96 protein-coding genes and 1 tRNA gene (1 of these 97 cut by a window edge) are annotated in these 101,655 nt (G+C 63.8%); 40 read left to right on the forward strand and 57 right to left on the reverse strand.

Annotated features, from left to right (window positions below; genetic code table 11):
* The 4 genes from AAG821_RS07615 to AAG821_RS07630 all read left to right on the forward strand — a co-directional run.
* Positions 1-125 carry the end of a bifunctional [glutamine synthetase] adenylyltransferase/[glutamine synthetase]-adenylyl-L-tyrosine phosphorylase gene (locus AAG821_RS07615; protein WP_341913336.1) on the forward strand. The gene continues 3,082 nt to the left of window position 1, outside the view, so only the last 125 of its 3,207 coding nucleotides appear in the window; its start codon lies beyond the left edge, outside the window; the stop codon is at positions 123-125.
* Positions 109-642: a peroxiredoxin gene (locus AAG821_RS07620; protein ID WP_341913338.1), complete on the forward strand. Its 534-nt coding sequence runs from the start codon at positions 109-111 to the stop codon at positions 640-642. Before AAG821_RS07615 ends, AAG821_RS07620 begins: the two co-directional genes overlap by 17 nt.
* A 219-nt stretch (positions 643-861) precedes the next feature.
* Complete coding sequence (locus AAG821_RS07625) at positions 862-2,259, forward strand: M23 family metallopeptidase (protein WP_341913340.1); 1,398 nt, start codon at positions 862-864, stop codon at positions 2,257-2,259.
* The gene (locus AAG821_RS07630; RefSeq protein WP_341913341.1) at positions 2,216-2,734 is read left to right on the forward strand and encodes a polymer-forming cytoskeletal protein; all 519 of its coding nucleotides are present in this window, start codon (positions 2,216-2,218) and stop codon (positions 2,732-2,734) included. Before AAG821_RS07625 ends, AAG821_RS07630 begins: the two co-directional genes overlap by 44 nt.
* Before the next feature lie 220 nt (positions 2,735-2,954).
* On the opposite strand, the gene prfB is transcribed toward AAG821_RS07630, so the two are convergent.
* From prfB to AAG821_RS07645, 3 genes are all read right to left on the reverse strand, one after another.
* Positions 2,955-4,068, reverse strand: a protein-coding gene (gene prfB, locus AAG821_RS07635; RefSeq protein WP_341913343.1) for a peptide chain release factor 2 whose coding sequence is annotated in 2 segments (ribosomal slippage) — positions 2,955-4,001 and positions 4,003-4,068 — 1,113 coding nt in all. Because the reading frame shifts where the segments join, the coding sequence is not laid out codon by codon here.
* A gap of 98 nt (positions 4,069-4,166) precedes the next feature.
* Positions 4,167-4,913: a DsbA family protein gene (locus AAG821_RS07640; protein WP_341913344.1), complete on the reverse strand. Its 747-nt coding sequence runs from the start codon at positions 4,911-4,913 to the stop codon at positions 4,167-4,169.
* Positions 4,914-4,994: 81 nt separating this feature from the next.
* The gene (locus AAG821_RS07645) at positions 4,995-6,341 is read right to left on the reverse strand and encodes a M48 family metalloprotease (protein WP_341913346.1); all 1,347 of its coding nucleotides are present in this window, start codon (positions 6,339-6,341) and stop codon (positions 4,995-4,997) included.
* A gap of 160 nt (positions 6,342-6,501) precedes the next feature.
* On the opposite strand from AAG821_RS07645, the gene AAG821_RS07650 reads away from it, so the two are divergent.
* Positions 6,502-7,977: a gamma-glutamyltransferase gene (locus AAG821_RS07650; protein WP_341913347.1), complete on the forward strand. Its 1,476-nt coding sequence runs from the start codon at positions 6,502-6,504 to the stop codon at positions 7,975-7,977.
* 7 nt (positions 7,978-7,984) lie between these two features.
* On the forward strand, positions 7,985-9,133 hold the full coding sequence (locus tag AAG821_RS07655) for a pyridoxal phosphate-dependent aminotransferase (RefSeq protein WP_341913349.1): 1,149 nt from the start codon (positions 7,985-7,987) through the stop codon (positions 9,131-9,133).
* Positions 9,134-9,136: 3 nt separating this feature from the next.
* On the opposite strand, the gene AAG821_RS07660 is transcribed toward AAG821_RS07655, so the two are convergent.
* Genes AAG821_RS07660 through AAG821_RS07670 form a run of 3 tightly spaced genes read right to left on the reverse strand, consistent with a single transcriptional unit; the run spans position 9,137 to position 13,071 of the window.
* Positions 9,137-9,601 (reverse strand): YiiD C-terminal domain-containing protein, encoded by a 465-nt coding sequence (locus tag AAG821_RS07660; protein ID WP_341913351.1) that lies wholly within the window; start codon positions 9,599-9,601, stop codon positions 9,137-9,139.
* 15 nt (positions 9,602-9,616) lie between these two features.
* On the reverse strand, positions 9,617-10,084 hold the full coding sequence (locus tag AAG821_RS07665) for a GNAT family N-acetyltransferase (protein WP_341913352.1): 468 nt from the start codon (positions 10,082-10,084) through the stop codon (positions 9,617-9,619).
* An 8-nt stretch (positions 10,085-10,092) separates the two neighbouring features.
* Positions 10,093-13,071, reverse strand: a complete 2,979-nt coding sequence (locus AAG821_RS07670) for an Rne/Rng family ribonuclease (RefSeq protein WP_341913353.1) — start codon at positions 13,069-13,071, stop codon at positions 10,093-10,095.
* A gap of 579 nt (positions 13,072-13,650) precedes the next feature.
* On the opposite strand from AAG821_RS07670, the gene AAG821_RS07675 reads away from it, so the two are divergent.
* From AAG821_RS07675 to AAG821_RS07685, 3 genes are all read left to right on the forward strand, one after another.
* Positions 13,651-14,811 (forward strand): N-acetylmuramoyl-L-alanine amidase, encoded by a 1,161-nt coding sequence (locus tag AAG821_RS07675; RefSeq protein ID WP_341912352.1) that lies wholly within the window; start codon positions 13,651-13,653, stop codon positions 14,809-14,811.
* A gap of 126 nt (positions 14,812-14,937) precedes the next feature.
* The gene (locus AAG821_RS07680) at positions 14,938-17,394 is read left to right on the forward strand and encodes a penicillin-binding protein 1A (RefSeq protein WP_341912350.1); all 2,457 of its coding nucleotides are present in this window, start codon (positions 14,938-14,940) and stop codon (positions 17,392-17,394) included.
* A 61-nt stretch (positions 17,395-17,455) separates the two neighbouring features.
* Positions 17,456-17,530 (forward strand) — tRNA-Val (locus AAG821_RS07685).
* A 20-nt stretch (positions 17,531-17,550) separates the two neighbouring features.
* Here the strand turns inward: AAG821_RS07685 and AAG821_RS07690 are convergent.
* The 10 genes from AAG821_RS07690 to AAG821_RS07735 all read right to left on the reverse strand — a co-directional run bounded on the left by AAG821_RS07690 (position 17,551) and on the right by AAG821_RS07735 (position 26,446).
* Positions 17,551-18,471: an aminotransferase class IV gene (locus AAG821_RS07690; RefSeq protein ID WP_341912348.1), complete on the reverse strand. Its 921-nt coding sequence runs from the start codon at positions 18,469-18,471 to the stop codon at positions 17,551-17,553.
* 18 nt (positions 18,472-18,489) lie between these two features.
* Entirely contained in the window at positions 18,490-19,266 is a 777-nt protein-coding gene (locus AAG821_RS07695; protein ID WP_341912345.1) for an amino acid ABC transporter ATP-binding protein, read from the reverse strand.
* A gap of 8 nt (positions 19,267-19,274) precedes the next feature.
* On the reverse strand, positions 19,275-19,940 hold the full coding sequence (locus AAG821_RS07700; RefSeq protein WP_341912343.1) for an amino acid ABC transporter permease: 666 nt from the start codon (positions 19,938-19,940) through the stop codon (positions 19,275-19,277).
* Positions 19,940-20,617: an amino acid ABC transporter permease gene (locus AAG821_RS07705; protein WP_341912341.1), complete on the reverse strand. Its 678-nt coding sequence runs from the start codon at positions 20,615-20,617 to the stop codon at positions 19,940-19,942. Before AAG821_RS07705 ends, AAG821_RS07700 begins: the two co-directional genes overlap by 1 nt.
* 12 nt (positions 20,618-20,629) lie before the next feature.
* Positions 20,630-21,472 carry a transporter substrate-binding domain-containing protein gene (locus AAG821_RS07710; protein ID WP_341912339.1) on the reverse strand — a complete coding sequence of 281 codons (843 nt, stop codon included), beginning with the start codon at positions 21,470-21,472 and terminating at the stop codon, positions 20,630-20,632.
* A gap of 5 nt (positions 21,473-21,477) precedes the next feature.
* On the reverse strand, positions 21,478-22,176 hold the full coding sequence (locus AAG821_RS07715) for a GntR family transcriptional regulator (protein ID WP_341912337.1): 699 nt from the start codon (positions 22,174-22,176) through the stop codon (positions 21,478-21,480).
* A gap of 179 nt (positions 22,177-22,355) precedes the next feature.
* Positions 22,356-23,447 (reverse strand): beta-propeller fold lactonase family protein, encoded by a 1,092-nt coding sequence (locus AAG821_RS07720; protein ID WP_341912336.1) that lies wholly within the window; start codon positions 23,445-23,447, stop codon positions 22,356-22,358.
* Between the two features lie 36 nt (positions 23,448-23,483).
* On the reverse strand, positions 23,484-24,983 hold the full coding sequence (locus tag AAG821_RS07725) for a tripartite tricarboxylate transporter permease (protein WP_341912333.1): 1,500 nt from the start codon (positions 24,981-24,983) through the stop codon (positions 23,484-23,486).
* A 6-nt stretch (positions 24,984-24,989) separates the two neighbouring features.
* Entirely contained in the window at positions 24,990-25,451 is a 462-nt protein-coding gene (locus AAG821_RS07730; protein ID WP_341912331.1) for a tripartite tricarboxylate transporter TctB family protein, read from the reverse strand.
* Positions 25,452-25,456: 5 nt separating this feature from the next.
* On the reverse strand, positions 25,457-26,446 hold the full coding sequence (locus AAG821_RS07735) for a tripartite tricarboxylate transporter substrate-binding protein (protein ID WP_341912329.1): 990 nt from the start codon (positions 26,444-26,446) through the stop codon (positions 25,457-25,459).
* Between the two features lie 136 nt (positions 26,447-26,582).
* Between AAG821_RS07735 and AAG821_RS07740 the strand changes: the two genes are divergently transcribed.
* Positions 26,583-27,464, forward strand: coding sequence for a LysR substrate-binding domain-containing protein (locus AAG821_RS07740; RefSeq protein WP_341912327.1), 882 nt, complete (start codon positions 26,583-26,585; stop codon positions 27,462-27,464).
* Between the two features lie 4 nt (positions 27,465-27,468).
* Here AAG821_RS07740 and soxA read toward each other — a convergent pair whose 3' ends face one another.
* The 6 genes from soxA to AAG821_RS07770 are packed head-to-tail and all read right to left on the reverse strand — an operon-like array spanning position 27,469 to position 32,181.
* Positions 27,469-28,233, reverse strand: a complete 765-nt coding sequence (soxA, locus tag AAG821_RS07745) for a sulfur oxidation c-type cytochrome SoxA (RefSeq protein WP_341912326.1) — start codon at positions 28,231-28,233, stop codon at positions 27,469-27,471.
* Positions 28,233-28,553 (reverse strand): thiosulfate oxidation carrier complex protein SoxZ, encoded by a 321-nt coding sequence (gene soxZ, locus AAG821_RS07750; RefSeq protein WP_341912324.1) that lies wholly within the window; start codon positions 28,551-28,553, stop codon positions 28,233-28,235. Before soxZ ends, soxA begins: the two co-directional genes overlap by 1 nt.
* 13 nt (positions 28,554-28,566) lie before the next feature.
* Complete coding sequence (locus tag AAG821_RS07755) at positions 28,567-29,025, reverse strand: SoxY-related AACIE arm protein (protein WP_341912322.1); 459 nt, start codon at positions 29,023-29,025, stop codon at positions 28,567-28,569.
* Positions 29,026-29,028: 3 nt separating this feature from the next.
* Positions 29,029-29,442: a sulfur oxidation c-type cytochrome SoxX gene (gene soxX, locus AAG821_RS07760; RefSeq protein ID WP_341912320.1), complete on the reverse strand. Its 414-nt coding sequence runs from the start codon at positions 29,440-29,442 to the stop codon at positions 29,029-29,031.
* A 58-nt stretch (positions 29,443-29,500) separates the two neighbouring features.
* Entirely contained in the window at positions 29,501-31,684 is a 2,184-nt protein-coding gene (locus AAG821_RS07765) for a molybdopterin cofactor-binding domain-containing protein (RefSeq protein ID WP_341912318.1), read from the reverse strand.
* Between the two features lie 20 nt (positions 31,685-31,704).
* Positions 31,705-32,181, reverse strand: a complete 477-nt coding sequence (locus AAG821_RS07770; protein ID WP_341912316.1) for a (2Fe-2S)-binding protein — start codon at positions 32,179-32,181, stop codon at positions 31,705-31,707.
* Positions 32,182-32,473: 292 nt separating this feature from the next.
* Here AAG821_RS07770 and AAG821_RS07775 point away from each other — a divergent pair, with 292 nt between their 5' ends.
* The 4 genes from AAG821_RS07775 (at position 32,474) to AAG821_RS07790 (ending at position 37,530) form a co-directional block, all read left to right on the forward strand.
* A complete protein-coding gene (locus tag AAG821_RS07775; protein ID WP_341912315.1) occupies positions 32,474-33,511 on the forward strand; it encodes a TRAP transporter substrate-binding protein in 1,038 nt (345 codons plus the stop codon).
* Positions 33,512-33,593: 82 nt separating this feature from the next.
* Positions 33,594-35,483: a TRAP transporter large permease subunit gene (locus tag AAG821_RS07780; protein ID WP_341912313.1), complete on the forward strand. Its 1,890-nt coding sequence runs from the start codon at positions 33,594-33,596 to the stop codon at positions 35,481-35,483.
* Positions 35,484-35,486: 3 nt separating this feature from the next.
* Complete coding sequence (locus AAG821_RS07785) at positions 35,487-36,521, forward strand: LacI family DNA-binding transcriptional regulator (protein ID WP_341912311.1); 1,035 nt, start codon at positions 35,487-35,489, stop codon at positions 36,519-36,521.
* A 10-nt stretch (positions 36,522-36,531) separates the two neighbouring features.
* On the forward strand, positions 36,532-37,530 hold the full coding sequence (locus tag AAG821_RS07790; RefSeq protein ID WP_341912309.1) for an NAD(P)-dependent oxidoreductase: 999 nt from the start codon (positions 36,532-36,534) through the stop codon (positions 37,528-37,530).
* A 6-nt stretch (positions 37,531-37,536) separates the two neighbouring features.
* Here the strand turns inward: AAG821_RS07790 and AAG821_RS07795 are convergent, their stop codons facing one another.
* From AAG821_RS07795 to speB (AAG821_RS07815), 5 genes are read right to left on the reverse strand one after another with little or no spacing between them, the layout of a single operon-like run.
* A complete protein-coding gene (locus AAG821_RS07795) occupies positions 37,537-38,364 on the reverse strand; it encodes an ABC transporter substrate-binding protein (RefSeq protein ID WP_341912308.1) in 828 nt (275 codons plus the stop codon).
* Positions 38,365-38,385: 21 nt separating this feature from the next.
* On the reverse strand, positions 38,386-39,168 hold the full coding sequence (locus tag AAG821_RS07800; protein WP_341912306.1) for an amino acid ABC transporter ATP-binding protein: 783 nt from the start codon (positions 39,166-39,168) through the stop codon (positions 38,386-38,388).
* Complete coding sequence (locus AAG821_RS07805; protein WP_341912304.1) at positions 39,165-40,049, reverse strand: amino acid ABC transporter permease; 885 nt, start codon at positions 40,047-40,049, stop codon at positions 39,165-39,167. The genes AAG821_RS07800 and AAG821_RS07805 overlap by 4 nt, the downstream gene beginning before the upstream one ends.
* A 60-nt stretch (positions 40,050-40,109) precedes the next feature.
* On the reverse strand, positions 40,110-41,549 hold the full coding sequence (gene argH / locus AAG821_RS07810; RefSeq protein ID WP_341912302.1) for an argininosuccinate lyase: 1,440 nt from the start codon (positions 41,547-41,549) through the stop codon (positions 40,110-40,112).
* Complete coding sequence (gene speB, locus AAG821_RS07815) at positions 41,546-42,592, reverse strand: agmatinase (RefSeq protein ID WP_341912300.1); 1,047 nt, start codon at positions 42,590-42,592, stop codon at positions 41,546-41,548. The genes argH and speB (AAG821_RS07815) overlap by 4 nt, the downstream gene beginning before the upstream one ends.
* A gap of 131 nt (positions 42,593-42,723) precedes the next feature.
* Between speB (AAG821_RS07815) and AAG821_RS07820 the strand changes: the two genes are divergently transcribed.
* Positions 42,724-43,647, forward strand: a complete 924-nt coding sequence (locus AAG821_RS07820) for a LysR substrate-binding domain-containing protein (protein WP_341912299.1) — start codon at positions 42,724-42,726, stop codon at positions 43,645-43,647.
* Here AAG821_RS07820 and AAG821_RS07825 read toward each other — a convergent pair.
* Genes AAG821_RS07825 through AAG821_RS07845 form a run of 5 tightly spaced genes read right to left on the reverse strand, consistent with a single transcriptional unit; the run spans position 43,639 to position 48,321 of the window.
* Complete coding sequence (locus AAG821_RS07825) at positions 43,639-44,547, reverse strand: polysaccharide deacetylase family protein (RefSeq protein ID WP_341912297.1); 909 nt, start codon at positions 44,545-44,547, stop codon at positions 43,639-43,641. The genes AAG821_RS07820 and AAG821_RS07825 overlap by 9 nt on opposite strands.
* An 18-nt stretch (positions 44,548-44,565) precedes the next feature.
* Positions 44,566-45,366 carry an ABC transporter permease subunit gene (locus AAG821_RS07830; protein WP_341912295.1) on the reverse strand — a complete coding sequence of 267 codons (801 nt, stop codon included), beginning with the start codon at positions 45,364-45,366 and terminating at the stop codon, positions 44,566-44,568.
* Positions 45,363-46,205, reverse strand: a complete 843-nt coding sequence (locus tag AAG821_RS07835) for an ABC transporter permease (protein WP_341912293.1) — start codon at positions 46,203-46,205, stop codon at positions 45,363-45,365. Before AAG821_RS07835 ends, AAG821_RS07830 begins: the two co-directional genes overlap by 4 nt.
* A complete protein-coding gene (locus AAG821_RS07840) occupies positions 46,202-47,284 on the reverse strand; it encodes an ABC transporter ATP-binding protein (RefSeq protein WP_341912292.1) in 1,083 nt (360 codons plus the stop codon). Before AAG821_RS07840 ends, AAG821_RS07835 begins: the two co-directional genes overlap by 4 nt.
* Positions 47,281-48,321 carry an ABC transporter substrate-binding protein gene (locus AAG821_RS07845; protein WP_341912290.1) on the reverse strand — a complete coding sequence of 347 codons (1,041 nt, stop codon included), beginning with the start codon at positions 48,319-48,321 and terminating at the stop codon, positions 47,281-47,283. Before AAG821_RS07845 ends, AAG821_RS07840 begins: the two co-directional genes overlap by 4 nt.
* Before the next feature lie 206 nt (positions 48,322-48,527).
* Between AAG821_RS07845 and AAG821_RS07850 the strand changes: the two genes are divergently transcribed.
* The 6 genes from AAG821_RS07850 to AAG821_RS07875 all read left to right on the forward strand — a co-directional run bounded on the left by AAG821_RS07850 (position 48,528) and on the right by AAG821_RS07875 (position 54,491).
* Positions 48,528-49,271, forward strand: coding sequence for a GntR family transcriptional regulator (locus AAG821_RS07850; protein ID WP_341912287.1), 744 nt, complete (start codon positions 48,528-48,530; stop codon positions 49,269-49,271).
* A gap of 129 nt (positions 49,272-49,400) precedes the next feature.
* Positions 49,401-49,619 (forward strand): hypothetical protein, encoded by a 219-nt coding sequence (locus AAG821_RS07855; RefSeq protein ID WP_341912285.1) that lies wholly within the window; start codon positions 49,401-49,403, stop codon positions 49,617-49,619.
* A 164-nt stretch (positions 49,620-49,783) separates the two neighbouring features.
* Positions 49,784-50,545: an RMD1 family protein gene (locus tag AAG821_RS07860; protein WP_341912283.1), complete on the forward strand. Its 762-nt coding sequence runs from the start codon at positions 49,784-49,786 to the stop codon at positions 50,543-50,545.
* Between the two features lie 7 nt (positions 50,546-50,552).
* Positions 50,553-51,443 carry an agmatinase gene (speB, locus tag AAG821_RS07865; RefSeq protein ID WP_341912281.1) on the forward strand — a complete coding sequence of 297 codons (891 nt, stop codon included), beginning with the start codon at positions 50,553-50,555 and terminating at the stop codon, positions 51,441-51,443.
* Between the two features lie 326 nt (positions 51,444-51,769).
* Positions 51,770-52,999, forward strand: coding sequence for a type III PLP-dependent enzyme (locus AAG821_RS07870; protein WP_341912279.1), 1,230 nt, complete (start codon positions 51,770-51,772; stop codon positions 52,997-52,999).
* An 82-nt stretch (positions 53,000-53,081) separates the two neighbouring features.
* A complete protein-coding gene (locus tag AAG821_RS07875; RefSeq protein ID WP_341912277.1) occupies positions 53,082-54,491 on the forward strand; it encodes a saccharopine dehydrogenase C-terminal domain-containing protein in 1,410 nt (469 codons plus the stop codon).
* On the opposite strand, the gene AAG821_RS07880 is transcribed toward AAG821_RS07875, so the two are convergent.
* Complete coding sequence (locus tag AAG821_RS07880) at positions 54,492-55,133, reverse strand: DUF1194 domain-containing protein (protein ID WP_341912276.1); 642 nt, start codon at positions 55,131-55,133, stop codon at positions 54,492-54,494.
* 287 nt (positions 55,134-55,420) lie between these two features.
* On the opposite strand from AAG821_RS07880, the gene AAG821_RS07885 reads away from it, so the two are divergent.
* The 4 genes from AAG821_RS07885 to AAG821_RS07900 all read left to right on the forward strand — a co-directional run bounded on the left by AAG821_RS07885 (position 55,421) and on the right by AAG821_RS07900 (position 58,968).
* Positions 55,421-55,702, forward strand: coding sequence for a hypothetical protein (locus tag AAG821_RS07885; RefSeq protein ID WP_341912273.1), 282 nt, complete (start codon positions 55,421-55,423; stop codon positions 55,700-55,702).
* Between the two features lie 93 nt (positions 55,703-55,795).
* Positions 55,796-56,770, forward strand: coding sequence for a glycosyltransferase family 2 protein (locus tag AAG821_RS07890; protein WP_341912271.1), 975 nt, complete (start codon positions 55,796-55,798; stop codon positions 56,768-56,770).
* Entirely contained in the window at positions 56,767-58,041 is a 1,275-nt protein-coding gene (locus AAG821_RS07895; RefSeq protein ID WP_341912269.1) for an O-antigen ligase family protein, read from the forward strand. Before AAG821_RS07890 ends, AAG821_RS07895 begins: the two co-directional genes overlap by 4 nt.
* 6 nt (positions 58,042-58,047) lie before the next feature.
* The gene (locus tag AAG821_RS07900) at positions 58,048-58,968 is read left to right on the forward strand and encodes a glycosyltransferase family 9 protein (protein WP_341912267.1); all 921 of its coding nucleotides are present in this window, start codon (positions 58,048-58,050) and stop codon (positions 58,966-58,968) included.
* On the opposite strand, the gene AAG821_RS07905 is transcribed toward AAG821_RS07900, so the two are convergent.
* The 4 genes from AAG821_RS07905 to AAG821_RS07920 all read right to left on the reverse strand — a co-directional run bounded on the left by AAG821_RS07905 (position 58,955) and on the right by AAG821_RS07920 (position 62,837).
* Positions 58,955-59,428 carry an HPP family protein gene (locus AAG821_RS07905; RefSeq protein WP_341912265.1) on the reverse strand — a complete coding sequence of 158 codons (474 nt, stop codon included), beginning with the start codon at positions 59,426-59,428 and terminating at the stop codon, positions 58,955-58,957. The genes AAG821_RS07900 and AAG821_RS07905 overlap by 14 nt on opposite strands.
* Positions 59,425-60,432: a lysophospholipase gene (locus tag AAG821_RS07910; protein WP_341912263.1), complete on the reverse strand. Its 1,008-nt coding sequence runs from the start codon at positions 60,430-60,432 to the stop codon at positions 59,425-59,427. The genes AAG821_RS07905 and AAG821_RS07910 overlap by 4 nt, the downstream gene beginning before the upstream one ends.
* A complete protein-coding gene (locus AAG821_RS07915) occupies positions 60,432-61,874 on the reverse strand; it encodes an ATP-binding protein (RefSeq protein WP_341912262.1) in 1,443 nt (480 codons plus the stop codon). The genes AAG821_RS07910 and AAG821_RS07915 overlap by 1 nt, the downstream gene beginning before the upstream one ends.
* 189 nt (positions 61,875-62,063) lie before the next feature.
* Positions 62,064-62,837: an SDR family oxidoreductase gene (locus AAG821_RS07920; protein WP_341912261.1), complete on the reverse strand. Its 774-nt coding sequence runs from the start codon at positions 62,835-62,837 to the stop codon at positions 62,064-62,066.
* A 74-nt stretch (positions 62,838-62,911) separates the two neighbouring features.
* Here AAG821_RS07920 and AAG821_RS07925 point away from each other — a divergent pair, with 74 nt between their 5' ends.
* Both AAG821_RS07925 and AAG821_RS07930 read left to right on the forward strand, forming a co-directional pair.
* On the forward strand, positions 62,912-63,790 hold the full coding sequence (locus tag AAG821_RS07925; RefSeq protein ID WP_341912260.1) for an SDR family oxidoreductase: 879 nt from the start codon (positions 62,912-62,914) through the stop codon (positions 63,788-63,790).
* A 169-nt stretch (positions 63,791-63,959) separates the two neighbouring features.
* On the forward strand, positions 63,960-65,396 hold the full coding sequence (locus AAG821_RS07930) for an aspartate ammonia-lyase (RefSeq protein ID WP_341912259.1): 1,437 nt from the start codon (positions 63,960-63,962) through the stop codon (positions 65,394-65,396).
* Positions 65,397-65,409: 13 nt separating this feature from the next.
* Here AAG821_RS07930 and AAG821_RS07935 read toward each other — a convergent pair whose 3' ends face one another.
* Positions 65,410-66,606: an MFS transporter gene (locus AAG821_RS07935; protein WP_341912257.1), complete on the reverse strand. Its 1,197-nt coding sequence runs from the start codon at positions 66,604-66,606 to the stop codon at positions 65,410-65,412.
* Positions 66,607-66,867: 261 nt separating this feature from the next.
* On the opposite strand from AAG821_RS07935, the gene AAG821_RS07940 reads away from it, so the two are divergent.
* Positions 66,868-68,553 carry a tannase/feruloyl esterase family alpha/beta hydrolase gene (locus tag AAG821_RS07940; protein ID WP_341912256.1) on the forward strand — a complete coding sequence of 562 codons (1,686 nt, stop codon included), beginning with the start codon at positions 66,868-66,870 and terminating at the stop codon, positions 68,551-68,553.
* Here AAG821_RS07940 and AAG821_RS07945 read toward each other — a convergent pair.
* Together AAG821_RS07945 and AAG821_RS07950 are read right to left on the reverse strand one after the other, a co-directional pair.
* The gene (locus AAG821_RS07945) at positions 68,550-69,413 is read right to left on the reverse strand and encodes an acyl-CoA dehydrogenase (RefSeq protein WP_341912254.1); all 864 of its coding nucleotides are present in this window, start codon (positions 69,411-69,413) and stop codon (positions 68,550-68,552) included. The genes AAG821_RS07940 and AAG821_RS07945 overlap by 4 nt on opposite strands.
* 15 nt (positions 69,414-69,428) lie before the next feature.
* Positions 69,429-72,899 carry a hypothetical protein gene (locus tag AAG821_RS07950; RefSeq protein ID WP_341912252.1) on the reverse strand — a complete coding sequence of 1,157 codons (3,471 nt, stop codon included), beginning with the start codon at positions 72,897-72,899 and terminating at the stop codon, positions 69,429-69,431.
* Between the two features lie 574 nt (positions 72,900-73,473).
* Between AAG821_RS07950 and AAG821_RS07955 the strand changes: the two genes are divergently transcribed.
* Positions 73,474-75,399 (forward strand): ribonucleoside-diphosphate reductase subunit alpha, encoded by a 1,926-nt coding sequence (locus AAG821_RS07955; RefSeq protein WP_341912250.1) that lies wholly within the window; start codon positions 73,474-73,476, stop codon positions 75,397-75,399.
* A gap of 145 nt (positions 75,400-75,544) precedes the next feature.
* Here the strand turns inward: AAG821_RS07955 and AAG821_RS07960 are convergent, their stop codons facing one another.
* The 7 genes from AAG821_RS07960 to AAG821_RS07990 all read right to left on the reverse strand — a co-directional run bounded on the left by AAG821_RS07960 (position 75,545) and on the right by AAG821_RS07990 (position 82,083).
* Positions 75,545-75,934 (reverse strand): SPW repeat protein, encoded by a 390-nt coding sequence (locus AAG821_RS07960; protein ID WP_341912248.1) that lies wholly within the window; start codon positions 75,932-75,934, stop codon positions 75,545-75,547.
* Between the two features lie 186 nt (positions 75,935-76,120).
* The gene (locus tag AAG821_RS07965) at positions 76,121-77,092 is read right to left on the reverse strand and encodes an acetamidase/formamidase family protein (RefSeq protein ID WP_341912246.1); all 972 of its coding nucleotides are present in this window, start codon (positions 77,090-77,092) and stop codon (positions 76,121-76,123) included.
* Positions 77,093-77,167: 75 nt separating this feature from the next.
* Positions 77,168-78,709: an amidohydrolase family protein gene (locus AAG821_RS07970; RefSeq protein ID WP_341912245.1), complete on the reverse strand. Its 1,542-nt coding sequence runs from the start codon at positions 78,707-78,709 to the stop codon at positions 77,168-77,170.
* 11 nt (positions 78,710-78,720) lie between these two features.
* Positions 78,721-79,542 carry an ABC transporter permease gene (locus tag AAG821_RS07975; protein WP_341912243.1) on the reverse strand — a complete coding sequence of 274 codons (822 nt, stop codon included), beginning with the start codon at positions 79,540-79,542 and terminating at the stop codon, positions 78,721-78,723.
* On the reverse strand, positions 79,532-80,302 hold the full coding sequence (locus tag AAG821_RS07980) for an ABC transporter ATP-binding protein (RefSeq protein ID WP_341912241.1): 771 nt from the start codon (positions 80,300-80,302) through the stop codon (positions 79,532-79,534). Before AAG821_RS07980 ends, AAG821_RS07975 begins: the two co-directional genes overlap by 11 nt.
* Positions 80,303-80,324: 22 nt before the next feature.
* The gene (locus AAG821_RS07985) at positions 80,325-81,314 is read right to left on the reverse strand and encodes an ABC transporter substrate-binding protein (protein ID WP_341912239.1); all 990 of its coding nucleotides are present in this window, start codon (positions 81,312-81,314) and stop codon (positions 80,325-80,327) included.
* A 238-nt stretch (positions 81,315-81,552) separates the two neighbouring features.
* Positions 81,553-82,083 carry a hypothetical protein gene (locus AAG821_RS07990; RefSeq protein WP_341912237.1) on the reverse strand — a complete coding sequence of 177 codons (531 nt, stop codon included), beginning with the start codon at positions 82,081-82,083 and terminating at the stop codon, positions 81,553-81,555.
* Between the two features lie 336 nt (positions 82,084-82,419).
* Here AAG821_RS07990 and AAG821_RS07995 point away from each other — a divergent pair, with 336 nt between their 5' ends.
* Entirely contained in the window at positions 82,420-83,877 is a 1,458-nt protein-coding gene (locus AAG821_RS07995) for a CoA transferase (protein ID WP_341912235.1), read from the forward strand.
* Here the strand turns inward: AAG821_RS07995 and AAG821_RS08000 are convergent.
* Genes AAG821_RS08000 through phnC form a run of 5 tightly spaced genes read right to left on the reverse strand, consistent with a single transcriptional unit; the run spans position 83,870 to position 88,299 of the window.
* On the reverse strand, positions 83,870-84,757 hold the full coding sequence (locus tag AAG821_RS08000; protein WP_341912234.1) for a LysR family transcriptional regulator: 888 nt from the start codon (positions 84,755-84,757) through the stop codon (positions 83,870-83,872). The two genes, AAG821_RS07995 and AAG821_RS08000, sit on opposite strands and share 8 nt — an antisense overlap.
* A gap of 2 nt (positions 84,758-84,759) precedes the next feature.
* Positions 84,760-85,758: a phosphonate dehydrogenase gene (locus AAG821_RS08005; RefSeq protein ID WP_341912231.1), complete on the reverse strand. Its 999-nt coding sequence runs from the start codon at positions 85,756-85,758 to the stop codon at positions 84,760-84,762.
* 10 nt (positions 85,759-85,768) lie between these two features.
* Entirely contained in the window at positions 85,769-86,584 is an 816-nt protein-coding gene (phnE, locus tag AAG821_RS08010) for a phosphonate ABC transporter, permease protein PhnE (protein WP_341912230.1), read from the reverse strand.
* A gap of 9 nt (positions 86,585-86,593) precedes the next feature.
* Entirely contained in the window at positions 86,594-87,418 is an 825-nt protein-coding gene (gene phnD, locus AAG821_RS08015; protein WP_341912354.1) for a phosphate/phosphite/phosphonate ABC transporter substrate-binding protein, read from the reverse strand.
* A gap of 32 nt (positions 87,419-87,450) precedes the next feature.
* On the reverse strand, positions 87,451-88,299 hold the full coding sequence (gene phnC / locus AAG821_RS08020; RefSeq protein WP_341912229.1) for a phosphonate ABC transporter ATP-binding protein: 849 nt from the start codon (positions 88,297-88,299) through the stop codon (positions 87,451-87,453).
* A 220-nt stretch (positions 88,300-88,519) separates the two neighbouring features.
* Between phnC and AAG821_RS08025 the strand changes: the two genes are divergently transcribed.
* From AAG821_RS08025 to AAG821_RS08040, 4 genes are all read left to right on the forward strand, one after another.
* Complete coding sequence (locus AAG821_RS08025; RefSeq protein WP_341912227.1) at positions 88,520-88,942, forward strand: organic hydroperoxide resistance protein; 423 nt, start codon at positions 88,520-88,522, stop codon at positions 88,940-88,942.
* A gap of 59 nt (positions 88,943-89,001) precedes the next feature.
* Positions 89,002-89,448 (forward strand): MarR family transcriptional regulator, encoded by a 447-nt coding sequence (locus AAG821_RS08030; RefSeq protein ID WP_341912225.1) that lies wholly within the window; start codon positions 89,002-89,004, stop codon positions 89,446-89,448.
* 137 nt (positions 89,449-89,585) lie between these two features.
* Entirely contained in the window at positions 89,586-90,545 is a 960-nt protein-coding gene (locus tag AAG821_RS08035) for a ribonucleotide-diphosphate reductase subunit beta (RefSeq protein WP_341912223.1), read from the forward strand.
* 66 nt (positions 90,546-90,611) lie between these two features.
* On the forward strand, positions 90,612-91,133 hold the full coding sequence (locus tag AAG821_RS08040; RefSeq protein ID WP_341912221.1) for a GNAT family N-acetyltransferase: 522 nt from the start codon (positions 90,612-90,614) through the stop codon (positions 91,131-91,133).
* A 5-nt stretch (positions 91,134-91,138) separates the two neighbouring features.
* Here AAG821_RS08040 and AAG821_RS08045 read toward each other — a convergent pair whose 3' ends face one another.
* The gene (locus AAG821_RS08045; RefSeq protein WP_341912219.1) at positions 91,139-91,363 is read right to left on the reverse strand and encodes a hypothetical protein; all 225 of its coding nucleotides are present in this window, start codon (positions 91,361-91,363) and stop codon (positions 91,139-91,141) included.
* Between the two features lie 141 nt (positions 91,364-91,504).
* Between AAG821_RS08045 and AAG821_RS08050 the strand changes: the two genes are divergently transcribed.
* The 4 genes from AAG821_RS08050 to AAG821_RS08065 all read left to right on the forward strand — a co-directional run bounded on the left by AAG821_RS08050 (position 91,505) and on the right by AAG821_RS08065 (position 95,242).
* A complete protein-coding gene (locus AAG821_RS08050) occupies positions 91,505-92,461 on the forward strand; it encodes a succinylglutamate desuccinylase/aspartoacylase family protein (RefSeq protein WP_341912218.1) in 957 nt (318 codons plus the stop codon).
* A 5-nt stretch (positions 92,462-92,466) separates the two neighbouring features.
* Positions 92,467-93,522, forward strand: coding sequence for an AbrB family transcriptional regulator (locus AAG821_RS08055; protein WP_341912217.1), 1,056 nt, complete (start codon positions 92,467-92,469; stop codon positions 93,520-93,522).
* Positions 93,523-93,842: 320 nt separating this feature from the next.
* Positions 93,843-94,760: a glycoside hydrolase family protein gene (locus tag AAG821_RS08060; protein WP_341912215.1), complete on the forward strand. Its 918-nt coding sequence runs from the start codon at positions 93,843-93,845 to the stop codon at positions 94,758-94,760.
* The gene (locus tag AAG821_RS08065) at positions 94,757-95,242 is read left to right on the forward strand and encodes a hypothetical protein (RefSeq protein WP_341912213.1); all 486 of its coding nucleotides are present in this window, start codon (positions 94,757-94,759) and stop codon (positions 95,240-95,242) included. The genes AAG821_RS08060 and AAG821_RS08065 overlap by 4 nt, the downstream gene beginning before the upstream one ends.
* A 55-nt stretch (positions 95,243-95,297) precedes the next feature.
* Here AAG821_RS08065 and AAG821_RS08070 read toward each other — a convergent pair whose 3' ends face one another.
* Positions 95,298-95,693: a tautomerase family protein gene (locus tag AAG821_RS08070; RefSeq protein WP_341912210.1), complete on the reverse strand. Its 396-nt coding sequence runs from the start codon at positions 95,691-95,693 to the stop codon at positions 95,298-95,300.
* A 111-nt stretch (positions 95,694-95,804) separates the two neighbouring features.
* Here AAG821_RS08070 and AAG821_RS08075 point away from each other — a divergent pair, with 111 nt between their 5' ends.
* Positions 95,805-96,668: a LysR family transcriptional regulator gene (locus AAG821_RS08075; RefSeq protein WP_341912209.1), complete on the forward strand. Its 864-nt coding sequence runs from the start codon at positions 95,805-95,807 to the stop codon at positions 96,666-96,668.
* A gap of 169 nt (positions 96,669-96,837) precedes the next feature.
* Positions 96,838-98,688 carry an AAA family ATPase gene (locus AAG821_RS08080; RefSeq protein ID WP_341912207.1) on the forward strand — a complete coding sequence of 617 codons (1,851 nt, stop codon included), beginning with the start codon at positions 96,838-96,840 and terminating at the stop codon, positions 98,686-98,688.
* A gap of 6 nt (positions 98,689-98,694) precedes the next feature.
* On the opposite strand, the gene AAG821_RS08085 is transcribed toward AAG821_RS08080, so the two are convergent.
* The 3 genes from AAG821_RS08085 to AAG821_RS08095 form a co-directional block, all read right to left on the reverse strand.
* Positions 98,695-100,428 (reverse strand): IlvD/Edd family dehydratase, encoded by a 1,734-nt coding sequence (locus AAG821_RS08085; protein ID WP_341912205.1) that lies wholly within the window; start codon positions 100,426-100,428, stop codon positions 98,695-98,697.
* Positions 100,429-100,455: 27 nt separating this feature from the next.
* Complete coding sequence (locus AAG821_RS08090; RefSeq protein ID WP_341912203.1) at positions 100,456-101,190, reverse strand: LrgB family protein; 735 nt, start codon at positions 101,188-101,190, stop codon at positions 100,456-100,458.
* Positions 101,187-101,655 (reverse strand): CidA/LrgA family protein (locus AAG821_RS08095; RefSeq protein WP_341916240.1); only part of this gene is annotated, 469 nt, incomplete at its 5' end. The genes AAG821_RS08090 and AAG821_RS08095, both read right to left, overlap by 4 nt.

Consider the following 101,655-nt stretch of genomic DNA (forward strand, 5'->3'; position numbering starts at 1 on the left):
AGGCGGCCGTGCATGCGCTGTTCGCTGCCCTGGTCGACACCCCGGCCGAGCCCTATCTCTCGCTCGCCGATTCCCTGAACCCAGACAGCAACACGACAGGACAGACCGATGGCCAAGACCGCTGAACCGAAGAAAGCCGCCCCCAAGAAAGCCAAGGCGAAGGCGGCTGCCGCTGCGCCCGGGCCGCAGGTGGGCGACAAGGCGCCCGCTTTCAGCCTGCCCACCGATGGCGGCGGCAAGATTTCGCTGGCCGAGCTGAAGGGCAAACCGGTGGTGCTGTATTTCTACCCGAAAGACGACACATCGGGTTGCACTCAGGAGGCCATCGACTTCACGGCGGCCAAGGCCAAGTTCGACAAACTGGGCGCGGTGGTGATCGGCGTGTCGCGCGACAGCGCCGCCAGCCACGACAAGTTCAAGACCAAGCACAAGCTGAAGGTCGCCCTGGGCGCCGACGAGTCGGGCAAGGTGACCGAGTCGTATGGGGTCTGGGTCGAGAAAAGCCTCTATGGCCGGACCTATATGGGCATCGAGCGGGCGACCTTCCTGATCGACCGTGTGGGCAAAATTGCCGCCGTCTGGCGCAAGGTCAAAGTGGCCGGCCATGCCGATGCGGTTCTGAAGGCGGCACAGGGGGTTTAGAATCAAGCGCTTGCGGCCGTTATCCACATTCTGTGGATAACTCGTCGGACACGAGTTAAGTCCGTGTTCGCACGTGTATTTTTGGAAAACGTAACAGATTCTTTCTTGCATTAACCAAACCAAATAAGCCCTAATCCAGAGGCCCGCTGCGAGGGGTTAAAAAAGCGTGGGCAGAATTCCGAAAAGTTCATTCATTCTTGAAACAAGTCGGGGGGTTGAGTGACGCGACGCGCGAGACGGCAATGGCGGGAGTTGCGCGACCGCCTGTTCCCGGAGCGGCAGATCATTTTCCGCAGCCGCGGCGACGTCCGTTATGTCGCTCTCTCCAGTCGCGCCCAGATCGCCATGGCGACCAGCATTGTCGCCTTCGCCGGCTGGATCGGGTATGCCTCCGTTAACGTCTTTTACCGCGATGCCATGCTGGATGCGCGCGACCGCCGCATCACCGAGTTGAGCTACGCCTACGAGCGGCTCGCCGCCGATTACGAAAAGAACCAGGAGAATTTCGTCGTCGCCTCGCGCGACCTCGAGGAGCGCTATCGCCGGTTGTACGACATGGCGATGAAGCAGCGCACCCCCGCCCTGCCGTCTGACACCGCAGAGGCTGCCAAGGGCAGCACGCCGCCGGCGAGCCAGAATGCGGCGGTTCCGGCTGCCAAGCCCGAGCCCAAGGTTGCCAAGCCTGACGGCCGCACGGCCGTCGCCGATGCAAAGTCTGGCGACAAGGCCGAGGTGAAGATCGCTTCAGCTAGCGGCCGCGACAACGACGATCCGGCCTCGATCGAGGATCTGGAAGGCATGCTGCGCGAGAGCAAGGCCAGGCCGCCGGTTCCGGCTGTGAAGCCGCGCGACATCGAAACGCGCATCCTGAGCGTGCGCGGTCATCAGCGCGAGCTGATCGACGATCTGGGCTCGCGCACCGAGAAAAGCCTCGCCATGCTGGAAAAGGCGCTGGGCCGCACCGGCCTGGATGTCAACGCGATGCTGGCCCGCGCCAGCGAGGCACGCGCCGATGTCGGCGTCGGCGGCCCGCTGCGCGCGCTGGGCGAAACCAATGGCAGCAGCATCAACGGCACGGCACTGGTGGCCTCGGCCGATCCGAATGCCGATCGCGAAATGAACAACCTGGAAGGCAAGTTCGGCCGCTGGGGCGATCTGCTTGCCCTGGCCCAGCGCCTGCCTCTCGACCTGCCGATGGCCGCCGATGCGGAAGTGTCATCCACCTATGGCCGGCGCACCGATCCCTTCACCAAGCAGCCGGCCTTCCATGCCGGCATCGATTTCATCGGTCCGGCCCGCGCTCCGGTAATGGCCACCGCGCCCGGCGTGGTTGTCTTCGCCGGCCGCAAGGGACCTTACGGTCGTGCGGTCGAAATCGATCATGGCCTCGGCGTGAAAACCCGCTATGCTCATCTCAGCGCGATTTCGGTACAGGCCGGCGAGACCATCGCCTTCGGACGACAGCTTGGCACCATGGGTTCGACCGGTCGCAGCACCGGTCAGCATCTGCATTACGAAATCCTGCTCGATGACGAGCAGATCGATCCCGGCAAATTCATTGAGGCTGGCTATCATGTTTTCAAACAGCAAGAAAACCAATCCGCCGGCCGCCGCTAAGCAGCAGCCGCCGTCGATCCTGAGCGCAGGCCTGACGGTCAATGGCGATCTCACTTCCGAAGGCGAGATGCAGATCGACTGCCTCGTCAACGGCGACGTCACCGCGGGCCGCCTCGCCATCGGCGAGAATGCCAAGGTGATCGGCGAGGTGGTGGCCGAGCATGTGCTGATCCGCGGCGAGGTGGTTGGCCGTATCCGCGCCAAGTCGGTCGAACTCGACAAGACCGCCAAGGTGCGCGGCGACATCTGGCACGAACTTCTGTCCATTGCCGCCGGCGCCAAGATCGAAGGCCTCTGCAAGTTTGCCGAAAACCCACGCGAGGGTGCCGGCACCACCAAGCTGAGTGTGGTGCAGCTGCCAGAGGCCGTGGACGCGCCCGCCGACAAGCCGACGCAGAAGCCGCACAAGGCAAGCCAGACGGCCGCAGCCACCGATATCGGCAGCCTGCCCGGCCTGGCCCGCGCCACCAACTGAATTAACGACGTTACGCGTAGTCACTAGCAGACGAGAAAACGGCGACGCAGTCAGCGTCGCCGTTTTTTTGTGTCACAACCCAATAAAATAAAGCCGTCACCCTCGGGCTTGACCCGAGGGTCCATCCGCCGGTCCTGTCACGCCATGACCATGCCGGAAGGGAAATGGATCCTCGGGACAAGCCCGAGGATGACGATGAATGGGAAAGTGGCGCGTGGCCTTACGCCGTCTCCCCGTTGCCGACCTTGGACGCGAGCTGAGCGGCCATGAAGGCGTCGAGATCGCCATCCAGCACGCCTTGCGTATCGCTGGTCTCCAGCTCGGTGCGCAGGTCCTTCACCATCTGATACGGGTGCAGCACATAGGAGCGAATCTGGTGGCCCCAGCCGATATCGGTCTTGGCGTCGTTCAACGCCTGCGCCTCGGCCTCGCGCTTCTGCAGCTCGCGCTCGTACAGCCGCGCCTTCAGCATCTTCATCGCCTCGTCGCGGTTGCGATGCTGGCTCTTGTTGATCTGGCAGGCGACCGCGATGCCGGTCGGGATATGCGTGATACGCACGGCCGAGTCCGTCTTGTTGACGTGCTGGCCGCCGGCGCCCGAGGCGCGATAGGTATCGACGCGCAGATCCTTGTCCAGCACCTCGATCTCGATGGTGTCGTCGACCACCGGATAGACGCCGACCGAGGAGAAGCTGGTATGGCGGCGCGCATTTGAGTCGTAGGGCGAGATGCGCACCAGGCGGTGTACGCCGCTCTCGTTCTTCAGCCAGCCATAGGCATTCGGGCCGCTGACCTTGATGGTGGCCGACTTGATGCCGGCTTCCTCGCCTTCGCTCTCTTCCTGGTATTCGACCTTGTAGCCGTGTTTCTCGGCCCAGCGCACATACATGCGCAATAGCATCGAGGCCCAGTCCTGGCTCTCGGTGCCGCCAGCACCGGCATGCACTTCCAGGAAGCTGTCATTCATGTCGGCTTCACCCGACAGCAGGCTTTCCAGCCGCGCCTGGGCCACTTCCTTGCTGAGGCCCATGATCACGGCCTCGGCCTCGTCGACCACGCCCTGGTCGCCCTCGGCCTCGCCCATCTCGATCAGGTCGAGATTGTCCTGCAGCGCGGATTCGAGCCGGCGCTGGGTGCTGACGGCGCGATCGAGCTTGGTGCGCTCGCGCATCAGGGCCTGGGCCTCGGCCGGCTTGTTCCAGAGCGAGGGGTCTTCCGACCGCGCGTTCAGTTCTTCGAGTTTCTTGACTGCGTTATCCCAGTCAAAGAGACCTCCTCAGCAGCCCGAGCGACTGCTGGATCTCATCGGCCATCGCCCTGATTTCGGCGCGCATAACAAATCCTTGGTAAGAAAACGGCGTGTTGCGGCCGGACCATAAGCAGTCCGGCCAAATTCGTCAAACCTCCCGGTTTTCCGGGCCAGAATGGGGATTCAGCTGCGCGCCTGCTTGACCAGCTGCCGCAGGGCATCGAGCGACACCGCGCCGGGCACCATTTCCTCACCGACGACAAAGCCCGGGGTGCCCTGGATGCCAAGCGTATCGGCCAGCGCCAGATTGGCACGCAGCACCTGCTCCACCTTCGCGCTCGCCATGTCGGTTTTCAGCTTCTTGAGGTCGAGCCCGGCCTCAGTGGCCATGCGCATCACCTCGGCCTCGTTGATCTGGCCGCGGAAGGCCATCATCGCATTGTGGAAACCGAGATACTTGCCGCCCTTGTCCTGCTCCAGTGCGGCAACGGCAGCGCGCGAGGCCATCACGCTGTCAGGCCCCAGCACGGGGAGTTCCTTCAGCACCAGGCGGATCTTGCTGTCTTCCTTCAGCAGCGTGAGCAGGCTGGGCTGCACCTGCTTGCAGTAGCCGCAGCGGTAATCGAAAAACTCGACGATGGTGACATCGCCCTTTGGATTGCCGGCAACGAAGGACACGCCATCCTCGAAGATCGCCTTGCGGTTGGCGGCGATGGCCGCCTTGGCGGCCTTGCCGGCTTCGGCCTGCTGCTTGGCTTCCAGCGCATGCATCGCCTCGACCAGGATTTCCGGATTGCTGATCAGCACATCGCGCACGATCTGCTGCAGCGCCGCCTTCTGCTCGGGCGTGAAAGGCTGGGGCTGCGCCGATGCCACAGACCCTGTGAACAGGGCCACCGCGACAACAGCAAAACGGGCAAAGCGAAACATGTCTCAATCCTCTTGGAAATCAGTCCGGACTATGCCCGGGCCACAGCCGGCGGCACAAGCCACAAGCCTGTGAAGGTGGGGTCAGCGACCGCCGCGGCGGCGATCCTCGCGCTGGCCATCCTTGGCGGCGGCGACGATATCCTGCGCGCGCAGCCAGCCCGGCGTGCCCTCTTTCATCATCCGGCTGGCGCGCTCGGCCTGGCCCAGCGCGTCACGGTAACTGCCCGATACGAGGAAACGCTCGGCCGAGGCCAATGATGCCATGCCGATATCGCCTGTTCGGCCATAGGCCACGGCGAGCTGCTGCCAGGCGGCGCCATTGTCGGGTTCGCGCACCGTCACCTTCTTCAAGATATCGATCGCTTCAGCCAAGCGACTGTTGTCTTCCAACGCCACCATGCGCTGACCCAGACCCAGCGCCAGCAGCGGCTCGTTCGGCGCCAGCCGCTGGGCTTCCTGCATGCTGGGCAGCGACTCCGCCACCTTGCCCTGGTTGAGCAGGATGTCGGATTTCAGTTCATGGAAATATGGATCGTTCGGATACAGCGCGATCAGCCCGTCGACTTCCTTGATCGCATTCTGGAAATCCAGGCCGCGGAAATAGGCGAAGGCACGGGCATAGCGGCCGTAGAGCGAGGTATCGCTCTGCGGATATTTGCGCAGTGTGGCCGGCAGGCCATCGAGATACCCGATCAGCTTGGCCTGCATACGCTTGAAGCGCTCGAGATTCTCCGGCGTATCGGGCGCATTGCGCGCCGGCGAGCGCGACAAACGGCCCTCCAGGGCGGCAACGCGTTCCGGCGTCATCGGATGGGTGCGGGCATAAGGATCCTGGCGCTCATACATCAGGGCTTCCTGGTTGCCGATGATGCGCAGGAATTCGACCAGGCCAGAGGCCGACTGGTTGGTCTGCTCCAGGAAACTGGCGCCGGCCTGGTCGGCCGCCGATTCCTGCGCCCGGGTGAAAGCCAGCAGGTTGCGTTCGGCGACCTGCTGGCCGCCGAGCACGGCCGCCGCCGCGCCCTCGCCCGAGCCGGCGACCGCCGCGGCAGCACCAAACAGCAGGGACAGGATCATCGCGGTGGAAGCGGTGTCGATGGCATCGGACAGGCGGGCCAGATGGCCGCCGGCGATATGGCCGATTTCATGGGCCAGCACGCCGATCACCTGGGCCGGCCGGTCGGCCCGGATCAGCAAGCCGGTATTGATGAAGATACGCTGGCCACCGGCCACGAAGGCGTTCAGGGCACGGTCGTTGACCAGATGCACCGTGATGGCTTCATTGGACAATCCGGCCGCCCCGAAGAGTGGCGCCGAATAGGCGCGGATGGTATTTTCGATCTCGGCGTCGCGCACAAGAGAAATGCTGTTGCGGCGCTGGGCCTCGGCCGCGGTCGGCAGAATCGCGCTGGCGGCCGTCAGCAGCATACACCCGACAGCCACAAGACGTCGGATCAACGAACGGCGGATGAGAGAACGGCGCATGGCGAAGTATTGTCCCAACACAACGGGCGGCCTCCTGCAGCATCGTAGAGGTAAGCATGGTCGTACCGTCCGTCAATGCGCCCTGCTCGCCCTGGTAGCGTTAATGACCGCCTCCTGCGGGAAGGGCGCCTGGTTCCAGTCGGAAGAAGGCCCCGGCACCATTAACTATCTGGCCAATTTCCGCGGCGGCGTGGCCGCCGACGAGCCCCGTGCCGCCATGGTGGCCCGCGATATCCTGCAAAATGGCGGCAGCGCTGCCGATGCCGTGGTGGCGGCTGCACTGGCCTATGCCGTCACCTACCCCTCGGGCGCCGGCCTGGGCGGCGGCGGCGTCTGTGTCGCCAGCAATGCCGTCACCAAGAAAGCGGAAACCATCGAATTCCCGGCCATAGCGCCGACGGCAGGCGGCCCGGTCGCCATCCCGGCAATGGTACGGGGGCTGGGCCTGCTGCAGAGCAAATACGGTCGCCTGCGCTGGGAAGCCGTGGTCACGCCGGCCGAGCAACTGGCGCGCTTTGGCGAGGCGGCCAGCCGCGCCTTCGTGCAGGCCGCGGTCGAGACGCAGCCGCCGGTCACCGACAGCCCGGCCCTGCGCACCATCTTTGGCACCCGCAGCGGCATGGTGCCGCAGGAAGGCGAAACGCGCACCCAGCTCAGCCTCGCTGGCGTGCTGGCACGGCTGCGCATGGGCGGCCCCAACGAACTGTATCAGGGCAATCTGGCGCAGCTGCTGCTGGCCGATATCGCAGCCACCGGTGGCAAGGTGACAGCCGAGGAACTCAGCGGCTATGCCGCCGCCATCAACAAGCCGATCGAGGTGCCGTTCGACAACGCGGTCACCATCTATGCCGCAAACACGCCGGCTGGCGGCGCTGTGGCCGCCTGGCTGCTGGAGCAGACCTATGACGGCGGCAGCTTCTTCCGCAACTCCAACCTGTTCGGCAGCGGCAGTGGTAGCGCCGTGCGCGGCGACAAATTTGCCGCCAGCCTGGGCCAGGCCTATCGCAGCGATCCCAACACCCTGCCGATGAACAGCTTCGGCTCCAGCAGCGTCGCGGCGATGGACAGCCGCGGTGGCGCCGCAGCCTGTGCCTTCAGCATGGGGCTGTCATATGGCTCCCGCCTGGTCGGTCGTGAGACCGGCATCCTGTTTGCCGCACCGCCGGGTCTTGGCGGCGACGAAACGCCGTATCTTACCGCCGTGGTCGGCTTCGTGCCGCGCACCAGCCAGTCCTTCTTCGCCGTGGCCGGCAGCGGTGGCGCACCGAGCGCCTCCGCCGTGGCCTATAGTGTGCTGCAGGTGGCGCTGGGCAAGACGAAAACCGATCCCGCCGCGCCCGCGCTGGACATGCCGCGCCTATTCCAGGCCAATCCGCAATCGACCCTGCTGGTCGAGCCGGGCACCGATCCGGCGCTGTACAAGGAGATGCAGCAGCGCGGCGTCACGGTGAACGAGATCGGCCGGCTTGGTCGCGTCAACCTCACCTATTGCAGCGGCGGACTGCCGCGCGATCCGGCCACCTGCAGCTTCGCCACCGACCGGCGCGGCTACGGCCTCGCCTTTGGCCGCAATTACTGACGCCGCCATGATGCCGAAGCCTTCGCGACGGGGCGCCATCGACCCTTTCTTCGTCATGGAAGTGATGAAGGCCGCCGCATCGCGCGAGGCCGCCGGCGGCGATGTGATTCATATGGAGGTCGGCCAACCCTCCACGCCGGCACCGCGCAAGGCCATCGAAGCCGCAACGGAGGCGATGCAGCGCGATCCGCTCGGCTACACGCTGGCGCTCGGGATTCCCGAGTTGCGTGCGGCGATCGCGCGGCATTACAGGAGCTATTACGGCCTCGATGTGCCGGCAGAACGGATCGTCGTCACCACCGGCTCATCGGCGGGTTTCCAGCTGGCGTTTCTCTCGGCCTTTGATGCCGGCGACAAGGTCGCGCTGGGCGAGCCGGCCTATCCGGCCTATCGCAACATCCTGAAGGCGCTCGACCTCAATCCGGCGATGATCGTCACCGAGCCGGAGACCCGCTTCCAGCCGACACCGGATCTGATCAACGCGCAGGCGCCGGATGCCAGGGGTGTGCTGGTGGCGAGCCCGGCCAATCCGACCGGCACCATGCTGGGCGATGCCGAAATGAAGGCCCTGGTGGATGACTGCGCCGCGAACGGCCGCTGGCTGATCGTCGACGAGATCTATCACGGCATCACGTATAACGGCCGCGCGCAGTCGGTGCTGGCGCTGACCGACCAGGCCATCGTGATCAACAGCTTCAGCAAATACTTCTCGATGACCGGCTGGCGGCTTGGCTGGATGGTGGTGCCCGAGGCCCTGCTGCGGCCGATCGAATGCCTGACGCAGAATTTCTACATCTCGGCACCCGGCATCAGCCAGGTGGCCGGCGTCGCCGCACTCGACTCATATGAAGAACTTGAAGCCAATGTGGCGCGCTATGCGAAGAACCGCGAGATCCTGCTGAACGAATTGCCCAAGGCTGGATTTGATCGCCTGGCCCCGGCCGATGGCGCATTTTATCTCTATGCCGATATCAGCCGCTTCACCAACGATGCGAACGACTTCTGCAAGCGCATGCTGGCCGAAACCGGCATCGCGGCGACGCCGGGCTTCGATTTCGACCGCGGCCGCGGCCATTACTTCATGCGCTATTCCTTTGCCGGCAGCACCGAGCGCATGATCGAGGCAGCAAAGCGGCTGAAGGGCTGGGTGAAATAGGCGTCAGGCGGCGCCGTCGAGGCGAAACGCCACGAACTCGCCTTCGAAACGCCCGCCGAGGATTTCACCACACTGCACCACCGACTGCGCCACGATGCGGGCGCGGCCCTTGCGCCGAAGCATCTTTATAAACAGCGGCCAGGCGGCAGGATCGGCCAGCGTTGCCGTGGCGGTGAAGTCGCTTTCGATCGGTGCGTCGTAATCCATGTGGTTGGACTGGATCACCAGCCGGGTGCGCAGTCCTTCGGCATTCAGACGCAGATTGACCAGCGACCAGGCCGACAGGATCGCCAGCGTCGAGACGCTGCCGCCAAAGGCCGTGCTGCGATGATTGATGTTAGGCGCCAGCGGCGCGCCAAGCGTTACGGCCTCGAACGAGGCCGATATGACCGAAACCTGCATCGCCGCCGAGAGCGGGATATGGTTGTGCAGATAGGCTTCGAGCGCGGGCGCTGACTCGGCGGTCATCGACCAGCCGTCTGGCTACGCCGTCGCGTCCAGCGCCTTGGCCATATGCACCAGCTCGCGACCTTCGTAGGTCTCCGAACCGGTCTCGGCATAGCCAAGATGGGCATAGAGCTTGCGGTTCTCGGTGAACAGCGCGTTGGTGTAGAGCCGCACCTCGCTGAAGCCGCGGTCCAGCGCCTGCGTCTCGGCGAAATCGAGCAGGCGACGGCCAAGACCGGTACCCTGCTGGGTCGGATCGACCGCCACGCTCCAGATCAGCAGATGATCGGCGGCGGTGCGCAGCACCAGCGCACCGGCCAGGCCGTCTTCGACGCCATCGACCACCCAAACCTCGTAGGCCTGCAGCAGGCCGGCGGCGGTTTCCGCCATCGGCTGCGGTTCGGCGCCGATCAGGGGCACGTATTTGACATAGGCGCGCTTCTGCAAGGCACCCAGCCGCGCCTCGTCTTTCGACGTGGCGCGGCGGATTGGCGGTTCGATCATCGGTGCGCTCAACGGCGCCACCAGCCCTTTTTCGGGGCTGGCGCATCGGCAGCCGTATCGGCAGTGCCATCGGGCGCAATCACCGTGGTTGCGAAAACCGGACCGGTGCTGATGGGTGCAGCCGGGGCCGGGGCGACGGGCGGCGGCACGGGAGCCGCAGCCGCGGGCTGCTCGATCACGGGCGGCGCCGCAACCGGCGGTTCCTCAACCGGCTTGAGGGCTTCCGGCGCATGGGCAATCGGCTTAGCCGGGGCCTGCGCAGGCTCTTCATCGCCGAAATCGAAATCGGGCACGCCATCCAGCATGGCGCCGATCGCTGCCGGCGTCATCGCACTGACGTTATTGTCGTAGCTGTCATCGCGACGCGGGCGATCCTCGCGTGGCGCCCGCTCGGCACGCGGTTGGCGCTCGCCGGTGCGTTCACCGCCCTCGCTGCCGTCTTCACGGCCACGCCGGCGGCGACCGCCGCGACGGCCACGGCGACGGCGACGGCCTTCGCCATCCTGGCCTTCACCCTGGGCTTCGCCATCGCGCGCCTCGGTCGACGGTTCGCCGGCCTCGTCATCGCCAGACTCATCGGCAATATCGTCGCCAGCTGTGCCGGCCTCGGCATCGCCGCCTTCAGAGGCTTCAGCCCCTTCGGCGCTGACGCCATCTTCACGGCCGCCCTCTTCACGACCACGACCGCCACGACGGCGACGGCGACGGCGGCGACGGCGGGCATCGCCTTCGGCGCCCTCTTCCGTGCCGTTGCCGGCTTCGGTCGTGGCTTCGGTTTCGCTGTCGCCCTCTTCCGCTGCGTCGCCATCTTCGGCATCGCTGGCATAGGCGCTTTCCTGCGTGATCGGGCGCATCGGGTCGAGCTTGACCGGTGCCTCGGGACGATTCACCTCGCCCGGCTGACGCGTCTTGCTGCGCTCGATGCGGAAGTCCGGCGGCACCAGGCTGGGATCGGCGGCCAGGATCACGCGCATGATGTAGCGGCGTTCCATGTCGCCGATGCGATCACGCTTGTGATTGAGCAGATAGAGCGCCACTTCCGCCGACATCGCCACGGTGATCTCGGCCGAACGGTCGCGGATGCCCTCTTCCTCGATGGCGCGCAGCACGGTGAGCGCCGTCGATTCAATCGAGCGGACATAGCCACGGCCCTGGCAATGCGGGCAGGGCATGGTCGAGCTTTCCAGCAGGCTGGGGCGCAGGCGCTGGCGCGACATCTCAAGCAGGCCGAAGCCGGAGATGCGGCCGACCTGGATGCGCGCGCGGTCGTTGCGCAGGCATTCCTTCAGCTTCTGCTCCACCTTGCGGATGTTGCGGTTCTCTTCCATGTCGATGAAATCGATCACGACGAGGCCGGCAAGATCGCGCAGGCGCAACTGGCGGGCGACCTCTTCGGCCGCCTCCAGATTGGTCTTGTACGCCGTCTCTTCGATATTGTGCTCGCGGGTCGACTTGCCCGAGTTCACGTCAATGGAGACCAGCGCTTCGGTGGGGTTGATGACGATGTAACCGCCCGAGCGCAGCTGCACGGTGGGCGAGAACATGGCATCGAGCTGCTGTTCGACCTGGTAACGGGTGAACAGCGGAATCTTGTCCTGATACTGCTTCACGTTGTCGGCGTGATTGGGCATCAGCATCTGCATGAAGTCATGCGCGAAGCGATAGCCTTCCTCGCCTTCCACGATCACTTCGTCGATCTGATCCGAATAGAGATCGCGGATCGAGCGCTTGATCAGGCCGGCCTCTTCATAGATCAGGGCCGGAGCCGAGGATTCCAGCGTGCGCTCGCGGATGCTGTCCCAACTGCGCAGCAGGTATTCGAAGTCGCGCTTGATCTCCGGCTTGGAGCGTTCCATGCCGGCGGTGCGCACGATCACGCCCATGCCGTCCTGGATATCCAGCTCCGCCGTGATCGCCTTCAGACGCTTGCGGTCTGCCTGCGACTGGATCTTGCGCGAGATGCCGCCACCACGGGCGGTATTGGGCATCAGCACGCAATAGCGGCCGGCGAGCGACAGATAGGTGGTGAGGGCTGCGCCCTTGTTGCCGCGTTCTTCCTTGACCACCTGCACCAGCATGATCTGGCGGCGCTTGATGACTTCCTGGATCTTGTAGCGGCGGAAGACATTGGTGCGGCGGCGGCGCGCACGACTTTCATCGCCGTCATCGCCCTTGCCGCCGTTTTCCTCGCCACCCTTGGCTTCATCAGAATGGGCTTCATCGGCATGGGCTTCATCGGCGCCATGCTCATGATGATCGTGATCGTGGTGATCGTGGTCGTCGCCATTTTCGGCAGGTGCCGTGATGGTGGGAATCGGCGCCGCAACATGCGGCACGTTCCAGTAGGCTGGCTGGCCGTTCGATTCAGTCGCGGCTTCAACCGGCGCTTCGACGGCAGGCGCCGGTGCAGCAACGGTTTCTTCCTGTTCGGCGCGCGCAGACACGGGCGCCGCTTCGGCAACCGCTTCGGCAGCAGCAGCGGTTTCAGCAGCCGGCGCTTCGGCGGCGGCGTCCGAGGTCACCGGTTCTGCCGTGATCTCTTCGACCGTGTCGTAATCGCCTTCGACGATCTCGACCCCGGCGTCACCGTTACCATCATGCTCGGCATCGCCCGCAGACGACGACCCGGCATTGCGGCGCGCGGCACGGGCTTCCTCGGCGGCCAGCTCAGCTTCCTCGGCTTCGGCGGCACGCGCCTCTTCCTCGGCCTGCTGTGCCAGCAGGGCCTGCCGGTCGGCAATCGGAATCTGGTAGTAATCCGGATGGATTTCGCTGAAGGCCAGGAAGCCGTGGCGGTTGCCGCCATATTCGACAAAGGCCGCCTGCAACGAGGGCTCCACGCGGGTGACCCGCGCAAGATAGATGTTGCCCTTGTTTACCTGCTTGGTGGAGGTCTCGTAATCGAACTCTTCGAGCCGAGTACCCTTCACGACCACAACCCGGGTTTCCTCCGGATGGGTCGCATCAATCAACATACGCATGCCCATGAGGCACTATTCCTGCGGCACGGCACCGCCCGCGCGAATAACAGACGGCGGCGCGCCTTTGCTGTCGGAGCTGACTGCGGCCGGATCGGCCCGACACGATCCCGAGAGAGGGTGCCGGTAATGATCCTGGTGACCGGTGAGTGGGCGCTTCATCAGCAGGTTGTCTTGTGAGGACAGTTGCTGAGCGCGCCGCGGCGCCGGTCTGCCGAGCCTCCGTTCGATCCTAGCCTGGTATTAGGCTGGGGCCGAAACGGGCGCCCCGAAGGTTTAATCTCATCCGTGGTGTCTTGAGCGCCACTTTGGGGGCCGTTTCGCGCCAGGTCGCCTCCTTCGGGCTGAACTCTGGATGATTGCGGTCGGGCTCACCGTCGTTACGCCGATCCGCCGCCTCCGGGCCGGCTGGCCTTGAAGGATTGTAAGTCCTTGTCGGGCAAGCATTTGGCTGGACGGTCGGGTCTGACTCGGATATTCGCATTTGCATGCTACGCTTTGCCGGGCCATACCCACAAGGTCTTTCTTGCCGCGGCGCGGTGAAGCTTCGGGGGATTTTTTATTAAACATCTGATTTTATTAATTTTTATGATTGCAATCGGTGCCGGGGTCGTGATCCCGGCGCAGGCCGAACCTTTGCGCGTGACCCACCTGCAGCTCGGCCTGAATGCCGGCCTGACGCGATTGGTGGTCGAGGGGTCCGGCCCGCTGGACGCCGCCATGGCCGCCAGCGCCGACGGGCTGGGCCTGCAACTGAGCCTGCCAAGCACGCGCTGGGCCGCCCCGGCACCGGAGGTGACCGCTGGCGGCCTGGTCGGTGCCCTGGGCCTGCCGGTGACCGGCCCGGACGGGCAGCTGAATATCGCCATCGACCTGATCGAGCCGGCGGTGGTGGAACGGGCCTTCCGGCTTGGCCCCCAGGGGGTACGCGGCCATCGGCTGGTGATCGACCTGCGCCCGGCCGAACCCAATGCCTTTGCCGCCGCCTTTGCCGCGCCCGTGCATCTGCCGCTGGATACCGCCGTCGATATCGCGCCGCCGCCCACCGCCACGGCCGGCGAGCGCCGCCGCCTGATCGTGCTGGATGCCGGTCATGGTGGCCAGGACCCCGGCGCCATCAGTGCCTCGGGCCGCTACGAGAAGGAAATCACGCTGAACGTCGCAAAGGCTGTGGCCCAGCGCCTGCGCGCCACCGGGCGCTATCGCGTGCTGCTGACGCGCGAGAGCGACCGCTTCATCCGGCTGTCGGAGCGCGTGGCACTGGCACGCAGCAAGGAAGCCGACCTGTTCCTGTCCATCCATGCCGACAGCCTGTCATCCGACCGCGCCACCCGCGGCGCCAGCGTGTATACCCGCGCCGAGGCCGCCAGCGATACCGAGGCCGAGGCGCTGGCGCTGCGCGAGAACCGCGCCGACCAGCTGAGCGATACGGCCAGTGCCGGCGACCTTGATGACGTGGTGTCGATCCTGCTCGACCTGGCCTCGCGCGATACGGCAAAACTGTCGAGCCGCTTTGCCGGCCTGCTGACGGCGGCGATGGGCGAGACCACACCGCTGCGGCGCAACGCGCTGCGGGCGGCCAATTTCCGCGTGCTGTCGGCACCGGATGTGCCCTCGGCCCTGCTGGAACTGGGCTATCTGTCGAACCCCGCCGACGAGGCCCTGCTGTTCTCGGAGTCCGGCCGCGACCGCCTGGCCGCCGCCGTGGTGGGCGCCATCGACCGGTTTTTCGGCGTCGAGCCGCGCTGAACAGCCCCTAACTATCGGGCAGGACTGCCGTATCCACGCCACAATCTTGTGGCTATACAGACTGGCCGTTCGGGGGTACCTCTACGGCCAAAATACGCCCTAATGCCCCGGGGAAGCTGACCTCCCATGCGCCTGTTGTCGCGTTTCTTCTTCCTGCTGTTCCTCGCCGTGCTGGCGGTCCTCGGCGCTGGTGCCGCCGGCCTGGCCGGCCTGTGGTATTACGGCAGCGACCTGCCCGACTATCAGCAGCTGGCGAAATACGAACCGCCGGTGACCACCCGCCTGCATGCCGGCGATGGCCGCCTGATCGCCGAGTATTCGCGCGAGCGCCGCCTGTTCGTGCCGATCGAGGCGATCCCCAAGCCGGTGATCCAGGCCTTCCTTTCGGCCGAAGACAAGAATTTCTATGAACACAGCGGCATCGACCCGCTGGGCATCGTGCGCGCCGTGGTGCAGAACATCGCCAACCTGGCACAGAGCCGCCGACCGGTCGGCGCATCCACCATCACCCAGCAGGTGGCGAAGAATTTCCTGCTCGGCAACGAGGTCTCGATCGGCCGCAAGGCGAAGGAAGCCATCCTCGCCTTCCGCATCGAGAAAGCCTTCAGCAAGGACAAGATCCTTGAGCTGTATCTGAACGAGATCTATCTGGGCTCGGGCGCTTATGGCGTCGCCGCTGCGGCCCTGGTCTATTTCGACAAGTCGCTCTACGACCTGACACTGCCCGAAGCCGCGTATCTCGCGGCCCTGCCCAAGGCGCCCAGCAACTATCATCCGGTGCGCCATCTGGATCGCGCCAAGGCACGGCGCGACTGGGTGATCGAGCGCCTGCAGGAAGATGGCGTCATCACCGTGGAGCAGGCGCGCGCCGCCATTGCCGCACCGCTGGTGGCCCTGGCGCGGCCGGAATCGGAACTGGCCCGTGCAGACTGGTTCGCCGAAGAAGTGCGCCGCGAACTGGCGCAGCGGCTGGGCGAGAAAGGCCTTTATGAAGGCGGCTTAAGCGTTCGTACCACCATGGACCCGAAGCTGCAGAGCATCGGCGAGCGCGTGTTGCGTGACGGACTGGAAGCCTATGACCGCCGCGCCGGCGGCTGGCGCGGCCCGCTGGCCAAGCTGCAGCCCAACTCGGACTGGCGCACGCAGTTGAGCGCGATGCCACCCTTTGTCGGCATCCTGCCGCCCTGGCGCGTCGCCGCCGTGCTGAGCGTGGAATCTGATAGCGCCAGCATCGGCTTTGCCGATGGCAGCAAGGCCGTGCTGCCGCAGGCCGGCCTGCGCTGGGCGCGCAAGAAACTGGGCCCCGATCATTTCGGCCCGGTGCCGCGCACGCCCGCCGAGGTGATTGCCGTGGGCGATGTGATCGCGGTGACCGCGATCAATCCGGCCAAGCCGCAGGACGGCTATGCCCTGCGGCAGATTCCCGAAATCGGCGGCGGCCTGGTGGCGATGGACCCGCATACCGGCCGCGTGCTGGCGCTGGTGGGTGGCTATGACTTCAAGCTGAGCCAGTTCAACCGCGCGACCCAGGCCAATCGCCAGCCCGGCTCGGCCTTCAAGCCGTTTGTCTATGCTGCAGCACTCGACAACGGCTTCACGCCATCCTCGCTGGTGCTGGATGCGCCATTCGTGATGGACCAGGGCCCGGGCCTGCCGCTGTGGAAACCGGGCAACTATTCCGACCAGTTCTATGGCCCCTCCACCCTGCGCGTCGGCGTCGAGAAATCGCGCAACCTGATGACGGTGCGTCTGGCCCAGGCCATCGGCATGGAAAAGGTGGTGGATTACGCCAAGCGCTTTGGCGTGATCGACAACATGCAGCCGGTGCTGTCGATGTCGCTGGGGGCTGGCGAAACCACGCTGATGAAAATGACCACCGCCTATTCCGAATTCGTCAATGGCGGCCGGAAAATCACGCCCACCCTGATCGACCGCATCCAGAACCGCAACGGCACCACCATCTATCGCCATGATAAGCGCGCCTGCCCCGACTGCCTGGTCACCACCGGCTGGAACCAGCAGAGCGAACCCGCCCTGCCCGATCCGCGGCCGCAGGTGATCGATGCCGTCACCGCCTATCAGATCACCTCGATCCTGGAAGGCGTTGTGCAGCGTGGCACCGGCATCCGCATCCGCGAGCTGGGCAAGCCGCTGGCTGGCAAGACCGGCACCACCAACGACAGCATGGACACCTGGTTCATGGGCTTCAGTCCCGATCTGGCTGTCGGCGTTTTCATCGGCTACGACACACCGAAAGACATGGGCAAGCGTGAGACCGGCTCGTCGGTCGCGGTGCCGGTCTTCCGCGCCTTCATGGCCGAGGCGCTGCAGGGTAAATCCAATATCCAGTTCCGTGTACCGCCCGGCGTGCGGCTGGTGCGCGTGCAGGCCGAGACCGGGGAGCTGGCGCGGCCGGGCGACCGCAACGTGATCTTGGAAGCCTTCCGGCCCGGCTCGGAGCCGCAGCTGGGCGAGCGCAGCCGGGTGCTGGATGGTTCGATGTCGGACGAGCGCGACAGCATCTCCGGCGTCGGCGCCTCGGCTGGTTCGGCGCCTATCTCGGGCACTGGCGGGCTTTACTAAACCCTTGGAAAGACAGGCCGCTTGACAGTCTGAGGCGGCCTCTTTATACGCTGCTTCGCGTGGGCGGTTAGCTCAGCGGTAGAGCACAGCATTCACATTGCTGGGGCCACTGGTTCAATCCCAGTACCGCCCACCATTTCCTCAGACATCCGAAATTTACGGCTGGTCTGCCACAGCGGCCAGATACAGCTCATAGGCCTTGCGCGCGCGCGGGCCCGGCTTGCCATCGCCGATCACGCGGCCATCGATGCGCGTCACCGGCGTGACGCCGCCCAGCGTGCCGGTGACAAAGGCCTCATCGGCGGCATAGACCTGCGCCAGGGTGAAATCGCATTCGCGCGCCACGCCACCGGCCGCCGCCCAGGCCTGCAGCACGCTGCCCTGGGTGATGCCGCGGAAGCTCCAGCCCGGCGTCGAGGTCCACAATTCATCGCCGCGCAGGATGAAGAAATTCGTCGAGTTGCAGCTGGCGACGAAGCCGCGCGGATCGAGCATCAGCGCTTCGTCGGCACCGGCATTGATCGCCTGGATCAGAGCCTGGATCAGGTTGAGCCGGCTGTGCGAGTTGAGCCGCAGGTCGAAGACATCGGGACTGCTGGTGCGGAAGGTGGAGGTGAACAGCGACAGGCCGCGCTGCCAGGCTTCCGGCTTCGGTGTCTTGTATTCCGCCACGATGACAACCGTGGCGCCACCGATGACAAAGCGCGGGTCCTGGTTCGGCGTCTTCTTGGTACCGCGCGTCACCATCAAGCGGATATGCGCGCCGTCCTGCATGTTGTTGCGCTTCAGCGTTTCCAGCAGCGCGGCACGGATGCCGTCCCGCCCCAGATCGATAGTCAGCGCAATCGAACCGGCGCCCTCGAACAGGCGATCCAGATGCTTCTCCAGGCTGATCAGCTTGCCGTTGACAAGGCGCAGTCCTTCCCAGACGCCGTCGCCCAGCACGAAGCCGCTGTCGAAGATCGAGACTCGCGCCTGGTCGCGGCGCACGAATTCGCCGTTAACATAGACCAGCACATCATTGTTGCGGGGATCGTCGACGTAGCCCTGGGCGCTGTGACTGGATGCTGTGGTCATTTTGAAAATCCGAACCGGTTAGAGACTGAATTCGCGATGGCGTGCCAGGAAAGCCTGGGTCCGCTCGCGCTGTGGATTTTTAAGCACCGCGTCGGGGGTGCCGGATTCATGGATCTCGCCATCGGCGATGAAGATCACCCGGGTGGCGACATGATAGGCAAAGCCGAGTTCATGGGTGACCAGCAGCATGGTGCGGCCTTCCTCGGCCAGTGAGCGGATCACACCGAGCACCTCGCCCACCAGCTCGGGATCGAGCGCCGAGGTCGGCTCGTCGAACAGCAGCAGCTCCGGGTCCATCGCCAGCGCGCGCGCAATCGCCACGCGCTGCTTCTGCCCGCCGGACAGCCGCGCCGGATACTGTTCGGCACGGTCGGTCAGGCCGACGCGGGCCAGTTCGGCCATAGCGCGCTCGCGCGCCGCCGGCGCCTTCACGCCCTTCACGGTGCGCAGGCCCTCCATCACATTGTCGATGGCCGTCATATGCGGGAACAGATTGAACTGCTGGAACACCATGCCGACGCGCTGGCGCACCTGGGTCAGTTCGCGCTCGGCATAGACGCGTGCGCTGCCGCCCCTGCCCTCGCTGCCCAGTAGGCGACCACCGAGTTCGACAGTTCCAGACGTGGGGATTTCCATGAAATTCAGGCAGCGCAGCAATGTGCTCTTGCCTGAGCCCGAGGCGCCAAGAATGGCGATGCGTTCGCCCGGCAGCACGGACAGATCGATGCCGCGCAGCACTTCATGGGTGCCGTAGCTTTTGCGCAGGCCAATCGTTCTGAGCAGGGGGTCTGCCATGATGCGCCTCAATCGCCTTTGGCCAGCCGGCGTTCCAGCGCATAGGTCGCGCGCACCAGCGGGAAGAGAAACACAAAAAATGCCAGCGCGATGACGCTGTAGGTCTCGATGGGGTTGAAGTTCAGCGAGGCGACCAGCTTGCCCTGCTGCAGCAGCTCGACATAGGCCACCACCGAGGCCAGCGTCGACATCTTGAAAATCTCGATGGCGCGATTGGTCAGCGCCGGCAGCATGCGGCGGAGCGCCTGCGGCAGGATGATGCGACGCATCGCCTGCAGGCCGGTCATGCCGAGCGCGCGCGAGGCTTCCCATTGGCCCGGCTCGATCGACTGGATGCCGCCGCGATAGATCTCCGCCGAAAACGCCGCCGAGTTCAGCGAAATGCCCAATGCCGCTGCCATCAGCGGGCTGATCTCAAACGGCACCAGCATCGGCAGGGCGAAATAGAACCACAGAATCTGCACCAGCACCGGCGTGTTGCGGAAGAATTCGACAAAGGCCGTGGCCGGCCAGTTGAACAGCCGGTTCCGCGCATAACGCGCCAGGCCGACCACAAGGCCGAGGCTGAGGCCCAGCACCAGGCAGATGACGAAAATGCGCAGGGTGCCGACGGCGCCATAGAGCAGCGCATCGGCATTCTCGAAGACGGAGGCGAAGTTCCACTGATAGTTCATCAGTGCACCGTGGACTCGCCGCTGACCGCCAGCCGGCGCTCGAACTGGCGCGCGATCAGGCTGAACAGCAGGATGACAATGAAATAGATGCCGGCCGTGACGGTGAAGACTTCCAGCGGGCGGAAGGTTTTCTGCGCGATCTCGTTGGCCTGGAACAGCAGGTCGGCATAGGACACGGTGGCGACCAGCGTGGTGGTCTTCATCAGCTCGATGGCGCGCTCCATGAAGGCGGGAATCATGCGCTTGACCGCCTGGGGCAGGATGACGCGGCGCATCGACTGCGGCGGCGTCATGCCGAGGGCGCGCGCCGCTTCCCACTGGCCGCGCTCGATCGAGACGATACCGCCGCGGAACACTTCGGCAAAGAACGCCGCAGACTGAATGGAAAACGTCAGCGCCGCGGCCATGAAGGGCGTCATCTCGACACGGATCAGCACCGGCAGGGCAAAGAAAAACCAGAACAGCTGTACCAGCGGCGGTGTGGTGCGGAAGAATTCGATCACGAATCCCGCCGGCCAGGCCAGCAGGCGCCGGCCCGATAAACGGGCCAGCGCCAAAACTAGACCGAGCGGAATGCCGAAGGCCAATGCCGTGCCGGTGACGGCCAGCGTATTGACCAGCCCCTGCAGCAGCAGGTCGGCATTCGCCAGAACCGGCCAGAAGTCCCAGCGGTACATAATGCCGCCGGATTACTTCAGCATTTCTTTCATCACCGGCGGGGCGGATTTCGGATCCAGCCCGAAGCCACGCAGGAATTCTTCATACCAGCGCTGGGTCTGGCCGCTGGTGTAGTAGCCGTTGATGGTGGTGTCGACCCAGGTGAGGAAGGCCTTGTCGTCTTCCTTGCGCAGGGCAACGCTGGAGGGCTGCGACTGGGCCGGCAGCGGCACCACGATCTTGCCGGCGCCCAGGCGCTGGCGCGCCGCCAGCAGCGGCGGATGGAACAGACAGACCGCATCGACGCGGCCGGCCTGGAAGGCGGCGATGGCTTCCGGGTTGCCGGGGAAGCGCTGGATCGCGGCATTGCCGACGGTCTCGGTCAGGAACTTGTCCATGCTGCTGGCCTGCGGCACGGCGATGCGCACATCGGGCTTGTTCAGATCCTGCCAGGTCTTCACCGCCAGGTCGTCGCGCGCCAGCACGGCCATCGAATAGAACAGCAGCGGGTTCTGCGGGAAATCGACGGCGGCGGCGCGTTCCGGCGTCGCATCCAGCATGTACATCAGGTCGATCTTGTTGCCCTGCAGGGCGGCAATCGCGGTGCCCCAGGTGACCTCGACCGGCTCGAACTTCACGCCGAGCACGGCGGCCATCGCCTTGCCCATCGACACGCCAAGGCCAGAATTCCATTCGCCGGTCTTCGGATCCTTGGAATACCACGGCGGCGCCTGGGTCACGCCCACGCGCAACGTGCCGCGCTTCTTGATCTCGGCCAGCGTGCCGGCGGTCTGGGCGCGGACGCCACCAGCAACAGCAAAGGTCGCGCCAACACCGGCAAGGCCGGCCAATACACTGCGTCGGTCCATAATCATGATGCTTACCCCCTTTTGGATGAATTGGTGGATGGCTGTACCATCCCTTTCAGGAATTTCTCGGTCTGCTGGCCACCGCGCTGCATATGCGCCCTGATCTCGGCGCGCATGGCCTCCAGATCATCGCCCAGCGCGGTCTCGACATAGCTTTCATGGCCATCGCGCTTCGGGCCACGGATGGCATGGGCGCGATGATGCGCCGCCCAGTAAAGCTGCAACCGGCCGCGCAGGCTGCTCCAGGTGCGCTGCAAGAGCCGGTGACCGCAGGCCTCGTAGACGAGGCCGTGCAGATCGAGTTCGGCCAGGATGCTGGCGCGGTCGTCGCCCTCGTCGATGGTGGCGACCAGCGCGGCGTGGCGGCGCTGCAATTCGTCCCGGAAAGCGGCATCGCGCCTGTCCCAGGCCTGCTCGAAGGCGAAACATTCCAGCGTGACGCGCATTGAATGGATTTCGCGCACATCTTCTACCGACAGGCTGATCACATGGGTGCCGGTATAGGGCACCGTCACCAGCAGGCCTTCCTCGACCAGCTGCCGCAGTGCCTCGCGCAGCGGACCACGGCTAACCTGGAACTGGCCGGCCAGTGCGGTTTCCACGATGGGCGCGCCCGGCGCGATCTGGCCAGACAGGATCGCCGCCCGCAGCTGTTCGGCGATGTGCTGCCGGAATGTGCTTTTGGGCAGGCGGGCGAGGCCCGGGGCCATGGAAATCTCGGATGTCAGCACCGCGAATCCCTGTCGATTGTCGATTGTTGACAATGTGAGGGCAGAATCACCCCGGCGTCAATTGAATTCGACCGTATTCATCCGTAAGCGGATTTATCTCTATTGTCGCCATCCGGGGCCCGGCCCCTCCGGTCTGCCCCGGATGGTTTCGACCCGTCTTACTTGAAGTCGATCACCTCGACCCAGTTCGGCTTCTTGCCGACCGGATAGTCCTTCATCGGCGTCAGCGCGCCGGTGGTGGCGTTGATGCGATAGGCGGTGAGCGCATGCGACTGCTCGCCGACAGCAAAGAGATAGGTGCTGGAGGGATCGATCCCGAAGCCGCGCGGCTGCTTCTGCGTCGGCACCTCGCCGATGCGGGTCAGCTTGCCCGTCGTGGCATCAACCTTGAAACCGGTCAGGGTGCTGGTGGTACGCTCCGAGCCATAGATGAAGCGGCCGTCCCGCGTGATCTGCAGATCGGCGGCCCAAGGCTTGGCACCACCGGCCGGCATGATGCTGACGGTCTGCAGATCCTTCAGCGTGCCGGCCTTGGCATCGTAGCGATAGGCAATGATGTCGGCACTCAGTTCGGTGAGCAGATAGGCGAATTTGCCATTGGGATGGAACACGAGATGGCGTGGACCCGACTTCGCCGGTGCTACGGTGTTGGGTGGCGAACTCTGGGTTAACATGCCGGTCGCCGAGTCGAACTTGAACGTCAGCACCACATCGCTGCCCAGATTGGTGGCAAAGACATAGCGGTTGTCCGGACTGGGCAGGATGGCATGCGCATTCTGTCCGGTGGTAATCACCTGGCTTGGCGCCTGCACCGTACCAGCCGGCGTGATCGGATTCACCGTGATCTTGTGGCCGCCATAGGACGCGCTCAGCAGATACTTGCCGCTGCGATCGGTGGCGATATAGGCCATGCTGTCGGCCAGCGGGCCGTTGGCAGTGTGCTGCAGCCGGCCGGTCTTTGCGTCGATGGCAAAACCCACTGCCGTGAACGGTGCCGCACGCACGCCGGCATAGAGGAACTTGCGATCCGGGCTGACGGCCAACGGTGTCGACGGGCCGGCCTTTTCGATGCCCGGGAACGGCGCAACCTGCACCGGCGCGAGATCGCCGGTGGCCTTGTTCAGTTTGAGCACATGGATATCGTTGCTGTCGGCATTGCCGACATAGACATAGGTGTCGGCCTGGGCGGCCGACGCCAGAAGCCCGCAGGCAAAGGCAACGGCCAGTAATCCGGTGCGGTAGGTTTTCATTTTTGTCTTCTCCCCCCGTTTGGTTATTCGGTGTGGTTATTCCGTAATTGCTTCTTTGCGCTTGCGCAGCACGGCCGGCGATAGCATTGCCAGCAGCAGGATTGCCACCACCGCCAGCAGACCGGCGCTGATCGGGTGCCGCACGAAGACGCTGAAATCGCCATCGGCCAGCAGCATGGCGCGGCGGAAATTTTCCTCCAGCTGCGGGCCAAGCACCAGGCCGAGCAGCAATGGCGCCGGTTCGGCGCCGATCTTGATGAAGAAATAGCCGACCACCGCGCAGCCCAGCATGAGCCAGACATTGAACAGGCTGTTCGAGATGCCGTAGGTGCCGATACAGCAGAACAACACGATGGCGGGGAATAGCAGGCGATAGGGAATCTTCAGCATCGAAACCCAGACGCCAACCAGCGGCAGGTTGATCACCAGCAGCATCAGGTTGCCGACCCACATGCTGGCAATCAGGCCCCAGACCAGCACCGGCTGTTCGGCCATCACCTGCGGACCGGGCTGGATGCCCTGCATCATCAGCGCGCCGATCATCAGCGCCATCAGCGCATTGGAGGGAATACCAAGCGTGAGCAGCGGAATGAAACTGGTCTGTGCGCCGGCATTGTTAGCGGCTTCCGGGCCGGCAACGCCCTCAATCGCACCTTTGCCGAAGCGCGAGGGATCGCGGGCGATTTTCTTTTCCACCGCATAGGCCGTGAACGGCGGCAGGGCGGCGCCGCCACCGGGCAGCACGCCGAGGATGGAGCCGATGGCCGTGCCACGCAACATTGCCGGAAAGGCGGCTTTCATATCCGCCATGGTGGGGATCAGGTCGCGGATACGCTGGCTGACCACGCGGCGTTCGTCCTTGCGCTCCAGATTGGCGATGATCTCGCCCAAGCCGAACAGACCCATCGCCACCGGTACGAAATCAATGCCATCCGACAGCTCGGTGACGCCGAAGGTCATGCGCGATATGCCGGAATTGACGTCGACGCCGATCAGGCCAAGCAGCAGACCGAGCAGCACCATGGCGAGCGATTTCGACACCGAGCCATGCGCCATCACCACGGCGGCGATCAGGCCCAGCACCAGCAGCGAGAAATACTCCACCGCAGTAAATTTCAGCGCCAGCGCCGACAGCGGCAGGCTGAGCAGCGCGATCACAACGGTGGCGACTGTGCCGGCAAAGAAAGAGGAGATTGCTGCGATGGCCAGTGCCGCCCCGGCCCTGCCCTGCTTGGCCATCTCATGGCCGTCGATGCAGGTGACCACCGAGGAGGTTTCGCCCGGCACATTGACCAGGATCGCCGTGGTCGAGCCGCCATATTGTGCGCCATAGAAAATGCCGGCCAGCATGATCATCGCCGAAGCCGGCTCCAGCCCGAAGGTAAACGGCAGCAGCAGTGCGATGGTGGGGATCGGGCCGATGCCGGGCAGCACGCCTATAGCCGTGCCGATAACAGCACCCAGCAGGCAGAAGGCCAGGTTTTTGAGTTGGAAGGCGGTGCCAAGACCAAGCAGCAGGTTATCGAGCAGTTCCATGCGCGCTTACCCGAACAGGTCTGCCGGCCAGACCGGCACCGGCAGCGAGAGCGCAGAGACAAACAGCAGAACCGACAGCGCCGCCATCAGTACGCCGAAGACGACGGCTTCGAGCGGGCGCACCTCACGGGTGGCAAAGGCGGCCGCAATGATGGTGACGGTGGCGGAGATGGCGAGGCCGGCAAGCTCGGCCAGCAGCGCAAACACCGCCACCGACAGCACGATGGCAAACAGTGGGCGCAGATGCACCCGCGCAATGCCCTGATAGGCTCGGATCAGGCCGCGGCCGACAAAGAACAGCCCGAAGCCGATCACCGCGATAGCAATCACGCGCGGCATATAGCCCGGGCCCATATTGGCGGCCGAGCCGATGCTGAGCTTTCTGGTCGCGACGAGCGTGCCCGTCGCGACCAGCAGCAGGAACAGGCCGAACAGGAAATCCGGCCAATCGATCCGGCGTGTCGACATCAGCCTCAGTCAGCCGGCTTGATGCCAGCCTCCTTGATCACGCCGCCCCAGGTCTTCACGCTGTTGGCGAGCCAGGTCTTGAAGTCATCGGGCGACCCGACCTTCACTACGCCGCCCTGCTCGGCGATCTTGGCCTGCACATCGGGCATGGTGAGGATCTTCTTCAGCTCGGCATTCAGGCGGTTCACGGTGGCCGCCGGCGTGCCGCCGGTGGTCATCAGGCCCTGCCAGGTGCCGGCATCGCCACCGGGCAGACCGGCTTCCTTGAAGGTGGGCAGATCCTTGGCCGAGGGCAGGCGCTCTTCGCCGCTGACCGCGATGCCGACCAGCTGCTTGTTGGCAACGAACGGTAACGTCGCGGTGGTGCCATTGATGATCACGTTGCTTTCGCCGCTGATTACGGCGCGCGACGCGGCGGCACCGCCCTTGTAGGGCACATTCTTCCATTCGATGCCGAGCGACTTGGCCATGGTGACGGCCGTGATGTGGTTGACCGCACCGACGCCGGAATTGGCCACAGCCAGCTTGCCCGGGTTGGCCTTGGCATAGGCGATCAGATCCTTGGGTGTCGTGGCCGGCACCGAGGGATGCACCGCCAGCACATAGGGGCCGAACATCACCATGCCGACGGTGGCGAGATCCTTCTGGATGTTGAAGTTGAGATCGGGGAACAGGCTGGGTGCGGTGGAGAGATTGCCGACATCCATCAGCAGCAGGGTGTGGCCATCGGGTTTGGCCTTGGCCACCGCCTCGGCGCCAAGATTGCCGGCGGCGCCGGGCTTGTTCTCGATCACCACCGACTGGCCGATGGCTTCCGACAGCTTCGGCCCGATCAGGCGGGCGAGAATGTCCGATGTGCCGCCCGGCGCGAACGGCACGACGATACGCACCGGACCCTTGAAGTCCTGTGCGCGTGCGGCCGTGAGCGGGGTGGAGACGAAGGCAGCGACGGCAAGCGCCGTCAGGGCGACAGCCCGGATCATGCGGGTTTTCATCTGGCGTTCCTCCTAGAACATGGTGGCCAATAACCATTGGCTGGGCGGTCTGGTGCCGCCTGCTGTGAGGATCGTAATAGACATTCGATGTCAGACTGAGTTAATTACAGACTGGATCAATACCTTTTTTGGATCAATGTTCGAACTCAGCCAGCTCAGATGCTTCGTTGCCGTAGCCGAGGAACTGCATTTCGGCCGGGCGGCACGCCGCCTGAACCTGACCCAGCCGCCGCTGAGCCGACAGATCCAGCTGCTGGAGCATATGCTGGAGGTCAAACTGTTCGACCGCACCAGCCGCTCCGTTGCGCTGACCCCGGCCGGCGCCACCTTCCTGCCCGAAGCACGTCGGCTGCTGCGCCTGTCCGAGGCGGCGGCGCTTTCGGCCAAGCGCACCGCAGGCGGCCAGGCCGGCACCGTCACCATCGGCTTCACGGCGGTGTCCGGTTACGATTACCTGCCGCGGCTGATTGCCGGTTTCCGCAAGGCAGCACCGGATATCGACCTGATCCTGCGCGAGATGGTTTCGGCCGAGCAGATCGAGGCGCTGGCATCCGGCCGTATCGATCTCGGCCTGATCCGGCCGCCCTTCAGCCGCATCGAGTTGCATTCGCGCTGCGTGGTGCGCGAGCCGCTGTTGCTGGCAGCCCCCGCGGGGCACCGGCTGGCCAAGGCATCGGCGGTGTCGCTGGCCGACCTAGACCAGCAGCCGCTGGTCACCTATTCGCCCTACGAGGCGCGCTATTTCTATGACCTGCTGGCAACGATTTTCACCAAGGCCGGGATCGCGCCCCAATATGTGCAGCATATCAGCCAGATCCATTCGATCCTCGGTCTGGTGAAAGCCGGCCTCGGCCTCGCCCTGGTGCCGCAGGCGGCAACCAACCTGCGCTTCCGTGGCTTGGTGCTACGGCCGATCGAGGTGGATGCCCGCATTGTCGAGCTGCATCTGGCTTGGCGCCGCAGCAATGCCAACCCGTCGCTGCCGGTGCTGCTGGCGCAAGTGCCGGGGCTGAACTGAGGTCTTACGGCCGCACGGCCGGTGTCTCAACCGGCATGCCGGCGGCGCGCGTGTTCAGATACAGCTCCAGCTCCACCATCTCATCGGCACCGTAGGAATAGGGCTCGGCGCGCACGCCGGTCATGCAGTTGCGCAGGCGCCGCTGCAGCGAACCCATCGCCTGCCATTCCAGGCGATAGATCGGATAGCCGGTCGGATGCGCCTGCGGGATCGGGCTGCCGGCCAGGCGCCGTCCCGGATTGTCGGCATGACATTGGGCGCAGGAAAAATTCAGCTGCCCCATCGGCGTGTTGAACAGCGCCGCACCGCGCAGACGCGCCGGCTGTAGGCGTGGATCATCCGGCGGCGCCACCGGCAGGCCGCGCGACTGCAGCCCGATATAGCTGGACAGGCCGAGCAAGGCCCGGCTCTCGGCCGCGAAGGCCGGTTGCTGTTGCTGGGTCTCGCGACAGCTGTTGATGCGCTGCTGCAGGTCGACAGGCTTTTGCCGGCGCTCATCGAAAGCCGGATAGCGCGCCGCGACACCGCGCATACTGGCCACCGTATCACCATGGCATCCGGCGCAGGATTTTGCGCCCCTGGGCACTTCAGTCCACAGCGCCTCGCCTTCGGCAACCCAGAGCATACCGGGATTGAGCGCGTCCTCCTGCTGCATCTGTTGCGTATTGCTGCTCATGAAATCGAAGCCAGACCGCCGCTCATCCGCAGCCAGGGCCAAACCGGATGCCAGCAACAGCGGCAGGACGATACGGATCAGGTGACGCGGCATCAGGTGACGATAATGGCCACGGTTTCGGTCTGCGTGAAGCCGTTGTCGCCGTCCCAGGTGAAACTGAGCGTGCCGCTGGCAGTCGCCACCGTGGTGAAGCTGATGAAGGGATTGGCGGCAATCGCCGGATAGAGATCAGCACTGAAGATCTGCTCCCCGGCATAGCGGCAGGTGAAGCGGCGCAGGATGTCGCGCGGCACCACTTTGCCGACGGAATCGGCGCGATAGCCAGTTTCCATCACATGCGAGATCAGGGTCTTGATCTCGATGATCTCGCCCTTCTTCGCGGTCTTCGGGCAGTTGATCAGCGCGCGCACCATGCTCGTAACTCCGTTATTCGATACAGGCGGCCAGGGTGACGATCACCTCAACCTGGTCCGACCAGAAGGTGCCATCGCTGAAACCGGCCACGGCAATCACCTTCTGCGAGGTGGCGAGCCGCATGCGGGTATTCACGAAAGCCCGGCCGGCACGCGGCCCGAGCTGCACCGTGATCACATTGGGTTGCGGATTCTGTTCGGTGAACAGCGCGATGGCGCGCACATGGTTCTCAGGCGTCATCGGACTGTCGGCGCGCACGGTCACCGACACCGAGTTGCCGTTTTCAACCAGCGGCGGCAGGTCGAGTGTGACCCGGCCGCGCTGCACCGGCTGATTGCCGGTGAATTCGGCGATGGCGCCGGCAAGCTCGGTCGGCGTGGCGTAAGCGACAGGTCGCAGCACCAGCAGACTGACGGCCGCGCCCATACCGCCGATCAATGCGCTGCGTCTTGTCACATCCAGGCGGTTCATCGGTTACTCCCGCAGGGTTTGCAAAAATGCCACCACATCCTCGATCTCGGCCGCCGACAGCACCGGCTTGTCGCGCCAGGCGGCACCGACGCGGGTGAGGCCATCGATCCGATAATAGGAAGGCATAATGGTATCGGGACTGACACGCCGTGAATCAACCATCCGCAGGCGCAGCTGTCCCTCGTTCCAGCGGCTGCCGGCGCCCGCCAGTGACGGCGCCAGATCGCCCTGGAAACGTTCCTCGGCAAACGGCCCGGTATGGCAGAGCAGGCAGAGTCCCTTCTGGCGGTTCACCACAATGGCGCGGCCCCGCGCTGCATCGCCCGGCATGCCGGTGAGCGATTGCGGAATGGCATCGCCACTGACCACATAGGCGACAAGCGTGGCCGTCTGTGCGCCGGCGGAGGATGCCGCCAACGCACAGATCAGGCCTGCAATGCCAAACGCCCGAAGACCCAAACCTGACGTCCTGATGTCAGGCCGACTTCAGGTCGTGGTTCTTCAGCGGCAGGTCACGGATACGCTTGCCGGTGGCGGCGAAGATCGCGTTCAGCACCGCCGGGGCCGCAACCGCGATGGTGGGCTCACCCACGCCACCCCAGAAGCCGCCGGTGGGCACGATCACCGTTTCCACTTTCGGCATCTCGTCGATCCGCATCATCGTGTAGGTGTCGAAATTCTCCTGCTCGATGCGGCCCTTGGCCACCGTGCATTCGCCATAGAAAGCGGCGGTGAGCCCGTAGACGAACGAGCCTTCAACCTGGGCCTCGATCTGCTGCGGATTGACGGCATGGCCCGGATCGGTGGCCGCAACAATGCGGTGCACCTTGATCTTGCCATCCTTCGCCACCGACACCTCGGCACAGGCCGCCACGTAGGAACCGAAGCCCATGCATTGCGCCAGGCCGCGGAAGATGCCGGCGGGCGCCGGCTTCGACCACTCGATCCGGTTGGCGGCCGCATTCAGCACCGCCAGATGCTTGGGGTGATTGGCCATCAGCTTGCGACGGAATTCCAGCGGGTCCGTCTTGGTCTCATGGGCCAGTTCGTCAAGGAAGCTTTCCAGATAGATGGTGTTCTGGTTCAGATTCACGCCGCGCCAGAAGCCCGGCGGCACATGCGGATTGCGCATGGCATGATCGATCAGCAGGTTGGGGAAAGTATAGCCGATCGATGCTTCCGGCCCCGGCGGATTGAGGCCCTGGAACACCACCGGGTCGAGGCCGTTGCGGATATTCTGCGGGAAGATGCCGGCGACAATCGACTGGCCGGAGATGCGCATATGCAGCCCGGTCACCTCGTTCTTGTCGTTCAGCGACGCCGTCATCTTGCACTGCGTGACCGGATGATACCGGCCATGCGTCATGTCTTCCTCGCGCGACCAGATCAGCTTGACCGGCGTGCCCGGCATTTCCTTGGCAATCGCTACGGCCTGGCGCACCCAGTCATGCACCGCGCCGCGCCGGCCGAAGCCACCGCCCAGATGCAGCTTGTAGACCTCGCATTTCGCCGGCGGCAGACCGGAGGCTTCCGCGGCTGCGGCGAGTGCCGCCTCGCCATTCTGCGTCGGTGTCCATACCTCGCAAAGCTCGGGCGTGTACTTCGCCGTGGCGTTCATCGGCTCCATGGTGGCGTGGTTCTGGAACGGGTAGCTGTAGGTGGCGGTGACCTTCTTCGCCGCGCTGGCAAAGGCAGCCTCGACATCGCCGACCTTGTTGCCGGCCACGGCCTCCTTGGCGTCCAGGCCTTCTTTCAGCATCGCCGCAATCGTGGCGCTGGAGACGGCAGCATTCGGGCCCTCGTCCCATTCGATCTTCATCGTGTCGAGCGCGGTTTTAGCCCGCCACCAGGTATCGGCAACGACGGCGACCGCGCTGTCGCCCACCTGCACCACTTTCTTTACGCCGGGTTTCTTCATCGCACCGGCGGCATCGAAGCTTTTCACCTTGCCGCCGAAGACCGGGCAATCCTTGATCGCCGCATTCAGCAGGCCGGGCAACTGCAGATCGACGCCGTAGACCTGCTTGCCGGTCAACTTTTCAACCGTATCGAGACGCTTCACCGGCTTGCCGGCCACCTTCCAGTCCTTCGGATCCTTCAGCGGCACATCGGTGGGCGGCGTCAGTTTTGCGGCTGCATTGGCAACCTTGCCGTAACTGATGGTGCGGTTGGTCGGCTTGTGCGTGATGATGCTGTTGGCTGCCACACATTCGGACACCGGCACCTTCCACTGTTCGGCCGCCGCCTGCACCAGCATGATGCGCGCCGCCGCACCGCCCTTGCGGACGTAGTCATGCGACTCGCGGATGCCGCGGCTGCCGCCGGTGGAGAAATTGCCCCAGGCGCGGTTGCGCGCCAGGTTCTGGCCCGGCGTGGGATATTCGGTGGTCACCTTCGACCAGTTGCATTCCAGTTCCTCGGCCACCAGCTGGGCCAGACCGGTGAGCGAGCCCTGCCCCATTTCGGAGCGGGCGATGCGGATCACCACGGTGTCGTCGGGTTTCACCACGACCCAGGCATTGATCTCTGGCGTCGGCGCGGCAGCCTTTTGCTGGGCCAGCGCATCAAAGGGAATATGGAAGCCGATGGTGAGGCCGCCAGCAGCGGCAGCGGAACCGGCAATGAAGCCGCGACGAGACGGCGAAGACATGACAGTCATGATGGCTCTCCTTGTCCGGCTCAGCTGCGCGTGCGGGGAGCGGCCGGCGCAATGCCGGCGGCCTGATGGATCGCACTGCGCACGCGGTTGTAGGTACCGCAGCGGCAGATATTGGTGATCTCGTTGTCGATATCGGCATCGGTCGGCTTGGGCGTCTTTTTCAGCAGCGCCGCCACCGCCATGATCATGCCGACCTGGCAGTAGCCGCATTGCGGCACGTCCTGTGCCAGCCAGGCCTGCTGCACCGGATGGCTGCCGTTCGGCGACAGGCCTTCGATGGTGACGATCTTCTGCTTCTCGGTGACCGCCGAGGCCGGCATGGCGCAGGAGCGCACCGCCTCGCCATCAATATGAACGGTACAGGCGCCACACTGGGCCACGCCGCAGCCGTATTTCGTGCCGGTGAGCTTCAGCTGCTCGCGCAGCACCCATAGCAGCGGCGTGTCCTCCTCGGCCTGGAATTCACGCACCTTGCCATTCACGTTGAGCTTGGGCATTGCCGTCCTCCTGGTCCGCTGGCGGTATGCCGGCGTCTGCTTCTGGATATCTCGGGGCCTTAGGGCGGCCGCGATTATCAACCCGGGGTGGCCACAGCGCCGACACACGTGTTTGTGAAGTGCGATCAAAGGCAGGAGCCCTGTGTGCAAGCGCACACAAATGCTTGCACGGGATCGGCTCGCCTCGATTGTGATTGACAGCCGGTCTCTTACATTGGTAAATCGATTTAGTAAATCGATACACTAAATTCAAATGCTCTCAAAAAACGTCCATCGGGAAGGAAACCTAACCATGTCGATTTCACGCCGCCGTTTTCTCGGCACCGGTGCTGGCCTTGGCGCCGGCATTGCCGCTGCCGGCCTGTTCCCCGCCCCGGCCGTCCTGGGCCAGGGCGCACCGATCACCTTCCGCGTTTCGTCCAGCATGCCGGTCGATCCGAATGCCGCGCATCATGTCTGGTTCGATCTGTTCCAGAAGAACCTGAAGGCCAAGGTGGGCGACAAGATCCGCCTCGACTTCTTCCCCAACAGCCAGCTCGGCAAGGAAGCCGATGTGGTGCAGCAGGTGATCATCGGTTCGGTCGACATGATGATCACCGGCTCGTCGATCTGGGCCACAGCCGTGCCGGAGCTGGGCGCGCTGGACCTGGGCTTCCTGTTCGACAACTACGCCCATGGCGCCAAGGCGCTGGATGCCGGCGTCGGCAAGACCTTCGAGTCAATGCTGGAAGAGCGCAAAAGCATCAATGTGCTGGGCTGGGGCTTCCATTTCGGCGCGCGCAGCGTCTACACCCGCGCCAAGGCCAGCAATCTGGCCGAACTGAAAAGCGTGAAGCTGCGTGTGCTGCCGGCGCCGGCCTTCATCGAGACCTTCAAGCTGATGGGTGCCGTGCCGGTGCCGATCCCGGTGAACGAGCTGTATACCGCCTTGCAGACCGGCGTGGTGGATGGCTTCGAGCATGACCCCGCCACCGTGCTGTCGAGCCGCTTCTATGAAGTGGCCAAATTCTGCCTGCGCACCGACCATCTGTTCAGCCCGATGATCTGCGCCATCGGCAAGCGCGGCATGGCCAAGCTGACCAAGGACACCAAGGATGCCTTCCTGGCCGCTGCGCGCGAAGCGACCGTGGCCGAACGCGGCATCGCCGATGCCAAGGCGACCGAAGCAATGAAGGAACTGGAACGGCTGGGCGTCAGCTTCACGCCCTTCCCTGCCGCGGACCGCGCCGCGATCTCCAAGCCGGTCTCGGACACGCTGTATGCCCAGTTCATGGCGCAGTATCCCAGCACCAAGCCGGTCTTCGAGGCGATTGCCAAGGCGCGCGCCTGAGCATCGCCCCTGACCAAGTGTGAGGTGAGACCCCGGCCGGACCAACCAGGTCCGGCCGGGTGTCACCAGGAGATAGCGGATCATGAACAGCAACGCGGCCATTCCGGCCATCGATACCCCCCTGCTCTACGCCCGTTACGGGCGACTGGGCACCGGTCTGCGCCGAGCCCTGACGGTGATCGAATATGCCGCCGGCCTGGCACTCGCCGTCGATGTGGCCGTCGTTTTCGCCTCGGTGATCTACCGCTATTTCCTGCACGACCCCGTCGACTGGGCCGAAGAAATCGCGCGCGCTCTGATGGTAATGCTGGTCTTCTTCGGCGCCGCCTCCGCGTTGGGCCGCAACCACCATGCCGGTATCGACGTGTTCCGCTCTGCCTTCCCCGAACGCTGGCAGCAGATCCTGGTGCAGCTCAGCCAGTGGGTCGTCGCCGCCGTATCGCTGGCACTGCTGATCACCTCCTACATGCTCCTGGACGAAAGCGCCGGTCAGACCACGCCGCTCGGTCTGCCGCATGGCATCTATGCCTGGCCGGTGGTGATCGGCAGCCTGTGCATGGCACTCTTCTCACTCGCCAACGCCTTCGAGGCGCCGCGCCGGCTAGCTTTCGGCACGCTGGCCAGCGTCATCATTCTCAGTGTCATTCTGGCGGCCTGGCACAGCTATGCCTGGGCCTCGGCGCCCTCGCCGCTGGTGCTGCTGCTGGTCGGCTTCATCGGCAGCATCGTCATCGGCGTGCCGATCGCCTTTGCCCTCGCCTTTGCTTCGCTGGTCTATTTCATCGCCGATCCATCGCTGCCGATGGTGATCTATTCGCAGCAGGTGGCGGCCGGTGCCGACCATTTCGTGCTGCTGGCGATTCCCTTCTTCGTGCTGGCCGGCCTGGCCATGGAAGCCAATGGCATGTCGTCGCGGCTGATCGAGCTGCTGCTGCGCATGATGGGCCGCCTGCGCGGCGGCATCAACCTGATCACCATCGTGGCCACCGCCGTGTTCTCCGGCATCTCCGGCTCGAAGCTGGCGGATATTGCCGCCGTCGGGGGCATCATCATGCCGGCCGTGCGGCGCAGCCGGCAGGACCCCAACGAAACCGCAGGCCTGCTGGCCTGCACCGCCGTGATGGCCGAAACCATCCCACCCTGCGTCAACATGATCATCTTCGCCTTCGTCGCCAATGTGTCGGTCGGCGGCCTCTTCGTGGCCGGCCTGGTGCCGGCCGCTTTCCTCGCCCTGCTGCTGGCCGCCGTTGCCATCTGGTATGGCGGCAAGGTCGATCCCAAACACCTGAAAGCCAGCGACCGGTCGCTGGCGCAGTTGGTCGTCGGCTCGCTGGTGGCACTGATCATGATCCTGATGATCGGCCGCGGCGTCATGGCCGGCCTCGCCACCTCCACCGAGATTTCCGCCTTCGCCGTGGTTTATGCACTGGTGGTTGGCGGCCTCGCCTTCCGCGAACTGACCCTGCGGATCACCATGCGGCTGTTCGTGCAGTCGGCGGCGATGGCCGGCAGCATCCTGTTCATTGTCGCCGCCGCCTCAGGTTTCGCCTATGCGCTGACCATCGAGCAGATTCCGTCCGTGATCTCGGCCACCATGATCGAGTTCGGCCATGCCTATGGCAGTGTGATGTTCGTGCTGCTGGCCACCGTGGTGATGATCTTTTTCGGTGCCGTGCTGGAAGGCGCCCCGGCCCTGATCATCTTCGGCCCATTGTTGACCCCGATCGCCGCCCAGCTCGGCGTCAACCCGCTGCATTTTGGCACCGTGATGGTGATCGCCATGGGATTCGGGCTCTTTGCGCCGCCCGTCGGACTCGGCCTGTTTGCCACCTGCACCATGACCGGCACGCGCGTGCAGGACGTGGCCCGGCCGATGATGAAATACCTTGCCATCCTGGCGCTCGGCCTCGTTATACTTGTGCTGTTTCCGACCTTCTCGCTGTGGCTTCCCGCAAAATTCGGCATGAACTGACACATGTCCACCATCACCGACGTCGCCAGGCTGGCCGGGGTTTCCGCATCGACGGTATCGAATGTGCTGAACGGGCGCGTCGACCGGATGAGCAAGGAAACGCTTGGCCGGGTGCAGCAGGCCGTGGCTGAACTCGGTTTCCGGCCCAACCGCACGGCACGCCAGCTCAAGACCGGGCAGATCGCGATGCTGGGCCTGCTGGTGCCGTCGATGGGCAATCCGAGCTACGGCCTGTTGGCCCGCGAAATCGAGATCGTGGCCCGCGAACGCCATGGCTATCGCGTCATCGTCGCCAATACCTACCGCGAGCCGCAGCAGGAACGCGCCTTCCTCGACGACATGTGGTCGCAGGGCGTGCGCGGCGTGATCGTGATTTCCTCGCTGGCCGATGAGGCGCATTTCGAGGAACCGGTATCGCGCGGCCTGGTGGCGGTGAGCTATGACAGCCATGCCCGCCGCGACCGCCAGCCGATCCTGGATTATGTCTCTGCCGACAATGCTGCGGGCGCCAGTCTTGCCGTGCAGCATCTGGTAAGCCAGGGCCACCGCACCATCGCCTTCCTGACGCCATCGGGCTGGACCTTCAGCCGCGCCGAGAAGCGCGAGGGTTTCATGGCCGCCGTGCAGCAGGCCGGCATAAAGGGTGTGGTGATCGCCGGCAGCACGGCATCGCATTATGCCGATGAGGAAATGGCCGAGCTGGGCCAGAGCCTGGCCACGCCGCTGGTGCAGCACACCGACCGGCCGACTGCCGCGGTGGCGATCAACGACATGATGGCCATCGGCCTGATGGCCGGTCTGCGCGAACAGGGACTGCAGCTGCCACGCGATATGTCTGTGGTCGGCATGGATGGTATCCCGCTTGGCGCCTATATGGCCCCACCGCTGACCACGATCCGTCTGCCGCTGCCCGATCTGGCCGGCACCATGGTCGACCGCATCATGCTGCGCCTGAAGCAACCCAGCACGGTGCCGGATGAATTCCGTTTCGCATCCACCCTGCTTGAGCGCGGCTCCGTCGCCCCGCCGCCCCGTTAACCGAGTCTCCATGCGCATCCTGCTGACCCACACGCCCGACGCCCTGCAAAACTACTATGGCGAGGATGCACTGGCGGCCTTGCGCCGTCACGGCGAGGTCAAGTTGCATTTGGGCGACGCGCCGCTCAGCACCGCGCTACTGATCGAAGCCGCGCGAGACTGCCAGGTGATCGTCTCCGATCGCCAGACTCCGGGCGAAGCTGCGGTCTTCGAGGCCTTGCCCGATCTTGTCGCCTTCCTGCGCTGTGCCATCGACATTCGCAATATCGACCGCGCAGCGGCAGATCGCGCCGGCGTTCTGGTCACCCGGGCCACGGCCGGTTTCATCGATGCCGTGGCAGAGCTGGCCATCGGCTTCATGGTCGACCTGTCCCGCGGCGTCAGCGCGGCAGTACGCGCTTATCAGGCGCAGCAGTCGCCAGCCATCCGCATGGGCATCCAGCTGTCATGCTCCAGCGTCGGCATCATCGGCTATGGCGCCATCGGACGCCGCGTCGGCGAACTGGCGCATGCACTCGGCATGACCGTGCTGGCCAGCGATCCGCAAGCAAAGATCGCCGAGCCCTATGTCGAGCAGGTGGCGCTGACGCATCTGCTGCATGCGGCGAAATTCGTGATCTGCCTGGCACCGGCCAATGCGCAGACCGAGAAACTGATGGATGCCCGCACGTTTGCCGCCATGCGGCCGGGTAGCTATTTCATCAATCTCTCGCGTGGCGAGCTGGTCGACGAGGCGGCGCTGGCTGCGGCGCTGGACAGCGGGCATCTCGCCGGCGCCGCGCTCGATGTCGGCCGCGCCCCGGACCAGATGCCCTCACCCTTCCTGGCGCAGCGCAGCGATGTGATCGCCACGCCACATATCGGCGGGCTGACGCCGGAGGCCGTGTCGCATCAGGCCTTCGATACCGTGCAGCAGGTGGCGGCTCTGGTGGCCGGCCAGGTGCCGCCGGGCGCCGTCAATGCCAGTGTGGCAAAGCGGCTGGCCCGGCTTGGCGTAACGGTAAGCTGAGACTTCTCACTCGCCCTTGTTGATGCTGGCGGGCTTCAGCACATTGGCCTTGAGGTCGTATTTGGCCAGCAGGGCGTCATACTCGCCCTTCTTCTGCAGGCTCTCCAGCGCAGCCAGCACGGCATCGCGCAGCTTCGGTTCGGTCTTCAGCACCGGAATGCCGGCCAGCGTGGTGGTGAAGGCATCACCCAGGATGACGTAGGTGTTGGGCTCCTGGGTCAGCAGGTAGGGCAGGGTCTCGTTACCCTGCACGGCGGCATCGATCCGCTGGGTCTTGAGCTGGGTGCGGGCATCAATCGACCCCTCGGTACCGACCACCGCAATCGCCGGCTTGCCCTTGGCAACACAGTTGGCCTCGCTCCAGGCCTCGATCTGCTTCGGCCAGTTGGTCGAGCGGCTGGCGCCAACCTTCTTGCCGCACAGATCCGCGGTCGACTTGATCTCCTTCGACATGGCCGTCGAGGTATAGAACTGCGCGCCGGTCTTCAGGTAGTCGACGAAATCCTGCAGGTCGCGACGGGTCGGCAGGTCGCTCATGCCGGCCATCACCATGTCGACGCGGCCGGTCTGCAGCGAGGGCAGCATCTGGGCGAAGGCGATTTCCTGCCATTCGACGGCAACGCCCATCTCCTTGGCCAGCGCCGCACCCAGTTCGATATCAAATCCCTTCAGCGTGTTGGTGGCCGGGTCCTTGAAGGTGATCGGGGGATAGTTCGGCATGGTGGCTATCACCACCTTGCCGGCTGCCTTAATGCGGTCGGGCAGGTCGGCGGCCGCGGCAGGCAATGCAAGCAGGGCTGCACAGAAGCCGAGAACGAGATGCTTGATGGTCATGGGAAGTCTCCTTTGGGGCTGTCAGTTCAATACGGCGGCAATGAATTCGCGGGTGCGGGCCTGTTGCGGGCTGCTCAGTATCTGTTGCGGCGGACCGGCCTCGACAATGCCGCCACGATCCATGAACACGACGCGATGCGCCACTTCGCGGGCAAAGCCCAGCTCATGGGTCACTACGATCATGGTCATGCCGCTGCCGGCCAGACCACGCATTACATTCAGCACCTCGCCTACCAGCTCAGGGTCGAGCGCCGAGGTGGGTTCATCGAACAGCATCAACTTGGGCTTCATGGCCAGGGCACGGGCAATCGCCACGCGTTGCTGCTGGCCGCCGGACAGCTGCGCCGGATAGGCGTCGCGCTTGTCGGCGAGGCCGACGCGCTCCAGCAGCGTCATCGCCTCGTCCACGGCCTCGGCCCTGCGGCGCCTCTGCACGGTGACCGGTCCTTCGATGATATTCTGCAGCGCAGTCATATGCTGGAACAGGTTGAAGCGCTGGAACACCATGCCGGTGGCCAGCCGCTGTCGCGCCACCTCGGCATCCGACAGCGGGTAGAGCCTGTCGCCGCTGCGGCGATAGCCAATCAGTTCGCCATCGATCCAGACCGCGCCGCCATCAATGCGCTCGAGCTGGTTGAGGCAGCGCAGGAAGGTGCTCTTGCCCGAGCCGGACGGCCCGATGATGCACAGCACCTCGCCATGATTGATATCGAGCGAGACATCCTCCAGCGCCGTGAAGCTGCCGAAGGTTTTCTTCAGGTTACGGGCCACTAGCATCGGGCCATTCTGCATGGCAACGCTCATGCCAATGCTCCCGTGCGTTCGGTCTGTACGGCCTTGCGCTGGCCCTTGCCGAAATAGCGCTCCAGGAAATGCTGGCCGATGCTGAGCACGGTGACCACCGCCAGATACCAGATGGCGGCCACGAACAGCATTTCGATCACGTAGTTGTTGGCATAGTAGATCGTCTGCGCATTGCGCAGGATTTCGGAATACTGGATCACGCTGGCAATCGAGGTCAGCTTCACCATGCTGATCACCTCGTTACCGACCGGCGGGATGATGACGCGCATCGCCTGCGGCATCACGATGCGGCGCAGTGCCGTCAGCCGGGTCATGCCGATGGAGGATGCCGCCTCGGTCTGGCCGCTATCGACCGACAGGATGCCCGAACGTACCACTTCCGCCGTATAGGCACCCTGGTTGATGCCAAGCCCCAGCAAGGTCGCGACAAACGGCGTGATCAGCTCGACGGTGCGGATGCTGAACACATCGGGGATGCCGATGCGCGGAAATACCAGCGCCAGATTGAACCACAGCAGCAGCTGCAGGATCAGCGGCGTGCCGCGGAAAAACCAGATGTAGAGAACGGCAACGCCCTTCAGCACCGGATTGGGCGACATCACCATGACGGCGAACAGCACACCCAGCGTGATGCCCAACAGCATGGCACAGGCGGTCATGATGATGGTGTTGACCAGGCCGGTGAGAATGGCCGGCGCGGTGAAGAACTGCCCGACGACCTTCCAGGCGATCTGGCCATCGGCAAAGGCTTTCACGATGAACAGCAGGATGACAAGGATCGCGGCAGCCGCCAGCCAACGGCCATAATGGCGTGGCTTCACGATGCTGAGCTTGCCGATATCGTAATCGGGCCCTGCTGTTGAAGTGACTGTATCGCGCATGTCTGCGTCCCCCGACTGGCTGCGGTATCCCGCAGCGCCGCATGCAAAAAAACTACCTATTCAGAAGCGCGGCCCCGCGTAAGTTTCGCACCACGTTTTCTGTTCCGCACCCAGCTTGCGCAGGCGCCCGAGCTGTTCTTTCACCCGCTCCGGCGCCGTGCCGCCATACCCCTGCCGTGCCGCAACGGCCGCCTGCGGCGTCAACGCTGCCTTGATCGAGATATCGAGCCGCGGATCGACCAGGGCAAGATCGGCCGCGCTGACATCCTCCAGCCCGATGCCACGTTCCTCGCAAAGCCGTACCAGCGCACCGGTGATCTCATGGGCATTGGCAAACGGCACGCCGCGGCGCGACAGCCAGTCGGCCACTTCGGTGGCGAGCGTGAAGCCTTCGGTCGACTGCTTCAGCAGCGTGTCGACATACACCTTCATGGTGCGGACCAGCCCGGTCATCGCCGGCAGCACCAGCGTCAGGCCGTCGATGGCGTCGAAGGCCGCCGCCTTGTCCTCGATCATGTCGCGGTTATAGGCCAGCGGCAGGCCCTTCAGGGCCACCAGCATGGAGGCCAGATCACCGATCAGGCGGGCCGAACGCCCGCGCGTCAGTTCGGCAATATCGGGATTCTTTTTCTGCGGCATGATGGAAGAGCCGGTGGCGAAGGCATCGTCCAGCTCGATCCATTTGAACTGGCGCGACGACCACAGCACGATCTCTTCTGACAACCGCGACAGATGCACGCCATGCATGGCTATGGCGAACAGGAATTCGGCCACATGGTCGCGGTTGCCGACCGCGTCGATCGAATTCTCGGTCGGCAGATCGTAGCCAAGCTCTTTGGCTGCCAGCTCCGGATGCATGGCAATCGCCGAGCCGGCCAGCGCAGCGGCACCAAGAGGAGACCGCGCAAAACGCCTGTCCCAGTCCTGCAGCCGGGCGACATCGCGGGCGAAGGCCTGGCCATGGGCCAGCAGCTGATGCGCAAACAGTATCGGCTGGGCCGGCTGCAGATGCGTGAAGCCCGGCGCGATGGTGCCAAGATGCGCTTCGGCCTGAGCGGCCAGCGCAGCCTGCAGGTCAAGAATCAGGGCACTCAGCTTGCGGGCCTGGTCGCGCAGGTAGAGGCGCAGATCGTTCGCGGCCTGGTCGTTGCGCGACCGGCCGGCGCGCAGCTTGCCGCCGAGCGGGCCAAGCCGTTCGGTCATCACCCGCTCGACAAAGGTATGGATGTCTTCATCGGCTTCGGTCGGCGCGATCCTGCCGGCGGCATGATCAGCCAGAATCCCCTGCAGCGAGACGGTGATGGTGCTGCATTCCTCGGCTGTCAGCAGACCGGCGCGTTCGAGTTCGCGGGCATGCGCCATCGAGGAGGTAATGTCATACGGGATCAGGCGGTGGTGATGCGTGGGCGAGCGCGACAGCGCCATCAGTGCGGGATCGGGTGGCGAACGAAACCGAGCGCCCCAGAGGCGGGCGGGTTCTTCAGTGTGATTGCCGCTCATGCCGTTGCTCCGGTCTTTTTGATCGACACTAGGCAGAGCAGCGTGAACAGCATCTGGGCGGCCGCCTGGGCCGTTACCGTGCTGCTGTCATACTGCGGGGCCACCTCCACCACATCGCCACCGACGATATCCAGGCCGGCGAGGCCACGCAGGATCGCCTGCGCCTCGCGCGGCGTCAGGCCGCCCACCTCCGGCGTGCCGGTGCCCGGCGCGAAAGCCGGGTCGAGGCCATCGACATCGAAGGTGACATAGAGCGGCCCGTCGCCGATCACCTTGCGGGCCTTTTCGATCACGGCGGGAATACCCATGCCGTCGATCTCCTCGGCATGGATCACGGTCATGCCGCTTTCCATCGAGAATTCCCACAGATATTCGGCGGCACCACGGATACCAATCTGGATGCAGCGCTCCGGATCAAGCACACCATCCAGCACCGCCTGGCGGAATGGGCCGCCATGATGGAACTTGGTGCCCTCGTATTCGCCGCTGGTGTCGCAATGGGCATCGATATGCACCATGCCGAGCGGGCGATCCGCACCCAGCGCGCGCATGATCGGCAATGTGATGGAATGGTCGCCGCCGACCGAAAGCGGAATCACACCGGCCGCCTTGATGCGTTTGTAATACGCTTCGATATCGGCATGACAGGAGGCCAGATCGAAACGGCTGCGCATCGGCACATCGCCGATATCGGCAACCTTGATCTCGCCCAGCGGCGCCCGGCGCAGCACATGCTCATAGGGCCCGATGCGCTCGATGCCGCGCACGGCGCGCGGGCCCAGGCGGGCACCGGCCCGGTTGGTGACGCCCAGATCCATCGGCACGCCGACCAGTGCGCAGTCCAGGCCAGCGAAATCGGCGTCGCTGGCAATCGGGCGATAGGTCGAGCCGACAAAGGTGGCGATATCGGCAAACGGCCATTTGCGCCGTTCGGGGTCGAGGAAAATCTGCGTCGCCACGCGGGCGAAGTCGGCGTCGAAAATATCGCCGCCCTTGGCGGTGGCATATTTCTCGCGCAATGCCGCGAGTCTGGCCTTGTCCATGCCGGTCACCCCTACTCTCCCGGCTGCCTTCGGGGCGGCTGGCTGGGAGGTTTTCTATCGCGCGGCCCTGTTTACCGTCGCATGACAACTTTGCGCTGGACGATGGCTTGCAGACAAGCGAGTTTATCGGCATGGGACTTCGAGAGAAAAACTATCGGAAACGACCACCGGCCTCACGCCTGCCGCCCCTCAATGCCTTGCGCGCCTTCGAGGCCGCTGCCCGTCACCAGTCGATGACCCGGGCGGCCGAGGAACTGAACGTCACCCATGGGGCGATCAGCCAGCATGTGCGCCAGCTGGAAGCGATGACCGAGGCCCCGCTGTTCGAGCGGCGCGGCAACCAGCTGAAGCTCACCCCCGCCGGCGCCGCCCTGCTGCAACCGCTGCAACAGGCCTTCGACCTGCTGATGGACGCGACCCGCAGCATGGCCGCCGGCGAAACCGGCGGCGAGGTGGTGGTCAGCGCGCCGCCGGCGCTCGCGACGTTGTGGCTGGTGCGCCAGATCGGGCCGCTGCTGGCCCGCCATCCGGGCCTGCAACTGCGGCTGATCCCGGCCACCGATCCGCGCCCCGCCCGCGCCGCGCCGGTTGATCTGGCGATCCGCTATGGCGACGGGCGCTGGCCCGCGCAGATCGTCGACCATCTGTGCGATGTTCAACTGATCCCGGTCTGCAGTCCCACGCTGCTCGAGGGCAAGCGCAGCAGCGGCTTCGCCCTGCTGGAGAACATGCCGATTCTCTGCGCCGACAATGGCGATGAATGGGACAAATGGGTGGCCAGCAGCGGCCGGGCCCGGCTGGCTCTGGGTCCGCGCCATTACCTGGGCAATGCGCTCACCGCCATCGAGATGAGCGCGGCGGGTTTTGGCATCGCCATTGGCGACAATGTCACCACCTCGCGCTACCTGGCCGAAGGCACACTGGTGCGCCCGGTGGACCACAGCACGCGCGCTGCCAACAGCTTCTACCTAGTCACCCGGCCGGAATCGGAAACCAAGCCGGCGGTCGCGTTGCTGCGCCAGTGGATCTGCGAGTGCTTTGTCGCGTTACGCTGAGGTCGCCGCCAGCCAGTGCCTGGCGATCGCGGCGCGCGGTGCAATCCAGGCCACACCCGAAGCGGTGATATGTGCCAGGATGCGATCGAGCGCGCCGATGCGGCCCGGGCGGCCGATCATGCGCAGATGCAGCCCGATGGAAAGCATGCGCGGGGCGCTGCGGCCTTCCTGCGCCAGCCAGTCATAGGCATCGGTGACATAGGCGGCAAAATCCGTCGCGCCCTGGAAGCGCTGGGTGTTCTGGAACTGCATGTCGTTGGTGTCGAAAGCATAGGGCAGCACGACATGACGCCGCGCGCCGTCGGTTACGAGGAAAGGTAAATCATCGTTATAGGCATCGCTGTCATAGAGGAAACCACCCTCTTCCATCAGCAGCCGGCGTGTGTTGGCGGATGAGGCCGAGCGCGTGTGCCAACCAAGCGGACGCTGTCCGCCGGTCGCCCTGGTGATCGCCTCGACCGTGCGGGCGATGCAGGCGCGCTCTTCCGCCTCCGCCATGCCGGCATGGCTTTGCCAGCGCCAGCCATGGGCCGAGACTTCATGGCCCCGCGTGATGGCATCGGCGGCCAGCTGCGGCGAACGCTCCACCGCCAGGCCACAGGCACTGACCGTCACCTTGGCCTGATAACGATCGAACAGGTCCATGACGCGCCACCAGGCGGCGCGAGTGCCGTATTCGAAATGGCTTTCGATGCATGGATCGGCTCCATCGAGGCGATGATGCACCTCGTAGATCGCCTCGTTATGATCATCGCCGCCGGAGATGGTTAATTCCGCGCCTTCCTCGAAATTGACCACGAAGGATACCGCGACAGCCGCATCATTCGGCCAGCGCACCATCGGTGGCTTGCCACCATAGCCGGCCAGGTCGCGCCGCGGTTTCGGAGAATCCAGACTCACGTGAACAACTCCATTGCATCAGTCCGAGGTGCCGGCCATGCGATTGAGGCCAACGAATTTGTCGCCCAGCACCAGCAGCAGGATGGTCGCCGCCAGGATCACGGTGGACAGCGCCGCCAGCGTGGGATCGGGCGCCTCCTCGATATACTGCAGCATCTTGATCGGCAGCGTCTTGGTGCGCGCGTCGGTCAGGAAGATCGAAATCGGGTAGTTGTCGAAGGAGGCGAGGAAGGCGAAGAAGGTGGCCGTGAAGAAAGATGGCGCCAGCGCCGGCAGCATCACGCGCATTACAGCACCCGGGAAGGTGCAGCCCAGCGTGCGCGCGGCTTCCACCAGGGTGAAATCGAAGCGGGCCAGCCCGGCCAGCATGGTGCGCGCCACATAGGGCAGCGTGATCAGCAGATGCGCCAGCAGCAAAGCCGGCCAGGCGGCGGTCAGCCCCACCATGCGGAAACCCTGCAGCAAAGCGATGCCAAGCACCAGGCCGGGCAGCATCAGCGGCGAGACCAGCAGCGCAGCCAGCGCATTGGCGCCGGGCAAACGGCCGCGCTGGATGCCGATGGCCGCCAGCGTGCCAAGCACCAGCGACAACAGTGTCGACAGAAGGCCGATCTGCAGCGACAGCGACAGCGCCAGCCAGAATCCGTCAAGCCGGCCGATGCGTTCATACCAGCGCAGCGACAATCCACCGGATGGCAGATCAAAAACGGGCGTCGGCGAGAAACTGGTGGCGACGATCACCGCCAATGGCGCCACCAGGAACAGCACGGCCGCAAGAATGCTGATCCAGGCCAGTGCGATGCCGATGCCCCTGCTCATGGTGCACTCCGGTTCAGCCGTGCACTCAGCAGCACGACGCTCAGCGCAATCACCAACAGTGCCATGCCGGCCACAGCGCCGAAGGCGGGATCGCGGGCCAGCAGGAATGCCTTGGCGATCAGAGTGGGTAGCGTCTGGTAGCGCTCGCCCATCAGCAGCGTGGGCACCACATAGGCCGAGACGGCCAGCGCGAAGACCAATGCCGTGCCCGCGATAATGCCGGGCAGGCTGAGCGGGAAGACGACGCGCAGGAAGGCGGTCAGCGGCGGCGCACCCAGCGTGGCGGCGGCCTCGCCCAGGCGGCTGTCGATCTGCGCCACCACGGCATAAACCGGCAGGATCATGAAGGGCAGGAAGATATTGACCGCGCCGATGATCAGCGCCGGCTCGGTGAAGATCAGCCGGACCGGTTCATCGATGATTCCCAAAAGCTGCAGTGCGGAATTCACCAGCCCGTCGCGACGCAGCAGCACGGTCCAGGCAAAGGCCTTGACGATGACGCCGACCGACAGCGGCAGGAACAGGCAGATCAGCAGCAGGCTGCGTAGCCACCCGCGCGCATATAGCAGGCCGAAGGCGGCCGGATAGCCGATCAGGAAGGCAAACAGCGTGGTGAGGCTGGCGAATTTCAGCGAGTTCCAGATGATGCCGAGGTAATAGCTCTCGCCCAGAAGTCGGGTATAGGCCGCCAACGTGAAACTACCATCGGCGCCACGGATGCTGGCCGGCAGCAGAAGCAGCAGCGGCAACACGAACAGCACCACCAGCAGCAGCACCGCCGGCGCCAGCAAGGCCAGCGCGATGCGCTTTTCGCGATTGGCGACCAGCGCCGCGATCATGCAGAGGGGTCCGGATAGACATAGCCGGCTTCCAGCGGCCAGCGCAGATGAATGGCGCTGCCGGCTAGCGGTGCATCGAGACCGGAGATCTCGACGGTCAGTGGTGCGCCGGACCCGGCATCGACATGCAGCATGCTGCGCGACCCATGAAACACCGTGGTCTGCAGCCGGCCGCTGATCACATTCTCGCCGGTCGCAGCATCGGACAATGCGAGGTATTCCGGCCGCGTCGCCAGCACCACCGGCGAACCGACGGCGAAATTGGCCCGGGCGGTCAGCCGCCCCGCAGCGGTTTCAACGACGATCGCACCGCGCTGCGGCACCTCGACCACGCGGCCCTTCAGCTTGGTGGACAGGCCGACGAAATCCAGTGCGAACAGGGTGGCTGGTGCAGCATAGACGGTTTTCGGATCGGCGCATTGCTCGATGCGGCCGCCATTCATCACCGCGATGCGGTCCGACATGGTGAGCGCTTCGTCCTGGTCATGGGTGACGAAGATCGCGGTAGCACCGATATCCCGCAGCAACTGGCGCAATTCGACCTGCATGCTTTCGCGCAGCTTGCGGTCCAGCGCACTGAGTGCCTCGTCGAACAGCACGATGGTCGGTTCGACCGCCAGTGCACGGGCGAGCGCCACGCGCTGCTGCTGGCCACCGGAGAGCGCCGAGACCGGCCGTTCGGCCAGATGCGCCAGCTTCACCAGGCCAAGATAGCGATCGACGATGCTATCGATTTCGGCTTTCGGTTTGCCATGCACGCGCAGGCCGAAGGCGACATTGCCACGCACGCTCAAATGCGGGAATAGCGCATAATTCTGGAACACCACGCCGACATGCCGCTTGTGCGGCGGCAGGCGGGTGATGTCGCGGCCCGCCACCGTCACCGTGCCGCTGTCGGGCAGCGCCAGGCCGGCAATCGCGCGCAGCAGCGTGGTTTTTCCGCAGCCTGACGGTCCGAGCAGGGTGATGAGTTCGCCAGCTGCCACCGATAGCGTGATGCCATCCAGCACCGTCGTGGCGCCGAAGCGCTTGCTGACGTCGCGGATATCCAGATGGGCGGCAGCTGGCGCGGCGCTCACAGCAGTTCCTTGTTCCAGCGGTCGATCCAGCCGGCGCGCTGCTTGGCGAAATGCGCCCAGTCCGGCACGAACAGCGATGCACCATCGGGGAAGCCGGCCGGCTTGGTGGCGGCCGGATTGGTCGGTGCGACAAAGGCCTTGGCCGCCAGCGTCGACTGCACCTCGGGGCTGAGGAAGGCCTCGATCACCGCATCGGCCAGATCGCTGCCCGGCCCGCCCTTCACCTTGGCGAGACCTGACGGCATGGCGAAGCCGCCCTCCTTGGGGATCGACAGGTCGACCGGCGAACCATCCGCCTTGCGGATCAGCGTATAGGCCGAGAACTGGCCACCGATTAGCGACGCCTCGCCCTGTTCCAGAAGGTTAATCGCCTGCGGCGCGTTGGTGTAGACATTCAGCAGATTGGGCTTGAGGCTTTTCAGCTTCTTGAAGGCGGCCTCGATATCATACTGCGCCTCCTTGAACGGCTTTCCGGTTTCCAGATGTGCCGCCACCAGCAGGGCCCAGTAGCCCTCGGTGTTGCTCAAGCTCGGCACGATCACCCGCCCCTTGTTCTCCGGTGCCCAGAGCGCAGCCCAGGAGGCCGGCGGCGTTTTCATCGTCTTGCTGTTGAAGGCAATACCGGCCCAGGGCTGCTGGTAATTCACCCACATGCCGTCGCGATGCACGGCGCTCGGCGACAGTTTGCCGATGGTCGGGATCGCGGTTGCGCTCATCTTCACCACCAGATCCTGGTCGGCGGCCGACAGCATCACCGGGTCATCCATGATGACGACCGACATTTTCGGCGCTGCCTTGTCGGCCTGCATCTTCTGCAGGTTGGTCAGCGAGTTGGTGCCTTCATAGAGGATCTTGGCACCGAGTTTCTTTTCCATCAGCGGGAAGATATCGGCGTTGAAATACTTGGCCGCACCGGCCGGACCGCCGACGACAATCTCCTTGGTCTGTGCCCGCACCAGGGCCGGCGCGCCGATCAGGCCCAGCGCCATGCCGCCGACGCCCGCCTTCAGAATGCTTCTGCGTGAAATCCGTGCCATGTGTCCCCCGCTCGCGATTGTGGCGCCCCGCGCCGCTCAACGCCATCACGCAAAGCCCATGCCAAATGTGCACATATCTATTAAAGTATTGACCTATATAGATATGTCTGATTCAGTGTGTGTATGATTCTGAAGGCTTCGCCAATAATGTGCACATTTTCTCAAGGTTTTGTGCACATTATTTAAGCGCGATATCGTGAGGACCGGTGACGGCAAAGCGGCCACGGCCCATTCGCAGCGGCAAGGGGCGCGTCGATCTCGACGAGGCGATCTATGCCGAGATTTCGCGCGCGATCCTGCATGGCCAGTTGCAGGCCGGCACCAAGCTGCCCGAGCACAAGCTGGCGGAACTGTTCGATGTCTCGCGCGAACGCATCCGCAAGGTGCTGCATCGTCTCGCCGCCGAACGCCGGCTGGAGGTGATCCCCAATCGCGGCACCTTCGTTCCCCGCCCCAGCGGCGACGATGTGCGCGTGATCTACCAGGCGCATCGCGTGTTCGAGGCCGGCATCATTGAACTGCTGGTCCGCACCATGGACGACAGCATCATGGCCCGGCTGGATGCGCATCTGGCCGCAGAGCGCGACGCGGCACGACGCGGGGACCGCGCGGAGTCGGTGCGCCTGTCGGGCGCGTTTCATCTGCTGCTGGTGGATGCACTCGGCAACAGCGAACTGTCACGCTTCTCGCGCGAACTGCTGAGCCGCTCCTCGGTGATGGTCTCGGTTTACGAGCCGGCGCAATCCTCGGTGTGTGCAGTGGACGAACATGGCGCGCTGGTAGATGCGCTGCGGCAGCGCGACCTGACCAAAGCCCTGGCCCTGTCGCGCGAGCATTACGATCACATCGAGCAGCGCCTGAAACTGGATCAGGCTGTCCCGCGACACCAGGATTTTGCCGCCGTCTTTCGTCCGGTCGCGGCAAGTGAACGACGGTCGCGCAATCGGTAGCGAGACGATCATTTTTCGTGTCAGTTATGTGACATCTTGGCCGTGCGTCACCGTGGCGCGGCCTAGACAATTGCCTTCAATATCCAGACCCGTTTAACTGCCAATTCTCCGGACAAAGAGAGTGTTGGCATGCCTACGACAATCATGACCCTCGGCATCAGCGAACCGGATCTGGCAGCTTATGCCGACGGTCTTTACGGTGCTTATGGCGAGACCGCGCCCAGCTATGCCCGTCGCCGCGCCAGCGATTTCAAGACTTGCGGCGATCACGGCGGCGAGGCTGTCTGGACCCGTCTGGCTGCCATCCTGGAAAGCAAGACCAAAACCAGGACCGCATCGCCTCAATAGGTCTATCAAGACCGCAACATCAGCGTCACATATACCGTATACTCACCGCCGGTCTCGCCGGCCGGTGCAGCAGCTGGCTGCGGGACGTCCACCAATCGAGCCCATTCGGCAGTGATCCCGTGCAAAACTCTTCACCTTCCCTTCCCGCTCCGCACCGACTGACCGTGCGTGCCGTTCTGCTGGGCGAGAGGCTGGATGTCGGGGGCCTGGAGCGGTCGGATACCATCTCGACCGCGCCCTTCGCCTTCCGCGTCGGCGACTATGGTCTGGTAGCGCTGTTCCGCTATGGCGCGGCGGTGCTGGCCGGCCTGTCGCCGGTGGAGGAAGACGACCTGCTGCGCAAGCTGGCCCCACGCATCAGCGGGGCTTATGCCCCCCTGGAAGACGAAGTGGTCGTCATCATGCTGGACAGCAATGGCGAAGACCTGATTCCGCCGGGTGGACCGCTGCAGCTGAAAGAGCTGACGCCTGAGCGTTTCCTGATTATCGCCGACGCCTTGGGCAAGAGCGTCGCGCTGGCCCATAACGAACGCCAGGTCGGCGCGGTATTCGACGAGATCGACCCGCTTGCCAGCGCGATGGCGGCAAAGGGCATAGTGCCCGGCAACCGTAAAAAGCTGCTGAAGCTGATCGGCGAATCCCTGCTGGTCGAACACCGCATGTCGGGCCGCGTGGCGGTGGAAGACAAACCGGACGTGCTGTGGGACCGGCCGGAGCTCGAACGCCTGTTCAGCCGCCTGCAGGACGAATACGAACTGACCGAGCGTGCCACCGCGCTGGCCAACAAGCTGGCGGTGATCCAGACCACGACCAGGGCCGTGACCGACCTGATCGATGCACAGCGCAGCCTGCGCCTGGAAGCGATCATCGTGCTGCTGATCGTCTTTGAAATCGTCTTGACCTTCATCGAGTGGGCCCTCAAGTAAGATCGCCATGACTGGAACCCCCACCTTCGCCCTGCCCGGCGGTTTTCTGGGCGTCACGCGCCGCGAAGCCGATCCAGCCATCGCGATTGCCGGCATCCCGCTCGATATTGGTACCACCAACCGGCCCGGTGCCCGCTTTGGCCCGGACGCGATCCGGCGCGCCAGCAAGATGCTGGTCGATGGCGATCACCCGGTGGCACGCCGCGCCGTCACCGCGGGGCTGTCGGATGTCGGCGATTTCGAAATCGCATTGGGCGATATTCCCGCCAGCCTCGCCCTGATCGAGCGGCAGGCGGCACCGTTCCGCCACCTGATCACCCTGGGCGGCGATCACTCCATCGCCCTGCCGCTGCTGCGCGCGCTGGCGAAACGTCACGGTCCGGTCGGGCTGGTGCATTTCGACGCCCATGTCGATACCTGGCCAGACAGTTTCGGACAGCCTTACGGCCACGGCTCCTGCTTCTATCACGCGATCCTGGAAGGCCTGGTCGATCCGCGCCGGATGATCCAGATCGGCATCCGCTCGCCAGTGCAGCGCGAGGTCATGGCGTGGACACTGGGCCAGGGCGTCACCGTGCTGAGTGCGCAGGATGTGCACGAACAGGGCGTGGCGGCAGTGACAGCCCGCATCCGCTCGGTGGCCGGCGACGCACCGGCATATTTGACATTTGACATCGACGCGCTCGATCCGGCTTTCGCGCCAGGCACCGGCACGCCCGAGATCGGCGGTCTGGCGACCTGGCAGGCGCAGGCCCTGCTGCGTGGCCTGCGTGGCCTCAGCTTCGTCGGCATGGACATGGTGGAAGTGGCGCCGGCCTACGATCAGGCCGAGATCACGGTGCTCGCGGCTGCCACGCTGGTCTACGAATATCTGGCCCTGCTGCAGCCGGAATTATGACATTTTCGGTCTGAGCCGAATTTCCGCTTGCATCGCGGCGCAATTGTTTTAAATGCAGTGACCAAGACGCAGGTCGCACGTGCCCTCGGCCAATCCCGGTCAAGCAACGACGCACGCGTCCTTTTCGGAGAGCCAGCCATGTGGGCTGGTGCCTTGAAGGAGCTGACGATGTTGTTCAGGCACATTCGGAGCTTGGTTTAGCTCTGCCTGCCGGTTTCCGGCGATGATCCGCTTTTGCGGTGAGCCAGGCCGGCAGCTTTCCACCAAATTTCGCTTTTAACCGCCGCTTTCGCGCGGCGTGTTTTGACGTCTTGGAGGACCTGCGGATGACCGCGTCCCGTCTTCGTGTTGCCGTGTCCCCGCTGCGTCGCGATTCTGCGCGACGACGCCCTGTTGAAGCGCTGCCCTCGGTGGATGCCGCGGTTGCCGCGCTGCGCCCGGAAGAACCGATGCATTGCCTGCGCCCGGCAGCGATCACCGCGGCTGCCCGCTCTTTCGTCGATGCTTTCGACGGCCGCACGCTCTATGCCGTGAAATGCAATCCCGAACCGCGCGTTCTTTCCGCCCTTTGGCGCGGCGGCGTGACGGCCTTCGACTGCGCCTCGCCCGCCGAGATCGCGCTGGTGCGCCAGGTGCTGCCCGAAGCCAGCATCCACTACATGCATCCGGTCAAGAGCCGCTCGGCCATCCGCACGGCGTGGCAGCAGCATGGCGTGCGCGACTTTGCCATCGACAGCGAAGCTGAACTCGACAAGATTCTGGCCGAAACTGGCAGCACAACCGATCTCGGCCTGATCGTGCGGCTGGCCCTGCCGAAGGGCGACGCGGTCCTCGACCTGTCGGGCAAGTTCGGCATTGCGCCCGAGCTGGCGCCGGCCCTGCTGCGCCGGGCCCGCCGTGTTGCTGCCCGCATCGGCCTCTCTTTTCATGTCGGCTCGCAATGCACCGATCCGGCGCGCTGGTCAGCTGCCATCCGCATGGCTGGCGATGTGGCCGTGGCTGCTGGCGTGAAACTCGACGTTCTTGACGTCGGCGGCGGCTTCCCCGTGGCCTATCCGGACAACGACCTGCAGCCGCTCGGCGCCTTCATGGCCGAAATCGATGCCGGCGTTTTCGCCCTGGCCGCGCGCCTGGGCGATCTGGCGCCCGGTGAAATCTGGGCCGAACCCGGCCGCGGCCTGGTCGCTCAGGGCGTGTCGGTGGTGGTGCAGGTACACGCCCGCAAGGGCGATGCCCTGTATATCAACGACGGCGTCTACGGCAGCCTGGCCGATGCCGGCAGCCTGAACTGGCGTTTCCCGTTGCGGCCACTGCGCCAGAGTGGTGCCAGCCTGCGCCGTTTCACCCTGTTCGGCCCGACCTGCGACAGCCTGGACCGCATGGATGGCGGTTTCTGGCTGCCGGAGGATATCGCGGAGGGCGACTGGGTCGAAGTGGGCCAGCTTGGCGCCTACGGCGCCACCCTGCGCACGGCTTTTAACGGATTCGACCGGGGCTACCTGATCGAAGTGGCCGACGCACCGTTGCTCGAAACGCCCGGTTACGCTATCGCCTAGCCCCGGATTGTCATTTTCCCCGGTTAAAAGGGGGGCGCGCCGGACGCGCCCCCCGCGCCTTCAGGACTTGAGGAGTGAAGTGATGAAGCATGTGTCGTTTGCCGGCCGCCTGGTGATGGTGGGGTTTGGCAGCATCGGCCAGGGCGTCCTGCCGCTGATCCTGCGCCATATCGACATCCCCGCCGACCGGATCGTCATCGTCACCGCCGAAGAACGCGGCCATGACGTGGCGAATGAATACGGCATTCGCTTCGAGAAGATCACCCTCACCCGCGACAACTATCGCAGCGTGCTGCAGCCCATGCTGGGCAAGGGCGACTACCTGCTCAACCTTTCGGTCGATGTCTCGTCCGTCGCCCTGATCGAGCTGGCGCAGGAACTGGGCGCCATGTATCTGGACACCTGCATCGAGCCCTGGGCTGGCGGCTATACCGATCCCACCAAGACACCGTCGCAGCGTTCCAACTATGCCCTGCGCGAATCTGCGCGCGCGCTCATCTCGAAATACAAGAACGGCCCCACCGCGGTGCTGACCCATGGTGCCAATCCCGGCCTGGTGTCGCATTTCGTCAAGGAAGCCCTGCTGCATATCGCGCGGGATACCGGCGTTACCACTGCAGTGCCGAAAGACCGCACCGGCTGGAGCGCCCTGGCGCAGGCGCTGGGCGTGAAGGTGATCCATATCGCCGAGCGCGACACCCAGGTGTCCGCGCATCAGCCCAAGCAGCGCGATGAATTCGTCAATACCTGGTCGATCGATGGCTTCGTCGGCGAAGGCTGCCAGCCGGCCGAGCTGGGCTGGGGCAGCCATGAGAAGCAGATGCCAGCCGACGGTCGCCGCCATGACTTTGGTTGTGATTCCGCCATCTATCTGCTGCGCCCGGGTGCCGGTACGCAGGTGCGCACCTGGACCCCGCTTGAAGGCCCGTTCCACGGCTTCCTGGTAACGCATAACGAAGCCATCTCAATGTCCGACTATTACACGGTGAAACAGGGCGACAAGGTCACCTATCGACCGACCGTGCATTACGCCTATCACCCGAGCGACGATGCCGTGTTGTCGGTGCACGAAATCGCCGGCAAGACCTGGCAGATGCAGTCGCGCAAGCGGCTGATGATGGACGAGATCACCAGCGGCATGGATGAGCTTGGCGTGCTGCTGATGGGCCATAAGAAAGGCGCCTACTGGTATGGCTCGCGGCTCACCATTGATGAAGCCCGCAAGCTGGCGCCGCATAACAACGCCACTAGCCTGCAGGTCACGGTTGCCGTGCTGGCCGGCCTGGTCTGGGCGATCGAGAATCCAAATGCGGGCCTTGTCGAAGCCGACGAGATCGACCACGCCCGCATCATGGAGATCAGCAAACCCTATCTGGGCGAGATGGCTGGCGTATACAGCGACTGGACGCCGCTGCAGCGGCGCGAAATGCTGTTCCCGGAAGACATCGACCGTGACGACCCCTGGCAGTTCAGGAATTTCCGCGTCGTCTGATCAGCCGCGGCGGAACGCCTCATTCAGAATGGCAGGGGCGTTCCGGTCGGCAATTTCCAGAACCAGCTTGCGTCGCACGGCCGTGGCGAAAGACTCGTAATCGCGGGCCGGCACCATGAAGGCACCGGGGCCACCGATCACGTTCTTTTCGTAATACTCGTCGATATCCGGCTCCAGATGCAGGATCGGCAGTCCGTTGATCACAATGCCGGCGGCGATGGCCGCCTTGCGCGCCTCGGCCGGGCCCGGGCCGGTGTTGTTGCGGCCATCGCCAGAGACATCGATCACCCGCCGCGCGGCCTGCACCGGCATATTGCTGAGCAGGCGGTGGCCGAACTCTATGGCGCCGGTTGGCGATGTGCCGCCGCCGAAGATGGTGCGATCGGCCCGCTCCATCTGGCTGGCGAATTGCCGGATGTCTTCGTCACTGCGCAAGACCGTCCACGGCAAAATCAGCGTCTGCAACGCATAGCCTGACCACTGGAAATAGCAGACGGCGACAGCGCCATGGATGCCGGAGCGGATCGCCCGCATCACTTCCTTGCTGCGGAACGCCTCGCCATAGCCGCGCTGCTGCAGGGCATAATGCTCGGCATGGACACTGCCGGAACAATCGGCCGCCAGAGCCAGGGCCAGATCCACCTGGCGTGGCTGGGCTATGGTCTCTCGAGGGAAAGATAAGGCAGCAAGGGAAGCGCCGGCCGCGATCAGCAGGGATCGTCGGTCAGGTCTGCGGCGCGCATCCATCGAGTCGTCGCCCAGCTGCATCGCACAACGATAGCAAGAAACCGTCAGCCGGGGGGATTCCAGATATCGCATCACAGAATCTACCCCGCCCCAGATGCCCCGGAATTTCCATAAGCCACTGAAATTAATGAGTTAAAAACACCACCTTTCCTGTGGATAAACCATTTGGTAACCTTGTTGCCATGCCCAGTCTTGCACCACAGCTGTCTGCCGAAATCGCCAAGGTGATCCTCCCGGCGGGGACACGGTCGCGTTCGGAGATCGTGGGCAATGCGAATGGCGTCGCCGGCGTAGAGGTGATGCTGCAGCAGCTGCTGAGAATCCGTGCGGAACTGGGCGGCCCTGATAAAGCCCGTCAGGAACGGGAAGCGACGGTGCGTGAATTTCACAGTGCACCGATCACTTATAACGGCTACGGCGTTGGCCGCTCGGCACCGGCAATGTCGATCTACATTATCGCCTGACAGCGCAACGCCTCAGGTCAGACTTGTACCCGGTCGAGAAAGCCAGTATTCGGCGGAACAGTTGTTGTTTCCGTCCAGCCTGCGGCTTTGCCGATGCCCGCCTCGCCTGAGATCAGTTTCGTCATACCGGTCTACAACAAGGCCGATGTGCTGCCGTATGTGATCCGTGCGCTCGCGGCACAGCAACCGCGCCCGGATGCAGAGTATATTTTCGTGGATGACGCATCCTCGGATGCCTCGGTCGCCGTGCTGGAACGCGAGGCTCCCGCTGCGTTGCGGATGGTGACGGTATTGCGCAATACCGGGAATGCCGGCCCCAGCGTGCGTCTCAACCAGGGGGCAGCCCAGGCGCGTGGCCGCCTGCTTTGCCTGATCGATGCCGATGAACTGATCCTGCCCGATGCCGTGGCGCTGATGCAGCAGGCCTTGCAACTGCACGATGCCGATATGGCGCATGGCAAGGTGATCCGTTCCACGCTGCCGCCGGCGCAGATCGTGCCGGCGGCACTTGGCAGCATGCCGGATTGCAGGACTGGCGACCGTCCGCTGCAGATGATCCTGCAAGGGCGCGGCTTCGTGCGCATGACATGGCTTGTGGAGACCGCACTGTTCCGCGCTGCCGGCGGCTGCGACACGCGTATTTTCATCCAGGATGAAACGCTGCCGCTGCGACTGGCCGCCAAGGCCCACCGGCTGGTTGATTTCCGTGGCGGCATGACCCTGGCCCCACAGACAACTTCGCATCTTTCAGCCGACAAGCGGCAGCAGCATCACGACCGCTTCTTTGCTTATTATAACCTGCTGGCCGATCAACCCGCATTGCCAGCCAAGGAACGCCAGCTGATTGCAGCCACCTGTGCATCGATCGCCTGGAAGGCCGTGCGGCGCAGCGGCCTGCCCCTTGCACAATTCGCAACGCTCGGCGCATACCTGCAGGGTAAAGCCGGCATGGCCGTATCGGCAGGCTTTTTAGATCGTGCGGCTGCCGCCTTCCGTGCCCTGCCCGGCATCCGCCAGGCCGCCCCATCGATGCAGCCCTTGCTTTCACCATCCGCCCCGCCATCATGATCAGAACCGATATCGCATCCCTCGAACTGCCGGCTATGCAGGACTGGACCGGGGTGCTGCGCCGGATCAACCAGATCCTGTTCGCCCTACTACCGCTGCTGCTGCTGTTCTGGCGTGGCGGCGCCGATGCCGCGGCCAGCATCATCGGCATCAGCTTTCTTGCCGTTGCCATTTCCCGCCGCCAGTGGGGCCTGGCTACACATCCGATGCTCGCCGTACTGCTGGCCATCTGGGTGCTGCTGAATGTTCTGGTCTCGCCGCTGGCCGTAGATCCTGCAGCATCATTCACACGCAGCGTGGCCTGGTTGCGGTTTGCCCTGCTGTTCGCGGCAACCGTCACCTGGCTGATCCAGTCGCGCCGCGATCTCGGTCTGATCGTCGCCGTCTGGGGCGCTACCATTGGCTTCTGCATCATTGATGGACTGGTTCAGCTGGTGCGCGGCACATCGTTGACTGGCCATCCGATGTACAATGTGTTCCGCCTGACCGGACCACTCGACCGACCGAATATCGGCATGTTCGTCGTGCGTATCGGCTTTCCCTTGCTGGCAGCAGCGCCACTGTTGCTGGAGGGTACGCGTTCGCGCGGGGCCATGGCTTCAGCCGCGATACTGGGCGCCATCGGCTTCGCCTTCATCCTGCTGACCGGTGAACGCTCGGCCGCACTGGTTGCCCTCATCGCCGTGCTAACCAGCATTGCAGGCAGCGTACTGGTTTTCCCGCGCTATCGGCTCTACGGCGTCAGTGCGCTGATCCTGCTGGTCGCCTGCATCGGTGGCGTCGTTGCCAGCAGCCCGCGGATCCTTGATCGCATCAAGGAATTCGCGCGCGTGATTGAGCAGTTCTCAAAATCCCATTACGCGGAACTGTTCACCATCGGCCTGGATGTATGGCGCAGCTATCCGGTGTTCGGCGCCGGCATGAAGAATTTCGAGAGTGCCTGCTGGGCCATTGCCGGCCATTACGTCTCTGACGGCTGCCCGACACATCCGCACAATGTCTATATCGAATGGCTGGCCGAAACCGGTGCCATCGGCCTGCTGTTCTATCTGGTCTTCCTGGGCCTTCTGCTGCTGGCAGCCTGGCCCCTGCTGCGTGGAACTACCATGACCCGCATCACCGGCCTGCTGGTGGCCGGCGCCCTGCTGGTGCTGTTATTCCCACTGATTGCCAGCCAAAGCATGTTCAGCAATTGGCCGGCACTGGTGTTCTGGAGCGGCCTGTCGATGACCATGGCCATAGCACGGCTGGCCCTGAAAGAGGCGGCCTGAGCCGTCATGGCAGTCCTGGTCGTCAAGCATTCGGCCCTCGGCGACATGATTCTCGCCTTGCCGCTGCTACGGGCGATCCGCCAGCATCATGCCGGCGAACGTATCGTCGTGCTGACCACGGCGCCCTATGTCGAACTGCTGCAACGCTCCGGGCTTGCCGACGAGGTCTGGGCTGATCCGCGCCCGAAAGCCTGGCAACCGCTGAAGCTCTGGGCCCTGCTGCGGCGCATACGCCGGGGCGGATTCAACCGGATCTACGATCTGCAGGGCAGCCAGCGGACCAAAGGCTATTACCGCATGCTGGGGTCACCCGCCGATATCTGGGTCGGCAATGCCCCAGGCTGCCGCTACCACATTCCCGATCCGAGCGGGCCAATGCATATTAGCGAGCTGCGACGGCGCCAGCTTGCCCTGGTCGGCATTCCCGACCCCGGGTTGCCGGATCTGAACTTCCTGCATGGCGATATTGCACGCTTCGCACTGCCGACACGGTTCGCTCTGCTGGTGCCGGGCGGCGCTCCACACCGGCCGGCAAAACGCTGGCCGGCCGCTCACTTCGCAGCACTGGGGCGGCATCTGCTGGATCAGGGAATCACACCCGTTCTGATCGGTCGCGCCGCTGAGCAGGCGGAGATCAGCATCATCCAGGCGGCATGCCCCGATGCCATCAGCCTCTGTGACCAGACCGCGATTGCCGATCTGGCCACCCTGGGACGCGTTGCCGCAGTCTGCATCGGCAACGATACCGGGCCGATGCATATCATCGCCGCATCCGGCTGCCCGTCGCTGGTGCTCTATTCGGCAGAATCCGATCCGCGCAAGGTATCGCCGCGTGGCGACTGGGTGCGCCTGCTGCAACGCCCGAGCCTGCAGGATCTCAGCGTCGCGGATGCGATTGCCGCCCTGCCGCCGTTCAGATCCACTTAAGCGGCCAGCGCGGCCCCGGCCGCAGCCGGCTCCAGACCAGCACCGCCACCAGCATGATCAGCAGGGCCGGCAGCAACGGATAGGCCAGGAACAGCCAGCTGCTTTTCAGGTTGAGCACGATCAGCGGATTGGCACCGGCCGGCGGGTGCATGATGTTGAGCAGCTTCATCACAATCGCGATCAGAGCCACACCGACGCCCATAGTCCAGACATTGCTGCCAAACACCTGCAGCAGCGCAATACCAATGGCAGCGCCGAGCAGGTGTGCAGCAAGCACGGCAACCGGTCGTGATCCTTCATGGGTCGGGAAGCAGAACAGCAGAATCGCGGTGCTGCCCAGCGAGGTGAGCGCCAGGCCATGTTCGGCGTCGATCAGCCACAGCACCAGGCCAAGGCACGGCACGATGCCGGCAGCGATCCACAGCAGCTCCAGCAGGCCGGCGCGATTCAGTCCCGTCATTCCCGCTCCTTCATTTCCGCAGCACTGAACAGCGGCAGTTCGGTCCGCTCCGCGCCTGATGGCAGGACTGTCTGGCGGTTGTCGATCCAGGCGGCAATATCGCGCCACACGGTTTCAGCCTGCAGATCGCGCAGCAGCATGTGCCAGCCCTGATCGTAGACCGCAACGCGCATATTGACATCCGGCGTCGCCTTCAGGGTCTCGACAAAGCGCTCGACCGGCGGCTGAGGAATCACCTGATCCTTGACGCCATAGAGCAGCAGCAGCGGTGTATTGGTCGGTCGTGCGAGCGCCGCCTCATCCATCAGGTTGACCAGGCCATGGATGGCATCCGCCCGCGTCGCCTTGATGAACAATGGGTCGCGCGATAATCGGCGCAGCATCTCAATATTGTCGGAGGCCTGGATTTTCAGCCCGCTGCCGGTGAAGGTCTTCCATGGAATGGTATAACTGGCGAGCCATAACGTGGCGCGGTAGAGCAACGGCATGCTGCTGCGGCCCCAAACCGCCGGCGCCACCAGTACGACACCCGCCGGCCGCACCGCTTGGTTCCGCGTCAGGCCATGCAGCACCACGGCACCGCCCATGCTTTCTCCCAGCCAGTAAACCGGCACGCCGGGATAACGCTGAACCAGCACGGCATTCAGTTCAGCGAGGTCATCGGCCAGGCGGTTCTCACCAGGCCACAGGCCGGTATAGGGCGCGCGGCCAAACCCGCGCTGGTCCGGTGCATAGGTCATGATGCCACGCTGGGCCCACCACTGCGCCGCCTCGGTGAAGGCGGTGCTGTAATCGTTGAAGCCATGCAGCGCCAGGATGATGGCTTTCGGCTGCATCGGTTCCGCCGGCCAGCGGCGCAGCGGCAGTTCACGGCCATCCCCTGCCTGCCAGGCGGTCTCGTTCGCCACCATTGCCGGCGGCATCGCCATTTCGCCCGGCGGCTGCAGGCGTGGTGCGCAGGCCACCGCCAGCCAGCCAGCCAGCAAAATCAGGATGATCCGCATCACGCCACGCCCGCCAGCTGGCGCACCCGCGTAGCTGGAAAGATCAGCGTTGCCGTGGTGCCGGCACTCTTTCGGCTGGACAGGTGAATCTGGCCGTCATGCAACTCGATCAGCCGGCGCGTGATCGGCAGGCCAAGGCCACTGCCGCCGGCTTCGCGGGCGCGCAGGGAGTCGCCCTGCGAGAAGGGCTCGAAGACACGCTTGAGCTGGTGGTCGGTCATGCCAACACCGGTATCACGCACCCGGATCGCCAGGCCGCCATCGGTGAGCAAGGCCGCCGCAATCTCGACGTTGCCGCCTTCAGGGGTGAACTTGATCGCATTGCTGATCAGATTGAGCAGCATCTGGCGCAGCAGCCGTTCATCGGCATGCAACCGCGGCAGCACGGCCGGCAGTGCCCGCTGTAAGGTGACCCCCTTGCCGTCGGCGGTGACGCCGACCAGCTCCAGCGCATGGTCAACCGCCTGCAGTACATCGAGTTCGCGCTCGACCAGATCCAGCTTTCCGGCCTCGATGCGCGACATATCGAGCACGTCGTTGATCAGCGACAACAGATGCTGTCCGCTTTTGACGATACCATCAATGTATTCGGCATAGCGTGGATTATCGATCGGCCCGAACAGACCCTGGCGCATGATATCGGCAAAGCCGAGTACGGCGTTCAGCGGTGTGCGCAGCTCATGGCTCATGGCTGCAAGGAAATTCGATTTGGTGCGGCTGGCCTCTTCCGCTTCGCGCCGCGCCTGCTCCAGATCGGCGGTCAACGCCTGCATCTCGGCATGCGCCACTTCGGTGGCGCGCAGCTGTCGCATCAGGGCATAGGCAAAACCCAGCACCAGCAGCCAGGTTGCAACGCCGGCGGCGATCAAAACGGTGTAAAGATTGGATAACCGATCGCGAGATAGCTCAAGGCGCCGCAGGCCGATGGCATTTATCCCGTCAGCCAGGGCGTTGAAGTCGACATCCAGGGCCTGCGACTGCGCCGCCACGGCATGTGCTGCCCCCTGATTGCCCGCGGCAAAGGCCGTCAGCTGCATGTCCCAGCTGCGGATCGCCGGTTCAATCCGATACAACAGCGCCTGCAGGTCTGCATCGCCAGCATAAATGACGGCACCCGGTCCGCCCCGCATCTGCTGCAACCGGCTGAGCAACTGATCGTAATGCTGCCGCACCTCGGTGCTTTCGCGACCTGACGTACCGGTCAGAGCTTCCAGCAGGGCGATACGGAAACCCTGGTGGGCATTGCGGAACTGCACGCTGTCCCAGATCACCGTCTGGTAGGAGATGCGGTTGTACTCACGCTGCTGGATATAGAAATACGTCGCCAGCACGATTGACAGTGCGACCACGGTGCCGACCAGCACCAGCACGAAACGTCGCGCGGCTCCGGCCAGCGCTTCGGGCTGCGGCTCGATTATGAGCGGGCTGAAACGGCGCGGCATCAGGGCGAATCCTGTTGCCTCAGTCGCAGGTTATCCTGCGGCCTACCGGTCCGATCCATCGTGGTTGAGCCCCCGTCCGTGTCAGCGGCGACATTCTGTGCACGCATCATCCACTCGGAGTGGCATTCCCGCCGGTAAAAATCAATGGGCTTTTCGCCCGCGACTCCGAGTGTTACAGGCTTTCAGGCCCTAGAGGGTGCGAGTCTGGCCGCCATCGACATCGATCACGGCGCCATTTAGATAGGCCGCCTGCGGCGAGGCGAGGAAAGCCACGGCCCGGGCAATTTCTGCGGGTTCGCCGAACCGCCCGATGCCCATGCTGCGCGGCAGCTTGATGGCCGCCTCGGCCTCGCTGAGGCCCTGCTCCTTGGCGAAGCTGCGGATGCGGGTCTGCAGGCGCTCGGTGGCGATGGCGCCGGGGTTGATCGCATTGACCCGGACGCCATCGGCAATGCCGCGGTCGGCCAACACCTTGGTCAGATTCATGCCCGCCGCGTTGACCGAACCGCCGATGGCGAATTCGGCCTGCCCGGTGCGGCCGCCGATGCCGATGATGCTGATGATGCTGCCCTGTCGCGCTTTGAGGTGCGGCCAGGCGGCGCGGCTGAGCCGCATGGCGCCAAAGAATTTCAGTGCGAAGCCATCGGCCCAATCATCATCGGTCAGCGTCATGAAATCGCCGCGCTTGGTGGCGCCGGCGTTGTTCACCACCAGATCGACGCCACCGAATTTTTCCACGGTGGCAGCCACCACCTGCGCCGGCACTGCCGGATCGCGCAGATCCACCGCCTGCACCAGGCTCTCGGTCTTCAGGCCGCCGGCCACGCCGTTCAGCAGATCGGTCGAGCGTGCCGCCAGCACCAGCTTCATGCCTTCCGCTGCGAGAACCTCGGCAATCGCCTGCCCGATGCCCTTGCTGGCACCGGTGACAATCGCGACCTTGCCGTCGAGTTTCAGATCCATGCAATCCTCCTGATGGCGTCGGACACGACGCCTGCGCTAAGCTTTCCGTCAATCAATAGAATATGGGAGGCGACATGTTTCGCAATGATCTGTTCCAGGGCAAACGCATCCTGATCACCGGCGGCGGCACCGGGCTGGGCAAGGCCATGGCGCTCCGGCTGATGGAACTCGGCGCCGAACTGCATATCTGTGGCCGGCGCGATGGCGTGCTGCAGGAAACGGCGAAGGAACTGGCTGCTGAAACCGGCGGCAATATCTACGGCCATGCCTGCGATATCCGCGTGGCGCAGGCGGTGGACGAGATGGTGCAGGCGATCTGGGACGTGCACGGCCCGCTGGATAGCCTGGTCAACAATGCTGCGGGCAATTTCATCGCCCGCACCGAAGACCTCAGCCCGCGCGGCTTCGATGCCATCGCCAATATCGTGCTGCATGGCAGCTTCTACGTCACCCAGGCGGTGGGCAAGCGCTGGATCGCGGCCAAACGCGGCGGCAGCGTGGTGTCCATTGTCACCACCTGGGTCTGGACCGGTTCGGCCTTCGTCATCCCGTCTGCCATGTCCAAGGCCGGCATCGCGGCAATGACACAGTCGCTGGCCGTGGAATGGGGACCGAAGGGCATTCGCCTGAATGCCATCGCGCCCGGCCCCTTCCCCACCGAAGGCATGACCAAGCGACTGGCACCGACCGAAGCCCTGGAGAAACGTATGATCGGCGCGATCCCGATGCGCCGCGTCGGCAACCTGGCGGAACTGGCCAATCTCGCTGCCTTCCTGCTGGCCGATGATGTGGCCTATCTGACCGGCGAGGTGATCGCCATCGACGGCGGCCAATGGCTCAATTCGGCCGGCGGCTTCGGTGCGCTGACCGACCTCAACGATGCCGAATGGCAGGACATCCGCGAAAGCATCGCCACGACCAATGCCAAGGACAAGGCGCAGCGCACGGTCTGACGCCAAGCCCTGTCCATAAGCCGCGCTGATCGGCTCCGATGCATTAGTTGCATGGGAAACCATAGGTATTTCAATGAAATATACTATGCCGAGGGCTTCGCTTTGACGTAGCGTCAGGGCAGAATGATGTGCGTTCGATCTGCAGCATCAACAGCACATAGAGGCAAAAATGAGCAGCGATCCGGCAACCCGCATGGAGCATGACTCGCTCGGCGAGATGGCCATTCCAGCCGCCGCCTATTTCGGCATCCAGACCCAGCGCGCGCTCGACAACTTCCATATCTCCGGTATCGGTATCAACCATTACCCGAACCTGATCCGCGCGTTTGGCATGGTGAAAAAGGCCTGTGCCGCCGCCAACAAGAAGCTGGGCTATCTGGAGCCGGAGAAATACAAGGGCATCGCCAAGGCCTGCGATGAACTGATCGACGGCAAGCTGCACGAATGGTTCACCATCGACGTGTTTCAGGGCGGCGCCGGCACCTCCACCAATATGAATGTCAACGAGGTGGTGGCCAATCGCGGCCTGGAGCTGATGGGCTTCCACAAGGGCGAATACAGCCATCTGCATCCCAATGACGACGTCAACCTGTCGCAGTCGACCAACGACGTCTATCCGACCGCCGTGCGGCTGGGCGTGATCCTCAGCCATGCCGAGCTGATGAAGGCGCTGGATAGCCTAGCTTATGAATTCCGCCAGCGCGGCGTCGAATTTGCCGATGTCATCAAGCTGGGCCGCACCCAGCTGCAGGATGCCGTGCCGATGACACTGGGCCAGGAGTTCGAGGCCTTTGCCATCAACATCAAGGAAGACGTGGCGCGTGGCGACGAGATCATCAAGCTGTTCCGCGAGATCAACTTAGGGGGAACCGCGGTCGGCACCGGCATCAACACAGAGCCGGAATATTCCAATCTCGCGATTGAGGAACTGACTCGTATCTGCGGCATCGAGATGGTGCGCGCCGCCAACCTGATCGAGGCGAGCTGGGATATGGGCGCCTTCGTGCTCTATTCCGGCATGCTCAAGCGCATCGCCGTCAAGCTCAGCAAGATCGCCAATGACCTGCGCTTGCTGTCGTCCGGCCCGCGCGGCGGCCTGAATGAAATCTCGCTGCCACCGATGCAGCCGGGCTCCTCCATCATGCCGGGCAAAGTCAATCCGGTGATCCCCGAAGTGGTCAACCAGGTCTGTTTCCAGGTGATCGGCAACGATATCACGGTGACCATGGCAGCCGAGGCCGGGCAATTACAGTTGAACGTGATGGAGCCGGTGATCGTCTACAACGTGCTGAATTCGATGCAGCTGCTGTCGCGCGCCGCCCGCACGCTGGCCGAGAAATGCGTGTCGGGAATCCAGGCCAATGTGGAACAAGCGAAGCGCCATGTCGAAGCCAGCGTCGGCATCGTCACCGCGCTCAATCCCTATATCGGCTACGAGAAATCGGCCTGGCTGGCCAAGGAAGCGCTCAAGACCGGACGCACGGTGCGCGAACTCTGCATCGAGAAGGCTTGGCTGACCGAGGCGCAGCTCGACGATATCCTTGATGTCGCCAAGCTGACTGCACCGCGCCGGCGCGGCCGCAAGATCGTGGCACCCCAACCGTAATAGGGCGCAGTAATCACAGCCCCCGGATCAGGTCGCGGCGGCTGTTCCACACCGTTGCCAGCCAGAAGGCTGCAAGGCCGCCGCAGCTGACCGCCAGCGCGATCCACAGCACCGGGCCATAGCCACCGAAGGTCTCCCATAGCAGGGCGAAGGCCACGGCGGCCGTGGTGCGCGGCAGCGTCACCGCCATCGTCAGCGCGCCCGTGGCCGCGCCATAGCCATAGGCGCCGAGATACTCGATCACACTGTTGGCCCGCACCAGCGTCAGCATGCCCGTCGCCATGCCATAGAGCACGGCAAAGATCACCAGGGCCGGAACGCCCCACCATGCGCTGAGCACCAGCATGGCCACGCCCATCGATGTCAGGCCGAAAGCAATGCGGCCAAAGCCGGCGGTGGAAATGCGCGTGGCAACCATCAGCAATACGAAACGCGCCAGCACCTGGCTCGGCCCATGCATAGCCATGATGCCGACGATCAGACTCATCGCATAGCCATTTTCCAGCAACAGCGGGATGGTGTGAAAGGTGATGCCGTTGCCGACAAAGGTGTGCACGCTGAAGGCCGCCACCAATGCCCAGAAAATGCGATCACGGAGAATCTGCCGCAGCGGCAGGCGCAGAGGTGCAACACTGGTGCCGTCAGCATCTGGCTTTCGGCCGCCGCCGCGAATGCCGCGCAGCACCCAGGCACTGACCAGCCCGGGCACCAGGAAATGGATCACCGCGACGATCATGATGGCCGGGCGCCAGCCAAGCGTCTCGCTGAACAGCGTGATGAAGGGAATGGCCGTCGAGGAAGAAAATCCACTGAGCAGCGAGATCATGGTGATGCCCCGCCGGTGGTCGGTCAGGTTCGACACCACGATATTATAGGCGCTTTCACTCAGCGTGCAGGCATGCACCAGGCCAAGCCCGGCCCAGACGATGTAAAACACCGGCAGCGAGGTCGTCATCGACCAGATGGCCAGCAGCACTGCCCCGCCGGTTGCCCCCAGCACCATGAACCAGTAGCCGCCAAAGCGGTCGATCAGGGCGCCAATCGGCAGCGCCATGATGCTGGCGACCAGCAGGTTGACCGTGAGGCCGGCATTGATCTCGACCTTCGACCAGCCAAGTTCCTGCTCCATCGGCAGGGCCACCACGGCCAGCGAATAATACAGCGAACCCCAGGACACCATCTGGCCGAGCGCCAGTCCCCAGATCAGCAAATGGGGCGTGACAGGTGGACGGTCCCCTGGAACGGAGAGGAAGGACATTGAACTGGTCCGGAAAGACGAGAGCGGCAGGGCTGGCGAATCACGGGCGGGACGACGTTTGCACAGTATCACGCTGTGGCAATCCTGTGGCGTGCGATATTCGCATGACCGTGTGGCATCCCCTGCATCGCAACACGCAATCGTTTTGACTCATAACAGCCTTGCGCCTAGCCTTCGGCACAGGCCGCAGATAAGCGGCCACTGGAGGAAACCATGTCCGCGCTGCCTCGTCTGGCGGGTCTCACCGCTATTCCTGCCATTGCCCTGCTACTGACCGCCTGCGCCGCCACGCCGCCGCGCGATCCGGCACTGGCCTGCGCCGATCTGACCCGCCCCATCGATGCTGGCGCCATTGGCCTGCAAACGCGTGGCGCCACCATCGAATCCGCCACCCTCACCCAGCCCCAGGTCGCAGGCGCCGTCACCAACCCGCCTTTCGCACCGACACCGCCCGAGATGATCGTACCGGCCCTGCCCGAGCATTGCCGCGTGATCGGCGCCATCGCCTCGGTCGACCCCCAGGCGCCGCCGATCCGCTTCCAGGTCAACCTGCCGAGCCAGTGGAACGGCCGTTCGCTGCAATATGGCGGCGGCGGCTTCAACGGCGTGCTGATCACCGGCCTGACCATGCCGCCTGCCGCCCGCCCCGACAGACCGCATCCTCTGGCGCGCGGCTATGTCACCTATGGCACGGATTCCGGCCACCAGAATGCGCCGAATGTGCCGCTGCAGGCTTTTGCACTGAATGACGAGGCCTTGGTCAACTTCTCGCATGCCTCTTACAAGAAGGTGCGCGATGTGGCGGTCGAGCTGATGAAGCGGCGCTACGGCAAGGCGCCGGAGAAACTCTATTTCTTCGGCAGCTCCGAAGGCGGACGCGAAGGCCTGACCATGGCCCAGCGCTATCCCAACGACTTTGACGGCATTTTCAGCCGCGTACCGGTGATCAACTGGGTTGGCCTCCAAGCTGCCGGAACCCGCATGGGCATTGCGCTCACGCAAGGCTGGATCTCACCCGACAAGGTGAAACTGGTGCATGACGCCGTGCTGGCGGCCTGCGATGACCGTGACGGGCTGAAAGACGGCATCGTCAGCGACCATGAGGGCTGCAAGCGCATCTTCGATGTCAGCCGCCTGCGCTGCGCCGGCCCGAGCAATCCGATGTGCCTGACCGAGGCCGAAATCCGCTCGGTGCAGACACTGCACAGCTCGGTGAACTTCAATTTCGATCTTGCCAATGGCGTGCGCAGCTATCCCGGCTTCGGCACCGGCGGCGAGGCCTGGGCCGGCACCGGCCCGGTCGGCGGCTGGGTCAGCTGGCAGACCGGCACCGCGCCGCCCACTGTGCCCGCCACCAATGCCAGCAGCCGCGCCTGGCTTTATGGCAGCGGCGCGATCCAGTATTTCCTCGCCCGCGATGCAAATTACGATCCGCGCACCTATACCGTCGACAGCTTCCGCGAACGTGCACAGCTTATCTCCGGCCTGATGGATTCCACCAATCCGGATCTCAGCACCTTCGCCAATCGCGGCGGCAAGCTGGTGGTGGCCGAGCAGATGGCCGATTACGCCCAGAGCCCCTATGCCGGCATCCAGTATTACCAGTCGGTGGTGGCCAGGATGAGCCAGCCGGTGGTTGACCGCTTCATGCGCATGTACGTGACGCCGGGCGCCGACCATGTCGGTACCGGTGCGCCCTCGGCGGTCGACATGCTGGAGGTGGTGAGCGACTGGGTGGAGAAAGGCCGCGCGCCGGGTAACCTGGTGCAGAGCGCGCACCAGCCGGCACCGCCCTTTGCCATCACCATGTCACGCCCGATGTGCCGCTATCCGATGTTCCCGCGCTACCGCAGCGGCGACGTCAATGCGGCTGCCAGCTTCGAGTGCGTGATGCCTTAGGCGAAAGCGGCCTCTGCCGTCATCGCCAGGGCGCCATCGGCATCGGCGATCCATAAGGAAAGCGACCCGTCATGCGCGTTTTTCGCGCGCAGTTGGAACGGCTGACTGTCGATCACCGGGCGACGGCCACGGAAGCTGAACCGCTTTAACCCCAGTCCCGGCCGCAGGCTGGTGGCGAAATCGACCAGCAGCGTCGCCAGCAGCGGGCCATGCACGACCAGGCCGCGATAGCCTTCCACGTCGCGCGCATAGTCGCGGTCGTAATGGATGCGGTGGCCGTTATAAGTGAGAGCAGAATAGCGGAACAGCAGTACCGGATCGGCGGTGAAATTCGCCGACCACTGGTAATCGCCCGATGCCGTATCCGGCTCCGGCAAGGCTGCGCCCGCAAGCTCCTCGCGATAGACGATGTCATGGCGGTCAGTCACGGCCGGCGTATCGGCGTCGAAAATATCGTGTCGCACGGTGACAAAGACCAGCCGCCCGCTACGGCCTGATTTTTCCTCTACCGACTCAACGGTGGAGAGCCGGCGCGTCGGCATGCCCAGCATCAGCGGGCGATGGAAGTCCAGCCGGCTGCCGGCCCACATGCGGCGCGTCTGGCTGCCGCCCCAGAACTGGCTCACATCCGGCAGGAAGCTGCCAAGTGCCGGATGACCGTCGCGGCCGAGCCGGGCGCGCTGCGCCGGGCTCCAGAAGTACAGCCAGTGCCGCAATGGCGGCAGCGGCGCCTCCTCCACCAGGTGTGCATCCGGCTGGTCCAGCGCCCGCGCCAGCGCGATGCAGCGTTCGGGCAAAAAAAGATCGGCGGCCTCATCCTGGCCGCCGATCCAATCTTTCAGCGATGTCTTATCGGCCATGCCGGCAGTCTAGCGTCACTGCCGTGATTTGCCCACCGCCTCGCGCAGCAGCAGGTAGACCTTGCCGATATCGGCCGTGACAAAGGCCGAGGTCAGCAACTCTTCATGCTCCACGCCCTTGGCACCGGCCAGCACGCGCTCGAACTCGGCCACGTAGCGGTCGGTAAAGTCGCGGAACTCGCCATTCTCCTGATACTTGCTGCGGATTTTGTCGAGATCCTTCTGGTCGATAAGCTTGCGGGTGAACAGGCCGCGCTCGCCCTTGTAGTAGCGGCGCCACAGTTCTTCCGACAGGTCGCGATTGAGCAGACGGCTGATATCGATGGCCATCGAGTTGAGATGGCCGGTAATGAAGGCCGCGGTCTTGAGGAACTGCTCGCCGCGCAGCGCCTGGGTGGCCTTGCGCAGGGATTCGGCCTCGATACTGGCCGTTCTTGCGGCCTCCGCCAAAGCCTTGGAATCCGCCTTGAGGCTGGCTTCGGCCGAGGCGGCTTCGCTGGCAGCGCGGGCTGCCGACGATGCCAGTTCCTGGGCGCGCTGGCCGAGGATATCGGCGGTCTCGGCGGCACGTGCGGTGGCGCGGTCGGTGACAGCGCCGAATTCGGTGCCGGTGCGCGCCATGCGTTCGCCGATCTCGGCCACCTTCTCGCTGAGGCGCGCGGCGCGGGTATCGACCTCGTCGGCCTGGCGACGGAAGCCGTCGCTCATCCGGTCGGTCTGCTTCATCGCGTCCTCGACGATATTGGCCAGTTCGCGCGTGCGGTTACGCAGCACTTCGCTGGCATCGTCGATGCGACCCGAGGCATTGCCGACCGCCAGATTGATCTCGCGGGCGCGGGCATCGAAGGTCGAGCCGACCTGTTCGACGCGGTTGACCGCTTCGTCCGAAACGCGGGCGACTTCCTGGGCCTGGCGGCGGAAGCTGTCGCCGATATTGGCGGTCTTTAGGATCGCCGCGTCGGAGGCTTCGGCCAGTTCCTGTACGCGGCCGCGGAAGTTCTCGCGGATGCTTTCGGCCTGGCGGGTCAACTCGCTCGACAGTGAGGTGAGCGCGCCGGCCTGCTCGTGGATGGTGCTGCGCAGTTCCAGCGTGCGGTCGACCACGCTCTGCGCCGCATCGCCCAGTTCGATCGAGCGGATGCGCGCCGTATCGCCAGCCGTATTGATGCTGCCGGTCGCTTTCTCGGCGGCAGCATTCAGGGCGACAGCTTCCATTTGAGCCTTGTCGCTCATCGCCACCAGCGCCGAGGTCTGTGCCGTGGCCTTTTCGGCCAGGGTCGCCATCGCCTCTGCCACCTTGATCGCCAGGTCCTGCAGATCCTTGGCGCGCGCCTGGGCGGCGCTGCCGGCAAGCTGCGATTCCATCGCCGCACGTTCGGACGCGGCGCTGAGCGCATGGGCCTGCACCTGCGCGGTCTCGCTCACCTGATGCAGGCGTTGCGCGGCACGTTCGGCGGCAGCCTGTAGCTGCACGGCATCCTGACCGGCGCTTTCGCCAGCCGAACGCAGCCGCTGCGCGGTGCGCGCGGCGGCCTGGTCGAGGCCATCGACCTGGTCGCGCACGGCCGTACCGGTTTCGGAGATCCGTTTGGCAACGCCGTCGATGGTGACGCCGAACTGCTCGGCATGGCCGCGCAGCAGGGCACCGGCGGCGCCAACCTGATCGTCGGTGCGCTGGGTCGCCTGGGCGAGCAGCGCATTGGCCTGCACCATGGTTTCCTGCACCTGTGCCGCCATGTTGAGGGCATCGCGGCCAGACTGAGCCAGAGTTTCGATGCGGGCACGGATGCCTTCGTCGGCCTCGCCGATTTTCCCGAGTGCACGGCCGGCGGTTTCATCCAGCACATCGGCACGCTGCTTCAGTTCGTCGCCGGTGCGCATGGCGCGGTCGGCGATCTGTTGCAGGGTCTGCGTCATGTTGGCGCCTTCGCGGCGCAGCGCATCGCCCGCCTGGGCCAGACGCTGGTCGGCCAGTTCGGCCGCTGAGCCAAGCTGGTCGGCCTGATGGCGCACCAGATCGCCGGTCAGCTTCAGGCGCTGCTCGGCCTGGGTGGCGGCTTCGGCAAACGCATCGGCCTGGCGGGTGGCAGAGGCACCGGCCTGTTCCAGCGAACTGGTGCGGCCGCGCATGTCATCGCTGGCAACCCGCAGGCGTTCAGCCACGCGGGCGCCCTGGTCATCCAGCGCGCCGACTTCGGAGCGGATCGTCTCGCCGATATCGCGGATGCGGCTGATCGTGGTGCCGGTGGCATGTTCGATCTCGCGCACGCGCTCGCGCAGCACGGTGCCAGCGGCCTCGGCGCTGTCGACCACCTTCTGGCTGGTGCTGCTGAACACCAGGCTCTCGCGACCAAAGCTCTCGCTGGCCGCTGTGGCGCGCGCGACAGTAACTTCGGCAGCCGTGGTAATCGTCTGCGCAGATTCGGCAAAGCTGAGCCCGATGCGGTCAGCCTCGCCGCTGGCGCGGGTGACCGACTGTTCGAGGGCGACGATCTTCTGTTCCAGCTGCTCGGTGATCTGCTGCGCCACTTCGGCAGCGCGGTTCACCGCCTGGTCCATCAGCTCGCCATGGCGGCGCGACAGCTCGTCGACGCGCTCGTTCTGGAACTGGATGGCCGAGGTGATGCGGGCGATTTCAGTCGCCTTGCCCTGGAAGATGCCCCGCGCGGTTTCCACCTCGCGCACGATCACATCGGCAGCCTGCAGCAGCACCTGCGCCTGGGTCGATACGGTATGGCCCAGACCACTGACCTTGGCATTCATCTCGCTGCCAACCTTGTCGGCGGCGTCGACCAGGGCGCGGCTCTGCTCTTCAAAGCGGCCGGCCAGGCCCTTCACGGTATTGTCGAGGTCGCGGTTCACCTGCTCGGCCGCCGCCAGCAGCGACTGCGAGGACTGGTTCAGCGTGCCGGTGATCTGGCGCGCCTGCAGCGCGACCTGTTCGCCGGCGCCAGAGGCGGCAGCCAGCAGCGCCTGCTGCTGGCCGGCCATGGTCTCGCCCAGCGTGGCGATCTTGTCGGTGGCGCTCTGCGCCGCCTCTTCCATCTCGCGGGCTTGGCGACGCAGCGCGCCGGCCAGCGCCGAGACACGGCGCTCGGCTTCCGGCGTCGGATAGCTCAGGTCGAGCAGCAATTCGTGCAGGGCGGCGGACTGGCGTTTGATCGCCATGCCGCGCCACATGTTCAGCAGCATCAGCCAGAGGAAGGCCAGCGGCGCGGCGATACCGGCGATGAAGGCGCCGATTTCGTGCGGCAGCGCATGCCACAGGTTGGCCCAGCCGATTGAGCTTTCGATATAGAGGGCGCAGATCACGACCCAGAGCAGGCTGATGCCGCCCCCGATGCCGACCATGATCAGGCGCCGGCGTTCCAGCATCGGCGTGCCCACCAGGGCGGCGGCGCGGTTGTCCGCCTCGGCCAGAGCCTGTTCGCTCGCCGACTTTGCGGCATTGGCGGCCATATCGGCCCGCGGATGTTTGATCAGCATCGCAACCTCCCCCGTCGGACCGCCAGGAGGAGTCCCCGGTCCGGTCGGATCGCGTCATCTTCCGCATTGAAACACACAAAGACCGGGACGAGGCGGAAAACCCGCGCCGGTAGCACACCATATTTAGGGATCCAATGGTTAACGCAGCCTTGCCCAGCCCGGTCAAAAGCGGTCAAACCGGAGTCGAAAGACACCCTGTGGATAGCGGGGATAACCTTTTTGGCGCCTCCCGAAAAATGCCCACCGTGCGCGACACGGCATAAAATCAGGGGGTTCACGCTGCGCTGAGTCCGTCAATAAGTTTTTTTACAGTCGTGTCACATACACTGTATTGACCCTCCCTTAACCCTGAGTACCATATGTTGTGTTCGTTGGACCTGTTTCGTGACGACGCTGCGCCGCCTTCGAGAGCCCATTTGGGGCTGTTTTTGTAGGGTTTTCGAAGGTGAAAGGGCGGGGTGCGCGGCCGCCGGGACAGAGCAACGGACGGAACCTTTGGATTCATAGACGACGGCCGGCCCGGCCTGCCCTGATTCAGGGGTGGCCCGACCGCGATAATGAGGGGACACAATCCGTGCTCAACACTCTGCAAACCGAACGCGGCATTCGTATCGATGTTGACCGCAGCCGCGACCGTCTCCTCACCGATTTCGGCAAGGCCACCCTGGACGACCGCTACCTGCTGCCCGGCGAGTCCTACCAGGACCTGTTCGCCCGCGTTGCCGGCCATTATGCCGACGACACCGCCCATGCCCAGCGGATGTACAACTACATCAGCAAGCTCTGGTTCATGCCGGCGACGCCGGTGCTGTCGAACGGCGGCACCAACCGCGGCCTGCCGATCAGCTGCTTCCTGAACGAAGCCAATGACAGCCTGGATGGCATCCTTGGCCTGTGGAACGAGAATGTCTGGCTGGCGGCCCGCGGCGGCGGCATCGGCAGCTACTGGGGCAACCTGCGCTCGATCGGCGAAAAAGTCGGTCAGAACGGCAAGACCTCGGGCATCATCCCCTTCATCCGCGTGATGGACAGCCTGACGCTGGCGATCAGCCAGGGCTCGCTGCGCCGTGGTTCGGCCGCCTGCTACCTGCCGGTCGACCATCCGGAAATCGAGGAATTCATCGAGATCCGCCGCCCGACCGGCGGCGATCCGAACCGCAAGGCGCTGAACCTGCATAACGGCATCCTGATCTCGGACGCCTTCATGCGCGCCGTGGAGGCCGACGAGCAGTGGGCCCTGCTCAGCCCGCATGACCAGACCGTGCAGCGCACCGTCTCGGCCCGCGCGCTGTGGATCCGCATCCTCACCGCCCGCATCGAGACCGGCGAGCCCTACCTGGTCTATATCGACCATGTGAACCGCGCCCTGCCGGAGCAGCACAAGCTGGCCGGCCTGCGGGTCAAGACCTCGAACCTGTGCAGCGAGATCACGCTGCCGACCGGCATCGACCATCATGGCCAGCAGCGCACGGCCGTGTGCTGCCTGTCGTCGCTGAACCTGGAATACTTCCATGAGTGGAAGGAACACCCGGTGTTCATCGAGGATTGCCTGCGCTTCCTCGACAACGTGCTGAGCGACTTCATCGCCAATGCGCCCGACAGCATGAGCAAGGCGCGCTATGCCGCCGAGCGCGAGCGTTCGGTCGGCCTCGGCGTGATGGGCTTCCACTCCTTCCTGCAGGCCAATGGCGTGCCGTGGGAGAGCGTGATGGCCAAGGTGTGGAACCGCACCATCTTCAAGCATGTGAAGGACCAGTCCGACGCCGCCTCGCGCAAGCTGGCGGAAGAGCGCGGCGCCTGCCTCGATGCCGCCGAATACGGCATCATGGAGCGCTTCTCGCACAAGATCGCGATTGCACCAACCGCCTCGATCTCGATCATTGCCGGCGGCGCCTCGCCCGGCATCGAGCCGAACGTGGCCAATGCCTTCACGCACAAGACGCTGTCGGGCTCCTTCTCGGTGCGCAACCGCTATCTTGAGAAGACGCTAGAGCAGTATGAGAAGAACGACGACGACACCTGGTCGTCGATCACCACCAATGGCGGCTCGGTGCAGCATCTCGACTTCCTGAATGAAGATGAGAAGGCCGTGTTCCGCACCGCGTTTGAGATCGACCAGCGCTGGCTGATCGACCTTGCGGCCGACCGCACGCCCTATATCTGCCAGGCGCAGAGCCTGAACATCTTCCTGCCGGCCAATGTGCATAAGCGCGATCTGCACCAGATCCACTTCCAGGCCTGGAAGAAGGGCGTGAAGAGCCTCTACTACTGCCGCTCGCTGTCGATCCAGCGTGCCGAAACAGTGTCGGGCCAGTCGGCCATCGAGAAGACCAACGTGGTGACCATCCCGCTGGTCGGCAAGATCAACGACGGCGAACGCCCCATGGGTGTGCCCGGGGGCATGCCGGAGCTGGAACCGGAACTGCCGCTCGCCGCCATGGCGGCGGCTGGCGGCCCGCGCGAAGCGGTCGATTACGATGAGTGCCTGTCCTGCCAGTAAGCGTTGGCAGAAACCCTCGATAAAGATTGCGGCCCGGGAGCGATACCCCGGGCCGTTTTCATTTCAGCCTGACCGGGTCAGGCCAAATACAGATCTGTTTTAATCGCTGGGGTCGCGGCCGGTGCCGCGCCGGTCTACACACGGATCATACAGCGTCGGGTGCCCCGATCTGCCAGATCTCGATGGCGGCAACCACCACCACGCCCGCGCCCAGCCCGATATGGGCAATCAGCGCCATGTCATAGCTGGTGAATCCGATCAGCCAGGGCGACAGCACAGCCCACAGGCCAAGCAGGCCATTGATATAGGCTTCCCAGCGGTCAAGCAGCGTCAGCGCGAGGGCCGACAGCGCAAAGATCAGACCGCCGATGATGACGGCATTGAGCGTCGCCGCATCCAGGCCGGTGAACTGCAACAGCCATGGCGATACCGCCAGCAGCAGCCCCAGTATCATGTTGGTCCAGTCCTGCCAGCGGCGCGTTTTCGCCCTGGGTTCCGGATGTCCGGATGGGTGGTGATGCGTGGCATGGGCCATGACGTTCCTCCTCCGGGATGGTCGGCTTACGCCGGTGATCCCGCTGAAAAGGCCGTGCGGCGGCTGCTTCCCCCGTGCATCGCGCACGGCTCTTCGAATCACATAGGGCTCCAAAGCACGGCCGGCCAGCAGGCTGGGCCTGCAGTGTGGCTTTTTTAAGCCGTCAGGTTGCCGTGGGAATCCGGCTTAAAACCCTGGAATCGCCGCCTGCTCCACCTGCGGCAGCACGTCGAAGGGCAGCATGGCATGCACGCCCTTGTTGCCATCCACCAGCTGGGTGATGTGCAGGTCGCAGGCCAGGCTGCAGAGCGCATAGGCGTCATTCGCCGCCAGGCCGGCCACGGCGCCCAGCAGGTCGATCATGTCTTCCAGCGCCCGCGTCGCGGCATCGTCCAGATCGGGATCGAAGGCCATGGTGATCAGATGCGTCGGCGTCACCGCGCGCGGTCGCGGCAGGCTGCGGCCTTTGTGGAGCACAAAGGTGAAGTCGCCTTCCAGCGCCGTTTCCAGCGCGGTGAGATTGACCTCGCCATCGCCCTGGCAGGCATGGCCGTCGCCGGTGGAGAACAGCGCGCCGGGCACGAAGACCGGCAGGAACAGTTTTGTGCCGGCGATCAGTTCGCGATTGTCGATATTGCCGCCATATTCGCGCGGCTCGATGGTGGAAACCCGGCCATAGGACGGCCGAGGCGACACGCCCATGACACCGAAGAACGGCCGCAGCGGCACCACCGAGCCCCAGGGGCACGTCGCCGTCATCGCATTGCGGTTGATCGGAATCTGCAGCAGCCGGCCGTCGGGAAAGCGATGTGGCAGGCTGCCACGCAGCGGCCGGTTGGCGTTCCAGCCCCAGTCCTGGATCAGCCGCACATCCTCGATCCGCACCTCCAGCACATCGCCCGGCATCGCGCCTTCGATGGCCACCGGCCCGGTCAGGATATGACCGGGCAGCACGGGCTTGAGGGTTTCGACGATGGTGCGATGCTCGGGCAGCACGGCCAGGCCCGCACTGGCGGGCGGAATCACATCGGCACCGCCCGAGACGGTGCGGATGGTGACACTGGCGCCCGAGGCCACGGTCAGTACTGGCTGCAGGGTCGCATCAAAGAAGCCCCAATGTACGGTATCGGGGGTCGGTTCAAGCCGGTGATCGGTCATGCTGCGGGTCTGCCGTCTGGGTTTAGGGCTGACCGCAGCCTAACCGATCACCGATCCGGCTGCCTACTGGCGATCTCAGTGATGCTTGTGCTTGTGTTTGTGGTCATGGCTGTGGCTGCCGAGCGGCGCGCCATAGCGGTGGATATGCAGCGGCTCCTTGCACAGGCCGCTGCAATAGCTGGCAACGGTCTTTTCCAGCTTGTCGTACAGCACGCGGTTGGGCTTGTTGATCGCCTCCAGCCGGGCGCGCGCGGTTTCGGCCTGCTTGGCCAGCTTGGCCAGATCGACATTCACGAGCTTGCGATTCTCCACCACCATCTTGCCGCCGACCATCACGGCATCGACCGATGTGCCGTCCTCGGTATGCACCAGCTGGTTGACCGGATCGTTGAACGGAATCCAGTTGATGCTGTCGAGGTCGAGGAAAACGATATCGGCCTTGTAGCCCTTCTCGATCTGCCCCAGCTTGCCCTCGAAGCCCAGTGCCTTGGCACTGCCGACCGTTGCGGCCTCCAGGATCTGGTCGGTGGTGAGCCAGTCGGCGATATCGGGGCCGCGCACCTTCGACACCATCGAGGCCAGCCGCATCGATTCATACATATTCTGGTTATCCGAACAGTTGGCGCCATCGGTACCGATACCCAGATTGACCTTGCGGCGCAGCATGCCGATCACATCGGCCAGGCCGCTGCCCAGCCGCATGTTGCTGCCGGGATTGTGCGCCACCGAGGCGCCCTTGTCGCCCAGCCGTTTCATGTCGTCATCATCCAGCCAGACGCCATGGGCCACGGTGAAATTCGGGCCGACCGCGCCCATGTCATCCATATGGCTGGTCAGCGATTTGCCATAGCGCTTGTAGCCGGCGATGACCTGCAGCTTGGATTCCGAAACATGGCTGTGCATGGCGACATCGAAATCGCGGGCGATCCGCACGCAATCGGCGATGAAATCATCCGAGCAGTGATGCGGAATCGTGGGCGCAACCGCGGGCCGGATCAAGTCATGGTCGTAATTCCAGGCCTTCAGCGCCTTGCGGATGGCCTTCACGCTGGTCTTGTAGGGCGCGAGCCGCAGCCGTTCGACATCCTTCTGCAGGCCAGGCGTCAGCCGCTCCATCAGGCCCGGCACTGCCTCGAAGAAAGTACGATCGGCCACCATCGGGGCGACCACGGCGCGCATGCCGGCATCGGCATAGGCCTGGGCGCAGGCCTGCAGACCGTCCACCGACGGCATGGGGAATTCGACGGTCAGATCGTAAACCGCCGTGCAGCCTTTCAGCAGGCCTTCGGCCGCGCCGATCAGCGTGGTGAGATATTTATCGTCCAGCGTGCGGTTGCCGCTGATCGCCGGTCCGGCAGTGAGCAGCAGTTCCAGGGTCCAGCGGTCGCCCATGCCCTTGGCGAGATTGCCATGGCCATGGGTATGCGCGTTGATCAGGCCGGGATGCAGCAGGCGACGCCGCGCATCGATCACGATGGCATCGGCCGGCGCCGCCATGCCGGGCTTGCCGATCTCAACAATGGTGTCGCCGGCGATCAGGATATCGGCCGCATCGGCGCGATGCTTGGCGATATTGACGATTTTGCCGCCCCGGATGATCGTCTTGCGCTTGGCCATGCCGACTTTCCTCACTGTTTTCCGTTATCGTTCGACCAGGGCACCAGAATGCGTTCGATGGCGACGACAATCTGGAACAATACGATGCCCATGAAAGACAGCAGGATAAGCGCGCCCCAGGCCAGTGGCACCTTGAAAAATGCCGTCGCGCTGACGATCAGATAGCCCAGGCCACGATCCGCATTGACGAATTCGGCCACCACGGCGCCCACCACCGCCAGGGCAATCGCCGCCTTCAGCCCGCTGAACACGATCGGCATGGCAAAGGGCAGCCGGATGCGCACCAGCTCCTGCCACCGGCTGGCCTTGCAAGCTCGCCCCAACTCCAGCAACTCTGGCGGTACCGCCAGCAGGCCGGCGGCACAGGACAGCACCAGCGGAAAGAATGCGACCAGGAAAGTGATGACGATGCGCGGCAGTTCGTTGGCGCCGAGCACCACCACGAGGATCGGCGCCAGCGCCACCTTCGGGATCGACTGGGTCAGGATCAGGATGGGATAGATTGCATTGGCGATCATGCGTGAGGAGGTCAGTGCCACGGCCAGCGGCAGGCTGATGATCACCGACACCAGAAAGCCGACCATCACGGTGGTGAGGGTGGCGCCGGCATGGGTCAGCACCTGCATGCGCATGGCCCAGGTCTCACCCCAGATGGCGCTGGGGCTGGGCAGCAGGAAAGCCGGCACGCCAAAGACCCGGCAGGCGATTTCCCAGGCCAGAACGAGCAGCGCCAGCACAACGAGCGGCAGCCAGAATTCCTGGGTCCGGCGCCACAGCGCGGCTTTCTTCCGGCGCGGTGCCGGCGTCGTCAGGATGATGGCGTCAGGCTGCACGGGCGCCCCTCCGGCCGAAAATCAGTTCGCGGATGCGGCGGGCGCAGCCCTGGAATGCTTCGTTGCCCTCCTGGTCGAAGCTGCGCGGCCGCGACAGCGGCACATCGATGATCTCAACGATCTGGCCCGGGCGCGGCGACATCACCACCACGCGGTCGGCCAGTAGCACGGCCTCGGGAATCGAATGGGTCACGAAGACAATGGTCTTCGGCCGCTCGGTCCAGATGCGCAGCAGTTCGAGCGTCAGCTCTTCCCGCGTCAGGGCATCCAGCGCGCCGAAGGGTTCGTCCATCAGCAGCACGGAAGGGTCATGCAACAGCGCGCGGCAAATGGCAGCGCGCTGCTGCATACCGCCGGAGAGTTCGCGCGGGTATTTCTGCTCAAAACCGCCGAGGCCGACCATATCGAGCAACTGGCTCGCCTTGACCTTGCTGTCGGGCTGTAGCTTGCCCATCAGGCTGAGCGGAAACAGCACATTGTCCTTGATCGTGGCCCAGGGCAGCAGGGTTGGCGCCTGGAACACGATGCCGGTGTCTTCGCGCGGCCCGGTGACGGTGGCGCCGTCGATGGTGATGGTGCCGCTGCTGAGCGGCAGCAGGCCGCCGATCAGGCGGAGCAAGGTGGATTTGCCGCAGCCCGAGGGACCGACCAGGGCGATGAACTCGCAGTCGCCGATGGTGAGCGAGGCATCCTTCAGCGCGACGATGTCTTCACCGTCGCGCGTCAGGAACACCTTGGATGCGCGGTCAATCGTGATCACGACCGGTCCCCCGCTGGATGCGTTACTTGGTCAGAAGGCTGGTATCTACCGCCTGGGCCGGATTCCACGACTTGTCCAGATTCTGCGACTCCGCCACCACCTGCCAGGTGAAGTTCAGGCGTTCGGCGGTTTCCTTGCCGTAGCCGGTGGCCTTGTTGTAATCGGTGAAGACGAACTTGGTGGTTGCCTTCACGCTGCCGATGCAGTCATCCAGCGCCACTTCCGGAACCTTCTCGACATGCGCCTTGCAAGCCTCTTCGGGATTCGCGTTGGCCCATTCATAGGCCTTGCGCGTCGCCAGCAGGAAGCGCTTGGTCAGGTCCGGCTTCTCAGCAATCATCTTGTCGGTTGCGATCACGGTTGCCGCATAGATGGCAAAGCCGGTCTCCACGAACGGCAGCACGACAATCTCTTCCTTGGCCGCAACGGCTGCCTTGTTCTGATAATAGTGGTGGATCGAATAGAACGGCGCCGCATCAATATTCTTGGCGATCAGCTGCGCGGCCATCGCCGCGCCGTCCATGTTCACCCAGGTGATCTTGCTGGGATCGGCGCCGGCCAGTTCCGCCACCTTTGGGAAATACAGCTGATGCGAATTGCCGGGCGTGGTGCTGACCTTCTTGCCCTGGATCTGCTTGAAATTGGTGATCCCTGAGCTTTTCAGCACGAACAGCGAATGCGGCGAAAACTGGTAGTTGATGGCAATGGCCTTGACCGGAACATTCGCGCGCGCCCGCGCGGTGAGCACGGCGCCCAGATCGGCAATGCCGAAATCCGCGGCGCCGCCAGCCAGCTTGGTCACCGTATCGCCCGAGCCATAGCCGCGGGTGATGGTGACGTCGATGCCTTCGGCGGCGTAAATGCCCTTCTGCCAGCCGCCATAGAACATGGCGTGCTCGCCGGACGGAAGCCAATCTGTCTGGAAACGGACCTTGTCGGCTGCCGTGGCCGAAAACGGCAGCGCAATCAGCGCAGCCGCACAAAGCACCTTCTGCATCGTATGCGTGATCATTGTCGATTCCCCTTGGTTACCGATGTCGCCGTCGATGACTGCTTACGATCAGAGAGGACCGTGCAGGGATCGCCGGTTTCGGTATCAAGGTTGACCGAGCATGCGGGGGATGTCGTATGCCGATTTGCGCCTTGCCCTTAATCTGCCGTTATGGGTGCGGGCGAAGCAGGTGGAATCTGCCCATCATCTTTGCAGAAAGCATGCAATCTGCACAGATTACGTGCGCCGGTTCACGAGATCAGCCGGCAGGTGCGCCCTTGTGGCCGCGGTAGCTGAAGAAGGACACGATCTGGTCGATGGTCTCGCCATCCTCAGCCAAAGGACAATGGATATATTCCAGTACCGTCATCTTGAAGGTGAAGGGCATGGTCGGCGGTCCCTGCCGCAGATAGGCATGGCCGGTTTCAAGCACCTTTTGCCGCGTGTCGATGATGATGGAGGCGGCGGGCAATTCGGCGACGATCTCGTCGAGATAGCGATGGCCGATCGTGACCGGCGAGGCATCGATCACATCCTGCCCCACCACCTTCATCTTGAAACGGGTGCGGTCCACCTCGCGATGCACCGTGACCAGCACCACGCCAGACAGCAGCGAGGGAATTTCCATCGGATCGAAATTCTGCCGACGCGGCAGCCGGTTGGTCGGGTGGATCGACAGCATGTAGCGGATGAAATCGGCAAGCCGTGGCGATTGCACCTTGGACAGGCAGTCTCGTAACGCAGCGATATTGCGCTGGCACAGGTCCAGCGGCTTGAAGGCGGGTGTCATGCTATCGGTTTAGCGGATCGCCGGCCCCGGCAAAGAGTTACATATTGATAATGCCGCCATCGACACCCGTGTCGCGAGGATCGGAAACCGCTGTCGTTACATAAACTTGCAGGTTACCCGGCCTGTCTTCTCCTGGCAGTCCAACCACACTCGCGGTGTTATCTCCCGTTCAGATGGCTGGCATCGGGTCAAACTATTTCAGCAATGCCGGGCCGCTCACTAGGCTGACGCACAGCCTCGACTCAGCCCGCATCACATTGCCTGCAATGAGAAAAATGCCGGTCCAGCGGAGCCGGTGCCGAGAGATCGATTCAGTTGCACAGACGGGCGTAGTCCATGACATCTGCAGAGCAAAGCTTATCCGGCGCCTTTGCCGAACTGATGGCGATCCGCGCCGGCAGCAGGCCTGAAGCCGGCGAGGTCACCATCACCGGCAGCGACCCGCTGTTCCGCACCCCCTTCCGCATCGGTGAAACCCTGGCCATGGCGCTGGCCGCCCGCGGCGTCGCCGCCAACGATCTCTGGGCCTTGCGTACCGGACAGCGGCAGAAAATCGCGGTCGATGCCCGCGCCGCGGCGATGACCTCGTTGTATGGCAGGGAGGTGACACTGCTGCGTGACGCGGACGGGCAGTACCAGCCGGTTCCGGTCGCCCCCGCGCTGAAGCATATGGTGGCGATGACGCAGCCCTGGCAGGCCGCCGATGGCCGGTGGGTGCTGCCGCATACCAACCTGCCGCATCTGCAGCGCCGCGTGTTCGACGTGCTCCAATGCGACAACACCGTCGACTCCATCAAGGCCGCCGTGGCGCGCTGGAACGCCGATGATCTGGACCGGGTAATCGCCGCCGCCAACGCCTGTGCCGCCAAGGTGCTGACGCCTGAGGAATGGCTGGCGCATTCCCAGGGCGCCTATCTGGCATCGCGCCCCGTGGTCGAGATCACCCGGGTGGCCGACAGCGCGCCGGAGCCTTTGCCCGCGGGCGGCGACCAGCCGCTGTCGGGCATACGCGTGCTCGATCTGACGCGCATCCTCGCCGGCCCCACCACCAGCCTGGGCCTGGCCGAACATGGCGCCGATGTTTTGATGGTGACGGCACCCGACCTGCCGCAGGTGCCCTCTTTCGTGCGCGACACCAGCCATGGCAAGCGCAGCTGCTTCCTCGACATCAAGCGCGCCGAGGACGCCGCGACCTTCCGTTCCTTGGTGCGGGATGCGGATATTCTGGTTGATGGCTACCGTCCCGGCCGGCTGGCGGCGCATGGTTTCGGCGTCGACGAGCTGATCGCCCTGCGCCCGGGGCTGATCCATGTCAGCGTCAACTGTTTCGGCTCCGGCGGGCCGCTGGCCGACCGCGCCGGCTGGGACCAGATCGCCCAGGCCATCACTGGCATCTGCCACACGCAGGGGCTGGCAACCGGGGCCGGCCAGCCGAAACTGACACCCGTGCCGATGTGCGATTTCCTCACCGGCTTCCTCGGCACCTTCGGCGCCCTGCTGGCGCTGGCGCGGCGGGCGCGCGAGGGCGGCAGCTATCGCGTGCAGGTGTCGCTGTGTCAGGCCGCCATGCTGTTTCAGCGCCAGGGACTGGTCGACGGCTTCGAGGATGCGCCGGGACAGCTCACGCCGGCCGAATTCGACGCGCTTGCGGTGCGTGTCGACAATACCGTTTACGGCGACCTCAAGACGCTCGGCCCGGTGTTGCGGATGTCAGACACGCCCTGCCGCTGGTCACGCCCGACGCCGAAGCTGGGCAGCGACCGGGCGGACTGGTTGGAGCGGCCAGTCAACTAACCTGGGCAACCGCCATATCTGTCCCGGACAACAAATGCTGCACGAAGGCGGGCGCGGGCAGGCCCGGCAGGCCACCGCGCCAGACCACATAGAGTTCTTTCTCCAGCGGCGGCGCTACGAACGGGAGAGCACGCAAGCTCCCTGCCTTCACCTCATCTGCCACTGCCGATGCCAGCACCAGCGAGATCCCCAAACCGGCTTTGACAGCCTGTTTCACGGCTTCGGTGCTGCCCAATTGCATCGCAACCCGAGGCACTGGTACGGTGCCGCCGAAATAACGGGCCAGCATCCGGCCGGTGCCGGTACCCGGTTCTCCGCCGAGGAGATCGTGCCGGCTTAATTCATCGCATGAGATACGGGCTTGATGGCCCAGCGCATGGTCAGGCGGCACGATGACCACAACCGGTTCGCTTTTCCAATATTGCGCATGACAGCCATCACGGTTGTCCCACCATTCCATCACCGCCACATCGATCTCGCTGTTCTCCAGCTTCTCGGCGATAGCAGGATTGCGGTCGATAACGATGTCATAGGCCTTGTCCCCGTGCGTCCGCAGGTAGGACCGGATATGCGGCTGCAACAGGTAGATGCCGATATTCGAACTGGCGCCAATTCGCAGGTGATCTCCCGATACTGCCGCAAGCGCGCGGTCATTGACCCGCAGGATACTCTGGGCATAAGGCAGGAAGTTCAAGGCATCCCGCGTCGGCTCGCATCCCGTGCGTGATCGAAGAAACAGGGGTTTACCGAGTTGCTCTTCCAGCTTCTGGATATGCAGGGTTGCTGTCGGCTGCGCAATGCCAAGCTTTTCCGCGGTCCCCAGGAAACTCTTCTGTTCGATCAACGCTAGGAAAGTCTGGACCCACACCAGATTCAGCATGGTCAAGCCGCCTGCCGCGGATCGTTGACAGCATCCATCGGCCGCTTGCCTGACAAGGCCTGCAGGATGTTTTCCGCTGCCCGCATCTCAATGGCGAGCCGAACCTTCTGGACCGCAGAGCCGATATGCGGGCTGAAGAGCGTATGGGGATGTGCCAGCAGTTCCGGTGCTATCTCGCGCGGCCGGTCCGCCCTGGCCCAGTCCTCAAGCTCGAAGACATCGGCTGCGTAGCCAGCGAGATGGCCTGACTGCAAGGCCATCAGGACATCAGTTTCGTTGACCACGGAACCACGGCAAGGATTGACCAGGAAAGCGCCGGGCTTCATCTGTGCCAGCCGACCGGCATTGATGAGGTGAATGGTTTGTGGGGTCAGCGGCAGCGCCAGAATGACGATATCGGACTCCTGGAGCAGACCGGTGAGATTCGTCCAACCGATCTCCAGCATGGTCTCAACATTGCCTGAAGCCTGGGTGCGGTCTGTGTAAACCACATGGGCGCCCCACCCCTTGAAACGCGCCGCCATGGCCTGGCCGATCGCCCCCATGCCAACAATGCCGATCGTCGAGCCTTCGATGCCAAGGCCGTAAAGCTCGGGACGCCAGCCCTGGAATTTTCCCGAACGGACACGGGAATCGGCTTCGATGATTTTGCGGGTCAGCCCGATCGTCAATCCGATTGCCAGCTCGGCTGTAGGCACGGTCAGCAGGTCGGGCACAAAGCTCAACCAGACGCCGTGGCCCGTGCAGGCGTCGACATCGAAATTATCATAGCCCTTTAGCGCGGCGCCGATGATCTTCAGTTTCGGGCAGGCCGACAAGAACGCCGCGTCCACCCGGTCCGGCATGAATGCCATCATGGCGTCGGCCTGCGCAGTACGGGTCATCACTTCGCTTGCTGCTAACGTATCCAGCGTCTGGTTGGTGACCAGATCGCAATCGCGACCGAGATATTCGAGGACTTCCTGATGAACCTTATGGGTCAGGACAACGCGAGGCTTCACCGGCGCACCCTTACTTGAATTTCTTCCGGAGATGGCCGCTCAGGCCATCAACGATCGTCACCATGACCAGGATAACCAGCAGGATGGCACTGACTTCCTGGTACTGCATGATGCGCAGCGACCCCATCAGTTCGAAGCCGATACCACCCGCACCGACCATGCCCATTACAGTGGAGGCACGGAAATTGTATTCCCAGCGGTAAATCGAGACATCGGCGAACTGAGGCAGCACCTGAGGCAGCACCGCGTGGAACAGAACCTGTAGCGGCGTGGCGCCCGCCGCGCGGGCGGCCTCCACGGGAGCTTCATCCACATGCTCGATCGCTTCCGCAAAGAACTTTCCGACCATGCCGACACTGTGCAGGCCGAGCGCCAGGACACCGGGTAGCGCACCGAATCCGACGGCGGCCACGAAAATGATGCCCATGATGAGTTCAGGGACCGAGCGAAGCGCATTCAGCAATGTGCGCGCCGCGTGGAAGATGGTGGGATGCGGCGCTGTATTGCGCGCGGCCAGGAAGGCCAAGGGAAAGGACAGCAGAACTGCGACCGCGGTACCCGCAACGCTCATCGCCAGCGTATCGACCAACGGCTTCACCCAGCTCTGGGCGTTGGTGAAATCGGGCGGCATGGACTCGCCGGCCAGCGTCAGGATGGCCGGAATGCCATTGACCAGGGTTCCGACATCCAGAAGGCCGACATACCAGGCCGCAGTGAGAACAATGACCGCCACCACGGCGATTTGTATTGCCTGTCGTTTCCAGGACTTCCCGTAGGCGTCCAGAACCTGGGCTTTTGTAAACGCAATCGCCGTGGCGTCGGTCATGTCACTCACTCACATCGTCGCAAAGTCTAGTTTCAGCAGCTTGCCCATGTCCCGAATGACGTCATATTCCTTGTCCGTGATCGGGGCGAAGCCATCAGCCTTGAAGTTCTTCAGGACGGCCGGATCCTTCATGTTCACGAAAGTCGAGCGGATCTTGTCCTTGAGCTTGCCATCAAGGTCGGAGCGCATCGTCCAGGGGTATTGCGGATACTCCTTGCTGTAGCCCAGCACCTTGACCTTGCTGGCGTCGACCAGCTTTCGCTCGGTTACCGCCTTCCAGATGACTTCCGACAATCCGCCCGCATCGGCATTGCCGTTGGCGACATTCACCGCGACCGCGTCATGCGTGCCGACAAAGTGCTGGCTGTAATCCTTGTCCTGAAGCAGACCAGCTTCCGCCAGAACGGTCTTCGGGATCAGGTGGCTGGAGGTCGAGGCCCGGTCGCCGTAGGCCATCTTCTTGCCCTTGATATCGGCAAACGAATTGACACCCGAATTCGCATTGGCAATCACGACCGAACGATACGTCGGCTTGCCATCCTGGGTCATGGCGGCAAACGGCTCGATATTGGCCTTGGTCTTGGCCAGCACATAGGACAGCGGACCGAAATAGGCCAGGTCGATACGACCGAAGCGCATGGCCTCAATCATCGAGGAATAATCGGTGGTAACCACGAGCTGGATTTTCTTGCCCAGCTCCTTTTCCAAAAGATCTTTGAGTGGCTGGTTCCTCTTGATGAGTTCGGAAGCATTCTCATCCGGCAGCAGGGCCACTTTCAGGGTATCCGGGTTGGCCTCGGCGGCCAGGACCGGCGCAGTCAGGCCAACGGCCATGGCCGCGGCAAGAGCGAGTTTTAACAAGCGGTTCATGCGGACATCTCCATTTCCGGGATTAAAGCTGGGCTGGTGGCAGTATGGACAACAGGTCTGACGATGGCGGCCGGTGAGGGCTTCAGGTGGCCGGCATAGATTTCGGCCAGCTCGCCGCTGCCGAGATTTGCCGGCGTGCCATCGAAGACAATTCGGGTGTTGGCGATACCAACGACGCGGTCGGCGAAACGCTGGGCATATTCCAGCTGGTGGAGCGAGACCACCGCGGTGATACCGTCGGCCCGGCAGATGTTGCGCAGCAGTTCTAGAATCTTCTCGGACGTCGCCGGGTCCAGGCTGGCTACCGGCTCATCGGCCAGGATCATGCTGGGCTGCTGGGCCAGGGCCCGGGCAATGCCCACCCGCTGTTTCTGACCGCCGGAGAGCTGGTCGACACGGGACATGGCCTTGTCGGCCAGCCCGACGCGCTCCAGACAATGCAAAGCCAGTTCTATATCGGCCCGTGGCAGCGGCAGGAAACTGCGGAGCGTGCCGTGATACCCCAGGCGCCCGGTGAGCACGTTGGCCAGCGCAGTATGGCGTTCGATGAGCTGATGATGCTGAAAGACGAGCGCCGTTTTGCGGCGGTGCTGACGAAGTGCACCGGATGCGCCAAGCCGGCCGAATTCTGGAGACACAATGTCGCCCGTGGTCGGACGAACCAGCAGGTTCAGGGTCCGCAGGAGCGTGGATTTCCCGGCGCCGGACAGGCCGAGCAGAACGGCGAATTCACCCTTGTGGAAGTCGATGCTGGCGGACCGCAGCGCTACGACCCCGCCGGGATAGGTAACTCCCACATTCTGCAGGCGAAGGACCGGCTGGCCTCGGGTAGATTGGGTCGCCATGAATCACCTTTCGTAATCCTGCAGAGCCTGCGATTGGATTTCGCAATACCTAGATACGGGCGGTGACTCAGCCGTGACTCCTCGATGAAAGTTTCATGACGCGCGCCCCCGGCCTCGCTGGTGATCCCTGTCACACCAATTTAACTTGTACACAATTTAATTGTTCGCTATATTTCTCCCTGTAAGCGACACCCTTCGCCACCCAACAGGAGAGTTCCCCATGTCCATCACCCCGCTCTACACCACCTCTGCCACCGCCACTGGCGGCCGCTCGGGCAAGGTCACCTCGGCCGACGGCATCATCGACATGACCCTGGCCATGCCCAAGGAACTGGGTGGCCCCGGCAATGCCGCCAACCCGGAAACCTTCTTCGCCAGCGGCTATGCCGCCTGCTTCCAGGGCGCGCTCGGCCTGGTCGCCCGCAACCAGAAGGTCGCGCTGCCGGCCGGCAACACGGTCACCGTGACCATCGGCATCGGCAAGGACGAGACCAGCTTCGGCCTCAACGCCAAGATCGCCGTCGCCCTGCCGGGCATGGACAAGGCCCAGGCCGAGGCGCTGGTCGCCGCCGCCCACCAGGTCTGCCCGTATTCCAAGGCGACCAAGGGCAATATCGAGGCGACGCTGGAAACTTCGGTCTAAACTGCGACTCGCGGCGCCGGGGTTTACCGCCCGGCGCCGCCTAATGCCGCGAGAATCCCATGTCTGCCGACGACCAGCTCAAGCTCGACAACCAGCTCTGCTTCGCGCTCTATGCCGCGTCCAACGCCATGGGCCGGCTGTATCGCGACAAGCTGGAGCCGCTCGGCCTCACCTATCCGCAGTATCTGGTCATGCTGGTGCTGTGGGAACAGGACCGCCTGGCGGTGAAAGCCATCGGCGAGCGGCTCTATCTCGATTCCGGCACGCTCACCCCCATGCTCAAGCGGATGGAACAGGCCGGCCTGCTGCAGCGGGCCCGCGACCCGGCAGACGAGCGCCAGGTCGTGGTCGCGCTGACCGCCGAGGGCCGCAAGCTGAAGGCCACCATGCGCAAGGTGCACAGCGACCTGGGCTGCCTGCTGCCACTGGAGCGGACCGAGATTGGCCGGCTGCGGGCCGAGTTGCGCGGCCTGGCCGACGGGCTGATCGCCAACACGCCGGAATAATCCACAGTTTCCGGCCATCCGCCGGGGTTTTCCACAGCCCAAAAGGCCCACTAGATATAGCGTCAGGGGCCGATTTGGCTTGTCCCCGACACCAGATATTGCGATATTGCGGCCTCAGAATCTCAAGTGAGGAACCCATGTCGCTGCTCGACTCCAAGCCGGTCTACAAGCCCTTCAAGTATCCGTGGGCCTACGAAGCCTGGATGACCCAGCAGCGCGTGCACTGGCTGCCCGAGGAAGTGCCGCTCGCCGACGACGTGAAGGACTGGCAGAAGAAGCTGACGCCGGGCGAGAAAAACCTGCTGACGCAGATTTTCCGCTTCTTCGTCCAGGCCGATGTGGAAGTGAACAACTGCTACATGAAGCATTACGCGCGGGTGTTCAAACCCACCGAAGTGCAGATGATGCTGGCCGCCTTCTCCAACATGGAGACGGTGCATATCGCCGCCTACTCGCACCTGCTCGACACCATCGGCATGCCCGAAGAAGAGTATTCGGCCTTCCTCCGCTACAAGGAGATGAAGGACAAATACGACTACATGCAGCAGTTCGGCGTCGAGACCAAGGCCGATATCGCCAAGACGCTGGCCGTGTTCGGCGCCTTCACCGAAGGCCTGCAGCTGTTCGCCTCATTCGCGATCCTGCTCAACTTCCCGCGCTTCAACAAGATGAAGGGCATGGGCCAGATCATCTCCTGGTCGGTGCGCGACGAAAGCCTGCACACCAACTCGATCATCCAGCTGTTCCGCACCTTCGTGGATGAAAACCCGGAAGTATGGAACGACGAGTTCCAGCGCGATCTCTATGTCGCCTGCTCCACCATCGTCGACCATGAGGATGCCTTCATCGACCTCGCCTTCGAGATCGAGGGCGTGCAGGGCCTCACGGGCCAGGAAGTGAAGGACTATATCCGCTGGACCGCCGACCGCCGCCTGCTGCAGCTCGGCCTGCAGCCGATGTACCGCGTGGCGAAGAACCCGCTGCCCTGGCTGGATGCGATCCTCAACGGCGTGGAACACACCAATTTCTTCGAGAACCGCGCCACCGAATATTCCAAGGCCTCGACCCAGGGCAACTGGGAAGACGCCTTCGCTTAATCTCGGTCCGATATCCCGCATGCATTATGGCCGGGCTTGTCCCGGCCATTTTGTTATGATGGCCGCATGACCTACACCGTCCGCCCCGCCCGCCGCAGCGAAGCCGGCACGCTGCGCGATATCGAACGCGCCGCCGGCCAGGCCTTCATCGCCGCCGGCTTTCCCGATGTGGCCGGCTACGAGCCGACCCATGGCGACGACCTGCGCGAGGCGGTGAATGACGGCACGCTGTTCGTGGTTGCCGACATGACCGACTGGCCGGTCGGCTTCGTGCTGTGCGGCGAACTCGATCACGGCCTGTATGTGCAGGAACTCAACGTGCATCCCGACCATGCCGGCAACCGGCTGGCCATCCCGCTGCTGGGCGCTGCAGAAAACCTGGCGCGCATGCTGGATCTCGACCGGCTGACGCTGACCACCTTCCGCCATGTGCCGTGGAACGCGCCCTATTATGCGCGGCTTGGCTTCAGCGAGATCCCCGACGATGCCATCGGGCCGGATTTGCGCTTTGTCATCGCCCGCCAGCATGCCGCCGGGCTGGACATTACCAAGCGCGTGGCGATGCAGCGCTCTGTTGCCGGAATCTGAAGTCCTCAGGCGAGGATGTCGATGGCGTGCTTCTGCAGGTCGATGCCGGCGCGCAATGTCACACCGCTGGCGCCGGCCTGGGTATCGGTGCTGACCAGCAGAACGGCCGCCTTCGCCATGCTGTCGAGATCGAGGCTGCCGCTGTTGACCGCCTCGACCGCCGCTTCCAGGGACTGCTCGGCCTGGCGCAGGCCGTTCAGCGAGGCCGCAATCGGGGAAAGTCCGCTCATCGAGATCATTCCGCCACGCTATCCCGGGCGGGAAATTTCCTCAACCCTGCCAACAGGCTGCCCCTGCGACTGGGCTTGGCCACAATGATGGGGCTATAACAGCAGCAAGGCCCTTCCTGCGATTCATTCCAAACGAGACCGATGTCCGCGCTCCCCGCCAATCCGCTGCTCCCGCTCCCGATTTCCCAGTACCGCGAAGGCAATACCGGCATTCCCTATGCCCATGTGCTGGACTCCGGCCGCCCCGGCCCGCAGACGGCGATCACCGCGCTGGTGCATGGCAACGAGGTCTGTGGGGCGCATGCGCTCGACCTGCTGTTCCGCGAGAAATTCCAGCCCGCCGCCGGCCGGCTGACCCTGATCTTCTGCAACGTCGCCGCCTATACCCGCTTCGACCCGAACGAGCCGACCGCCTCGCGCTTTGTCGACGAGGACATGAACCGCGTCTGGGGCGCCAATGCGCTGGACAGCACCCGCCGCTCCATCGAACTGGACCGCGCCCGCGAGATCGAGCCTTTGCTGGCGGAAGTCGACCTTCTGCTGGATCTGCATTCGATGCAGCAGCCCTCGCCGCCGCTGATGCTGGCCGGGCCGCTGGCCAAGGGCCGCGCCTTTGCCGCGCAAGTCGGCGTGCCGGCAACGGTCGTCGCCGACCAGGGCCACAAGGCCGGCCTGCGCATGCGCGATTACGGCGGCTTCGGCGACCCCGACAGCACCAAGAATGCCCTGCTGGTGGAATGCGGCCAGCATTGGGACCAGGCGAGCCGCGGCGTCGCCATCGAGACCATGTTCCGTTTCTTGCATGCGGTGGGCCAGGCCTCTGCCGCCGATCTGGCGCGGCACCAGCTGGCGCCGGCACCGCAGGCGGTGCAGAAATTCGTCGAGGTGACCGATGCGATCACCATCGCCACCGAGGACTTCAGCTTCGCGCAGCCCTACAGCGGCCTGGAATCGATTCCGCGCGCCGGCACCGTGATCGCCCATGACGGCAGCACGCCGATCAAGACACCCTATGACGACTGCGTGCTGATCATGCCGACCAAGCGGCTGAAGCCCGGGCAGACGGCCGTGCGGCTGGGCCGCTACATCGCAGCGTAAACGACATGCTGCGCAACCTGGCATCCAGCCTGCCCGCGCTGCTGATCGGCGCGGCGGGCGGTGCGGTGTTCCTGTATTTGCGCATGCCGCTGGCCTGGATGCTGGGCAGCATGTTCCTGACCGGCGTGCTGGCGCTCGGCGGCCTCGACAAGCGCGTGACCCTGCGCGTGGAGCCGCGGCTGCGCGCGGTGATGATCACCGTGATCGGCGTGATGCTGGGCAGCGCCTTCAAGCCCGAGATGATCGACCGCGCGCGCGAATGGATTGGCCTCATCATCCTGATGCTGGCCTATATCCCGATCGTCACCACGATCTGCTACGTGATGTTCCGCCAGCTGGCGCGGCTCGACCCGGTGACGGCGTATTTCTCCGCCGCCCCCGGCGGCCTGCAGGAAATGACCCTGGTGGGCGAGCATTACGGCGGCGACGGCCGCAGCATCATCCTGACCCATGCGCTGCGCGTGTTTCTCACCGTGATGACGGTGCCGGTGTATTTCCGCTTCATCGAGAACCTGAACGTGCCGCCGATGGCACAGGGCGACCATCTGTGGCAGCTGCAGTGGCATGAAGGCGCGCTGCTGGTGGCCTGCGGCGTGATCGGCTGGTATGCCGCGCGCATCTTCCGCATTCCGGCCGCGCAGCTGGTCGGCCCCATGGTGGTCTCGGCCATCGTGCATCTGCTCGGCTGGTCGCATGCCTCGCCGCCACCGGAACTGGTCGCCACCGCGCAGGTGGTGATGGGCGCAGCGCTGGGCTGCCGCTTTGTCGGCACGCCGCTGAAGGAAGTGGGCCGCATCGCGACCTATGCGGCCCTCGCCACCTTCGCCATGCTGGCGGTGGCGGTCGGCATGACGGTGGCGTTTGCGGACTGGGCCGGCATCAAGAGCGAGGCGCTGATGCTGGTGCTGTCGCCCGGCGGCATGGCCGAGATGAGCCTGGTGGCGCTGGGCCTTGGCGTCGAGGTCGCCATCGTCGCCTCGATGCATATTTTCCGCATCGCGGTGGTGGTGATCGCCGTACCGCCGGTGTTCAGGCTGCTGGGCCTGAAAAAATCGGGCTAACGCACTGAAAAGACTGTGCCGGAGCGCGACAAACCGGGCCAGTTCGGCGCCAGGTGCAGCCCATTCAGGGCCAAGTCGATCCCATTGGATGCCAATGCGATCCAATCGAAACCAAGTAAAGCCAAGTGCAGCCCATCCGATCCGGTTCGATCCGACAGCCGCAAACACGAACCGCCGGCTGGACGGCCGGCAATGATTGGCAGGGATGCACGATGACCAAGATCAGGAGCAAACAAAGATCTTGAAGAATGAGAACAAAAGTAGTACACTGAGGCATAGTCTGCAATTCATTTTTCCATCACTTCATATTGAGACACATCATGCCGTTTTCCCTTCTGGACGACCTGCTGCCGGCGACCGCGCAGCCCACATCTTTGCCCTCCGTCGACACGGAGGATCTGTTCCGCCTCTCGGGCTCGGTCGGCGCCCAGGCAGACAATGACCGCCAGGATGTGATCAAGACGCAGCTGATGCTGGACCGCGCCGGCCATCTCGATCTCGGCAGCCTGGGCGGGCCGACCGGCTGGCCCGGCGGCGAACTGACGCGCGGCCTGCGCAGCTATCAGAAGGCGCGCGGCCTCGGCGTCGACGGGCTGATGCTGCCCGATGGCGAAACGCTGCGCAGCCTGAGCGACGACCTGGCCGACATGGCGGGCACGCGCGTGCCGACGCCGCAGGAGGTGGATCGCCAGCACCAGCAATGGGCACAGGCCGGCATGCAGGAGCATGCGGCGCCGGTGCGTGGCGAGACCAAGGGGTATGCGCTCAGCGAGCAGGGCCTGCATGCGATCAGGCAGCATGAAACGCTGCAGCAGAAAACCTATCGCGACCAGGCCGGGCACAACACCATCGGCTATGGCCACAAACTGCTGCCCGGGGAAGAGAAGCTGTATGCTGGTCCGATCGATGAGAAGACTGCAACGGCACTCCTGGCCAAGGATGTCGCCGCTGCTGAAGCAGCGGTGAAACGGCTGGTGAAGTCGCCGCTGTCGCAACAGGAATATGATGCACTCGTCAGCCTGGCCTATAATATCGGCCAGGGCGGCTTTGCCGATTCCACTACGCTGAAGCAGCTTAACAAGGGCGATTACAAGGCCGCCGCCGATGCCATGCTGATGTGGGACAAGATCACCCAGAATGGCCAGAAGGTGCAGAGCAACGGCCTGGTCACGCGACGCAACACCGAGCGCAACCTGTTTCTGAACGGAACCTATCAAAGCGGAGCCGACAAGAAATGAACCGATACCGTCTCGTTCTCTTCTGTCTGCTGGCACTCGGCCTATCGCCTTTCGCCCTGCAGGCGGCAACGCCGCCGGAAAAACCGATCTTCGACCGTGACTGGATCGCCGGCAGCACCACCGCGATGGGGATTACCGGCGACATGCGGATGACGCCGGACAGCATCACCTTCGATGGCCGTGTGACCTACAAGCTGCGCTTCGTCGCCGAAATCGTGCCGCAAAAGCCGATAAGCGAATGGCGCCACATTCCCAGCTTTTCCCTCTATCAGGCGGTCGACCTGGAGCCGCGCCAGATCCGGCAGGGCAACAGTCTGTGCGGCGGCATCGACACGGCGGAGCCGGTATATTATTTCGCCATCGGCCACGACGCCGGGAGCCAGAGGCTGATTATCATTGCTTTCGGCGACAAGACACAGCCGGCCGACATCAACTACAGCGTCAAAGGTGTTTGCGGCGGCTACGGCTATTTCACCAAATAAACGCTCACGGCACCCGCTTTGGTGATCTCCGCCATGGCGAAACAGACGGCGCCGCTTACGCCGCTTCGTCCTTGGCATACTGCGCGAGGCCATGGCCCATCGACCAGTTCTCCGGCAGCGTCTCGACCAGGTTGATGAACACATCCTCCGGGCGCAGGCCGGGACTGGCGGTAAGCTTTTCGGTGATGCGGCGATACAGCGCCTTTTTCTGCGCGCTGCTGCGCGTGTTGCTGACGGTGAGCTGGATGACCACCAGATCGTCGCTGCGCGCCACGCCCAGATAGGTGGGGCTGCACCAGAAATCGGCGGCGTCATGCTCGCTCACCAGCATGAAATAGTCGTCCTCGGGCACGGTGAAGGTTTCGCGCATGGCGGCATAGAGCCCGTCGAGAATGGCCTGGCGATAGGCGGCGGGCTTGCCGCGACGGAGCGAGACACGGGTGAGCGGCATGGGGTGATCCTCCTGGTGAAACCGATGACAGGGAGGGTAGCGCGGGATTGACCATTCGAAAATGATATGAAATCATATTTCAATGATTTCCATTTCAAATGATTGGTTGCCATGAAGGCGCTGGATATCGAATGCGTGCAGGCCTTTGTGCTGGTGGCCGACCTGGCCAGCTTCACCCGCGCCGCCGAGGCGATGGACGCCACGCAGTCGGCCGTCAGCCTGAAGATCAAGCGCCTGGAAGACGAGCTGGGCCGCCGCCTGTTTGAGCGCACGCCGCGCAAGGTGCGGCTCACTGCCGCCGGGCAGCTGTTTCTCGACCGCGCCCGCCAGCTGATCGCCGCCCATGGCAATGCGCTGGAGGCCTTTGCCATCGAGCGGCGGCGGCTGAGCATCGGCATCAGCGACCATGCGGTGGGCGCCGAACTGCCGCTGCTGCTGCAGCGGGTGAAACGCGCCGAGCCGGGCCTGGTGCTGGAAATGCAGGTGGGCAGCTCGCGCGACCTGCTCGCCGCCTTCGATGCCGGCGCCTTCGATGCGGTGATCGTGCTGGGCCATGACACGCGGCAAGACGCGGGACGACGCGGCGGCGAGGTTCTGCTGTCAGAATCCTTCGGCTGGATGGCGGCGCGCGATTTCGCCCATCGGCCGGGCGAGCCTTTACCGCTGGCCGCGCAATCCGACTCCTGCGGCCTGCGCAGCATGGGCGTGACCGCGCTGGATGCGGCCGGCATCGCCTGGAGCGAGGTGTTTGTCGGCGGCGGCGTGGGGACGATTGCGGCCGCCGTTTCGGCCGGGCTGGCGATTGCCGTGCTCAGCCGCCGCGTCGCCCCGCCGGACGTGGTGGATATGGGGCCGGCGCTCGGCCTGCCGCCGCTGCCGCCGCGCGACCTGGTGCTCTATGCCAGCCTGTCTGATCCCACCGCGCGGCAGTCGCTCAGGACGCTGGCGGCGGCGATCAGGTCGACGGCCGGGTGAGAGTGGTGGCTGCATACACATGCAAACTGCCGGCTGGGTAGCTGGCGGTAGGCAAAGATTATGCAATAGGCAAGAGTGGAAAACGCCACCCATTACTTGGTGCCCAAAAAAAATCCGTTCAGGTTAAACGATCAAAGGATATGGTTATTAAAATCCGGGAAGCTGACAAATGAAAATAAAATCACTTCAAATATCTAATATCCTCAGCTTCAAGCATCATGACGATATCGCCAATGCCGCAAAAATTACATTCGAAGACGGTTTGAATATCATCATCGGAGAGAATGGCTCTGGTAAGTCAACCGCGCTTGAAATCATAAATTTCTTGTTCAAGCGAGTTTTCAATAAACAATATAACTTCAATCAAGACCTTTATTTGCGCAGGAACGCAATTCCGGCAAACGACCGGCGCCAAATCCTTCTTCCAGGAGATAACAATACTTTTAACGGGTTTCGCTTAGACCCAAACTGGGACACACCAAACCAACCACAAATTATTAGAGTTGAAATAAAATTAGATGATATTGACGCAGCCAATATTCAGAATCTGAAAAGTAATCTGGATAAGATAGGCCCGTTCATCAGTCTATATACAACTCGCGGAATTTCCGCTCCGAGCGCAAGTGGAAGCGTATATACGCTCGATATAGCTCTTAATAGACCAAACCAGAACTTCTCTCTCACATTCGTAGGGGGAGAAAAGGATTTCGGATTCGAATACTTGAGTGATTACAATTTCTATAAAGAGTCCATCTTGATGTACAACATCGAACATCCGGATGCCCAGATAACGCCAATGTACGAATCATTCGCGCTTATTAGTAGCTATAGAAATTATCATTCTTTCGAGAAATCTATTTCCTTAAGAGACCAAAATCCGTCTCAACAGTTTCGAGGCATACGTGACCTAGATTACTCCAAAAGTATGAATGCAGGGGATCAATCTGAACCAACAGTTTTTTGGCTAGTTAGGCTTCGTGTAGCAGAGAAGCACTACGATCTTATCTCTGAGAAACTCACCGAAGCTGAGTGTGAAGCTGAAGCAAACAAATTGCCATTCATCACCGAAATAAACAAACGCTTAAAGGTCGTAAATCTAAGTTGCAAAATAAGACTCGTCGATAAACGTACCTGGCAATACAGCTTTGAATTTCACGACTTGCGAAGAAATAAAATCTTAAACGACATTAACAGCCTGAGTGCGGGGCAAAAATCCATCGTTCATCTTGTGTTTGAAGCATACGGCCGTGGAGATTTAAAGGGAGGCCTGGTCATTATTGATGAGCCTGAAGTCCACCTGCATTACCAATTTCAAAATGAATACCTACAAGTAATATATGGACTAAATAAAGATCAAAACTGTCAATACATTTTGGTTACTCACTCTGAGGCATTGATAAACTCCACCACTATCAATCACGTTCGTCGCTTTTCCCTAAATAAGGAAGGCAACACAGAAATAAAATCACCTCAACTTACAGCAGATCAGAGAACACTAATTCGAATACTGGATAATACGCGATCAACATATGCATTCTTTGCCAAGAAAGTTTTATTAACTGAGGGATACACTGATCGATATCTCTTTAAGTCCATTTTGCAAGAAAAGCATCCAAATCTAGATCAAGAAATCGCGGTTCTAAATATTGAAGGAAAAGAGAATTACAATGAATGGAAAAATCTCTTTGAGAGTTTTGGCCTTGCAGTCTACTTCATCGCCGATTTCGATTTTATTCGAGGCCGCTTTTATTCAAGTGCGCCATCAAAATCCATAAAATCATTGCAAGAAGTGTCCGATTTTAAGTCCACTTATCCAGACTGGGAAGCCAACATCGATAGTGACTACTCTAACCACGTTTACATTCTAAAGAATGGCGACTTGGAGCATTATTTAGGAGTTCAAAAGAAACCAACCGAGGTAATAGATTTTTGCAATAACCAACTTTCCACATTCCTTTCTGACAACACCAATCTTAGTAGCTTGGAGATTCGAAAAATTATGGATGAGATCGTTTCATAGAAAATACTAGGGCACCTTTTTCGTGATCTCCGGCATGGCGAAGTCGAAGTCGCAGCCCTGCTCGGCCTGGGTCACCGTATCGAAATAGAGCCGCTCGTAGCCGCGCCGGCCCTCGCCGGTCGGCAGCGGCGGCAATGCCGCGCGGCGTTTCGCCAGTGTTGCCTCGTCCACCAGCAGATCGATGCGGCGGCCCTCGGTGTCGAGTTTGATGCGGTCGCCGGTCTGCACCAGCGCCAGCGGGCCACCGGCGGCCGATTCCGGTGCGATATGCAGCACAATGGTGCCATAGGCGGTGCCGCTCATGCGCGCATCCGAAATGCGCACCATGTCTTTCACGCCCTGTTGCGCCAGCATTTTCGGGATCGGGATATAGCCGGCCTCGGGCATGCCCGGCGCGCCCTTGGGGCCGGCATTGCGCAGCACCAGGATATCATCGGGCTTCACATCGAGATCGGGTGAGTCCAGGCGTGCGGCCATATCCGGCAGGCTGTCGAACACCACCGCGCGGCCTTCATGCTGCAGCAGGCTTTGCGTCGCCGCCGCCTGCTTGATGATGGCGCCATCGGGCGCCAGGTTGCCGCGCAGCACCGCCATGGCGCCGTTCTTGTACACCGGCGCCGCCATGGTGCGGATCACATCCTGTTTCCAGCCCGGCGGCATGGCGTCGATATTCTGGCCCAGCGTTTTGCCGGTCACCGTGAGGCAGTCGCGCTCGATCAGGCCGCCCAGCTCGCGCAGGATCGGCGTGAGCCCGCCGGCCTTGTGCAGGTCTTCCATGTAATGCTGGCCGGTGGGTTTGAGATCGACCAGCACCGGCGTCTCGCGGCCCATCCTGTCATAGCCTTCGAGATCGACGGCGATGCCGCTGCGGCCTGCCATTGCAGTAAGGTGAATCAGAGCATTGGTGCTGCCGCCGACCGCGAGCAGCACGCGCAGCGCGTTGCGATAGGCGGCCGGCGTGAGGATCTTGTCCGGCGTCAGGCCTTCGGCCGCCATGGCGACGGCGCGCGTGCCGGTCTGTTCGGCCAGCCGGCGACGTTCGGCATGCACGGCGGGCACCGCAGCGCCGCCCGGCAGCATCATGCCGAGCGCTTCCACCGTGAGCGCCATGGTCGAGGCCGTGCCCATCACGCCGCAGGTGCCGATGGTGGGGGCGAGTTCGGAATTCACCTCGTTGATTTCCTGGTCATTCACCTCGCCGGCGCGATAGCGCGCCCAGAAGCGGCGACAATCCGTGCAGGCACCGAGCTTTTCGCCGCGCCAGGAGCCGGCCAGCATCGGGCCGGTGACGAGCATAATCGCCGGCACATTGGCGCTGGCGGCGCCCATGAGGAGCGCCGGCACGGTCTTGTCGCAGCCGCCCATCAGGATCACGGCATCCATCGGCTGGGCGCGGATCATCTCTTCCGAATCCATCGCCATCAGGTTGCGCAGATACATGCTGGTGGGATTGGCGAAGCTTTCCTGGATCGAGATCACCGGGAAGGGCACCGGGATGCCGCCGGCCAGCATGACGCCGCGCGAGGCGGCCTCGATCAGGTCGGGCACATTGCGGTGACAGGCATTGTAGCCGCTGTCGGTATCGACGATGCCGATGATCGGGCGTTCCAGCGCCTCGTCGGTGTAGCCCAGTGCCTTGATGAAGGCCTTGCGCAGGAAGACGGAGAAGCCGGCATCGCCATAATTGGCGAGGTTGCGCTTCATGCCGGTGGCTTTCTTGTCAGCAGGCTTGCTGGTCATCGTTTCACTCCCAAATCGCAATCCTACTTAACCCGCCAGCAGGCCGAGCGCCAGCGGCACCAGGATGGCGGTGAGCAGCGCGTTCAGGCCCATGGCGATGCCGGCAAACGTCCCGGCCAGCGGATGCACCTGGAAGGCCCGTGCGGTGCCGATGCCATGGGAGGCCAGGCCGACCGCGAAGCCCCTCGCCCGCCAGTCGGTCACCTTCAGCAGGTTGAACAGCGGCGTGACGATAATGGCGCCGAGGATGCCGGTGAGCGCCACCATCACCGCGGTCAGCGCCGGGTCGCCGCCCAGCGTGTTGGCGATGCCCATGGCGACTGCCGCCGTCACCGATTTCGGCGCCATCGCCACCAGCAGCTCCTGCGGCAGGCCGAGCAGGCTGCCGACCAGCAGCACGCTGCCCAGCGCCACGATGGAGCCGACGAACAGCGCCGCCAGCATCGGCACCAGCGCCTTCAGCACGGTCTTGCGATGCTCATAGAGCGGGAAAGCCAGGGACACGGTGGCGGGGCCGAGCAGGAAATGCACGAACTGCGCGCCCTCGAAGTATGTGCCATAGGGCGTGGAGGTCGCCCACAGGATCAGGCCGATCAGCCAGATGCTGTGCAGCACCGGATTGGCCAGCGGATGCCGGCCGGTCGCCTGCGAGACGCGGTCGGCGGCCACATAAGCCGCCAGCGTCACCGTCAGCCAGAGCAGCGGCGAGCGCGACAGGAAAACCCACAGTTCAAATGTGCGGGGGGCGAAGTCGTTGCTCACTGGCTCACCTCTGTATCGCCGGTGAGGCGCAGCACCAGCTTGAAGGTGAGCAGCGTGGCGATGAGCGCCGCCACGGTGGAGACCACCAGGGTGATGGCCAGCGCCGTGGCATAAGCGCCGAAGACATCCAGCCGCTGCACCACGCCGACGCCGGCCGGCACGAACAGCAGCGAGAGATGCGCGAGGATGGTCTTGCCGGTGGTTTCCAGCTGCGGCCCGGTGAGACTGGCATGCAGACGCGCGCGGAAACGGTCGCGCAGGCCCAGCAGCAGCAGCATCAGCACCAGGCCAAGCACCGGGCCGGGGATCGGCAGCCCGACGCCGCGCGCCAGCACTTCGCCGGCCAGCTGGCAGAGCAGGATGGTGGTGAGGGCGGCGATCATGGCGGGAAGTGTCGCGCAGGCAGCGCGCGGCTGCAATCCGTTTCCCCGTCGTCCTCGGCCTTGCGCCGAGGACCTCACGCAG

The sequence above is a fragment of the Ferrovibrio terrae genome (assembly GCF_943372915.1).
Lineage (GTDB): Bacteria > Pseudomonadota > Alphaproteobacteria > Ferrovibrionales > Ferrovibrionaceae > Ferrovibrio > Ferrovibrio terrae_A.

Coding starts and splice junctions, on each gene's coding strand:
- AAG821_RS07950 (WP_341912252.1), bottom strand. CDS start 72,899: ATGCTGATCAAACATCCGCGGGCCGATATGGCCGCCAATGCCGCAAAG.
- AAG821_RS07905 (WP_341912265.1), bottom strand. CDS start 59,428: ATGACGGGACTGAATCGCGCCGGCCTGCTGGAGCTGCTGTGGATCGCT.
- AAG821_RS07700 (WP_341912343.1), bottom strand. CDS start 19,940: ATGAACTATCAGTGGAACTTCGCCTCCGTCTTCGAGAATGCCGATGCG.
- AAG821_RS07645 (WP_341913346.1), bottom strand. CDS start 6,341: ATGCTGCTGACGGCCGCCAGCGCGATTCTGCCGACCGCGGCCGAGGCC.
- AAG821_RS07800 (WP_341912306.1), bottom strand. CDS start 39,168: ATGAGCGTTGCCATGCAGAATGGCCCGATGCTAGTGGCCCGTAACCTG.
- AAG821_RS07630 (WP_341913341.1), top strand. CDS start 2,216: ATGTTTTCAAACAGCAAGAAAACCAATCCGCCGGCCGCCGCTAAGCAG.
- AAG821_RS07890 (WP_341912271.1), top strand. CDS start 55,796: ATGCCCGCCTCGCCTGAGATCAGTTTCGTCATACCGGTCTACAACAAG.
- AAG821_RS08060 (WP_341912215.1), top strand. CDS start 93,843: ATGCCGTTTTCCCTTCTGGACGACCTGCTGCCGGCGACCGCGCAGCCC.
- AAG821_RS07740 (WP_341912327.1), top strand. CDS start 26,583: ATGTTCGAACTCAGCCAGCTCAGATGCTTCGTTGCCGTAGCCGAGGAA.
- AAG821_RS07790 (WP_341912309.1), top strand. CDS start 36,532: ATGCGCATCCTGCTGACCCACACGCCCGACGCCCTGCAAAACTACTAT.
- AAG821_RS07650 (WP_341913347.1), top strand. CDS start 6,502: ATGACCGCCTCCTGCGGGAAGGGCGCCTGGTTCCAGTCGGAAGAAGGC.
- AAG821_RS07930 (WP_341912259.1), top strand. CDS start 63,960: ATGAGCAGCGATCCGGCAACCCGCATGGAGCATGACTCGCTCGGCGAG.
- phnC (WP_341912229.1), bottom strand. CDS start 88,299: ATGGCGACCCAATCTACCCGAGGCCAGCCGGTCCTTCGCCTGCAGAAT.
- AAG821_RS07940 (WP_341912256.1), top strand. CDS start 66,868: ATGTCCGCGCTGCCTCGTCTGGCGGGTCTCACCGCTATTCCTGCCATT.
- AAG821_RS07655 (WP_341913349.1), top strand. CDS start 7,985: ATGATGCCGAAGCCTTCGCGACGGGGCGCCATCGACCCTTTCTTCGTC.
- AAG821_RS07730 (WP_341912331.1), bottom strand. CDS start 25,451: ATGTCGACACGCCGGATCGATTGGCCGGATTTCCTGTTCGGCCTGTTC.
- AAG821_RS07640 (WP_341913344.1), bottom strand. CDS start 4,913: ATGTTTCGCTTTGCCCGTTTTGCTGTTGTCGCGGTGGCCCTGTTCACA.
- speB (WP_341912281.1), top strand. CDS start 50,553: ATGACTGGAACCCCCACCTTCGCCCTGCCCGGCGGTTTTCTGGGCGTC.
- AAG821_RS08080 (WP_341912207.1), top strand. CDS start 96,838: ATGAAAATAAAATCACTTCAAATATCTAATATCCTCAGCTTCAAGCAT.
- AAG821_RS07680 (WP_341912350.1), top strand. CDS start 14,938: ATGCGCCTGTTGTCGCGTTTCTTCTTCCTGCTGTTCCTCGCCGTGCTG.
- AAG821_RS08055 (WP_341912217.1), top strand. CDS start 92,467: ATGCTGCGCAACCTGGCATCCAGCCTGCCCGCGCTGCTGATCGGCGCG.
- AAG821_RS07725 (WP_341912333.1), bottom strand. CDS start 24,983: ATGGAACTGCTCGATAACCTGCTGCTTGGTCTTGGCACCGCCTTCCAA.
- AAG821_RS08025 (WP_341912227.1), top strand. CDS start 88,520: ATGTCCATCACCCCGCTCTACACCACCTCTGCCACCGCCACTGGCGGC.
- AAG821_RS07785 (WP_341912311.1), top strand. CDS start 35,487: ATGTCCACCATCACCGACGTCGCCAGGCTGGCCGGGGTTTCCGCATCG.
- AAG821_RS07720 (WP_341912336.1), bottom strand. CDS start 23,447: ATGAAAACCTACCGCACCGGATTACTGGCCGTTGCCTTTGCCTGCGGG.
- AAG821_RS07820 (WP_341912299.1), top strand. CDS start 42,724: ATGGGACTTCGAGAGAAAAACTATCGGAAACGACCACCGGCCTCACGC.
- AAG821_RS08000 (WP_341912234.1), bottom strand. CDS start 84,757: ATGCTGAATCTGGTGTGGGTCCAGACTTTCCTAGCGTTGATCGAACAG.
- argH (WP_341912302.1), bottom strand. CDS start 41,549: ATGAGCGGCAATCACACTGAAGAACCCGCCCGCCTCTGGGGCGCTCGG.
- AAG821_RS08030 (WP_341912225.1), top strand. CDS start 89,002: ATGTCTGCCGACGACCAGCTCAAGCTCGACAACCAGCTCTGCTTCGCG.
- AAG821_RS07995 (WP_341912235.1), top strand. CDS start 82,420: ATGACATCTGCAGAGCAAAGCTTATCCGGCGCCTTTGCCGAACTGATG.
- AAG821_RS07875 (WP_341912277.1), top strand. CDS start 53,082: ATGAAGCATGTGTCGTTTGCCGGCCGCCTGGTGATGGTGGGGTTTGGC.
- AAG821_RS07805 (WP_341912304.1), bottom strand. CDS start 40,049: ATGCGCGATACAGTCACTTCAACAGCAGGGCCCGATTACGATATCGGC.
- AAG821_RS07715 (WP_341912337.1), bottom strand. CDS start 22,176: ATGGCCCCGGGCCTCGCCCGCCTGCCCAAAAGCACATTCCGGCAGCAC.
- AAG821_RS08040 (WP_341912221.1), top strand. CDS start 90,612: ATGACCTACACCGTCCGCCCCGCCCGCCGCAGCGAAGCCGGCACGCTG.
- AAG821_RS07695 (WP_341912345.1), bottom strand. CDS start 19,266: ATGGCAGACCCCCTGCTCAGAACGATTGGCCTGCGCAAAAGCTACGGC.
- AAG821_RS07620 (WP_341913338.1), top strand. CDS start 109: ATGGCCAAGACCGCTGAACCGAAGAAAGCCGCCCCCAAGAAAGCCAAG.
- AAG821_RS07735 (WP_341912329.1), bottom strand. CDS start 26,446: ATGAAAACCCGCATGATCCGGGCTGTCGCCCTGACGGCGCTTGCCGTC.
- AAG821_RS07895 (WP_341912269.1), top strand. CDS start 56,767: ATGATCAGAACCGATATCGCATCCCTCGAACTGCCGGCTATGCAGGAC.
- AAG821_RS07705 (WP_341912341.1), bottom strand. CDS start 20,617: ATGTACCGCTGGGACTTCTGGCCGGTTCTGGCGAATGCCGACCTGCTG.
- AAG821_RS07870 (WP_341912279.1), top strand. CDS start 51,770: ATGACCGCGTCCCGTCTTCGTGTTGCCGTGTCCCCGCTGCGTCGCGAT.
- phnD (WP_341912354.1), bottom strand. CDS start 87,418: ATGGCCGTTGGCCTGACTGCGCCGGTCCTGGCCGCCGAGGCCAACCCG.
- AAG821_RS07885 (WP_341912273.1), top strand. CDS start 55,421: ATGCCCAGTCTTGCACCACAGCTGTCTGCCGAAATCGCCAAGGTGATC.
- AAG821_RS07915 (WP_341912262.1), bottom strand. CDS start 61,874: ATGCCGCGCCGTTTCAGCCCGCTCATAATCGAGCCGCAGCCCGAAGCG.
- AAG821_RS07770 (WP_341912316.1), bottom strand. CDS start 32,181: ATGCCCAAGCTCAACGTGAATGGCAAGGTGCGTGAATTCCAGGCCGAG.
- AAG821_RS07775 (WP_341912315.1), top strand. CDS start 32,474: ATGTCGATTTCACGCCGCCGTTTTCTCGGCACCGGTGCTGGCCTTGGC.
- AAG821_RS08045 (WP_341912219.1), bottom strand. CDS start 91,363: ATGAGCGGACTTTCCCCGATTGCGGCCTCGCTGAACGGCCTGCGCCAG.
- AAG821_RS07670 (WP_341913353.1), bottom strand. CDS start 13,071: ATGGGCATGCGTATGTTGATTGATGCGACCCATCCGGAGGAAACCCGG.
- AAG821_RS07755 (WP_341912322.1), bottom strand. CDS start 29,025: ATGAACCGCCTGGATGTGACAAGACGCAGCGCATTGATCGGCGGTATG.
- AAG821_RS07945 (WP_341912254.1), bottom strand. CDS start 69,413: ATGGCCGATAAGACATCGCTGAAAGATTGGATCGGCGGCCAGGATGAG.
- AAG821_RS07900 (WP_341912267.1), top strand. CDS start 58,048: ATGGCAGTCCTGGTCGTCAAGCATTCGGCCCTCGGCGACATGATTCTC.
- AAG821_RS07985 (WP_341912239.1), bottom strand. CDS start 81,314: ATGATCACGCATACGATGCAGAAGGTGCTTTGTGCGGCTGCGCTGATT.
- AAG821_RS08070 (WP_341912210.1), bottom strand. CDS start 95,693: ATGCCGCTCACCCGTGTCTCGCTCCGTCGCGGCAAGCCCGCCGCCTAT.
- AAG821_RS07665 (WP_341913352.1), bottom strand. CDS start 10,084: ATGATCGAACCGCCAATCCGCCGCGCCACGTCGAAAGACGAGGCGCGG.
- AAG821_RS07690 (WP_341912348.1), bottom strand. CDS start 18,471: ATGACCACAGCATCCAGTCACAGCGCCCAGGGCTACGTCGACGATCCC.
- AAG821_RS07970 (WP_341912245.1), bottom strand. CDS start 78,709: ATGGCCAAGCGCAAGACGATCATCCGGGGCGGCAAAATCGTCAATATC.
- soxA (WP_341912326.1), bottom strand. CDS start 28,233: ATGCCGCGTCACCTGATCCGTATCGTCCTGCCGCTGTTGCTGGCATCC.
- AAG821_RS07765 (WP_341912318.1), bottom strand. CDS start 31,684: ATGACTGTCATGTCTTCGCCGTCTCGTCGCGGCTTCATTGCCGGTTCC.
- AAG821_RS08035 (WP_341912223.1), top strand. CDS start 89,586: ATGTCGCTGCTCGACTCCAAGCCGGTCTACAAGCCCTTCAAGTATCCG.
- AAG821_RS07965 (WP_341912246.1), bottom strand. CDS start 77,092: ATGACCGATCACCGGCTTGAACCGACCCCCGATACCGTACATTGGGGC.
- AAG821_RS08050 (WP_341912218.1), top strand. CDS start 91,505: ATGTCCGCGCTCCCCGCCAATCCGCTGCTCCCGCTCCCGATTTCCCAG.
- AAG821_RS08075 (WP_341912209.1), top strand. CDS start 95,805: ATGAAGGCGCTGGATATCGAATGCGTGCAGGCCTTTGTGCTGGTGGCC.
- AAG821_RS07660 (WP_341913351.1), bottom strand. CDS start 9,601: ATGACCGCCGAGTCAGCGCCCGCGCTCGAAGCCTATCTGCACAACCAT.
- AAG821_RS07835 (WP_341912293.1), bottom strand. CDS start 46,205: ATGATCGCGGCGCTGGTCGCCAATCGCGAAAAGCGCATCGCGCTGGCC.
- AAG821_RS07830 (WP_341912295.1), bottom strand. CDS start 45,366: ATGAGCAGGGGCATCGGCATCGCACTGGCCTGGATCAGCATTCTTGCG.
- soxZ (WP_341912324.1), bottom strand. CDS start 28,553: ATGGTGCGCGCGCTGATCAACTGCCCGAAGACCGCGAAGAAGGGCGAG.
- AAG821_RS08085 (WP_341912205.1), bottom strand. CDS start 100,428: ATGACCAGCAAGCCTGCTGACAAGAAAGCCACCGGCATGAAGCGCAAC.
- AAG821_RS07960 (WP_341912248.1), bottom strand. CDS start 75,934: ATGGCCCATGCCACGCATCACCACCCATCCGGACATCCGGAACCCAGG.
- phnE (WP_341912230.1), bottom strand. CDS start 86,584: ATGACCGACGCCACGGCGATTGCGTTTACAAAAGCCCAGGTTCTGGAC.
- speB (WP_341912300.1), bottom strand. CDS start 42,592: ATGGACAAGGCCAGACTCGCGGCATTGCGCGAGAAATATGCCACCGCC.
- AAG821_RS07990 (WP_341912237.1), bottom strand. CDS start 82,083: ATGACACCCGCCTTCAAGCCGCTGGACCTGTGCCAGCGCAATATCGCT.
- AAG821_RS07675 (WP_341912352.1), top strand. CDS start 13,651: ATGATTGCAATCGGTGCCGGGGTCGTGATCCCGGCGCAGGCCGAACCT.
- AAG821_RS07795 (WP_341912308.1), bottom strand. CDS start 38,364: ATGACCATCAAGCATCTCGTTCTCGGCTTCTGTGCAGCCCTGCTTGCA.
- AAG821_RS07855 (WP_341912285.1), top strand. CDS start 49,401: ATGCCTACGACAATCATGACCCTCGGCATCAGCGAACCGGATCTGGCA.
- AAG821_RS07845 (WP_341912290.1), bottom strand. CDS start 48,321: ATGGCACGGATTTCACGCAGAAGCATTCTGAAGGCGGGCGTCGGCGGC.
- AAG821_RS07780 (WP_341912313.1), top strand. CDS start 33,594: ATGAACAGCAACGCGGCCATTCCGGCCATCGATACCCCCCTGCTCTAC.
- AAG821_RS08065 (WP_341912213.1), top strand. CDS start 94,757: ATGAACCGATACCGTCTCGTTCTCTTCTGTCTGCTGGCACTCGGCCTA.
- AAG821_RS07710 (WP_341912339.1), bottom strand. CDS start 21,472: ATGATTATGGACCGACGCAGTGTATTGGCCGGCCTTGCCGGTGTTGGC.
- AAG821_RS07910 (WP_341912263.1), bottom strand. CDS start 60,432: ATGCGGATCATCCTGATTTTGCTGGCTGGCTGGCTGGCGGTGGCCTGC.
- AAG821_RS07925 (WP_341912260.1), top strand. CDS start 62,912: ATGTTTCGCAATGATCTGTTCCAGGGCAAACGCATCCTGATCACCGGC.
- AAG821_RS07920 (WP_341912261.1), bottom strand. CDS start 62,837: ATGGATCTGAAACTCGACGGCAAGGTCGCGATTGTCACCGGTGCCAGC.